Genomic DNA, 113545 nt, shown 5'->3' with positions numbered 1-113545 from the left:
GTCGCCGTAGCCGGCCCGTGCCTCCTGGAGCTGGCCCGCCCAGGGCTCCGGTACGCGCACGGAGACCCCGACGAGCACCGGGGGGACGTCCGTCATCGCGCCGCCCGCACCCGCCGCAGCAGCCCGAACCGGTCGTACAGGCGCGCCAGCGTGTCCTGCGCGAGGGCCTCCGCGCGCTCCGCGCCGTCGCTGAGGACCGCGTCGAGCGTGGCGGGGTCGTCGAGGTACCCGTGCACGCGCTCCTGGAACGGCGTGAGGAAGGCGACGACGACCTCCGCGAGGTCCTTCTTGAGGTCGCCGTACCCGCGGCCGTCGTACTCGGCCTCCAGCGACGGGAGCGAGCGGTCGGTCAGCGCGGAGTAGATGGTGAGGAGGTTCGAGACCCCGGGCTTGGCGACGGGGTCGTAGCGGATCTCCCGCTCCGTGTCGGTGACGGCCGAGCGGATGCGCCTGGCGACGACCTTCGGGTCGTCGAGGAGCTCGATCAGCCCGTTGGGGCTGGCCGCCGACTTGCTCATCTTCGCCGTCGGCTCCTGCAGGTCGAAGATCTTCGCGGTCGCCTTGACGATGTGCGCGTCGGGCACGACGACCGTCCCCGCGCCGAAGCGGCTGTTGAGGCGCTGGGCGAGGTCGCGGGTCAGCTCCAGGTGCTGGCGCTGGTCCTCCCCCACCGGGACGAGGTCCGTGTCGTACAGCAGGATGTCCGCGGCCATGAGCACCGGGTAGGTGAAGAGACCGACCGTCGTGCCCTCGGCGCCCAGCTTGAGCGACTTGTCCTTGAACTGCGTCATCCGGCCGGCCTCGCCGAAGCCGGTGATGCAGTTGAGCAGCCAGGCGAGCTCCGCGTGAGCGCTCACGTGGGACTGCACGAAGAGGATGGACCGCTGCGGGTCGACTCCCGCGGCGAGGTACTGGGCCGCGGTCCGGCGGGTGCGGTCCCGCAGCACGGCCGGGTCGGGCGCGACCGTCAGCGCGTGCAGGTCGACGACGCAGTAGATGGCGTCGTGGTCGTCCTGGAGGGCCACCCACTGCGTGAGGGCGCCGAGGTGGTTGCCCAGGTGCAGGGAGTCGGACGTCGGCTGCATGCCCGAGAAGATCCGGGCGGCGGAGGTGGACGGGCCCATCACCCCATCATGGCAGGTGGTGCGCGGTGGTCGCGCCGCCGGTGCACACGTCCGACCGCCCACGACCCGCCGGGTCAGGTCGCCTCCGTGTCGAAGGGCGCCGGCGGGGCGGCGGACGCCGCCGTGCCGGCGGACGCACCAGCGGCCGTGCCGGCGGCTGCACTCCCCGCCGCGGCGGCGCCGACCGCGGCACCCACCGCGGTCGCGCCCGTGCGCAGGGCCGCTCCGGTCCGTGGCGTCGCCGTGCGGGCGCCGTTGCGCGGGTTCGCCGGGGCGCGGCCGCGGGGGCCGTCGTCGTCGAGGAGCGCCTCGCGGACGATGCGGCGCGGGTCGTACTGGCGGGGGTCGAGCGCCGCCCAGTCGACGTCCTTCGCCTCCTCGCCGAGCTCCGCGTCGACGCGCGCCTTGGCCTCGGTGAGGAAGCCGCGGGCACCGCGCACCCAGCGACCGAGCTGCTCCGCGAACGCCGGCAGCCGCTCGGGCCCGATCACCACGACGGCGACCAGCAGCAGGACCAGCCACTCGCCACCGTTGATGTCGAAGGGCACGTCGCCAGGCTACCCGCGCGAGGCCGCGAGCAGGACCCCCGGGGGACCGCACGCCGGCGTGACGTCCGCCCCGCCCGGCGCCGGTCCCCGCCGTCCCCGCTGGCCCCGCGACCGGGCGCGCACGAGGATCGGCAGGTGATGAGCGGCGGACGGGTCGCGGGCGGCCTCCGGCACGGGCGCCTGACGCTGGGCGCCCGCGGGCCGGTGCCGGCCGACGTGGCGTGGGGGCGCTACGACGACCCCGGGCTGTGGGCGGGGTGGGCGCCGCACATCCGCCGGGTCGAGGCCCCCCCTCGGCTCGCGGCCGGCGCCGGCGGACGCGTGCACGGTCCGCTGGGCGTGCGCGTGCGGTTCGTCGTCACCGCCGTGGACCGGCCCCGCCGCCGCTGGGCCTGGCGGGTGCACGCCGGCCCGCTCGTGCTGCGCCTCGAGCACGGCGTGGACGCCGGCATGGACGTCGGGGTCCACGCCGGCGTCCACGGGGCCGGGGCGGGCACCGGGGCCACGACCGGGGCCGGGTCCCGCACGTGGCTCGTCCTGCACGGGCCGCTGCCGGTGCTGCTCGCCTACGCGCCGCTGGCGTGGTGGTCGCTGCGGCGCCTGGTGACGCTGCCGCGTCTCCGTCTCCCGGCCGGCGGCGCCCGCTGACGCGATCCGTCAGCCCGCGGACTCCTGCAGGACGACCCGCACGTCGCGCTCGTCCTCACCCGTGCGCACGCGCAGGGTCACGGCCTCCCCCGGCGTGCGCGACCGCAGGTCGACGACGAGCTCGTCGGGCTCCGTGACCGGCCGCCCGTCGACGGCGAGGATGACGTCGCCCGCGCGGATGCCGGCCGTGTCCGCCGCACCGCCCGGCGTCACCGGCGCCGTGCCCTCGTCGGGCTCGTCGGCGATGCGGACCCCCTCGCCCGTCCACGTGCGGTCGAGCAGCGCGCCGATGACCGGGTAGGTGGCGCGGCCGGTCTCGATGAGCTGCTCCGCCGTGCGCCGCGCCTGGTTGGACGGGATGGCGAAGCCGAGCCCGATGCTGCCCGCACCGCCCGTGGCGGAGCCGGCGGTCTGCGCGATGGCCGAGTTGATGCCGATGACGGCTCCGGCCGCGTCCACCAGGGGTCCGCCGGAGTTGCCGGGGTTGATCGCCGCGTCCGTCTGGATGGCGTTGATGAAGGCGGTGCCCCTCTGCTCCCCGGCGGTGACGGGCCGGTCGAGGGCGCTGACGATGCCGGTCGTGACCGTGCCCTCGAGCCCGAGCGGCGCCCCGACGGCGACGACCGGGTCCCCGACCTGCACCACGTCGGAGTCGCCCAGCACGAGGGGCGTCAGGCCTTCGCGCTCCACGCGCACGACGGCGAGGTCGTAGTCGGCCGTGGCCCCGACGAGCGTGCCCGCGACCTCGCTGCCGTCGGCGAGCAGCACGGTGATCGCACCGGCCTCGTCGAGCGCCCCCGCGACGACGTGGTTGTTCGTGAGCACGTAGCCGTCGGCGCGGAGCACGAAGCCCGATCCCGTGGCCGCGCCGGACGCCGTGCGGACCTCGAGCGAGACGACGCTGGGCAGCACGTCCGCGGCGATCGCGGCGACGCTCCCCGCCACGGGGGCCGGCGTCGTGGTGCCGCCGGCGGCCGCCGCACCGGCGACGGGCAGCGCCGCGTCGGCCGGGCGATCCTCCGGGAGCCACCGGGTCACGGCCGCACCCCCGCCGGCACCGGCGACGAGGGCCAGGGCGACGAGGGCCGCCGTCCGCCCTGCGCCGCCACGACGGCGGTCCCCGCCGGGACGACCGCCGCGGCGACGGCCGCGCTCGCGCACCAGCCGGACCGTCACCGGGCCCGCGCCGAGCGGTGGAGCACCGCCCTCCGCCCACGGGTGACCCGCGAGGCCCGCCACCGACGCCCGACCGGACGGCGGGTCGTCGGGCGTCCGCGCCGGCGGCTGCAGGGCAGCGCGCCCCGGACCCGTCAGGCCGTCGGCGGTCGTACCGGTCGGGATCGGAGCCGGGGTCGGGGTGGACGCGGACGGCGTGGTCGGACCCGTGGGCGTCGGGCCGGTCGCGCGCCGCAGCACGTGCGGTGCCGCGAAGAGCGGGGTCGGCGGCGTGGGCTGCCCGGCGAGGGGGTCGCGCCTGTCGTCGCGCGCCTCGTCGGGCCCGACGTCGGGCACGGGGTCCGTCACGGTGCGTCCAGCACGGCGGTCACCGTGCTCCACCCACGCGTCAGCCGCGCGGCGACGCCGTCGTCGAAGGCGCGCGCCGGCACCGCCGCGACGAGCTCGGCCGCCACGTCCGCCGAGGGGGCCACGAGCTGCACGACGCAGTCCCCCGACTGCCACACCGCGTGCAGCGGCTCGTCGGTCAGCACGTGCACCGGACGCCCGCCCAGGTCCTCCTGCGCGACGCCGGTCAGCGCGGCCAGGTCGAGCACGCCCTGCTGCTCGACGAGCACGGCCGTCGCCCCGCCGGGGCCGACGAGGTCGACGACGAGCACCTCGTCGGACGCACCCGACCAGCGCCAGCCGGCGACGGCCCAGCCCTCGGGCAGCTCGGCCGGCACGGACCAGTCGTGCGCGCGGAGCCAGGCGGTCGACGTCGCGAGGTCCGTCGTCGCACCGCTCGTCGCACCGCTGGTCCCGCCGGCCGGTAGGCCCAGACCGGCACGCACGACGGTGCCGGCGGGCACCGCCCCCGCCACTGTGCCAGCGGCGACGCCGGGCGCGCCGGAGGTCGAGCCGGCCGCCGGGACGTGCGCGAGCAGGTCGAGCGCCTCCCCCGGGTGGTCCCACGGCACGACGGGCGGCCGCGCCCCGAGCGCGAACAGCCCGGCCGCCAGCACGCCGGCCCCGGCCAGCGACCCGACCACGGCACGGCCGGGCCGGCCGCGGCGTCCGACCTCCCCCCGCAGGGCGTGGCCGGGCAGCCGACGACCGCCGACCACCCGGTCCGCGATCGGGTCGCGCGGTGCGGGGCCCTCGGCCGACCTCCGACCGAGCGCCGTCGACCGGTCCGCGGGCGGGGCGCACGCGAGACCGAGCAGGCGAGCGGTGAGGTCGGGGGCCGGCTCGACGTCCCGGGCCTGCGCCAGGGCCTCGCGGGCGGCCCTGGCCGCGCGCAGCTCGGCGGCGCAGACCGGGCAGTCGGCGACGTGCGCGAGGGCGCGCTCGAGCGCCGCCGGCGGCAGGCGGCCGTCGACGAGCGCGCTCAAGCGGGACCCCAGGTGGCTCACGGCAGCGCCCGCACCTCGTCGGACCTCGTGCCGGCCGACCCGGTCCCGTCCTCGGTCCCGTCCTCGGCCACGGGCAGGGCCGTGGGCAGGACCGTCACCGGCGCCCGGTCAGCCAGGCTGATGCGCAGGCGCGCGCGGGCGCGGTGGATCCGGGACCGCACCGTGCCGATCTTCACGCCCAGCGTGACGGCGATCTCCTCGTACGACAGCCCCTCGATGTCGCAGAGGACCACGGCGGCGCGGTACTCCGGCGGCAGCGCGTCGAGCGCGCGCTGGACGTCGTGGTCGAGGTTGCCGTGCTCCCACGCGTGCTCGGGACCGGTGAGCCGGTCGGCGCTCGCCCAGCGCTCCGCGTCGTCGCCCAGGCCGTCCATCCGGATGCGGCGGCGGCGGCGTGCGCCGTCGAGGAAGAGGTTGGTGGTGATGCGGTGCAGCCAGCCCTCGAAGGTGCCGGGGCTGTAGCTCGACAGCGAGCGGAACACGCGGACGAACGTCTCCTGCGTGAGGTCCTCGGCGTCGTGCCGGTTGCCGGTGAGCCGGTAGGCCAGGCGGTAGACCCGGGCGGAGTGCTCCCGGACGATGTCCTCCCAGCTCGGGGCCTGCCAGTCGGCGGCCGCCGGGGTGGACGGCGTGGGCATCGGGGCTGCTCCCTCTCCGGCGCCCGCGGCGCCGGTCCTCGCGCGCGCGGCACGGTGCCGCACGCATCCCGGCGCGGGGGCCGGGTCGTCAGTCTCCCAGGTCGCCGCCGCGGGCTCGACCCGGACGTGCCGGGTACGCTCAGGGCGCACCGCACCCACCACCGCCGGGAGGCCGCCATCTCCGCCGACAAGGCCCTCAGCTGGGCGTACTGCGAGGACGCGGTCGTCGAGGACGACGTGCTGCGACGGGCGCGCGAGCGCGCCGCCCAGCTCGGCTGCCAGGCGGTGCTGCCCGGCGCGGGAGCCGTCCTGCGGCTGCTCGCCGCGGCGTCCCGGGCGCGCGCCGTCGTCGAGGTCGGCACGGGCACAGGGGTCGCCTCGCTCTACCTGCTGCGCGGGATGCCCGAGGACGGGGTGCTGACCAGCATCGACGTCGAGGTGGAGCACCAGCGGGCCGCCCGCGCCGCGTTCGGCGAGGCCGGGATCCGGCCGGCGCGCACGCGCATGATCAGCGGCCGCGCCCAGGACGTCCTGCCGCGCCTGACGGACGCGGCCTACGACCTCGTGCTCGTCGACGCCGACCCCGAGGGCACCCCCGACCACGTGGAGCAGGCCGTGCGGCTGCTCAGGCCGGGTGGCGTGCTGGCCGTCGACGACGCGCTGTGGGGGGACCGTGTCGCCGACCCGGCGCGCCGGGACCCCGCCACGACGACGATGCGCGAGGTGGTGCGCTCGGTCCTGGCCGACGAGCGGCTCGTCCCCGCGCTGGTCACCAGCGGCGACGGCCTGCTGCTGGCCGCGCGCCGCTGACGGCAGGTCGCAGTTCGCACGGACCAGGACGCCTCAGCGCAGGTCGGTGAGGAACCGCAGCAGGAGCCGCGCGCCCCAGCCCGTCGCGCCGGCGGTCGTCTCGTGGCTGTCCGCGGTCGCGCGCGCCGGGCCGGCGATGTCCAGGTGCGCCCAGGCGCGCCCGCCGGTGAACGTGCGCAGGATGAGCGCGGCGACCACGGCCCCTGCGCCGAACGACCGGTCCTGCGCGGTCTGCCGCACGTCGGCGACGTCCGAGCGGATCTGCTCGGCGTAGTCCTCCACCAGCGGCATCCGCCACACGGGCTCCCCGACCGCGGACCCCGCGGCCACGAGCGCGTCCGCCAGGGCCTCGTCGGTGGCGTAGAGCGCCCCGTGCGTCCGGGCGAACGTGAGGGTGGACGCGCCGGTGAGGGTGGCGACGTCGACGACGAGGTCCGGCTCGAGCCGGGCGTCCGCGTAGGCGAGGGCGTCGGCCAGCACGACCCGCCCCTCCGCGTCCGTGTTGTCCACCTGGATCGTCCGTCCGCCGTACACGGTGACGACGTCCCCGGGTCGGTAGGACGCCCCGCCGAGGTGGTTCTCCGCCAGGGGCAGGAGCGCCGTGACGCGGTGGGGCACGCCGGCCTCCGCCGCGCCGAGCACCGCGGCCAGCGCCACCGCCGCCCCGGTCATGTCCGTCTTCATCGGCACCATGGACTCGCGCGGCTTGAGCGAGATGCCGCCCGTGTCGAACGTGATGCCCTTCCCGACGAGCACGACGTGCCGCCCGACGGTGCCGTGCCCGTGGCCACCCGACGACGAGCCCCCCGACGAGGCGCCGTGGGGGCCGCCCGGTGCCGGCGGCGTCCACGCGACGCGCACGAGCCGCGGCGTCGACGCCGACCCGCGCCCGACGGCGAGGATGCCGCCGAATCCCTGCGCGGCGAGCTCCCGCGGCGTCAGCACCTCGACCTCGAGGCCGGCGGCGGTGGCCCGGCGGCGGGCGACGTCGGCCACCCAGGCCGGGGTCTTGACGTCCGACGGCTCGTTGGCGAGGTCCCGCGCGAGCCACGTGGCCGTGGCGGCGGTCCGCGCCGCGGCGACCGCGGGGTCCAGGCGTGCGGCGTCCCGACCCAGCAGCACCAGCGCCGCGGCGGGGCGTGCGGCCACCCGGGCGGCGGAGGAGCGCGTCGGGACGGTGTACGCGGCGAGCAGGTACCCCTCGACGAGGGCCCGCGCCCGCTCGGCGGCGTCGCCGGGCGTGCGCTCGTCGCCCGCACCCACGGTGCTCACCACGGTGCCGAGCCCGCGGGCGGCGCGTGCCAGGGCGGCGCCGGCCCTGCGCAGGGCGCCCGCCGACCCGTCCCCGACCCCGAGCAGGACGAGGCGCAGCGGCAGCCCGTCCCACGGCAGGGCCGCGCGGGACCCCACCGGCCGCGGCAGCTGCAGGACGTAGGACTCCCCCGCCGCCCCCGTCAGACGTGCGCGCTCGGCGACGTCGGCGAGGTCGATGCCGTAGCGGGCGGCCGCCTCGGCGGTGCCGGGGCCGGGCGTCAGCTCCTCGTCGCCGGCGGCCGCGGGCCCGACGGGCACGGCGAGCGCGTCGACCCCCGCGGCGGTGAGGAGGTCGGTGGTGGGGACGGCGCCGTCGGCGGTGCGGACGGACGGCAGCGCCCGGGCAGCCGTGGGGCTGCCCGGGCGGGTGCGCGGTGGGACCAAGACGTCGTCCGGGTCAGCCGACGACGGCGGTGAGGGCCTGCCCGAGCTCGGCGGCCTCCGTCGCGTTCAGCTCGACGACCAGGCGCCCGCCCCCCTCGAGCGGGACACGCATGACGATGCCGCGACCCTCCTTGGTGACCTCGAGCGGCCCGTCGCCGGTCCTCGGCTTCATCGCGGCCATGGGGGAGTCTCCTTCGCGTGGTGCGCTGGGCGGTGGGACGCGCCCCGGCGCCCGGCGCGGGCGTCAGGGCTGCCGGCGTGCCGGATGTCCGGGTAGATCCTAGGTCACCGGACCCTGCGACGGCCGCGACCTGGCCCGGGACGCCCCGGAGGAGTGAGGCGGCGCGGCGCCGCGGGCCCCCGACCGACCGGGGCGGCCGTCACGGCGGCCAGTCGGCGGGCGGCGTGAACACCCAGATCGTCAGCACCCACACGGCCTGCAGCACCAGCGACAGCACCACGACCGCGGCCAGCCAGGCGCGCCGCGCGACGGCGGGGCGCGTCACGAGACCGGCGACGACGGCGGCGTAGGGGAAGGCCAGCAGCAGGAACCGCGCGGTCGACGACCCCGGTTCGACCACCGCCGCCAGGTACAGCACGTAGGCGGCCGGCCACGCGCGCAGCTCCGGCGCCAGCCGCCGCGCCGCCGGCAGCAGGAGCAGGCCGCCGAGCAGCGCGAACGCCCCCACCAGCCCCGGCACCGCCCAGCCGCCCAGCCAGAACCGCGTCGCGTACCCCAGCGCCCCGAACGGCGTCACCTCCCGGACCCCGCGCCAGGCGCCCTGCGTCTGCAGGTAGGCGTCCTCGACCCCGGTCACCCAGCCCGTCACCGCCGGCCACGCGAACCCCGAGGCGACGGCGAGCACGCCGAGCCCGACGAGGCCCGCCGCGCCGGACGGGCGCAGCGGCTCCTCCCCCCGCCGCGCCCGCACGAGCCGCACGAGCGCGTGCACGCCGACGACCGCGGCCACCGGCAGCGCGACGGACCGCGTGAACCCGAGGAGGACGACCGCGACCGCCACGAGCGCGTAGCGCCGTCCCACGAGCCCGAGCAGCACCAGCGCGACCAGCAGGAGGGCGAGCGACTCCGTGTAGGCGACCTGCGTGACCACGGCCGTGGGGAACACCGCGAGGAGCGCGACGGTCGCCAGCGGCAGGCCCGGCCGAGCGGTGCAGGCGGCCGGCGCCCCCCGCTCGACGACGCGGTGCACGACGAGCGCCGCGGCCGCGCCGAGGACGGTCGCCAGCGCGGGCGCGGTGACCTCCCAGGACGCACCCGTCACCGCCACGACCAGGCGCACGAGCCCGGGGAACAGGGGGTAGAAGGCCCACGCGTTCTGCACGACGAGCCCGTCGGCGCCCCGCGGCAGGGTGGAGGGGTAACCGTCCTCGGCGATGCGCCGGTACCAGTCCCCGTCGAACATGAGCGAGACGAAGGTGCCGTAGGAGGGCTGCGCGGGCACGGCGCCGAGCGCCTCCTGCCGGGTGGCGGCCACCAGCAGCAGGGCGGCCGACACGAGCCGTGCCGCCGACCACACGGCCAGCACCCGGACCCACCACGGCCAGGCGGCGGGCCTCACGCGAGTCCCCGGACCGTCCGCTCCGGCGCCCGGTCCCCGCGCAGCACCGCCACCATGTCCAGCGCGCGACGGGCGGCCCGCACGTCGTGCGTGCGGAACACGCGCGCCCCCCACCACGCCGCCAGGACGGTGGCGGCCAGCGTCCCCTCGAGCCGCTCCTCGGGCGGCAGCCCCAGGGACTCCCCGACGAAGTCCTTGCGCGACAGCGCCATGAGGACGGGGTGCCCGAGCCCGACGAGCGCCTGCGTCCGCCGGACCAGGTGCAGGGAGTGCCAGGTCGTCTTGCCGAAGTCGTGCGTCGGGTCCACCAGCACCGACCGCGGGTGGACGCCCAGGTCGACGGCCCGCCGCGCGCCCGCGGCCAGCGTCCGCAGGACGTCCTGCAGCACGCCGTCCAGCGGGTCGGCGGCCGCCTCGTCGCCGGGCGCGCCCTCCGCGAGCGGGTACGTGACGCGCAGCGGGTCGGTGCGCGGGCGGGCGCCGCCGGTGTGGCTGACGACGAGGCCGAGGTCGCGCTCCGCGGCGACCTCGGCGACGCCGGGATCCCAGCCGGCCCAGGTGTCGTTGAGCAGGTCGGCGCCGGCGTCGGCGGCGGCTCGCGCCACGGGGGCCCGCCACGTGTCGACGCTGAGCAGCAGGTCCGGGTGGCGCCGTCGCACCCGCGCCAGCACGGGCACGACGCGCTCCACCTCCTCCGCGACGTCGACCCGCGGCCCCCGCCCGGCGCGCACGCCGCCGATGTCGACGAGGTCCGCGCCCTCGGCCACGGCCCGGTCGACGGCCGCGTCGACGGTCCCGTCGGTGTGCCGCGCGGCCGCGTAGAAGGAGTCCGGCGTGCGGTTGACCACCGCCATGACGAGGGGGTGGTCGACCCCGACGGTCCGCCCGCCCAGGCGCACGGGCGGCCCGGCGGGCGGGACGTCCGGGACCCCCGGCGCCGGGTGCGCTCCGGGCAGGGCACCGCTCATGCGACGCCTCGGTCGCCCGCCCCGACGGCCGTCCTCACGACGCCGGGCCGGCGGACGCGCCGCCCGCCTCCTGCGTCTCGCGCTCCGACCGCTCGACCGCGTCCTGCGTCGCCGCCTGGGCCGCAGCCTCCTCCGCGCGCAGCTCGGCCCCACGCCGCACGACGATGTCGACGGCCTCGTCGGGGTCGTCGGTGAGGCGCAGCAGGTCGAGGTCGGCCGGCGCGATCATCCCGCGCGGCACGAGGGTCTCCCGCGCCCAGTCCAGCAGCCCCCGCCAGTACCCCGAGTTGAGCAGCACCACGGGGAAGCTCGTGACCTTGTGCGTCTGCACGAGCGTGAGCGCCTCGAACAGCTCGTCGAGCGTGCCGAAGCCGCCCGGCAGCACGACGAACCCCTCCGAGTACTTGACGAACATCGTCTTGCGCGCGAAGAAGTAGCGGAAGCTGACGCCGAGGTCGACCCACTCGTTGAGGCCCTGCTCGAAGGGCAGCTCGATGCCCAGCCCGACCGACTTGCCCCCCGCGTCGCAGGCGCCCTGGTTCGCGGCCGCCATGACGCCCGGCCCGCCGCCGGTGATCACGGCGTAGCCCGCCTCGGCCAGCCCGCGCCCGACGGCGCGACCCATCGCGTAGTCGGGGTGGTCGGGCGACGTGCGCGCCGACCCGAAGACCGACACGGCCGGGCCGAGCTCGGCCAGCGCGCCGAACCCCTCGACGAACTCGCTCTGGATGCGCATGACCCGCCAGGGGTCGTCGTGCAGCCAGGTGGCGCTGCGGCTGGGGCTCAGCAGGCGCTGGTCGGACGTCGTCGCCGGGATCTCGTTGCGCCGCAGGAGCACCGGTCCCTTGCGGTACCCGCGGCCGGGGCTGGGCGTGCCGTCGTCGCTCATGCCCGCCAGCGTAGGGTCGCCCGCCCGACCCGACGACGCGGGCACGCGGCCCCGCCGGGCGGGCTCCTCAGGCCGTCAACCAGCGGCGCAGCGCCTCGTGCACGCTGCGGAGCTGCGCCGTGGGCACCCGCTCGTCGTCGTGGTGGGCCAGCGACGGGTCGCCCGGGCCGAAGTTCACCGCCGGCACGCCGAGCTCGGAGAACCGGGCGACGTCGGTCCACCCGTACTTCGGGGCGGGGGCGCCGCCGGTGACGGCCAGCACCGCGTCGACGAAGCCGGCGGCCGCGGGGTGGTCCAGGCCGGGGCGCGCGCCGGCGGCCGCGTCGGTGACGACGACGTCGAACCCGGCGAGGACCTCGCGCACGTGCGCCTCCGCCTCCGCGACGGACCGCGACGGCGCGAAGCGGTAGTTCACCGTCACGACGCACAGGTCGGGGATGACGTTCGTCGCCACGCCGCCGCTGACGAGGACGGCGTTGAGGCCCTCGCGGTACACCAGCCCGTCGACCTCGACCTGCGCCGGGCTGTACGCCTCGAGCCGCCGCAGCACCTCCCCCGCGGCGTGCACGGCGTTGCGCCCCATCCAGGCGCGCGCCGAGTGCGCCGCGGTGCCGCGCACGCGCACCCCCACCCGCAGCGTGCCGTTGCAGCCGCCCTCGATGCCCGCGGCCGTCGGCTCGCCGAGCACCGCGAAGTCCGCCGCGAGCCAGTCCGGGTGGTGCCGCGCCACGCGCCCCAGCCCGTTGAGCGCCGAGTCGACCTCCTCGTGGTCGTAGAAGACCCACGTGACGTCCCGCACGGGCGCGTCGAGCTCGACCGCGAGCGCCAGCGCGACCGCGACGCCGCCCTTCATGTCGACCGTCCCGCGCCCCCGCAGCACCTCGACGCCGTCCTCGACGACGAGGCGCGTCGGCAGGTTGCCGTTGACCGGCACCGTATCGATGTGACCGGCGACGACGACGCGCTCGCCCCGGCCGAGGTGCGTGCGGGCGACGACCGCGTCCCCGTCGCGCAGCACCTCCAGGTGCGGGGCCCGCCGCAGGGCCGCCTCGACGGCGTCGGCGAGCGCCGTCTCCTCGCCGCTGACCGACCGCAGGTCGCACAGCGCCGCCGTCAGCGCGACGAGGTCCGGCGTGCCGTCCGGCCCCGGCCCGACGGGCAGGTCCACGACGGGGCGCGGGGCGTCGGACGGCGGGGGTGTCTCGGAGGACGTCATGGCGGCGACCCTAACCGGGCCGCTGCGTACCCTTCCCCCATGAGCGAGGCCAGGAGCGTGCCGATGAGCGAGGCCGTCAGCGGCACCACCCCCGACGACCCGACCGGACCGACCCTCGCCTGGGCGGCCGGGCTCGCCACCCACGCGGCCGACGGCACGGTGCTGGACGTCTGGTACCCGGAGCCGGTGCTCGGGGCGCCGGGCGAGGCGGCCCCGGACCCCGTCCCCGTGCCGGAGGGCCTGACGGCCGCGGAGCGCGACGACGACCTGCGCGGCGTGCGGGCGGCCGTCGTGACGACGGTGCTGGACCTCGCCGCGCCCCCGGCGACGACCGCGGACGCCTACCTGCGCCTGCACCTGCTGTCGCACCGGCTGGTCGCGCCCCACGGGCTCGCGCTCGACGGGATCTTCGGGGTGCTGCCGACGGTGGTGTGGACCGACCGCGGGCCGTGCGCCGTCGACGGGTTCGAGGACGTGCGGCTGCGCGTGCGCGCCGCGACGGGGGTGGCGCCGACGGTGCACGGCGTCGACAAGTTCCCGCGGATGACGGACTACGTCGTCCCCGCCGGCGTGCGCGTGGCCGACGCGTCACGCGTGCGGCTGGGGGCGCACCTCGCGCCGGGCACGACCGTCATGCACGAGGGCTTCGTCAACTACAACGCCGGCACGACGGGCACCTCCATGGTCGAGGGGCGCATCTCCGCGGGCGTCGTCGTCGGCGACGGGTCGGACGTCGGGGGCGGCGCCTCGATCATGGGCACGCTGTCCGGGGGCGGGAAGCACGTCGTGTCGATCGGCCGCCGGACGCTGCTGGGGGCCAACGCCGGGCTCGGCATCCCGCTGGGCGACGACTGCGTGGTCGAGGCGGGGCTGTACCTGACGGCCGGCGCCAAGGTGACGCTGCTCCCCCGGCCGGGCGACGAGGCCGCCCCCCGCGTGGTGCGGGCGCGCGAGCTGGCCGGTGCCGACGGGCTGCTGTTCCGGCGCAACTCCCTCACCGGCGGGGTCGAGGCGGTGCCGCGCGAGGGCGTGGGCGTCGAGCTCAACGCGGCCCTGCACGCGAACTGAGCGTGCCGGGCCGTCCGGCCGGGCCGGCGCGGCCGCCGCGCCCGAGGACCGGGTCGGGCGCCGGGTCCGGCGGCGGTCGTGGTGCCGGCCGGGGCCCCGGGCCCGCGGCCCGCCTGCTGCGCGCGCTCGTCGTGCTCGTCGCCCTCGGGGCGCTGGGCACCGGCGCGGTGGCCGCCGTGCTGGCGTTCCTCGACCGCGGAGCGCCGGGCCTCGCCGCGGAGCGGTGCTCGACGACGCTCGACGGCACGGACTGGCACCTGACCCCCGAGCAGGCCGACAACGCCGCCCTCGTCGCAGGTGCGGCGGTCGCGCGCGGCCTGCCCGCGCGGGCGGCGACGATCGCGCTGGCCACGACGCTGCAGGAGTCGGGTCTCGTCAACGTCACGTACGGCGACCGGGACTCCTTGGGGCTGTTCCAGCAGCGGCCGTCGCAGGGGTGGGGCACCGCCGAGCAGGTGCAGGACCGCGTGCACGCGACGGGCCGGTTCTACGACGCCCTCGTCGAGGTCGAGGGCTGGGCCGACCTGCCGGTCACCGTGGCGGCGCAGGCGGTGCAGCGTTCGGCGTTCCCGGACGCGTACGCCCAGCACGAGGTGCGGTCCCGGGCCTGGGCCTCGGCCCTGACGGGCTGGTCCCCCGCCGTCCTCACCTGCGACCTGCACGCGGTGGACGGTGCCGCGGGCACCCCGGCGCCCACGGCCGCCGACCGCGCGGCGGCGCTCGGGGCGCGCGCCGCCCAGGACCTCGGCGCCGCCGTCTCGACCGGCGCGGCGGCGGACGGCAGCCCCCGGGTCGTGCTCGACCTGGCGGCCCGCACGCCGGACGACCCGTCGCGCGGCGGCTGGGCGGCGGCGCAGTGGGCGGTCGCGACGGCGTGGGCGACGGGCGCGACGAGCGTCGAGACCGCGACCGCCCGCTGGGAGCGCGGGACGCCGGGCTGGGCGACGACGACGCCGACCGACGCGGCGGCCCCGGCACCCGGGACGGCCGTCGTCGGGTTCGCCGCCACGCCCTGACCCTCAGGCCTGCGACGGCGGCCGGGGCGCCCGTGCGCCCGGCCGCGTCACCGTCCGGTCAGCGCCGGTCGCCCGGCACGTAGTCGCGCTCGGTCGCGCCCGTGTACACCTGGCGCGGCCGGCCGATCTTCGTCTGCGGGTCGGTCATCATCTCGCGCCACTGCGCGATCCAGCCGGGCATGCGCCCCAGCGCGAACAGCGGCGTGAACATCGACTCGTCGAAGCCCATCGCCTTGTAGATGAGGCCCGTGTAGAAGTCGACGTTCGGGTAGAGCTTGCGCGAGACGAAGTACTCGTCGTGCAGCGCGATCTCCTCCAGGCCGCGCGCGATGTCGAGCAGCTCGTTGCCGGCACCGAGAGCGGAGAGCACGTCGTCGGCGGACTGCTTGACGATGGCGGCGCGCGGGTCGTAGTTCTTGTAGACCCGGTGGCCGAAGCCCATGAGCCGGACGCCCGGCTCCTTGTTCTTCACGCGCGTCATGAACGCCGTCGCGTCGCCGCCGTTGGCCTGGATCTCGGCCAGCATCTTCAGCACGGCCTCGTTGGCGCCGCCGTGCAGGGGACCGGACAGCGCGTTGATGCCCGCCGCCACCGAGGCGTAGAGGTTGGCGTGGGAGGAGCCCACGATCCGCACGGTCGAGGTCGAGCAGTTCTGCTCGTGGTCCGCGTGCAGGATGAGCAGCTTGTCCAGCGCCGCGACGACGCGCGGGTCCGGGTCGTACTGCTGGTAGGGCGCCGCGAAGGTCATGCGCAGGAAGTCCTCGACGTAGCCGCGGCTGTAGTCGGGGTAGAGCAGCGGCTCCCCCTTGGAGGACCGGTGCACGTAGGACGTGATGGTGCGCGTCTTGGCGAGGATGAGGACCGTCGCGAGCTCGACCGCCTCGGGGTCGTCGAAGGACAGCGACTCCGGGTAGAACGTCGCCAGCGCGTTGATCGCCGAGGCCATGACGGCCATGGGGTGCGCGTTGCGCGGGAACGTGCCCATGAACGTGCGGAAGTCCTCGTGCACGAGGGTGTGCCGGTTGACGCGGTCCTCGAACGCGGTCAGGTCCGCGGGCGAGGGCAGTTCGCCGTGGATGAGCAGGTAGGCGACCTCGAGGAACGAGGACTGCTCCGCGAGCTGCTCGATGGGGTAGCCCCGGTAGCGCAGGACGCCGGCCTCGCCGTCGATGTAGGTGATCTGCGACTCGCAGGACGCGGTGTTCATGAACCCCGGGTCCACGGTCACCATGCCCGTGTCCTTCAGCAGGCTGGCGACGACGAGGCCGTCGTTGCCCTCCGACGCGCGCACGACGGGCAGGTCGTGCGGCGTGCCGTCCACCACGAGCTGGACGGGCGAGGTGGTGACCTCGGTCATCGGTGTTCCTCTCTCGGCCCCCTGAGCGGTGCCCCGTGCCCGACGGCCTCCTCGCGCGGTCGTGGCGCGGCACCGGTCCACGAGGTCTCGTGGTCCTGTGGTCGTGCGCGGGTCGACGGTACCCGCCGCGGGCGGCCGTCGGCGAACCCCGCCCGACCCCCTGCCGCGCCTGTGAGGTCCCTCACGACCTGCGGCGTCACCCCGCACGCAGGCGCGCGGCGGCCCGGTCGACGGCGTCGTCGGTCGCGGTGAGCGCCATGCGGACGTAGCCCGCCCCGGCGGGGCCGTAGAACTCCCCCGGGGCGACGAGCACGCCCCGGTCGGCGAGGGCCGCGACGGTGTCCCAGGACCCCGGGACGACGCCGTCGGGGCCCGCCTGCGGCCGCACCCACAGGTACAGCCCGGCGTGCGACCGCGTGACGACGTAGCCCGCGTCCTCGACGGCCGCCCGCAGGACCGCGCGCCGGCGGCGGTAGCGCTCGCGCTGCTCGGCCACGTGCGCGTCGTCCCCGAGCGCGACCGTCGTCGCCGCCTGCACCGGCCCCGGCACGAGGAAGCCCGCGTGCTTGCGCACCTCGAGCAGCGGCCCGACGAGCCCCGGGTCCCCCGCGAGGAACGCCGCGCGGTAGCCGGCGAGGTTGGACTGCTTGGACAGGGAGTAGGCGACGAGCAGCCCCGACACGTCGCCGCCCGTCACGCGCGGGTCGAGCAGCGACGGGACGCCCTCGCCGGCCCACGGCTCGTCCCACGGCAGCTCGGCGTAGCACTCGTCGGAGGCGACCACCACGGGCCGCCCGGTGCGGGCGGTGGCCGCGCGGGCCGCCGCCACGACCGCCGCCAGCGCCTCGACGCCCAGCACCGCGCCGTCGGGGTTGCCGGGCGTGTTGAGCCAGACCAGTCGCACGTCGTCGGGCCCGTCCGTCAGGCGCTCGACGACCGCGTCCACCGGCTCGGGCGTCGCCCCGGCGAGGCGAGCCCCGACGTCGTAGGTCGGGTACGCGGTGACCGGGTGCAGCACCACGTCCCCGCCGCCGAGCCCGAGGAGGGCGGGCAGCAGGGCGACGAGCTCCTTGGAGCCCACCGTCGGCAGCACGCCGGCGGGGTCGAGCCCCGGGACGCCGCGCCGCCGGGCGAACCAGTCGACGACGGCCTGCCGCAGCGCGGGCGTGCCGGCCGTCGTCGGGTAGCCCGGGGAGTCGGCCGCGGCCACGAGCGCCTCGCGCACGAGCGCGGGCGTCGGGTCGACGGGCGTGCCGACGGACAGGTCGACGAGGCCGTCGGCGTGCGCGGCCGCCCGCTCCTTGTACGGCGTCAGCCGGTCCCACGGGAAGTCGGGCAGGGTCCCGGTGACCAGGCCCACGAGGCGGTCCGGCTCAGTCGCCGTGGACCTGCAGCGGCAGGGTGGCGATGATCGGGTGGTCCTTCTCGATGCGGCCCATCTTGGCCGCGCCGCCCGGGGAGCCCAGGTCGGAGAAGAACTCGACGTTGGCGGTGTAGAACTGGCTCCACTGCTCGGGGACGTCGTCCTCGTAGTAGATGGCCTCGACGGGGCAGACCGGCTCGCACGCGCCGCAGTCCACGCACTCGTCCGGGTGGATGTACAGGGAGCGGCTGCCCTCGTAGATGCAGTCGACGGGGCACTCGTCGATGCACGCCTTGTCCTTGACGTCGACGCAGGGCTCGGCGATCACGTACGTCACGGGTCGTCCCTCCACGGGGTCGGTGCAGCAGGTCGACCAGGGCCGGCGCAGCGCGCCGGGCCGGCAGGACGCCCGCCACCAGCGGGTCCGCCTAGTATCCCCCACCTGCCCGGCGCCGCAGCACGCGGCCGGGAGGTGGGACGGACGGGGGCAGGCGTGGGCGGTGGTGACGGGGTGCCCGCCTGGCGCGCGTGGGCGCCGGGGACGCGGGTCGTCGTGCGCCGCGTGCGGCCCGAGGCGGCACCGGGCGAGCCGCGGCTCACCGACGTGCTGGGCGACGTGCTCACGTCGGACGCCGCGGGGCTGCGCATCCGCACGCGGCACGGCGACGTGGACGTGCCGGCGGCCGACGTCGTGCTCGCGAAGACCGTGCCGCCGCCCCCGGCCCGGCGTGCGCCCCGGGCGGCGGGCGGCGACGGTCCGTCGGGTCAGTCGCCGCCCTGGGCCGGCGGCTGACCCTCGTCCGCCGGCGGCGGGGCGTCGGCCGGGTCGGGGCCGCACACGACCTGGTTCTGCGGCTTGTAGGTCCAGGTCTCCTGCTCGGTCCGCGGTTCGACGCCCTGCGCGCTCTTCGTGCGCGTCACGGTGATGGTGAAGCCGGGGTTGCCCGCGGACTGGGGCTCGCACGTCGGCGACTGGGAGTAGACCGTCGTCGGCTGCACGACGCGCGAGCGCCCGCTCGTCGAGGTCTCCACCGTCCAGTACGGGGTCCCCCAGAGGCGCACGTGCATCTGCCCGTCGGACACCCAGGCCTGCACGAGCGCGCCGTGGGGCGTGTCGTTGGCCCACCGCATGTCGAGCACGCCCGTGAAGATCGTCGCCTCGCGACCGGCCGGGTAGCGGGAGAACCACTCGCTGTGGGGCTTGTGCTCGACGTCGACCATGCCGGCCAGGTAGGCGGCGTTGAACGTCGTGGTGGACACCTGGGACAGCCCGCCGCCCCAGGCGTCGGTGTGCTCGCCGGAGACGATGGCGCCGGCCTCCACGTAGCCGTGCGCGGCGTCGATCGGCCCCAGCGCCTCCGTGAGCGAGAACTCCTCGCCCGGGCGGACGAGCGTGCCGTTGATCTTGGCGGCGCCGTTGGTGATGTTGACCGTGCGGCGCGGCTCGCTGGTCAGCGGTGTCGCGAACTCGGAGACGACCTGCGTCACGCCCAACGCCTCGAGCTCCTGCGCGGACTGCTCCGGGTCGGTCTCGACGAGCTCGACCGCGGCGGTCCGCTCCTCGGCGGTGCTGGCCGCCGTCACCGCCGCCGCCAGCGCCTCGGCGTCCAGGCTCGTGCCGGGCGTCCCCGGCACGACGACCGGCCGGTCGTCGACGAACTCGAAGCGCGCGTCCGCGGCCGGGGTGAGCAGGTCGGGCACCTGCGCCAGGACCGCGTCGGCCAGGGCGGCGCCGTCGAGGTCGAGCACGAGCCCGCCGTCCTGGGGCACCATCCGGGCCGCGGCTGCCAGCGTCGCCGGCTCGAGCACCGCGAGCCGGTCGCGGACCTGCACGGACACGGGCGCGGAGACCAGGGGCTCGGCGACCTCCACGAGCGCGGCCTGCGCCGCCTCGTCGTCCACCGCGGGCTCGACGACCTCCGTCGGCAGCGGCAGCGGCTGCGCGGCGTCCAGCCAGTCCGCGACGAGCACCTCGCGCGCACCGGCCGCGTCGAGGGACCAGCCCTCCGCCGCGTCGGTGCGCTCCGGGGCGCCGTCGACGAACAGCACCGCCCCGTCCACGGGCGCGAGCGCCAGCGGCCCCTCGAGCGCCTCGACGGCCGCCTCCAGCCGGTCCTCGTCGACCGTGGTCACCGGCTCGCGCGCACCGACGCCGACGAGCTGGTACCACAGGTGCGCGGGCTGCAGGAGGTCGAAGCCGGTCAGCGCGTCGACCGTGGCCCGCGCGTCGAGCGTCAGCCCCGCCTCGGCGGGCTGGACCTGGGCCCGCACGTCCTGCGCGGTGACGGCGACCGGCTCGGCCGCACGGTCGGCGAGGCCGTCCTCGAGCGCCCGCACCGCCTCGTCGGCGCCGAGCCCGCCGATGGCGACGCCCGCGACGCTCGCGCCGCGCGGCACCCGGTCGGCCAGCGCCCAGGAGGCGCCGGCGTAGGCGCCGAGCAGCAGCACGGGCACGCCGACGGCGACGAGGGCACGGCGACCACGGCGCGGCGGCCGCTCGGGCTCGAAGGCATCGAGCGGGGACGGCGCCGGTGCCTCGCCCGGCACGCGGTCGAACAGCGGGTGCGCGCCCTCCCCCGGGTCCGCGGAGCCGGTGGGCCGCCAGGACGGGTGCGTGCCGGACGGGGTGCCGGAGGAGGCGACGGCAGGCCCGGCGGCAGGGTCGACGCCGTGGCCGTCCGCGGACGCGCCGTCCGTCGTCGGGTGCTGCGTGCGGTCCTGCATCGTCGGCCTCCTGTCGCGGCGCCCGCCCCCCGGGGGCCGCGCGTCCGCGATCGTACCCAGCCGCGGCGGCGCGGCGGCTGCGCGGGCCGCCACCGCCTCAGGCGATCGGGGGCGCGGACGCCGTCAGCGCACGGGCCGCAGCCGTCCCCGCAGGTGCACGAGGCCGCCGCGCGCCGGGTCGGCCTCCCGGACGGCGACCACCTCCCCCAGCACGACGTCGTGGTCGCCGGCCGGGTGGACCGCGACCGTCCGCAGGTCGAACCAGGCCGCGCCGGAGTCGAGCCACGCGGCGCCGGACCAGGGCGCGCGGTGGTGCGGCACGCGGGCGAGCTGGTCCACCGCGGGGCGCCCCGGCGAGGACAGCCAGTCCGCCTGCGGCGCCGCCCCGTCGTCGAGCACCGTGACGGCCCAGCCCGGCACGTCGTCGAGCGCCTCGCGTAGGCGGCTGTCGGCGTGCACGCAGAGCAGCAGCAGCGGCGGCTCCAGGGAGGCCGACACCACCGACGTCGCCGTCATCGCCTGGTCGTGCCCCCGCCAGCGCACCGTCACGACGACGACGCCGCCCGGGAGCCGGGCCGCCGCGGCGCGCAGCAGCGCCCCCTCCACCGGCGCGGGGACCGCCGGCACCGGGTCCGGCACAAGGTCCGGCACCGGGTCCGGCACCGGGACCCGCTCGGTCACGCCGGATCCCCCGGCCCGGACGGCAGCCCGGGCGGTGCGTCCGGCGCCGTCGCTGCGTCGCGCGGGGGCCGCGGCGTGTCGTCGAACCACGACCGCGGCAGGAACGCCACGGGCACGAGCAGCAGGACCGAGCCCGCCAGCCAGAGGACGCCGCGTTCGTCGCCGGCGGGCATGAGGACGTCCCCACCCGGCCCCTCCTGCGCGAGCAGCACGTTCACCGCCAGCATGGCGGCGCCCGTCCCGAGCAGGCCCGCTCCCCCGGCCAGCGACCGCGCCAGGACGCCGGCGGACACGACGAGGGCGAGCGCGCCGCCGAGGCCCGACGGCCACGAGACCGGCCAGGACACCGGCCAGGACACCCGGTGCACGGCGGAGCCGACGACGCCGACGAGCACGCCGAGCGCGAGGGTGCCGAGCACGCGGCGCAGCGGCGGCAGGGGTCCGGTCACGGCGTGCAGGCTAGTCCCCGCCCCTGCCCGGTGGCGGGCGCGTCCTCGTCGGGCTGTGATGGGGCCAGGGGCCGCGCGCAGGAGCCGGGAGCCACCCGGCCGGGCGGCACGTGCGCGCGCCGGCTGCCGGCGGCGCCTCCCGGAGGGAGCGCGAGGAGATGCTGACGCAGGACGAGGTCCGGACGATCGCGGGCGCCACGGCGGTCGACAGGGACGGGCAGCGGCTCGGGACGGTGGGCCGGGTCTACCTGGACGACGCCACCGGGGACCCGGCGTGGGTGACCGTGCGGACCGGGCGGTTCGGGGACGCGGAGTCCTTCGTCCCGCTGACGGACGCGACGCTGGCGGGCGACGAGCTGCGCCTGGCGCACGACGCCGACCGCGTCGACGGCGCGCCCCGCGTGGAGGTCGACGCCCACCTGACGCTCGAGGAGGAGCGCACGCTGTACGACCACTACGGCGTGGACGACGCCGGCGGGACGGGCGCGACGGCGCCGGTCGCGCGGCCGGGCTCCGGGATGGGGACCGAGGCGGGCACCGACCTGCAGGACCCGGAGGCGCGCACGACGGGCGGCCGCCACGCCGCGACACCGCCCGCCCCCGTGGCCCCGTCGGCGTCGCCCGTGCCCGCGACAGAGCTCACGCAGGCGCCCACGCCGGCGCCGGTCCCCGACGAGGACCTGACGGGACGGGGCCTGTCCGGCACGGTCGCCGGCGAGCCGGGGGCGTACGGCGGCGACCCGCGCCCGGCCGCCGCGGGTCCCGGCCCCTCCGACCTCGACGGCGGGCCGCACGCCGGGTCCACCCACCACGCCCCGACGGCCGGGGACGGCACCGCGGGCCCGGCCGGCGGCCCCGGTACGGCGCCCGTGCCCGGGTACGACCTGGGCGAGGCCGACCGTGGCGAGGCCGGCCGCGGCAGCAGCGACCCCGGCCCCGCGACGGGGGTGCGCCACGCGACGGGGGGTGCGGACGCGGCCGGTGCGCGCACCGCCTGGGACGAGGGTCGCAGCCGGATGCGCCCCTGGTCGTCCGGCGCCTGAGGGTCGCGCCGGGGCCGGACGCGGGTACCGACGACGAGCCCGGCCCGCGCACCGGGAGGACGTGTGACGCACGTCCTCTGGTGCGCGGGCCGCGGCTGCCGATGGGGTGGGCGCACGCCGTCGCCGACGGCCCGAGCCCGAGGGGTGGCCATGGCCCTGGTCCGCTGCACCTGCCTGCGCACGCCCGACGTGCGGTCGATCGTCATCCCGGACCCGACCTGCCCCGCCACCGTGGTCCACGAACGGCTCGCGGAGCCCGTCCGCGCCTGACGGCCGCCCGGCGTCCGCCGGACCGCACGGCCCTCAGGCCGTGGTGACGCGCACGTAGCCCTCCTCGGCGAGCAGGGGCGCCAGCACGTCGTTGCTCAGCGCCCAGCACCCGGCCAGCGGCGCCGGGCCGTCCAGCGCGCGCACCGCCCGCACCTGCGTCGCGTGCGCCCGCAGCGCCGCCAGCACGCGGTCCCGCACGGGCCCGACCGGCACGCGCACGTCCACCCGCTCGTCGTCGACGGCCACGGGCGGGACGGGACCGGCCGGGTCGGGCAGGGTGAGCGCGGCGGACTCGTCGCCCAGCGCGGCCTCCACGGCCGGGTCCGCCAGCGCCGCCCGGCCCGCCCGCAGCTCCCGCTCCCCCTGGGCGGCGTGCAGCACGGTCGGGTGCACGCCGTCGTCCCCGCGCGCCGCGAGCCTCAGCGCGCGGTGCGTCACCGCGTGCGCACGGACGTGGTCCGGGTGCCCGTAGCCGCCCTCGGGGTCGTAGGTGACGACCACCGCCGGCCGGACGGCCCGCAGCAGGCCGGCCAGGCGCCGGGCCGCCTCGTCGAGCGGCACCGCGACGAACGCGCCGGCGGGCACGTCGGCCGTCGCCCCGGCCCGGCCGGACCCCGTCCACACCATGCCGCTGTCCTCGTACCGGGCGGCCGGCTCGTGCGCGACGTCGTCCCCGCCCTCGTCCGCGCCCGCGCCCGCGCCCGACCACGCCGCACGCTCGTCGGGCAGCGTGTCCAGGAAGACCCCGCGCACGCCGAGCGCCGCCCGCGCCGCCGCCAGCTCCCGCTCCCGGTGCGCGGCCAGCGCGGGGCCGTCGCCCTCGAGGTGCGCGAGCGTCTCGCCGATGACCTCCCCGCGCTCCCCGCGCGTGCAGGTGACGACGACGACGTCGCGCCCGGCGGCCGCCCACGTGGCGAGCAGCGCGCCGGTGGCGAGCGTCTCGTCGTCGGGGTGGGCGTGGACGGCGACGAGGCCGCCCGTCGTCCCCTCGGGGGCGCCGGGCGGCCTCGTGCTCATGCCTGTGCTCGTGCGGGCCGCGGGTCAGCCGCGCTTGCTGCGGGCGGTGATGCGCGCGCGCTCGGTCTGGTCGAGGACGACCTTGCGGATGCGCACGATCTCCGGCGTCACCTCGACGCACTCGTCCTCGCGCGCGAACTCCAGCGACTCCTCGAGCGTGAGCTGGCGCGGCGGGACGAGGTTCTCGAAGTTGTCGGCCGTGGAGGACCGCATGTTCGTGAGCTTCTTCTCCTTGGTGATGTTCACGTCCATGTCCTCGTTGCGGCTGTTCTCGCCGACGATCATGCCCTCGTACACCTCCTGCGTGGGCTGCACGAAGAAGGAGCCGCGCTCCTGGAGGTTGATCATGGCGAACGGCGTCGCGGGGCCGGAGCGGTCCGCGACGAGCGAGCCGGACTGGCGCGTCTCGATGGGGCCGGCCCACGGCTCGTAGCCGTGCGAGATCGACGAGGCGATGCCCGTGCCGCGGGTGTCGGTGAGGAACCGGGTGCGGAAGCCGATGAGTCCGCGCGCCGGGACGACGAACTCCATGCGGACCCAGCCGGTGCCGTGGTTCGACATCGTCTCCATGCGGCCCTTGCGCTGCGCGAGGAGCTGCGTGACGGCGCCGAGGTACTCCTCCGGCACGTCGATCGTCATGTGCTCGACCGGCTCGTGGACCTTGCCGTCGATCGTGCGCGTGACCACCTGGGGCTTGCCGACCGTGAGCTCGAAGCCCTCGCGGCGCATCTGCTCGACGAGGATCGCCAGGGCCAGCTCGCCGCGGCCCTGCACCTCCCAGGCGTCGGGGCGGTCGGTGGGGACCACCTTGAGGGACACGTTGCCGATGAGCTCCGCGTCGAGGCGGTCCTTCACCTGGCGGGCCGTGACCTTGTGGCCCTTGCCGCCCTTGCCCGCCAGCGGCGAGGTGTTGATGCCGATGGTCATGGAGATGGCGGGGTCGTCGACGGTGATGAGCGGCAGGGGCCGCGGGTCGTCGGGGTCCGTGAGCGTCTCGCCGATGGTGATGTCGGGGATGCCGGCGACGGCGACGATGTCGCCCGGGCCCGCCTCGCCCTCCATCGGCACCCGCTCGAGCGCCTTCGTCTCGAGCAGCTCGGTGACCCGCACGTTCTGCAGCGTGCCGTCCTGGCGCGCCCACGCGACCGTCTGCCCCTTGCGCAGCGTGCCGTTGAAGAGGCGCAGCAGCGCGAGGCGGCCGAGGAACGGCGAGGCGTCGAGGTTGGTCACGTGCGCCTGCAGCGGCGCGGCCGGGTCGAAGGTCGGCGCGGGGATCTTCTCGAGGATCGTCGCGAACAGCGGCTCGAGGTCGGGGCTGTCCGGCAGGCCGCCGTTCTCGGGCTGCGTGAGCGACGCGCGCCCGACCTTGGCGGCGGCGTAGACCACGGGCACGTCGAGGATGGCGTCGAGGTCGAGGTCCGGGACGTCCTCGTGCAGGTCGGACGCCAGGCCCAGGAGCAGGTCCGTGCTCTCGTGCACGACCTCGTCGATCCGCGCGTCGGGCCGGTCCACCTTGTTGACCAGCAGGATCACGGGGAGCTTGGCGGCCAGCGCCTTGCGCAGCACGAACCGGGTCTGCGGGAGCGGGCCCTCGGACGCGTCGACGAGCAGGACGACGCCGTCGACCATCGACAGGCCGCGCTCGACCTCGCCGCCGAAGTCGGCGTGGCCCGGGGTGTCGATGACGTTGATCGTCACGCCGTCGGGCTGGCCCACCGCGGCCGCCGCGGGTCCGGCGTACCGGATCGCGGTGTTCTTCGCGAGGATCGTGATGCCCTTCTCGCGCTCGAGGTCGCCGGAGTCCATGGCGCGCTCGTCGACGTGGGCGTGCTCGCCGAAGGCGCCGGACTGCCAGAGCATGGCGTCGACGAGCGTGGTCTTGCCGTGGTCGACGTGCGCGACGATCGCGACGTTGCGCAGGTCGGCGCGCACGGAGGAGCCGGCCTGGGGGGCGGCGACGGGCACGGACATGGGTCTACTCATCTCGACGCGGGGAGGCGGTTCGCGCGCGCGGCCGAGGTCCGGCCGCGGCCCGCCGGGGTGCCCGGCGGGGCCGCCGCACCCCCGCGCGAGGGCCGGGGGGCCGGTGCGGTGCGGGGGCGGGACTCGTCGCGGCGACGCTGCGCGGCCCTCATGGTACCGCCGCCCGTCCCCCTGCGCCGATCCCCCGGCGTCGGGCCCCTGCGCGATCTCCTCCCGCGGCCCCTGCCCGGGCCCGCGTGCCCTACAGGCCGGGGATCGGCGGGTGGGCCGCCTCGACCTCCGCCGCCTCGTCGCCGACGTGGTGCCCGTGCCCGCGACGCGGCGCCTCGTCCTCCTCGTCGTGCGCCCCGCCGAGCAGCGCGGCGCGCGCCTCGCGGCGGCGGCGCTGCTCCTCCGGGTCCGGCACGGGCACGGCGGCCAGCAGCCGCTGGGTGTACGGGTCCTGCGGGGCCCGCACCACCTGCTCCGTCGGCCCGACCTCGACGAGCCGGCCGTGGTGCATGACCGCGATCCGGTCGGACAGGATCTCGACCACCGCGAGGTCGTGGCTGATGAACAGGCACGCGAAGCCGTGCTCGCGCTGCAGCTCCTGGAAGATCTCGAGCACGGCCGCCTGGACCGAGACGTCGAGCGCGGACGTCGGCTCGTCGGCGACGAGGAGCTTGGGCTCCAGCGAGAGCGCGCGGGCGATGCCGACGCGCTGGCGCTGGCCGCCCGACAGCTCGTGCGGGTAGCGGTTGCGCATGGCCCGCGGGAGCTGCACCTGGTCGAGCAGGCGCTCGACCTGCGTGCTCAGCTCCTTGCCCGAGACGCCCTTGTGCAGCATGAGCGGCTCGGCGATGGACTCGCCGATCGGCAGGCGCGGGTTGAGCGACGAGCCCGGGTCCTGGAAGACGATGCCGACCTGGCTGCGCAGCGGCCTCAGCGTCTTCGCGGACGCACCGACCATGTCCGTCCCCGCGATCGACAGCGAGCCGCCCGTCACCGGCAGCAGCCCGACGACCGCGCGGCCGATGGTCGTCTTGCCCGACCCCGACTCCCCGACGAGGCCGACGACCTCGCCCTGGCGGATGGTCAGGCTCACCTCGTCGACGGCGCGGAACGCGGGCGTGCGGCCCCGGCCCGGGTACTCGACCACCATGTCCACGGCCTCGAGGACCACGGGCCGCGCATCCCCGGCACCGGCCGCGTGCGCACCGGTGCGCGGGCGCGTCGTCGCCGCCCCGCCGGCGCTCGCGCCCGCGACGTCGGGCGTCGTGGTGGTCCCCGCCCCGGCACCCGCACCGGGGCCCGTGTGGCGGCCGAGGTGCGGCACCGCGTCGAGCAGGCGGCGCGTGTAGGGGTGCTGCGGGTCGCCGAACACCTGGGCCGTCGAGCCCTTCTCGACGACCTCGCCGTCCTTCATCACCATGATCGTGTCGGCCATGTCCGCCACCACGCCCATGTCGTGGGTGATGAGGACGATGCCGCTGTCGAGCCGGTCGCGCAGGCTGCGCATGAGCCCGAGGATCTCGGCCTGGACCGTCACGTCGAGCGCGGTGGTCGGCTCGTCGGCGATGAGCAGCTGCGGGTCGCAGGCCAGCGACTGGGCGATCATCGCGCGCTGCCGCTGCCCGCCGGAGAGCTGGTGCGGGAACGAGCTGAACCGGGTCTCGGGGTCCGGGATCTCGACGAGGCGCAGCAGCTCCAGCGCCCGCTCCTTCGCGGCCCGCGGCCCCATGTCGAAGTGTGCGCGCAGCGTCTCCACGATCTGGAAGCCGATCGTGTAGACGGGGTTCAGGGCCGTCATCGGCTCCTGGAAGATCATCGCGATCTCGCGCCCGCGGATGCGGCGCAGGCGGCTCGTCGACATGCCGAGCAGCTCCCGGTCGCCCAGCCGGGCGCTGCCGCGGGCCCGGCCGTTGGCGGGCAGCAGGCCGAGCAGCGCCATGGACGACTGCGTCTTGCCCGACCCGGACTCGCCGACGATGGCCAGCACCTCGCCCGGGCGCACGTCGTAGCTGACGCCCTTGGCGGCCGGGTACCAGGTGCCGTCGACGTAGAAGTCCACGCCGAGGTCCCGCACGGACAGCACCGGCGCGACGGACGGGGTCGGTGCCGGGACGGAGGAGGTGTCGATGGCCACGGTTCAGTGTCCTCTCCGGTGGTCGCGGCGCCGGGTGGGCGTCGCGCGCACCGTGCTCGTCACGTGCGTCAGCATGGGGGCGTGTCCGACGACCCGGCTCCCGTGCACGTCGCCCGGTCCGCCTACGGCCGGGCGCTGGTGGTCGCGGTGGTGCTGGTGGTCCTGGTGGCGCTCGTCGCGGTGGCCGCCGACGACCCCGGCGGTCTGCGTGTCGCATCCGCGTGGGCGGCGTGGGCCGTGCTGGCGGCGTGGGCCCTGTTCTGGCGCCCGGCGCTGGAGGTGGGCGACGAGCGCGTCGTCGTGCGCAACGTCCTGGCGACCGTCGTCGTGCCCCGCGGCGCCCTGCGCGCGGTGCGCGGGCGGTGGGGCCTGGAGCTCGTGACGGACGGCGGCGTGGTGCCGGTGTGGGCCGCGCCGGGCTCCGCCGCCCTCGGGTCCGCCTCGGGGCGGCGTGGGCCGGCGGACGAGGGCGCCGCCCTGCTGGACCCGCTCGTCGGCCCGCCGGCCGCGGACGTCGCCGCGCCTCCCGTCACCCGACGCGTCCACACCGCCACGGTGGTGGGTCTCGTCGGCCTGCCGGTGCTCGCGGTCCTGCTGGGCGCGACGGCCTGACGGCGCCGCGACGGCAGGGCCGACGGTGCCGGCGGTGGTGGCGCCGCCCGCGGTCACGGGCTGCCGACCCCGGCGCCGCCCGGCAGGCTCGTGCCGCCGGCGGTGCCCGACGTGGGCACGAGGCCGCTGCGCGCGGCCGCACGGTCCATGGCGCGCTGGCTGGGGATCCGCTTCTGGCGCGGGTCGAACGCGTCGCGCAGCCCGTCGCCGATGAAGTTGATGCACAGCGCGATGAGCACGATGAACAGGCCCGGCCACCAGAACAGCCACGGCCGGGTGGCGAAGGCGCTCTGGTAGATGGAGATGAGCTGGCCGAGGGAGACCTCGGGCGGCGTGATGCCGAAGCCGAGGTAGGACAGCGCCGCCTCGAGCAGGATCGCCTGGCTCATGAGCAGGGTGGCGCTGACGATCACCACGCCGATGGCGTTCGGCAGGATGTGCTTGAAGATGATCCGCCGGCTGCTGGACCCGGCGACGCGCGCGGCGTCGACGAACTCCCGCTCGCGCAGCGCCAGGAACTCGCCGCGGACGAGCCGCGCGAGGCTCGGCCAGAGGATGAGGCCGAGGGCCAGCGCGAACAGCACGCCGGAGATGCCGCCCGCCAGCTTCCCGACGACCGCGCCGATGACGATGGTCGGCATGGTGATGACGAGGTCGGTGCTGCGCATGAGCGCGGTGTCGAGGCGCCCGCGGTAGAACCCGGCGAGCGCGCCGACGAGCACGCCGATCGCGGTGGACACCGCGCCCACGACGACGATGACCATGAGGGACGTCTGCACGCCCTTCATCACCTGCGCGAAGATGTCGCGCCCGATCTCGTCCTGGCCCAGCGGGTGCTCCCCGATCGCGAAGCCCTCCCCGCCGAGCCACGTCGGCATCGACAGCGTGGGACGGCCGCCGGGGTTGGTGATGACCGGGTCGGACGCGCCGGTGTACTTCCACCAGCCCGGCACGGGTCCGAACCCGACCGAGGTGAGCGACAGCACGACGATCGCGGCGAGGACGACCATGCCGACGATCGCGCCCTTGTGCCGCAGGAAGCGGCGCCGGACGATCTGCCCCTGCGAGAGGCCGGCGACGTCCTGCAGCTCGATGGCGTTCTCGAGGTGCTCCTGCGCGCCCGCCGGCTCCTGGTTGGGCGTCCTGGGGGTGTCCTGGGTGCTCATGCGTCCAACCGGATCCGGGGGTCGACGACCGCGTAGATGATGTCCGCGACGACGTTGGCGATGATCGCCAGCGCCGCCGTGATGGCGATGTAGGCCATGACGGGCTCGATGTCCGCCTCACCGAGGTTCTGCACGAAGAGCTGGCCCATCCCCGGCCGGCCGAAGATGTTCTCCGTGATGATCGCGCCGCCGATGAGCGTGATGATGTCGATGGGCACGACGGTGGCCAGCGGGATGAGCGTGTTGCGGAACCCGTGCCGGACGACGACGAGCCGCTCCGGCAGGCCCTTGGCCCGGGCGGTGCGGATGTAGTCCTGGTTCATCACCTCGAGCATGCTGGCCCGCGAGTAGCGGGTGTAGGCCGCGAACGAGATGAGGATGAGCGCGATCGTCGGCAGGACGAGGTGCGTGTACGTGTCGAGCAGCCCCACCCAGTAGTTGCCGCCGAGGCTCGGCGTGCGGTCGCCCGTCGTCGCGATGGGCCGTCCCCGCAGGAACTCGAAGTACGCCGGCCACACGCCCATGACCTGGTCGACGATGATGAGCGCCCCGACGACGAAGCCCGTGATCGCGCCGCCGCGCGCCGAGACGCCCTTGTCGGGCCCGGCGAAGGCCACCCCGACCGCCGCGCCGCCGGCCGTGAACGCCGCGACGACCAGCGCGGTCATCCAGTTGCTCTCGTCGTCGGTGGAACGGAAGAAGGCGTCGAGCGGGAAGCTCAGCACGACGCCCAGCACCGCCACGACGATCGCCGCGAGCAGCGCCCGCCGGTTCTGCAGCCCCGCGAAGACGCCCGTCACCGCGACCGCCGTGCCGAGGCCGAACAGCGCGAGCAGCACCGGGCCGATGTGCGGCCGGTCCCACCAGCCCGACACCTGCAGGTACACGAGCAGCCCGCCGGTGGCGACGGCCGCCACGAGCGCCGTCTGCATCCGGCGCCGGACGGAGCCGCCCACCGCCAGGCTCCACAGCCCTGCGCTCAGCAGGGCCACCACCACGATGACGCCCGTGCCGATGACGGGGTCGCGCAGGAAGTCGTTGAAGCCGATCGCGCCCCACTGCTTGAGCAGCACCGCGACGAAGAAGGAGGGCAGCGAGTACAGGAAGAACGAGAGGAAGATGATGATGTAGTCGAAGCTGCTGTACTGCCGCAGGGCCGAGACGATGCCGACGACGACGCCGAGCACGAGCGCCACGAAGGTGGCGGCGGTGACGAGCTGCAGCGTGGAGACGATCGCGGAGGCGACGAGCGAGCTGACCTCCTGGCCGGTGCGCCACTGCGTGCCCAGGTCGCCGGTGGCCACGTTCCCCAGCCACTGGAAGAAGCGGATCACGACGTTCGTGTCGAGCTGCAGCAGCGCGGTGCGCTGGTCGATGAGCTGCTGCTTGTTGGGCGCCGTGCTCTCGCGCAGGTCGGCCAGCGGGTCGATCGCCAGGTCCACCAGGACGTACATGATGAACAGGGCGACCAGGAGGGTCGCCAGGCCCGCGACGAAGCGGCGCCAGAGGAATCTCAGCACGGAAGAGGGACCTCGCTCGTGAGGGGTGCTCGTGAGGGGAGCTGTCGCGTCCGGGGGAGTTTATGCCCCGGCCCTGCCGGCGCCTCGAGACGTGTGACGGTGCGCAGGACGGTGCGCAGGACGGTGCGCAGGACGGTGCGCAGGACGGTGCGCAGCACGGTGCGGGACGGTGCGGCGTCTCCGGACGGTGGTGCGGGGCGCGCACGCGCGAGGGCGCCGGGGGTGGGTGCCCCCCGGCGCCCTCGCGTGCGGTGCTGTCGTGCAGGTCCTGGTGCCCGGCCGCCGTGGCGGCCGGGCCGTCAGGCGAGGGTCAGGCGCCCTCGCCCGGCGTCCAGTTCCAGAAGCCGGCGAAGATCGTCGGCGAGATGGAGATCTTCGAGACGCCGCTGATGGCGGTCGGGTCCCAGGCGGTGACGCCGGGGAACTGGAAGATCGTCACGCCGAACGCGTCCTCGACGAGGAGCGCCTCGATCTCCGTGAGGATCTCGCCCTGACGGTCCTCGTCCGTGGTGACGGCCAGCTCGTCGTACAGGGCGTCCACCTGCGGGTTGGAGTACCCGTAGTAGTTGTTGCCACCACCGGTCTCGTAGTTCGCCTGCGACTCCGTCACGGCGGTCGAGGTGGACTGCCACCCGAACAGCGCCGCGTCGTAGAAGTTCGTCGCGTTGGACAGGTCGGTGCCCCAGTCGGTCTGGACCTGGTAGGGCACGACCTCGAACCCGGCCTGCGTCGCCGAGTCGGCGATGAGCTGGTACTGGTTCTGGCGGCGGACGTTGTCCGGCGCGAAGAGCAGGCGGACCTGGATCGGCGTCGTGACGCCGGCCTGCGCGAGCAGGGCCTGGGCGCCGGCGATGTCGACCTCGCCGTACTGCTCGGTCATGCCGTTGCCCTCGACGATCGGGTCGTAGTTGGGCGAGCCGGGGACCGTCGTGTAGGACGAGCGCAGCTCGGCCTCGGGGTTCAGCGGCGCGATGAGCGTGTCGACGATCTGCTGGCGCGGGATCGTCTTGAGGAACGCCTGGCGCACGAGCTTGGCCTTCTCGGCGTCGCCGCCGTAGGTGGCCGGGTCGAACGGCCCGCCGTTGGCGAACTGCAGGTCGACGTGCTCGTACGTGCCCTCGTCGCCCGTCTGGACCTCGAGGCCCTCGATCGCCTCGAGGGAGGCCAGGACGTCCGCCGTGGACTGCGGGCTGATGAGGTCGAGCTCCCCGTTCTGCAGGGCCTGGACCTGGGCCAGCGGGTCCTCGTTGTAGCGGATCGTCACCGTCTGGATGCCCGCGGCGAGGTCACCGGTGTAGTTCTCGTTCGCCTCGAGCGTCATGTACTGGTTCTCGACGAAGTCGGTCATGACGTACGCGCCGGTCGAGAGGTACAGGCCCGGGTCGTCCGGCAGCGAGGTGTAGTTGAAGTCGGTGCTCCACACCTTCGCGATCTTGCCGAGCGCCTCGAGGTCGTCGTTGACGATGGCGTCCTGGACGGCCTGCGTGGCCTCCGCCGCGTCCTCGATGCCGAGCGCCCGCTGGCCCACGACGTGCGCGGGCAGGTTCGGGCCGGTGAGGCAGGTCTCCCAGTCGGCGAACGGCACCGAGTAGGTGATGGTGAACGTGGAGTCGCCGGTCTCCGGCTTCTCCTCGATGAGCGGGACGCAGGAGGACACGGCGTCGAAGTAGACGCCGGCGTCGACCGCCTCCTGGTTGGTGACGTTGCCCTCGTCGTCGTACTCGGGCTCGACGTTGTTGTACTGCCCGCTCTGGGCCGCCCACTCGAGGAGCATGTCCGTCGGGGTCACGGGGACCTCGTCCGACCACTGCACGCCGTCCGCGAGCGTGTACTCGACCGTCAGCGGGTCCTCGGACGTCACCTCGTACGATCCGAAGGACTCGTCCGGCGTCAGCGCCAGGTCCTGGTCGTAGTAGTTGAACGACGAGGAGATCAGGTACTTCACGATGGCGTTGGCCGTCGCGTTGCCCGTCGCGCTGTTGGCGTTGTACGAGAAGAACGGCTGGTTCCACCCGATGTAGACGGCCGACTCCTGGCTGAGCCCGGCGTCGTCGGCGGGTGCGGTCGCGTCGCCGTCACCGTCGCCGCTGTCGCCCGAGCACGCCGACAGGACGAGCGCGGCGCCCGCCGTCAGCGAGACCGCGGCCGCGGCCCTGCGTGTGATCCTCAATGTTCCTCCTGGGAAGGTGGGGACGTCCCCACTCGGCCCGCACACGGTGTGCGTCCGGGCCACCCCGCGGGTCCGTACCGCCAAGGGGTCAGCGAAACGCTAGTCCGGCGCAATCGGACATACCGGACACCCTTCGTCGCCACGCTGCGATCGTTACCTGATCGAAACTGGTCGGTAAGTTCCAGCATCCGAGATCCGGCAGGGTGAAACATACGCGACACAGGAACGTTACACAGCCCCCGCCGCGCCGCGTCGCACGGCCGTCCCGACCGCGAGCGCCCGGGGCCCCTCGGCCACGCGCTCGACCTCGTCGAGGAGCCGGGCCACGGCGTCCGTCGGCGCGGACGAGTCGACGCGGGCGGACCAGACGATGCCGGTCGACGCCCAGGCGGGCGTGGCGAAGGAGCCCGTCGCCACCACGTGCACCCCGTCGACCGGGAGGCCGGCCCGCTGCGCCTCCCGGTGCACGTCGTTGAGGACGCAGACGGCGACGGCCAGGAGCAGCACGTGCGCCCCCGTCAACGACCCACGGACGGCGACCCCGCCGGGCGTCCACGCGTGCGGCAGCACGGCGAGCGGGTCGGCCAGGCGGTCGCGGGCCGTCCCCGAGGCCACCTCCACCTCGAACGGCCCGGCGGTCCCGAGGACGTCCCCCGCGCCGGTGCCCGAGGCGTCCCCCGCGGCGCTCACCGGGGCGCCGCGCGGCGCCGGTCGTGCTCCCACGTCGTCCGTCCTCGCACGGCGGCTCCCGGTCGTCGTCGTCCGGTGAACGGCGCCCGCGGCCCTGCCCCGCCCGCCCCTCGGTCCTGCCCGACGAGCCGGCCGCGTCCGGCGCTGATCACCCTGGCCGCAGCAGCGTGGCGCGGCCCGACCCGTCCCGCCTCCCGAGGAGCCGGACCGTGCCCCACGGCCGCCGACGCGCGGGTCACACGTTGAAGCGGAACTCCACGACGTCGCCGTCGGCCATGACGTAGTCCTTGCCCTCGATGCGCGCCTTGCCGGCGGCGCGCGCGGCGGCCACGGACCCGGCGGCGACGAGGTCGTCGAAGGAGACGACCTCGGCCTTGATGAAGCCCTTCTGGAAGTCCGTGTGGATGACGCCCGCGGCCTGCGGAGCCGTCCAGCCCTGGCGGATGGTCCAGGCGCGCGACTCCTTGGGGCCCGCCGTCAGGTAGGTCTGCAGGCCGAGGGTGTGGAAGCCGACGCGCGCGAGCTGGTCGAGGCCCGACTCGCTCTGGCCCGTCTCGGCGAGCATCTCCCGCGCCTCGTCCTCGTCGAGCTCGACGAGCTCGGACTCGAGCTTGGCGTCGAGGAAGATCGCGTCCGCGGGGGCCACGAGGGCGCGCAGCCGCTCCTGCATGGCCGTGTCCGCCAGGCCCTCGTCGTCGGTGTTGAAGACGTAGATGAAGGGCTTGGCCGTCATGAGGCCGAGCGGGGCGATCTCGGCCAGGTCCAGCCCGGCGGCCGCCGCACCCTGGGACAGCGGCGTGCCGGCCGCCAGGATCTCCTGGGCCTTCTGCGCGGCGGCCAGGAGCGCCGGCTCCGCCTTCCTGGCCCGCACCTCCTTCTCCAGGCGCGGTACCGCCCGCTCGACGGTCTCGAGGTCGGCCAGGACGAGCTCGGTCGCGATCGTCTCGATGTCGTCCTCGGGGTCGACCGCCCCGTTGACGTGCACGACGTCCGGGTCGGCGAAGGCGCGGGTCACCTGGCAGATGGCGTCCGCCTCGCGGATGGTCGCCAGGAACTTGTTGCCCAGGCCCTCCCCCGTGCTCGCGCCCTTGACGATGCCGGCGATGTCGACGAAGGACACGGTCGCGGGCAGGACGCGCTCGGAGCCGAAGATCTCCGCCAGCGTGGCCAGCCGCGGGTCCGGCAGGGGGACGACCCCGACGTTGGGCTCGATCGTCGCGAACGGGTAGTTCGCGGCGAGCACCTGCGCGCGGGTCAGGGCGTTGAAGAGGGTGGACTTGCCGACGTTGGGCAGTCCGACGATGCCGATGGTGAGGGCCACGTCGCACCAGTCTAGGGACCGTCCGCCGGGCGACCGCTCAGCGCATGGTCACCAGCGCCTGCAGCAGGCGCGGCGCGCGCCGGTCCAGCAGGTGCCCGCCCCACCGCACGCCGACGACGAGCAGCAGCCCGCCCAGCACGGCCCCCACGAGGAGCGCGACCCAGCCGAGCGGCGCGGAGGACCACGCGACGGCCAGCACGGCGAGCACGAGCTCGGGCGCGGCGAGCACGAGGCCCACCGTCATGCCGCCGAGCTGGGAGACCACCGCCGCCAGAGAGGCGCCCTGCCGCGTGGTGAACGCGCTCTCCCCCGCCTGCTGCACGCGCGTGACGAGCAGCGCCGAGACCACGCTCGCCACGCCGAGCGCGGTGAGGCACGTGCCGAGCGCGGCGCCGAGCACGGCCGGCAGGTGCCGCGCCGAGCCCGTGAGCAGCGCGACGACGACGGCCAGGACGACGAGCAGCGGCACGAGCAGCAGCCCGACGCCCAGCACGCGCCCGGCGCGGTCGTCGCGCCCGCGCAGGCCGGCGGACACGTGCAGCCAGAACGCCGTGCCGTCGAAGGAGACGTCCTGGCTGACGGACCAGCCGAGCAGGAACGCCGCGAGCGGCACGGTCGCGAGGACGCCGTACGCGCCCGCGCCGAACGCCCACAGCACGACGGGCAGGACGGGCACGACGAGCACGGACAGCGCGTAGCGCGGGTCGCGCCGCCAGTAGGTCAGGCACCGTGCCGCCACGGCCCACGTCGGCGTGGCGGGCAGGCGGCCGAGCAGGCCCAGCCCGCGGGCGACCGCGCCGGCGGGGGCCGAGGCGGCGGGGCGCACGAGGGCGTGGGCCATGGCGCGGTCCCACACGACGGTCAGCACCGCGACGGCCGCCGCCAGGACGAGCAGGCGCGCGGCGGCGGTGCCCCACCGCCCCTGGGCGGCGTCGGCCGGCGCCGCCCATGCGGCGCCGAACGGCGTCCAGGCGAGGACCGCCGCGAGGTCGGCCAGCAGGCCCCGCAGGCCCGCGACGTCCACGCCCTCCCCCAGCCCCTGCGTGAGGCGGCCGAAGCCGATGTACACGCCGACGGCCAGCACCACGGCGACGACGCCCACGACCTCCCGCGAGCGCCGGCCCGACAGCGCGGGGGCCAGCGCGGTCGTCGTCGCCCGCGAGCCGACCACGCACAGCGCCACGGCCAGCACCGCGCCCACGGCCGCGACGGGCAGGGCCTGCGGCTGCCGCCACCACACCACCACGGACGCCGCCACGGTGACCACGGTCACGAACCCCGGCACCCCGACCAGACCCGCCAGCGCCAGGCCGGCCAGCAGCTGCCGGCGCGGCACGGGGAACAGGGTGAACCGCGCCGGGTCCAGCGTGGCGTCCACCCCGAAGGCGACGAGCGGCAGCAGCGCCCAGCCGAGCACGAGCAGCGCCCCGCCGGCGACGAGCACGTCCCGCCGCAGCCCCACGTCCTCCACCACCGCGAGCCCGGCGATGCCGGCCAGCACGAGGACGAGCGCGACGAGGCCGTAGAGCAGCGCGAGCAGCAGCCCGACGACCTGCCAGGGGCTGCGCCGCAACCCGTTGCGCAGCAGGAGGAGCTTGAGCCTCAGGAGGTGCGCAACCACGCCAGGCCCTCCCCGTGCACGCGGCCGCCGACGAGGTCGACGAACCGGTCCTCGAGGCTGGCGCCGGCGCGGACCTCGTCGACCGTGCCTGCGGCGAGCACACGGCCGGCGGCGACGACGGCCACGTGGTCGCACATCCGCTGGACGAGGTCCATCACGTGCGACGAGACGATGACCGTGCCGCCGGTGGCGACGTAGCCGTGCAGGATGTCGCGGATGTTGGCCGCCGAGACGGGGTCGACCGCCTCGAACGGCTCGTCGAGGACGAGCAGGCGGGGCGCGTGGACGAGCGCGCACGCGAGGGTGATCTTCTTCGTCATGCCCGCCGAGTAGTCGACGACGAGCGTGTCGGCGTCCGCCGTGAGGTCGAAGGCACGCAGCAGGTCCGCGGTCCGCTCGGCCACGGTCGGGCGGTCCATGCCGCGCAGGAGGCCCGCGTACGTGACGAGCTGCGCGCCGGTGAGCCGGTCGAACAGCCGCACGCCGTCCGGCAGCACGCCGAGCAGCGCCTTCGTCCCCAGCGGGTCGGCCCACAGGTCCCGCCCGGCGACGAGGACCTGCCCGGCGTCCGGCACGAGCAGCCCCGTGGCCATCGACAGCGTCGTCGTCTTGCCCGCGCCGTTGGGCCCGACGAGGCCGTAGAAGGACCCGGCCGGCACGACGAGGTCGATCCCGGCGACCGCCACCTTGTCCCCGAACCGCTTCCACAGGCCGCGCACCTCGAGCGCCGCGCCCGGGGTCGGCGGGGGTGGGGGCACGGGGGGCACCGGGGGCACCGCGCCGGGGACGCCGGGCGGCGGGGCGGAGGTCATGACGGCCACCCTAGGGCGGGGCCGGGGGCCGCCGTGGCGCGTCGGCGCGGTCGTGTCGGTGGGTGCTGCGAGGGTGCGGTCGTGCAGACGGCGACGGTGGTGGCGGTGCTGGTGGGCGCGGTGGTCGCGCTCCTCGCGGGGGTCGCGCTCGGGTACGTCCTCGGGCGCGCGCGGGCCGAGCGGGAGGGGGCGGCGCGCCTGGCGCGCGCCGAGGTGGAGGCGGCCCGCGCCCGTGAGCGCCGGGAGGCGGAGCGCGAGGCGGCGCGGGCGGAGCAGGAGCGGCACGCGGCGGAGACGGCCGTGCTGGGCGACCGGTTCCGGGACGTGGCCTCCGACGTGCTGGCGACCGCGTCCGAGCAGTTCCTCGTCCTGGCGCAGCAGCGGCTCGCCGCCGGGCACCAGCTCCAGGCGGGCGAGCTGGCGGAGCGCGAGCGGGCGGTCGCGGCGCTCGTGGACCCCCTGGCGGGCACGCTCGAGCGGGTGCGCGCCCAGCTCGCCGCCGCCGAGCAGGACCGGGCCGCGGGCCAGGCCGCGCTGGGTGAGCAGGTGCGGGCCCTGCGCGAGCAGGCGGAGGGTCTGCGCACGGAGACCGGGCGGCTGTCGACGGCCCTGCGCTCCTCGCAGGTGCGCGGGCGGTGGGGCGAGGTGCAGCTGCGCCGCGTCGTGGAGGCGGCCGGGATGCTCGCGCACGTCGACTTCGTCGAGCAGCAACGGGTGGTCACCGACGACGGCGTGCAGCGGCCCGACCTCGTCGTTCACCTGTCGGGCGGCCGGCACGTCGTCGTCGACGCCAAGGTCGCGTTCCTCGGCTACCTGGAGGCCGTGGAGGCGGCCGACGAGGGGACGCGGCGCCGACGGCTGGCCGCCCACGCCCGGCACCTGCGCGCGCACGTCGACGGCCTGGCGGCGAAGCGGTACTGGGAGGGCGTCGCGCCGGCGCCGGAGTTCGTCGTGCTGTTCGTGCCGGCCGAGCCGTTCCTGCTCGCCGCGCTCGAGGAGGACCCCGGACTCATGGAGCACGCGTTCGACCGGGACGTCGTCATCGCGACGCCCGCCACGCTGCTGGCCCTGCTGCGGACCGTCGCGTACGCCTGGAAGCAGGACGCGGTCGCGGCCAACGCGCAGGCGGTGCTCCAGCTCGGCACGGAGCTGCACGGGCGCCTCGCGACGCTCGGGGGCCACCTGGGGCGGCTGGGCCGCTCGCTGGAGCAGGCGGCGTCCGCCTACAACCGGACCGTGGCCTCGCTGGAGACGCGCGTCCTCGTCACGGCGCGCCGCTTCACCGACCTCGGCGTCGCGCACGAGCCGCTGGCGGCGCCGGCGCCGGTCGACCCGCGGCTGCACGCCCTGTCCGCGCCCGAGCTGCTCGAGGCCGCGCTCGCCGAGCCCGACGACGCGGGCCCTGACCGTGGCGGGTGGGGCCCGCGCGACACGGCGGCGCTCGACGCGGCGACGCCCGACGCGGCGCGCGAGCCGCAGGACGGCCACCCTCGCGCCGCGGGCGCGTAGTCGCGCGCGGCGGGGAGCCTCGGGACGTCGCCGCCGGCGGCGGCCGTCGAGGGCGTCAGACCGGCTGGACCTCGAGCGACCGACGCCCGTCGCGGCGCGGCCGCTGCTGGTCGACACCGCGCTCCCGCAGGTCGGTCCGCAGCTCGCGCGGGAGGGAGAACATGAGGTCCTCCGTCGCCGTGCGGACCTCCTCGACCTCGCCCCAGCCCCAGCCGGCGAGCCGCTCGAGGACCCCGGTGACGAGGATCTCCGGCACGGAGGCCCCGGAGGTCACGCCGACCGTCGTGGCCCCGTCGAACCAGGCCGGGTCCAGCTCGTCGGCGTGGTCGACCCGGTAGGAGGCCCGGGCGCCGGACTCGCGCGCGACCTCGACGAGGCGCACGGAGTTGGAGGAGTTGGCCGAGCCCACCGTGATGACGACGTCGCACGCCGGCGCCAGCTTCTTCACCGCGACCTGGCGGTTCTGCGTCGCGTAGCAGATGTCGTCGCTCGGCGGGTCCTGCAGGTGCGGGAACCGCTCGCGCAGGCGGCGGACGGTCTCCATCGTCTCGTCGACGGACAGCGTCGTCTGCGAGATCCACACGAGCCGCTCGGGGTCCCGCACGACGAGGGCGTCCACGTCCTCGGGGCCGTTGACGACCTGGATGTGGTCGGGCGCCTCCCCGTACGTGCCCTCGACCTCCTCGTGGCCCGTGTGCCCGATGAGGAGGATCTCGCGGTCCTCGGCGGCGAACCGCACGGCCTCCTTGTGCACCTTCGTCACGAGCGGGCACGTGGCGTCGATGGTCTGCAGGGACCGGGCGGCGGCGGAGGCGTGCACGGCCGGGGAGACCCCGTGGGCGGAGAAGACGACGCGCGCACCCTCGGGCACCTCGTCCGTCTCGTCGACGAAGACGGCGCCGCGGGCGGCGAGCGTCTGCACGACGTGCTTGTTGTGCACGATCTCCTTGCGGACGTACACCGGGGCGCCGTAGGTCTCGAGCGCCTTCTCGACCGCGACGACCGCCCGGTCCACGCCGGCGCAGTAGCCGCGCGGGGCCGCGAGCAGCACGCGCTTGCGGGCGACGGGGGCGGCGGAGGGGACGGGGGTGGTCACCGCACGAGTCTAGGCGGCGCTCCCTGAGGGCACCGTGCCGAGCAGCACGTGGGCGACGTGACGTCCGCCGCCCCGGCACGCGCCGACGGGCCTGTCGGTGGGGTGGGGCAGGCTGGTCCCGTGAGCAGCGTTCCCCTCCCCCTCCCCGACGCGTCGGGGGGCCTCGACGTGCCGGGGGTCCCCGACGCGCCGGCCGGTACGGCTGACCACCTGGCGGAGGCAGCGCCCCGCGGGCCGCTGCCCCTGCCCGTGCGGGCCGCCGACACCACGCCGGAGCGCCCGTGGCCCGTGCGCCACCTGGCGCCGAAGGTCGCGGACTACGTGGCGCGGATGCCGCCGGTCTGGGTCGAGGGGCAGGTGCTCAACCTGCGGCGGTGGAACACGCTGTGGTTCCTCACGCTGCGGGACACGGACCTCGACATGTCGGTGTCCGTGACGGCCCCCGCGCGGGCGCTGGCGGGTCTCGGGGACCGCTTGGCGGACGGCGCGCACCTCGTCGTGCACGCGCGGCCGCAGTTCCACCCCAAGAAGGGGGACCTGTCCTTCGCGGCCGACGCGGCCCGGCTCGTCGGGATCGGGGAGCTGCTGGCGCGCATCGAGCACCTCAAGGGCGTCCTGGCCTCGGAGGGCCTGTTCGACGAGCGCCGCAAGCGGCGCCTGCCGTTCCTGCCGGCCGTCGTCGGGCTCGTGTGCGCGCAGCAGGGCGACGCGGAGCACGACGTCGTCTCCAACGCCCGGGCGCGCTGGGGGGCCGTGCAGTTCGAGGTGCGGCGCGTGACGGTGCAGGGCCCGCGCGCGGTCCCCGAGGTGTGCGCCGCGATCGAGGAGCTCGACCGGGACCCGCGGGTGGAGGTCGTCGTGGTGGCTCGCGGCGGAGGCTCCTTCGAGGACCTCCTGCCCTTCAGCAACGAGACGCTCGTGCGCGTGGCGGCGGCCTGCCGGACGCCGCTGGTGAGCGCCATCGGGCACCACCTCGACACCCCGCTGCTCGACCTCGTGGCCGACCTGCGGGCGTCCACGCCCACGGACGCGGCCAAGCGCGTCGTCCCCGACGTCGCGCAGGAGCGCGCGCGGCTGACGGAGTCGCGGCACCGCGCCCGCGCCGCGCTCGCCCAGCGCGTCCAGCGGGAGCAGGGCGCCCTCGACCACCTGCGCAGCCGGCCGGTCCTCGTGCAGCCCACCGCGCTGCTCGAGCCGCACCAGCGCCAGGTCGACGACCTGGCGCGGCGCGCGCACCGGGTCGTCGCCGACCGGCTGCACGTCGCCGCGGCCGAGGTCGCGCGGCTCGGCGCGCAGGTCACGGCCCTGTCCCCCGCCGCGACCCTCGAGCGCGGGTACGCCGTCGTGCGGCACGCGGACGGGTCCGTCGTGCGGGATCCCGGGGAGGTGGCCGACGGCGAGCGGCTGCGCGTGCGCGTGGCCCGCGGGGAGCTGGGGGCGACGGCCGTGGCGGGCACGGCCCGTCTGGTTGGATGACCGCCGTGAGCGCCCAGCCCGAGCCCGCAGGCGGTGCGGCCGACCGCGGCCTCGGCACCGATACCGGCACCGATACCGGTACCGGACCTGCCCCGCACGCCGACGTCGCGGGACTGTCCTACGAGGAGGCGCGCGACGGCCTCGTCGCGGTCGTCGCCCGCCTGGAGGCCGGCGCCGGCTCCCTGGAGGAGTCCATGGCCCTGTGGGAGCGCGGGGAGGCGCTCGCGGCCCGGTGCCAGCAGTGGCTCGACGGGGCGCGGGAGCGCCTCGCGCAGGTCCGCCGGGCCGACGCAGCGGCCCCCGGCGCAGCGCCGGCGGGGGTTCTCGACGAGGAGAGGCAGCGATGAGCGAGCAGGCGGCCGGCCCGACGACCGGGCGGACGGATGAGGCGGCCCCGGGCGGGCACGGCGGCACGGCAGGCGGTGGTGCACCGGGTGCACCGGCCGCACGGGCGCTCGTCGTCGGCGAGGCGCTCGTCGACGTCGTGCGCCGGACGGGGGCGCCCGGGGCGGCGCACCCCGGCGGCAGCCCGGCGAACGTCGCGCTCGGGCTGGCCCGGCTGGGACGCCGCGCGGAGCTGCTCACCTGGCTCGCGGACGACGAGGACGGGCGGACGGTCCGCACGCACCTCGAGGCCTCGGGCGTACGGGTGCTCACCGGGGACCGGGCTCCGGAACGGACGTCCCGGGCGGTCGCCACGCTCGACGACGCCGGCGTCGCGACGTACGCCTTCGACCTCGAGTGGGACCTGCCGGCCCCCGTCGACGAGGGCGCGGGCGACGCGCTGGTCGTGCACACCGGCTCGATCGCCACGGTGCTGCGGCCCGGCGGCCCGCGCGTGGCCGAGCTGCTGGAGCGGCGGCGTGCGACCAGCACGATCACCTACGACCCGAACCTGCGCCCCGCCCTCATGGGGGACCCGGTGGACGTCCTGCCCTTGGTCGAGGCCCTCGTCGCGCTCGCCGACGTCGTCAAGGTGAGTGACGAGGACCTGGCGTGGCTGCTGCCCGGCCTGGACCCCGCCGACGTGGCCCGGCGCTGGGTCGGTGCGGGGCCCGCCCTCGTCGTCGTCACGCGCGGCGGGGAGGGCACCGTCGCCGTGACGTCGGCCGGCGTGGAGGTCGACCTCCCGGCGCAGCGGGTGCAGGTGGCCGACACCGTCGGCGCCGGCGACTCCTTCATGGGTGGCCTGATCGACGGGCTGTGGAGCGCGGGCCTGCTCGGGCCGGACCGCCGCGCGGCGCTGGCCGCGATCGACGCCGACGCCCTCACCGCGGTCCTCGCCCGGTGCGTGCGGATCGCCGCGATCACCGTCTCGCGCCCCGGGGCGAACCCGCCCACGTCCGCGGAGCTGGACGAGGGCTGACCAGCGGCGGGGTCGCATGGCACCATCGGCGCCGTGACGACCCCCACCGCCGCCCCCGCGTCCCGCCCGAGCACGCCGGCCGAGGCCTGGCGCGCGCTGCGCGAGGGCAACCGCCGTTTCATCGCCGGCGCCATGGAGCACCCGTCTCAGGACGTGGCGCGCCGCGCGGAGCTGGCGGAGGGGCAGCACCCCTACGCCGTCATCTTCGGCTGCTCGGACTCGCGGCTGGCGGCCGAGATCATCTTCGACCAGGGCCTCGGCGACGTGTTCGTCGTGCGGACGGCCGGGCACGTGCTCGACACGACCGTCATCGGGTCCATCGAGTACGGCACCGAGGTGCTGGGCGCGCCGCTCGTCGTCGTCCTCGGGCACGACCGGTGCGGGGCCGTGGCCGCCGCGACGACCGCCCTCAACGAGGGGTCGCTGCCCCGCGGGTTCGTCCGCGCCGTCGTGGACCGCGTCGTGCCGAGCATCGTCCAGCTCGCCGGGCCGGAGGGGCCGGGCCTGGCGCACATCGACCCCGGCCTGCTGGGCCGCGAGCACGTCAGGAACACCGTGACGATGCTGCAGGGCTACTCCGTGCTGCTGGCCGAGGCGATCGCGGAGGGCCGCTGCGCCGTCGTGGGCGTGGAGTACACGCTGGCGGACGGCGAGGCCGAGGTGGTGGCCGTCGTCGGCGACATCGGCGAGCAGCCCACCGCCGCGCCGGCCGTCCCGGCCTGACACCCGACGGCCGTCCCCGCCTGACGCCCGGGTCGAGCCGTCCCCGCCGGACGACCGCCGCCGCGGCCGGGGCGCCCGTCGGGCACCCCGGCCGGTGCGTCAGACCTCGATGCCCTCGAGCAGCTCGGTCACCAGCGCGGCGACGGGTGAGCGCTCCGACCGCGTGAGCGTGACGTGGGCGAACAGCGGGTGGCCCTTGAGCGCCTCGATCACCGCGGCGACGCCGTCGTGCCGGCCGACGCGCAGGTTGTCGCGCTGCGCCACGTCGTGCGTGAGGACGACGCGCGAGCTCTGGCCGATGCGCGAGAGCACCGTCAGCAGCACGTTGCGCTCGAGCGACTGGGCCTCGTCGACGATGACGAACGCGTCGTGCAGCGAGCGCCCGCGGATGTGCGTCAGCGGCAGCACCTCGAGGATGTCGCGGTCGAGCACCTCCTCGACGACCTCCTTGCCGACGAGCGCGCCGAGCGTGTCGAACACGGCCTGCGCCCAGGGGTTCATCTTCTCGGCCTCGGACCCCGGCAGGTAGCCGAGGTCCTGGCCGCCGACGGCGTACAGCGGACGGAACACCATGACCTTGCGGTGCTGCCGCTTCTCGAGCACCGCCTCGAGGCCGGCGCACAGGGCCAGCGCCGACTTGCCGGTGCCGGCGCGGCCGCCGAGGGAGACGATGCCCACGTCCGGGTCGAGCAGCAGGTCGATGGCGATGCGCTGCTCCGCCGACCGGCCGTGCACGCCGAAGACGTCGCGGTCGCCCCGGACGAGCTGCAGGTGCTTGTCCGCCGTGACCCGCCCGAGCGCCGAGCCGCGCGGCCCGTGCAGCACGAGGCCCGTGTGGCACGGCAGGTCGGCCGGCGCCCCGGCGGCGGTGCCGGCGAACCCGCCCGGCTCCACCTCCGCCAGCGGGAGCGACTCGTGCTCCCACAGGTCGTTCATCTGCGCCTCGGTGAGGTCGAGCGCGTCCATGCCGGTCCAGCCCGAGTCGACCGCGAGCTCCGCGCGGTACTCCTCCGCCCGCAGCCCGACCGCCGACGCCTTGACGCGCATCGGCAGATCCTTGGAGACGACGGTGACGTCGTGCCCCTCACGGGCGAGGTTGGCGGCCACCGCGAGGATCCGCGTGTCGTTGTCGCCGAGCCGGAACCCGGCCGGCAGCACGCCGGGGTCGATGTGGTTGAGCTCGACGCGCAGGGTGCCCCCGCCGTCGCCGATGGGCAGCGGACGGTCGAGTCCGCCGTGGCGGATGCGCAGGTCGTCGAGCAGGCGCAGGGCGGACCGGGCGAAGTAGCCCAGCTCCGCGTGGTGCCGCTTCGCCTCGAGCTCGGTGATGACGACGATGGGCAGCACCACGTCGTGCTCGGCGAAGCGGGAGATGGCCTTCGGGTCCGACAGCAGGACCGAGGTGTCGAGCACGTGCGTCCGTCGGCCCGTCGGGCCGGGCGCGCCGGCGGCCCTGCCGGCCGCGCTCGCCGCGGTGCTGGTGGGGGTGGTGCCGTTCTCGACGACCTGAGCCTCGTGGGTCACGTGCGCTCTCCCTCCGGCGGCGGGGCGCCGCCCTCTTGCCCTGCGACGCTACGCCGGGACCACGCCGGCGCTGGTAGGTCCCCGGCGTGGCGCGCGCCACGTCACGCACTGTTCACGTGCCGCCACCCGGACGGGCGACGAGGGGCGGCGACGAGGGCGGGGACGAGCCCCGGCGACGAGGACGGAGCGGACGAGGACCGGTCGCGACGGGTCGCGGGCCTCAGCGGCCGAGGCGCCGCTCGCGCTCCCCGTAGGAGCGCACCGCGCGCAGGAAGTCCACGCGGCGGAAGTCGGGCCAGTAGGCCTCGCAGAAGTAGAACTCCGAGTGCGCGCTCTGCCAGAGCAGGAACCCGCCGAGGCGCTGCTCGCCGGACGTGCGGATGACCAGGTCCGGGTCGGGCTGCCCGCGCGTGTAGAGGTGCTCGGCGATGTGCTCGACGTCGAACGCCTCCGCGAGCTCGTCCAGGCTCGACCCCGCCTCGGCGTGGCGGCGCAGGAAGGCGCGCACGGCGTCGGCGATCTCCTGGCGGCCCCCGTAGCCGACGGCGACGTTGACGTGCAGGCCCGTGACGTCGGCCGTGGCCTTCTCCGCGCGGTCCAGCACCTCGAGCGTCGAGGCGGGCAGCAGCTCCGGCGACCCCACGGCCTGCACCCGCCAGCGACCCGTGGCGGCCAGCGCCGTCACCGCGTCCTCGATGATCGCGAGCAGCGGCCCCAGCTCCGCGACGGGCCGCGAGACGAGGTTGTCGGTGGACAGCATCCACAGCGTGACGACCTGGACGCCGATGTCCTCGCACCAGCCGAGCAGCTCGGTGATCTTGTCGGCGCCGCGCTGGTGGCCCGTCGCGGTCGACTCCCCCTGCGTCCGCGCCCAGCGCCGGTTGCCGTCGAGGATGACCCCGATGTGGCACGGCACGCGCTCGGGGCGCAGGGAGGTGGCGAGCCGGCGCTCGTACAGCCGGTAGAGCGGGTTCGGCAGCCGCACGCACCCTCCTCGCACCAGGTCCGGCACCTCGGTCCGGCCGACACCGGCCGACACCGGCCGGCCCGGTCCCCCGGGCCGCCGACGCGGCGGGTGACCCGTCGCCCGGACCGGCACACCGTACCGCCGCCCGGGCGGCCGCGTCCGGCACGACCGCGGCGGACGTCGACACCCTCCCTACGCCCCCGTAACCTACGGTGACGTAGGTTCACCGCCCCGGGGCGGTCCGCACCGCCGAGGACGAGCAGGAGCAGAGGCGTGATGAGCAGGCAGGCCGTCCCCCCGACGGGACCCGTCGACGAGGTGGTCGCCGCCGTGAAGCCGCGCCTGCGGGGCTGGCTCCACGCCGGGGTGAGCCCGCTGGTGCTCGCCGCCTGCGTGGTGCTCGTCGCCCTCGCGCCGACGCCGGCGGCCCGCTGGTCGACGGCCGTCTTCGGCCTGTCCGCCGTCCTGCTGTTCGGCACGAGCGCCGTCTACCACCGCGGGACCTGGTCGCCCCGGACGGCGGCCGTGCTGCGCCGGCTCGACCACACGAACATCTTCCTCATCATCGCGGGCACGTACACGCCGCTGTCGGTCCTGCTGCTGCCGGCGTCCACGGCGCGCACGCTGCTGCTGGTGGTCTGGTCCGGTGCGCTGGCGGGGGTGCTCGCGCGCGTGCTCTGGCTGTCCGCCCCGCGGTGGGTGTACGTGCCGGTCTACGTCGCGCTGGGCTGGGTGGCGGTGTGGTTCATGCCGGCCTTCGGCCGGTCCGGTGGCGACGCCGTGCTCTGGCTCGTCGCCGGCGGCGGTCTGGCCTACACGCTGGGGGCCGTGGTCTACGGGCTCCGGCGCCCCGACCCGAGCCCCCGCTGGTTCGGATTCCACGAGGTGTTCCACGCCCTGACCGTGGTCGGCTTCGCGTGCCACTTCGTCGCCGTCGCCATCGCCACGGCCGCGGCCGGCTGACGCCGGGGCGCCCCGCACCGTCGCGGCCCGCCGGCGGCACGGCGCGGCGCACCGCGGTCGGCTCAGCGGTCGGTTCGGCGCGGTCGACCCAGCGCGGTCGGCTCAGCGCGGGACGACCGTGTAGCGCCGGTTGGCCAGGGACGGGTTCGACGCCCGCACCGCGGCAGCGGCGGCCGGGTCCACGTCGACGGTCCGGACCGCCGGCCGCTCGTCGAGCTCCAGCCCGACGACCCCGTCCGGCCCGACGACGAGCGAGCGCCCGGTGACCCCGCGCCCCGCCTGCCCGACGGCCACCACCGTGGCGGTGTTCTCGATCGCGCGGGCCACGGCCAGCGCGCGCCACTGGTCCGCCTTGAGGGGTCCGGCGGCCCAGGCCGCGGGCACGACGAGCACGTCCGCCCCCGCGTCGACGCAGCGCCGCGCGGACTCGGGGAACCGCAGGTCGTAGCAGGTGAGGACGCCGAACCGCGTCCCGGCCACGTCGAGCACCAGCGGCGGGGCGTCCGCCGGCCCGGGCTCGAGGCGCTCGGACTCGCGGTGGCCGAACGCGTCGTAGAGGTGCACCTTGCGGTAGACCCCGGCCAGCTCGCCCGTGCCCGTGACGGCGACGACCGCGTTGACCGCCCGCTCGGGGGTGCTGCCCGGCAGGACGGTGCCGACGAGGACCGCGACCCCCGTGGCCGCCGCCCGCTCGCGCAGGGCCGACACCCAGGGCCCGTCGAGCGGCTCGGCCGCCTCGGGCCCGACCCCGGCGGGGTCGTACGCGGACGCGTACTCGGGCAGGACGAGCAGGTCGGCGCGGGCGTGCGCCGTCTGCGCGATCGCGTCGGCCGCCGCCTCCCGGTTGGCCGCCCGGTCGGCGCTCACCGCCATCTGCGCCACCGTGACCCGCACGGCGGGACGCGCGGGCGGATCCGGTCGGGCCCCCGTGGTCATGACGGCCCCGGCGCGCCCGGCGCCCGGTCCTCCGCGTCGCGCTGCTCGCCGGCGTGGTTGACCCGGCGGAGCTTGCGGGTGAGGGACAGCAGGAGCCCGATGACGGCCAGCGCCAGGACGAAGGTGACGACGAACCCGAGGAAGCCCGGCGAGCCGAGGTCGGACTCCCCCAGCTCGACCGCGGTGCTGGGTGACGGGCCGGGCGTCGGGGTGGCGCCCGCGGCGGTGCGCGTCGTCGCCAGCGACAGCCGCACGGCCGCGTCCAGCAGGGGCCCGCTCACGCGACGACCCCGCGGACACCAGCGAAGAGGTCGTCCTCCGGCAGCGAGGTCGGCACCCGCGCCTCCGCGAGCTCGAACTCCTCGGTCGGCCACACCTCGCGCTCGACGTCCCGGGGCACGAGGAAGAAGAACCCGGCGGGGTCGATCTGCGTGGCGTGCGCGCGCAGGGCCGCGTCCCGGGCCTCGAAGAAGTCGGCGACGGGGACCTTCGTCGTCACGGTCCGGGCCGGCCACGGCCGGTCAGCCATGTGCTCCAGCCAGTCCGCGAAGGGGGACGTGCCGCCGCGCCGCTCGATCTCCTCGTGCAGGGTGCGGATCCGCTCCGGGCTGAAGCCGACGTCGTAGTACAGCTTGAGGGCGGCCCAGGGCTCGCCCGCGTCGGGGTAGCGGGACGGGTCGGCCGCCGCCTCCCACGCCTCGCGGCTCACCTTGTGGCACATGATGTGGTCCGGGTGCGGGTAGCCGCCGTTCTCGTCGTACGTGGTGATGACGTGCGGGCGGAACTCCCGCACGATGGCGACGAGCGGCGCGGCCGCCTCCTCCAGCGGCTGCAGCGCGAAGCAGCCCTCCGGCAGCGGCGGCAGCGGGTCCCCCTCGGGCAGCCCGGAGTCGACGAAGCCCAGCCAGCGGTGCTGCACGCCGAGGGCGCGCGCGGCCTCCGCCATCTCGGCCCGGCGCACGTCCGGCATCGCCCCGGGCGCCACCTCGCCGTACGAGGGGTTGAGCACGTCGCCGCGCTCCCCGCCCGTGCAGCTGACGACGAGCACCTCGGCCCCCTCGGCGGCGTACCGGGCCGTCGTGGCCGCGCCCTTGCTCGACTCGTCGTCGGGGTGCGCGTGCACCGCCAGCAGCCGCAAGCGCTCGGACGCCATGGGGGAGCTCCTTCGGGGTCGCACAGGATCCCTCCGGGGGATCGCACGAGGTGGGGGCCGCGCGGTCGGGCCGTGCGGCGCGCGACAATGATCCCCCATGCCACCCCCCGAGGAGCACCCGTGAGCACACCCACCCCGGCCGCCCCCGCCGGTCGCTACGGGCCGGTGCCGACCGCCGGCGCCCGCCGGCGCACGTGGACGCTCGTCGCGCTGGCCGCCGCGGCCGTGCTGGCGGTCGCCGTGTGGGTCGTCGTGGGGCTGTGGCAGGACCGGGTGCTGTGGAAGGACCTCGGGTACGACGTGGTCGACGACGGCCTGACGCGGGTGTCCTTCCAGGTGACGAAGGCGCCCGACGCCACGGCGACGTGCCGCGTGCGCGCGCTGTCGGAGTCCTTCACGGAGGTCGGGTACCGGACCGTGACGGTGGGTCCGTCGGACGTCCGGTCCCAGCGCGTGACGGCCGACGTGCCCACCACGTCCCGCGCCGTCACCGGGTCGCTGGTCGACTGCGCACCGGCCGAGGGCTGAGCGCCGCTCCCGTCCCCCGCGCCGACCGGCCGTCGCCGCGGCCGCCCGTCACGCGACGCCGCCCGTCGTCCGCGCACGCCGCCGCCCGGTAGGCTGGGCCGTTCAGCTCCGCCGCCGGGGACGCCCCTCGCGGGCCCCGCCGCCGCCCATGTGCGCCTGCACGGGCGCGCGCGGACCCGGTGGCGGCGGGTACCGGAGAGAGGAGCGATCGTGACCGACACGAGCACCACCGCGGCGACGTGGCTCACGCAGGAGGCCTACGACCGCCTCAGCGCCGAGCTCGCGCACCTCGAGGGCGCGGGCCGCGACGAGATCGTCGGCCGCATCACCGCGGCGCGCGACGAGGGCGACCTGAAGGAGAACGGCGGCTACCACGCCGCGCGCGAGGAGCAGGGCAAGGCCGAGGCGCGCATCCGCGAGCTCAAGGAGAAGCTGCGCAACGTGCGGATCGGCACGCCGCCCGACGACGGGGTCGTCGAGCAGGGCATGGTCGTCACCGCCCTCGTCGCCGGCGACGAGATGCGGTTCTTGCTGGGCTCGCGCGAGATCGCCGGGTCCTCGGACATCGACGTGTTCTCCCCCACCTCGCCGCTCGGTGCGGCGATCAACGGCCGCAAGGTCGGCGACTCGACGTCCTACGAGGCGCCGAACGGCCGCACGATCGCCGTCGAGATCCGCGCCGCGAGCCCCTTCGAGGGCTGACCGTCACACCGGCCCGGCCGACCTCGAGCTCGACCCGGGGCCGTCGCTGACCCCGCGCACCCCACCGGTGCGCGGGGTCAGCCCGCGTCCGGCCGGTACCCGCGCTCGCGCAGCCGCTCGAGCACCAGCGCGCGGTGCTCGTGCCCCTTCGTCTCCACCTGCACGTCGATGCCCACCTCGTCGACGGCCAGGTCCGGCCCCGTGCGCACGTGGGCCACGTGCACCACGTTCGCGCCGAGCTGCGCGAGGTCGGCCAAGAGCGCGGCGAGCACGCCCGGCCGGTCCGCGACCCGCACGCGCAGCCCCAGGTAGCGCCCGGCGGCGACGAGCCCGTGGCGGACCACGCGCATGAGCACGAGCGGGTCGACGTTCCCGCCCGAGAGCACGACGACGAGCGTGCCGTCGCCCGCGAAGTCGCCGGGCCGGGCCATGAGTGCCGCCACCCCGGCCGCGCCGGAGGGCTCCACCAGCAGCTTCGCCCGCTCGGCGACGAGGAGCAGGGCGCGCGACAGGTCGTCCTCGGACACCGTGGCCACCGGCACCGCGTGGGCGCGCAGGAGCTCGAACGGGACGCTGCCGGGCAGGCCGATGGCGATGCCGTCGGCCATCGTGCGCAGCTCCGTCGCCGGCACGGGCCTGCCCGCCGCGAGCGAGGCGGGGTAGGCGGCGGCCCCCGCGGCCTGCACGCCGACGACGCGGACGCCCGGCCGGTCCGCCACCGCGGCGGCCATCCCGGCGGCCAGCCCGCCGCCGCCCACAGGCACGACGAGGTCGGTCACGTCGGGCACGTCCTGGACCACCTCGAGCGCCACCGTCCCCTGGCCCGCGTCCACGTCCTCGTGGTCGAAGGGGTGCACGAGCACGGCCCCGGTCCGGGCCGCGTGCTCGCGCGCGTGGCCCAGCGCCTCGTCGACGCTGCGGCCGACGAGCTCGACGTGCGCGCCGTACTGCCGGGACGCGGCGACCTTGGGCAAGGACGCGTCGAGCGGCATGTAGACGGTGGCCGGGAGCCCCAGCAGGCCCGCCGCGAGCGCCACACCCTGCGCGTGGTTGCCGGCGCTGGCGGCGACGACGCCGTGCGCGCGCTCCTCGTCGGGCAGCCGGGCGAGGCGGGCGTACGCGCCGCGGATCTTGAACGAGCCCGTGCGCTGCAGGTTCTCGCACTTGAGCAGCACGGGCCGCCCGAGCAGGTCGGACAGGGCCCGGCTGTGCTGCAGGGGCGTGCGGTGGACGACACCGGCCAGGAGCTCGGCGGCGGCGGCCACGTCGGCGGGTCCGATCACCCCGGGATCGTAGGCCGGTCGCCCGGCGCGCTCGTCGGGCGCACTCGTCGGGCGCGGTCGTCCGAGGCGGTCGTCGGGCGCGGCCCCCGGGCGGCCCCTACGCTCGCGCCGCGGAGGGGTCGTCGTCCCCGGCGGGCGGCACGGCCCCGGCGCTGGGTTCGGGGGGTGGGAGCGGGTCACGGCCCAGGGCGGGGAACTTGTCGTGCCCGTGCAGGTACAGCACGACCGTGTTGAGGACGGCGGCCAGCGGGACCGCGAACAGGGCCCCGACGATGCCCGCGAGGAAGGACCCCGCCGCGACGACGAGCAGCACCGCCACCGGGTGCAGCGACACGGCGTGCCCCATGAGGAACGGCTGGAGGACGTGCCCCTCGAGCTGCTGCACGCCCAGGACGACGGCCAGCATGATGAGCGCCTGCAAGGGCCCCTGCGAGACGAGGGCGACGAGGATGGCCACCGACCCGGTGACGACGGCCCCGACGAGCGGGATGAACGAGCCGACGAAGACGAGGATCGCCAGGGGCAGGGCGAGCGGCAGCCCCAGCAGCAGCGCGCCGAGCCCGATGCCGACGGCGTCGACCGCGGCCACGAGGATCTGCGTGCGCGTGTAGGCGCTGAGCGTCACGACGCCGCGGCGGCCCGCCTCGTGCACCTGCTGGCGCGCGGCGCGCGGCATGAGCCGCACGACCCAGCGCCAGATGGCCCGGCCGTCGAGCAGGAAGAAGAACGTGCAGAACAGGGCGATGAGGGTGCCGGCCAGCACGTGGCCGATCGTCGTCGTGACGGACAGCGCCCCGGACACTAGGCCGGTGCCGGCGCCCGAGAGCGCCTCCTGGGCCTGGTCGACGTAGCCGGACAGGTCCGTCGTCGAGATGCCCAGGGGCCCGGTGGACAGCCAGTCCAGCACCTGGTCGATGCCCTGCGAGGCCTGCCCCCACAGCTCGCCGATGCCGTTGGCGATGGAGTTGCCGGCCAGGGTGAGCAGCCCCGCGACGACGACGAGCAGGCCGAGCACGGCGGTGATCGACGCCAGGGCGCGCGGGAACCGCAGGCGCTGCAGCCCGTGCACGACGGGTGTCAGCAGCACCGTGAGCAGCAGCGCCACCGCGACGGGCACGAGGATCACCTCGAGCTCGGAGACGACGACGAACAGCAGCGCGACGCCCAGCGCGATGGCGACGATGCGCCAGGACCACGCGGCCGCGCCCCGCACCGACGGCGGCACGTGCCCCGCGACGTCGTACCGCCCGGCCGGCCTGTCGGGGACGCCGGGCGCCCCGGTGCTCGTGCTCACGCCGCACACGCTAGGCCCCGGGGCGCGGGGCGGCCCCGCGGGGCGTGTCGGAGGCGGGAACAGGGGCGCCACGGCCGGGGTTGGGGACGTCTGGAGAGAGGAGACCCATGAGCTGGCTGTTCGGTTCCGCCCTGAAGACGACGATGGTCACCCCGGAGCGCGCCCTCGCGGGCCGCGAGGCCTACCCCTACGCCGTGCCGACGACGCACACGGTGCTCGGCACGCCCCTGCAGGGCCCCTGGCCGGAGGGCACCGCGGTGCTCTACGTCGCGATGGGCTGCTTCTGGGGTGCGGAGAAGGAGCTGTGGCAGACGCCCGGCGTCGTCACCACGGCCGTCGGCTACCAGGGTGGCTTCACCCCGTTCCCGACGTACGAGGAGACGTGCACGGGCATGACGGGGCACACGGAGACCGTCATGGTCGCCTACGACCCGCAGCGCCTGTCCCACGTGGACCTGCTGCGGCGGTTCTGGGAGCAGCACGACCCGACGCAGGGGTACCGCCAGGGCAACGACGTCGGCACGCAGTACCGGTCGGCGGTCTTCACGACGACCGACGAGCAGGCGGCGGCCGTGGAGTCCACGCGTGCGGAGTTCCAGGCCCGGCTGACGGCGGCCGGCTTCGGGGACATCACCACGGAGGTCGCCACCGCGGCCGAGGCGGGTCCGTTCTACTACGCCGAGGGCTACCACCAGCAGTACCTCGACAAGAACCCGCACGGCTACTGCCCGGTGCACGCCACCGGCGTCACCTGCCCCCGTCCGCTGGACGTCTGAGGGTCAGAACCAGGGCGCGCCCGCGCCGCCCGGACCCGGCTCGACGAGCGCCGGGTGGCGCGGGTCGTCCACCCGGACCACGAGGTCGGCCGCGTCCTGCGGGCCGGCCTCGTGGTCGTACCGGGCCAGCGCGGGCAGCGTCCACGCCTCCTCGGGCGGGGTGCGGCGCGCGAGCGTGGCGGGCCGCGCCGCGAGGTGCACGACGAGGTCGAGCTCGAGCCAGCGGCCGAGGAGGGCCGACCCGTCGAGGACGAGCACGGCCCCCGGCGGCGCCTGCGCGTAGGGCGCCCGGGTGGCCCGGTCCCGCGCCGCGTCCCACAGGGAGGGCAGCCACCGGCCGGTGCCCGCGGGGCCGAGCGGTGTGAGCACCTCCCGCTCGAGCGCGCGGGCGTCCAGCCGGTCGTCGAGCCAGGCGTCGGCGTCGCGCGGGCCGTGCTCGAGCCGCACGGAGGCCGGGCGCAGGAAGTCCTCCGCCGACACGCGCAGCACCGCCCGACCGGCGGCCCGCAGCGGCTCGACGAGACGGTCGGCCCACCCGCGGGGGTCCGTCGCGGGCGCCCCGTCGACGGCGACCCGCAGGTGGCCACCGGCGGCGTCGGCGTCCGGTGCGGCCGCCAGGACGGCGGCGACGACGCGCCCGACGACGGCCGCCGGGTCCAGCGGCGTCACCCGCGGACCGGCGCCGCTCATGCGTCGCCGCCCGCGTCGCCCGACGACGGACCCGTCCGCGGCGGCCGGGCGCCGGACGACCCCGCGGTGCGCGGGGCGCGGACCGGGGGCAGGACCTGCGTGGCGCCGTCGTCGACGGGGGTCGTCGGGGCGGCGGCGTCCTCGTCGGCGGGCAGGTCGTCGTCGCCCGCCGGCAGGACCACCGCGGTGGCGCCGGACCCGCGACCGTCGGCGCCGCGCGCCGCGGCCGCCTCCTCGGCGTCGGCCGCCGCGGCGGTGCGCTCCCGCTCGGCGATGACGTCGTCACCGGGACCGGCGAAGGCCCGCGAGCGCTCGACGGCGGCGAGCGACCCGGTGAACAGGCCCGAACCGGCCGGCGCGGGTGTCCCCTGCGAGCCCGGGCCGGCGGCCGGCCGCACGGTCGGCTGCACCGCCGTGGCCGCCAGCCCCGGCCTCTCGTCCGCGCGTCCCGCGCCGGCCGCTGCCGCGACGTCCGCCGACCGCCCGCCCCGCGCCTCGGGCGTGGCGCCGGAGGCCGGCCGCAGGTGGGGGTTGCCCTCGGCCCGGGCGTCCTGCTCGCGCGCGGCGGCGGCGGCCAGCCGGCGGGCGAGGGCCTCCGGCTCCTCCCCGGGCGGCGGCGCGGCGCCCTCCCACCGGCTGCGCGGCAGCGCCTCGCGCGCCGACTGCTGCAGCCAGACGACGAGGCCCTCGCGCAGGTAGCAGCGCAGGTCGAACAGCGTCGGGGCGTCGGCTGCGGAGGCCAGCACCCGCACGCGGACGACCCCGCCGGTCGCCTCGGTCACCTGCAGGATGCCCACGCGCTGGTCCCACAGGGGCGTCTGGGCCAGCAGCTCGCTCAGCCGCGCGCGCATCGCGTCCACCGGCACGTCCCAGTCCAGGTCCAGCTCGACGGTGCCGAGGAGCTGCGACGCCCGGCGGGTCCAGTTCTCGAAGGGCGTGGTGGTGAAGTGCGTGGAGGGCAGGATGAGGCGCCGGTCGTCCCACACGTGCACGACGACGTAGGTGAGGGTGATCTCCTCGATCCGGCCCCACTCCCCCTCGACGATGACGACGTCGTCGACGCGGATCGCGTCGGTGAAGGCGAGCTGGAGCCCGGCGAAGACGTTGGCCAGCGAGCTCTGGGCCGCCAGGCCCGCGACGATCGACAGCAGCCCGGCGGAGGCGAACACCGACGCCCCGACCGCCCGCGCCGACGGGAACGTCAGCAGCGCCGCCGCGAGCGCGCACAGCACGAGCACGGCGACGGTGATGCGCCGCAGCACCTGGATCTGCGTGCGCACCCGGCGCGCGTGCCGGTTGTCGACGACGTCCACCCGGTACCGCGCCAGCGCGGCGTCCTCGAGGACGAAGGCCAGCGACCCCAGCAGCCACGCGACGAGCCCGATGATCGCGATGAGGAGCCCGTGCTGGAGGATCGAGCGCCACTGCGCCGGCGCGGTGCTCACCCCGATCGCCGACCAGGCCGCGAGCACCACCAGCGTCCACCGCAGGGGCCGCCGCGACCGGTGCGAGAGGTCCGCCAGCACCGACCACCGCCGCGCCAGGCGCCGGACCGCCAGACCCACCACGGCGGACACGACGAGCGCCAGCACGACCGCCACCGCGACGGACGCCAGCGGCACGACGACCTCCCGCACCACGGAGTCCTCCTCCCCGGCGGCGGGCGTGACGGCCTCGAGGAGGGTCGTGGGCAGCGGCAGGGACGGCATGGCGGTCAGGGTAGGCACCGCGACGGCCGGTGCTCGCGCCGGACCGGCGGCGTCCGTCAGGTCCTCACGACGCCCTCACACGCGGTGTGCCGGCCGCCACATCAGGGTGGGGGCGGACGCCGACGTCCGCCGTGACGCGCAGGTGCCCCGCACCGTCGACGTGCGGGGCACCTGGTCGTCGAGGGCGTCTCACCGGCACGAGGCGTCACGCCCTGCGGAGCCCTCCCTGGCCGTCCGGGGAGGGTGCCCGGGCTCTCGCCCTGGGCTTCACGATGGGACGAGTGTGACAGCACCGTGCTGGTTCCGCCACTAGTCGGATTTGACTCCCGCATGACCTATCTGCCCCGTCCGGGGGACGTGGTGCCACCCACGTCCCGGCGGCACCCCCGGACCGCCCCAGGACAGCGCTCGCCGTCCGCCGCGGGCGCGCCCTCCGCCGGACGGCCGCCGCACCCCTCCACCCCGCCCGGCTGCCCACCGGGCGGGCGGCGGGGTGCCGTCGTAGCGTCGAGGTGCCACCCGTCCCCGCCCGAGAGGCCCCGTCGTGCCCGACCTCCCCCCGCTGGCCCTCGTCCTGCACGGCGCGCGCGGCGACCTCAGCAAGCGCATGGTCCTCCCCGCGCTGGCGACCCTCGGCGCCCGCGGGCTGCTGCCCGAGCGGTGGGCGCTGCTCGGCACCGGTCGGCGCTCCATCCCCGACGACGAGTTCGCCGACCTCGTGCGCGACGCCCTGTCCGAGTTCGGCGACGAGGAGGCGCAGGGCGCCGCGGACGTCCTCACCGAGCGCCTGGCGTACTGCCAGGACGTCAGCGCCTCGGACGACGACCCCGGCGACCTGCCCGAGGCGCTGGACCGGCTGCGCGGCGAGCTCGGCGAGGACCTCCTCGTCGTGCACTACCTGGCCGTCCCGCCCGAGTCGTTCGCCGGCATCACCCGCAGCCTGCACCGCCACGGCCTGACCGACGGCGTCCGCATCGTCTACGAGAAGCCGTACGGCACCTCCCCTGACTCCTTCCGCGAGCTCGACGCGCTCGTGCACGAGGCGTTCGACGAGGAGCAGGTGTTCCGCATCGACCACTTCCTGGGCAAGGAGGCGACGCAGAACCTGCACGTCGTCCGGTTCGCCAACGAGCTGTTCGGCGGGGCGTGGAACCGCGAGCACGTGGCCCAGGTGCAGGTGGACGTGCCCGAGACCCTCGACGTGGCCGACCGGGCCGAGTTCTACGACGCGACGGGTGCGTCCCTCGACATGCTCGTCACCCACCTGTTCCAGGTGGCGGCCACCGTCGCGATGGAGCCGCCGGTGGGGCTCGCGGCGGGCGACCTCTTGGCCGCGCGCGACGAGGCGCTCGCACGGTTCCGCCCGCTCGACCCGGCGCACGACGTGGTGCTCGGCCAGTTCGAGGGATACCGCGACCTGGACGACGTGGCCGACGACTCCTCGACCGACACGTTCGTCGCCGCCCGGCTCTGGGTGGACAGCGACCGCTGGCGGGGCGTGCCCTTCGTGCTGCGGACCGGCAAGCGGATGGCCGCCTCCGCCCAGCAGGTGACGCTCCTGCTGCGCGCCCCCGACCGGATGTTCGGGCAAGACGTGGGGCCGAACCAGGTGTCGGTGTCGCTGTCCGGCTCCGGGACCCTGCGCGTCACGACGACAGTCAAGCGGCCCGGGCCGGACCTCGCGCTGGACACAGGGACGCTGTCCCTGCCGCTCGCGGACGTCGAGCCCGGTCGGTCCCTGCCGCCCTACGCCGGCCTGCTGGCGGACGTGCTCGCCGGCGACCGGACCCTGTTCACCTCGGCGGAGGGCCTCGCGGCGGCGTGGGAGGCCTTCGCGCCGCTGCTCGGCGACCGGCGGCCCGACGTCCAGCCGTACGCCCCCGGCTCGTGGGGGCCGGCAGCGGCCGACGCGCTCGTCGAGCCGTTCGGATGGGCGCTCGGGCCCGACGACTCCGACGGCAGCGACCCGAAGGGCTGACCGCGGCGGCCGTCGAGCCGCGCATGAGAACTGTTATCGTCGAAGGAGCCCCGCCTCCTCCACGATCGGATCCGCCATGCGCCGTCGCGCCCTCCTGCCCGCCGCCCTCGTGCCCGCCCTGCTGCTGGCCGCCTGCTCCTCCGGGGAGGCGTCCGCGGGCGGTGCGTCCGCGGGCGGTGCGGCGGGGTCCGGCGACGAGCCGCTGGCCGTCGTCGCGTCCACGAACGTCTGGGGCGACGTGGCCGCGCAGGTCGGCGGCGACCGCGCCGAGGTCACCTCGATCGTCGACGACCCGTCGGCCGACCCCCACTCCTTCGAGCTGACGGCGCGCGACCAGCTCGCCGTGTCCCGGGCCGACCTCGTCGTGCAGAACGGCGGGCACTACGACGACTGGCTGACCACCGCGCTCGACGCGCTCGACGAGGCGCCCCCCGTCGTCGAGGCCGTCGCCGACGGGGAGCACGCCGACGAGGAGCACGCCGAGGAGACGCACAGCGAGGAGGCGCACGCCGAGGACGCGCACGCCGGGCACGACCACTCCGCCGAGGGCAACGAGCACGTCTGGTACGACCTGCCCCTCGTCGCGGAGGTCGCCACGCGCATCGCCGAGCACCTGGGCGAGCTCGACCCGGAGGGCGCCGAGACCTACACGGCCAACGCCGAGGCCTTCGGCGAGCGGGTCGCCGGCGTGCAGGACGAGGTCGCGGCCCTGGCGGCGGCCGTCGGGGGTACGGGCGTGGCCGCGACGGAGCCGGTGCCCGGGTACCTGCTGGAGGCGGCGGGCCTCGAGGACCGCACCCCGGCCGCGTACTCCGGCGCCATCGAGGAGGAGACCGACGTGCCGCCGGCCGCCATGGCCGAGATGCTCGCGCTGTTCCCGTCGGGGCAGGTGGCCCTGCTCGTCGAGAACCCGCAGACCACCGGACCGCAGACGGACGAGGCGGTCGCGGCGGCCGAGGCGGCCGGGGTCCCCGTCGTCGAGATGACCGAGACGCTGCCCGAGGGCGAGGACTACGTCGGGTGGATGTCCGCCAACGTCGCCGCGGTGCGGCAGGCTCTGGGGGCATGACCCCCGCACCACCCGCGGGCGCCCCTGCCCCGGCGCCGCCACCCCTCGCGCTGCGCGGCGCCGCCCTGGCCTACGGCGACCGCACGGCGTGGTCCGGCCTCGACCTCGAGGTCGCCCGCGGGGAGTTCGTCACGGTGCTCGGCCCCAACGGCTCGGGCAAGACGAGCCTCCTGCGCGCGGTCCTCGGCCTCCAGCCGCTCACCGGCGGCACCCTGCACGTCCTCGGCCGCTCGGCGCGCCGCGGCAGCCGCGCGGTCGGCTACGTGCCGCAGCAGCGGCTCGTCGACCCGGTCACCCCCGTGCGCGCCCGCGACCTCGTGCGCCTCGGCATCGACGGGGACCGCTGGGGGCTCGGCGGGCGCCGGCACCGGGCGCGCGTGGACGAGCTGCTCGAGGCGGTGGGCGCCACGGCCTACGCGGACGTCCCCCTCGGGCTCCTCTCGGGGGGTGAGCAGCAGCGCGTGCGGATCGCGCAGGCGCTGGGCTCGTCGCCCGCCCTGCTGCTGTGCGACGAGCCGCTGCTGTCCCTCGACCTGGCCCGGCAGGAGGAGGTGACCGCGCTCATCGACGCCACGCGCCGCACGACGGGCACGGCCGTCGTCTTCGTCACGCACGAGATCAACCCGGTGCTGCCCTACACCGACCGCGTGCTGTACCTGGCGCCGGCGGGGCACGCGGTGGGGACACCGGCCGACGTCCTCACGGGCGAGCACCTGTCGCGGCTCTACGGCACCCGCGTCGACGTGCTGCGCGCCCAGGGCCGCGTCGTCATCGTCGGCGGCGACGAGCACCACGGCCACCACCTCGAGGAGGCGTCGTGAGGGCGGCCGGCCTGCTGCCCGGGGCGCTGCCCGGGTGGTTGCCCGGGGCCGTCGACGACGGCACCTGGTCGCGGCTGTTCTCCTTCGAGGACTACGGCGCGCTGCTGGCGCTGGTGCAGAACTCGCTGGTCGCCGGGGCGGTGCTGGGGCTCGTCGGCGGGCTCGTCGGCGTCTTCGTCATGCAGCGCGACATGGCGTTCGCCGTGCACGGCATCTCGGAGCTGTCGTTCGCGGGGGCGGCGCTCGCGCTGCTGCTGTCCGCGGACGTCGTGCTCGGGTCGGTGCTCGGGTCGGTCGTCGCGGCGCTGCTCATCGGGCTGCTGGGCAGCCGGGCGCGCGACCGCAACTCGATCATCGGCGTGCTCATGCCCTTCGGCCTGGGCCTGGGCGTGCTGTTCCTGGCGCTGTACCCCGGCCGCGCGGCCAACAAGTTCGGGCTGCTCACGGGGCAGATCGTCGCCGTCGACACCACGCGGCTGGGCGTGCTCGTGGCCCTCTCGGCCGTCGTGGTGGCGGTGCTGATCGCCATCTGGAGGCCGCTGACCTTCGCGTCGGTGGACCCCGACGTGGCCGCCGCGCGCGGCGTGCCCACCCGCGCGCTGTCGCTGGTGTTCATGGTGCTGCTCGGCCTGGCGGTGGCCATGGCCGTGCAGGTGGTGGGGGCGCTGCTGGTGCTCTCGCTGCTCATCACACCGGCGGCCGCGGCCTCGCGGGTCAGCGCGTCGCCCGTCGCCGTGCCGGTGCTGAGCGTCGCGTTCGCGGTGACGAGCGCGGTAGGCGGGATCCTCCTCGCGCTCGGCGGTTCCGTGCCCATCAGCCCCTACGTCACGACGATCTCGTTCCTCATCTACCTCCTCTGCCTCGCCCTCGGCCGGCGCCGGACCCGCCGCGGCTGGACCCGCCGCCCGGCCTGAGCGTGCCCGACCTGAGCGGGCCCGGCCCGAGCGTGCCCGGTGCGCGGCGGGGCTGCGCGGCCGCCGGGGTCGCCGGGGTCGCCGCGGCGCCCCCGCCGCGGGAGGACCGGGCGGTGCGGCCCCGCACGATCCCGACGAGCTCCTGGTGCAGGTCGACGCCGTCGGCGACCGCCTCGTCGTCGCGGCGCCACGCGAGCACCACGGTCACGGTCGGGGCGCCGCGCAGCGGCCGGTGCACGACGTCGCGCCGGTCGTGCAACCGGGCCAGCGACAGCGGCACGACGAGCACGCCCGTCCCCGCGGCGACGAGCTCGACCGCCTCGGCCGTCGTCGCCACCTCCACGGTGCCCGGCACGCCGCCATCCGCCGCCGGGTGCGCGGTCGTGCCGTCGCCGGCCAGGACGTCGTCCGCGGGGACGACACGGGTCTCGCCGGCCAGGTCGGCGGCGTCCACCTCGTCGCCCGCCGTCAGCCAGTGGTCACGCGGCACGACGACGACCGTCGTCTCCTCGTAGAGGCGCACGACGGCCAGGTCGTCGTCGTCGCCCGGTGCCGGGGCGGGCGCCAGGGCGGCAACCCCCTCCCCGCGGCGCAGGGCCGCCAGCGCCTCCCCTGCGGCCACCGGCACGAGCTCCAGCGGCACGTCAGGCAGCCGCTCCCGCCACACGCGCGCCCAGCGGTCGGGGTGCACGCCCGGGGCCAGGAGCAGGCGGAACACCGCCGGCGCCGCGGTCACGCGACCCGCCGGAAGACCAGGTCGCGCACCTCGTGGCCGAGGGCGCGCCCGCGGCGCTCGAACTTCGTCTCGGGGCGGTGCGCGGGCCGCGGCACGACGAACCCGTCGGCCCGGGTCGAGGCGTTGGCCAGGCCGGGGTCCGCGGAGAGCGCGGCGAGCATCGCCTCCGCGTACTCCGGCCAGTCCGTCGCGCAGTGCAGCGTGCCGCCGACGACGAGCCGTGAGCGCAGCAGGGCCACGTGCGCGGGCCGCACCAGGCGCCGCTTGTGGTGGCGCGGCTTGGGCCACGGGTCGGGGAAGAAGACGCGGACCTCGTCGAGGGAGCCCTCGGGCAGCCGGCGCCGCACGAGGTCGAGGGCGTCGCCGTGGCCCACCCGCACGTTGGTCAGGCCCGCCTCCTCCAGCCGCAGCAGCAGGGCCGCGATGCCGGGCAGGTGCGCCTCGACGGCCAGGACGTCGCGGCCGGGGTCCGCCGCGGCCATCGCCGCCGTCGCCTCCCCCATGCCCGGTCCGATCTCGAGGACGAGGGGGGCCGCGCGACCGAAGAGCGCGGGAGCGTCGAGCACCTGAACGGGCGCCGGAGCGGCGGGGTCGTCGGCCGACCCGGGCGCGCGGGAGGCCCGCAGCGGCAGCGGACCCAGCGCCTCGTCGTGCACGGAGAAGCCCCAGCGCGGCCAGAGCCGGTCCAGGGCGTCCCGGCGCTCCGCGCCCAGGGCCGCGCGGCGGGGGTGGAAGGTCCGCAGCGGCTCGTGGGGGCGCGCCGCCACGTGCGTGAAGCGGTCCTGCGGGGCGGTCGTCACGGCACGAGGGTCGCACGGGGGCCGCCGGGCGGGCGGCGGGCGGCGTCCTGCATCGCCGGACCGACCGCGTCCGCTAGGTTCGGCGGATGGCGAAGGCGTCGGCGGCCCGCAAGCGGCCCAAGCTCAGCGACGAGGTGTACGAGGCCGAGCTGTTCCGGCTGCAGAGCGAGCTCGTGAGGCTCCAGCTCTGGGTGCAGGCCACGGGGGCGCGCGTGGTCGTGCTCTTCGAGGGCCGGGACGCGGCCGGCAAGGGCGGCGCCATCAAGCGCATCACGGAGTACCTCAGCCCCCGCGTGGTGCGGATCGCCGCCCTGCCCGCCCCGACGGACCGCGAGCGCGGCCAGTGGTACTTCCAGCGGTACGTCGCCCAGCTGCCCACCGCCGGGGAGGTCGTGCTGTTCGACCGCTCCTGGTACAACCGCGCCGGCGTCGAGAAGGTCATGGGCTTCTGCACGGACGAGGAGCACGCACGGTTCCTGCGGCAGGCGCCCGTCTTCGAGCAGATGCTCATCGACGAGGGGATCCTGCTGCGCAAGTACTGGTTCTCCGTCTCCGACGCCGAGCAGCTCAAGCGGTTCCGCTCGCGCCTGGACGACCCGGTGCGGCAGTGGAAGCTCTCGCCGATGGACCTCGAGTCCATCCACCGCTGGGAGGACTACAGCCGGGCCAAGGACGAGATGATGGCGCACACCGACGTGCCGTCGAGCCCGTGGTTCGTCGTGGAGTCGGACCGCAAGAAGGACGCCCGGCTCAACATGATCAGCCACCTCCTCTCCTCCGTGCCGTACACCGACGTGCCGCACGAGCGCATCGTCCTGCCCGAGCGGCCGCCCAGCACCGGCGGGTACCAGCGCCCGCCGCGGGAGCGGTCGACGTACGTGCCCGACCACGCCGCCACGCTCCTCGGGGACCCCGAGAAGTCGCTCTGACGGGTCGGCACGGGCGCGCTCGCGCGCGGCCGGCTCGGCTCAGCGCCCCGCCCGGGTCCGCGGGTCGGCGGGGCCCGGCCCGACGAGCCACTGGACGCTGCGCGCCACGTCGTCGGCGCGCAGCCACTCGTGCCGCTCCGAGCGGGGGTCCTGGGGGTCGTCGCGCCAGGCGACCATGACGTGCGTGCGCGTCCACCGCACGGCCCGCGCCGCCCGCCACTCCCGGTCCCCGTCGGCCCACACGACGTGCGCGAGCACCGCGATGTCGCCCATGGGCCGCACCGGGACGTCCGGCGGGACCTCGCCGTTGGCGACGCGGCGCCTGCCGCCGCCCGCCGCCCGCGCCGTCGCCGCCGTCCCCCCGCCGTCCTCCGCCGCGCCCATGCGCCGCACAATATCGAACGCCCGTTCGACACGCCGAGGCGGGCACCCGTCCGGCGGCGCGTCGTGGGTCGCGCCGTCGCGACGCGCGCTCCGACGAGTGCTGCCGACGGCCTGCCACCGCGCGGCGGCCCTCGTCGGGCAGCAGGATGTCCGGCATGGCGCGCGTGGTGGTGACCGGAGGCAGCGGCAAGCTCGGGCGGGCGGTGGTGCGCGACCTCGCCGCCCACGGCTGGGACGTGGTCAACGTGGACACCGCCCCGCCGCCCGCGGACGCACCTGGGTCGTGGACGCGGGTGGACCTCACCGACCTGGGGCAGGTGACCGAGGCGCTCACGGGCATCGACGACCGGTACGCGGGCGTGGACGCCGTCGTGCACCTCGCGGCGATCCCCGCGCCCGGCCTGCGCCCCAGCGGTGCGACCTTCGCCAACAACGTCGTCGCGACGCACCACGTGTTCGACGCCGCCCGGCGGGCCGGCATCCGCCGCGTCGTCTGGGCCTCGAGCGAGACGCTGCTCGGCCTGCCCTTCGACGTGCCGCCGCCGTACGTGCCGGTGGACGAGGAGTACCCCGTGCGGCCGGAGTCCACCTACTCGATGGGCAAGGCCGTCGAGGAGGAGATGGCGCGGCACTTCGCGCGGTGGCAGCCGGGGGCGACGATCGTCGGGCTGCGGTTCTCGAACGTCATGGACGTCGAGGACTACGCCCGTTTCCCGTCCTTCGAGGACGACCCCGCCTCCCGGCGGTGGAACCTGTGGGGCTACATCGACGCGCGCGACGGGGCGCAGGCGGTGCGGCGGGCGCTGACGGCCGACGTCACGGGGTTCGAGGCCTTCGTCATCGCCAACGCCGACACGGTGATGACGACCCCGAACGAGCGGCTGCTCGCGGAGCACTTCCCCGACGTGCTCGTCCGCGGTGACGTCACCGGCACGGGCACCCTCCTGTCGATCGAGAAGGCCCGCCGGCTGCTGGGGTACGAGCCGGAGCACTCGTGGCGGGACCACGTCTCCTGACGGCGTGGCGGCTCGTCGTCCGCGGGCGGGCGGCGCGGATACGGCCTGCCCCCGCCGCGCCGGTCACGCGGCGCGGGAGCGGAAGGTGGTGCGGTAGTCGCTGGGGCTGACCCCGACCGCCCGCCGGAAGTGGTGCCGCAGCAGCGGCGCGGAGGCGAAGCCGCACTCCCGGGCGACGAGCTCGACCGGCAGGTCCGTCCCCTCCAGCAGGTGCTGGGCGCGCAGGACGCGCTGCGCGGTGAGCCACCGGACGGGCGTCGTCCCCGTCTCCGCGACGAACCGGCGGGCGAAGGTCCTGGGCGACACCAGCGCGCGCGCCGCGAGGGACTCCACGCTGTGGTCCGCGTCGAGGTGCTCGAGGACCCACTCGAGCACCAGGCGCAGGGAGTCCTCGCTGCAGGCGGGCACGGGCTGCGGCACGAACTGCCGCTGCCCGCCGTCGCGCTGGGGCGGCACCACCATGCGCCGGGCGATCGCGTTGGCGGCCGCCGCCCCGTGCTCGCGGCGCACCAGGTGCAGGCAGGCGTCGATGCCCGCGGCCGTGCCGGCACTGGTGACGAGGTCGCCCTCGTCGACGAAGAGGACGTCGGCGTCCACCCGCAGCTCCGGGAACGCGGCGGCGAGCTCCTCCGCGTGCCGCCAGTGCGTCGCGACGGTCCGCCCCGCGAGCACGCCGGCCTCCGCGAGGACGAAGACCCCCGAGCACACGCTGAGGAGCGTCGCGCCCCGCGCGTGGGCCGCCCGCAGGGCGGCGAGGACCGCGGGGTCGTGGCCGCGCCGGTTCGTCGCGGGGACGGCCACCAGGTCGACGTCGGCGAGCGCCTCCAGCCCGTGGTCCGGGGTCATGGTCAGGCCGACGGACGTGCGCACCGGATCCCCGGCGCGCACCCCGCACAGCCGCAGATCGACGAGGGGCACCCGTCCTCGGTGCGGTCGATGCCGAAGACCTCGCAGACCACCCCGAGCTCGAACGGAGCGACGCCGTCGACGACGAGGACCGCTACTGATCGCAGCACGCGCCGACCCTAGCGGGAGTGGCAGCATCTTGTCGATGGGTGTCATCGCTGCCACTCGTCGGCACGGGAGGGGACGAGGACCGTGGTCGGCATGGACATCCTCGAAGCCCTCGCTCGGACCGTCGTCGTCGTGCTCGTGCTGTGGCCGCTCGTCGTGCTCGTCGCGCGTCGTCGAACCGGGGACCACCTGGGCGAGGTGGACACGCTGCCCCGCCCGGAGGGGCCGGCCGGGATCGAGGCGCCCGACGGGGCGTACGACCCGGCGCCCGTCCAGCCCGAGGACCCCGCCGAGCGGTGGGTCCAGGCCGGGTAGGACGGACGCCGGCTCAGCGAACGACGAGCCACGCGCCGGCCACCACGGTGGCGACCAGCACGACGAGGCCGAACACGTCGAACGACATCCGGCGCACGAGCCAGCGGCCGCCGACCGCCCCCAGGACGAGCCCCGGCAGCAACGCCGCCGACAGCGCGAGCGACCCCGGCGTGATGAGGCCGAGCCCGACGCTGAACGGCACCTTGGCGAGGTTGACGACGAAGAAGAACCACGCGTTGGTGCCGAGGAACGCGGCGGGACCGAGCCGGGCGCGCAGCAGGTACAGGCCCATGAGCGGCCCGCCCGCGTTGGCGACCATCGTCGACAGGCCCGCCCCCGCCCCGAGCAGCCCGCGCACGAGCCGGTCGCCGACGGTGGGCAGCCCGGCGGGTACGGGGCTCGCGGTGCGAGCCGGGGCGACGGGCCCCGACGTCGCCGCACGAACCGTCGCGCGGTGGTCGGCGCGTCGTCGTGCCACGCGCCGCAGCAGCTCCCAGCCCCCGCTGACCAGCAGGACCGCGCCGACCAGCCTGCCGGCGGCCCCCGCGTCGAGGAACCGCAGCACGGCCCAGCCGGCCGCGAGCCCGACGACGACGGACGGCAGCAGCACGACGAGCAGCCGCAGCCGGGCGGACCGGGCGTACAGCCGCAGGGCGACGAGGTCCCCGACGATGAGCACCGGCAGGGCCAGCCCCGCCGCCCGCACGGGGTCGACGGCCGTCGCCAGCAGCGCCATCCCGAAGGCGCCGAGCGACGGCACCCCGGTCCTCGACATGCCGAAGACCACGGCGGCCAGCGTGCCGAGGACGAGGGGCTCGAGCGTCATCGCCCACACGCCTCCCCCGGTCCGGCCGGCGCCCGGGTGACGCCGGAGCCCCGGCGACCCTAGACGAGGGACGGCGCCGAGGCGTCAGACCCTCTCGAGGCGCGCGACGAGCGTCTCGGCCTCGCGCTGCGTCACGAGCGCGGTGGTCCTGCGGGCCAGGACCCACGGGGTGCGCTCGGCCAGCTCGGGCGTCCACTCGACGCGGTACAGCGGGACGCCGGCCTCGACGCGCTCGACGGGCGAGACGCGCCAGGACGCGCCGATGCCCGTCAGCGGGTCGAGCCCGCGGAGGGTGACGGCCTCGGCGGGGGTTGCGGCGGGGGTTGCGGCGGGGCCGGTGGTCGGGTCCGACGGCGTGGCCGGCTGGGTGGGGGTCTGTGCAGCCATGGTGGTGTCCTCGGGGACGGGTGCGGCGCGGCACCGGGACCGGTGCCGTCCCGTCCGTTCGTCGGGCCGTCCCCCGCGGTGACGTGTCGGGGGCCGCGCTCGCCCCGTCGGGTGCGTCGGTCCGGGTGACGCCCCCCCGTGCCGTCGAGCGCCGTTCACCGTCCCGGGGGACCCCCGTCCCGGCGGCGTGCGGGTGCGGGGCCCCGGTGCTTGGGTGACGCCATGGCTACGCACAACACCCCCGCCTCCGCCCGGCGCGCCGCCACCGAGGCCGGCGACAACCCGCTCGTCGAGCAGGGGGCGCGGGTCGGCTACGCCGCCAACGGCGTGCTGCACCTGCTCATCGCGTGGCTCGCCGTGCAGCTCGCGTGGACGGCGGGGGCGGGCAGCGCGGACCAGACGGGGGCGTTGCGGTCCCTGGCCGGCAACCCCGTCGGCACCGCGCTGCTGTGGGTCGTCGTCGTCGGGTTCGCGCTGCTGGCCGTCTGGCAGGTGACCGAGCTGCTGACGCGGCACGACACCGGTGACCGGGTGAAGGCCGGCGCCAAGGCCGTGGTCTACGGCGTGCTCGCCTGGACGGCCGTGCGGGTGCTCCTGGGGACGTCGCAGGACGGGTCGCAGCAGACCAGCAGCACGACCGGGCGGCTGCTGGAGGCCCCGCTCGGGCGGGCGCTGGTGGCCGCCGTGGGCCTGGCGGTGCTGGGCGTCGCGGTGCACCACGTGGTCAAGGGCTGGCGGCGCACGTTCCTGCAGGACCTGACCGAGCACCCGGGTCGGTGGGCCGTGCAGGCGGGACGGGTCGGGTACGTCGCCAAGGGCGTGGCCCTCGCCGTGGTGGGCTTCTTCTTCCTCAAGGCGGCCTGGACCGGCAACGCCGCCGAGGCGCAGGGCCTCGACGGCGCCCTGCGGGCCTTCCTCGAGGTGCCGTGGGGCCGGGGGCTCCTGACGGTCGTCGCGCTGGGCCTGGCCGCCTACGGCGTGTACTCCTTCGCCCGCGCGCGCTACGCCCGGGTCTGACGTCGGGTCCCTGCCGCGCCGGCGCGGCGCAGGTAGCCCCAGGCGAGCAGGGCGCTCGTGGCGCCCACGGCCAGGCCGGCCACCACGTCCGTGAGGTGGTGCATGCCGCGGTACAGGCGGGCCCAGGCGACGAGGACCGGCACGAGCAGGCACGCCGCGGTGAGGAGCCCGCGCAGCACCCGGTGCCGCACGCGCTGCGCGAGCAGCGCCAGGACGACCCAGCACGCGGCGGCCGCCCCCGTGTGGCCGCTGGGGTAGCTCGACGTGGGCGGCGCGTGGTCGAGCTGCTCCACATCGGGCCGGTCGCGGTCGACGAGGACCGCCGACGTGAGGAACACGCCCAGCTCGAGGGCCACCGCGACGGCGGGCACCAGCGCGAACGACAGCCGTCGGGTGCGCACGGCGACGGCCAGGACCGTCACGAGGGCGAGCGCCGTGATCGCGAGGGTCGAGGCCGAGCCCGACAGCACCGCCGAGACCGTGTCGAGCGCGGCCGTCCGCCCCTCGGCGAACCGCTCCGCGAGGTCCTGCTCCGCCGGGATCCCGCCGAGCGGCCCCATGACCACCCAGCCGACGCCGGTGACGACGGCCCACAGCAGCACCGCCGGTGCCGCCGCGCGCACCACCAGGTCCCGCAGGACGGCCGCCACCGGGGGGCGGCTCGCGTCGTCCCACCGGTGCGCGAGGACGGCGGCGCGGCTCATCGCGCACCGGTCCTGGCAGCACCGGTCCCGACCGCGCCCGTCCGGCGGGCCTCGCGGCCGGCCGCCCCGGACCACCCGGCGTAGGACGCGAGCGAGGCCGCGGTGCCCACGAGGAGCCCGGCGGCGACGTCCGACGGGTAGTGCACGCCCAGCAGCACGCGGTCCGCCGCGGTCAGCGCCACGACGAGCCCGCCGACCACCGCGACCGCACCCAGGGCGCGGCGGGTCAGCACGGGCCGCAGCAGCAGGAGCAGGACCGTCAGAGCCGCGGAGCTGTTGACGGCGTGCCCCGACGGGAAGCTGTACCCGGGCGCGTGCTCCAGCGCCTCCTGCACGACCGGCCGCGCACGCCCGACGGCGGACTTGAGCGCGACGCCGAGACCCCACACGACGAGCACGGTCGCCACGGCCCACGCCGCGCGTCCCGGCAGGCGGTACCGACGCCACACGACGAGCGCCACCAGGGTCACGCCCAGGACGAGCCACACGGGCTGCGTCGTCTCCTGCCAGACGACGAGGGCCCGGGGCAGGCCGGGTCGCTCCCGCGCGAAGGTGGTCGCCGAGTCGACGACGCGCGCGTCCCAACCCGTCAGGCCGTCGTGCTCGGCGCGGACCAGCCAGGCGAGCGCGGCGACGGGCACGCCGGCGGCGAGGGCGAGCGCGGCCGCGCGAGCGAGGGCCGTCGTCCGCGGGCCCCGTCCCCCGCCGCGCCGCGGGTGGGAAGTCTCCATGGCGGTCAACCTAGGGCGGCACGGCCGGGTGCGCGCTGCGCGACGCGACCCGCCGCCCGTCCGGGTGGTGCGGTCCCGGCGGCCCGTCGGGTGCCGAGCTGTCCTGCCTACCGCTCGTCGGCGACGTCGAGCACGGTGACGACCGACCCCGCGGACAGCGTCGTCACGTCCTCCGGCACGACGAGGAGGGCGTCGGCGAGCGCCAGCGCCCCGAGCAGGTGGGACCCCGCTCCGCCGACCGGCGCGACCGTGCGGGGCTCCGCGGTCCGGTCGAGCCGGGCGCGCGCGTACTGCCGCCGGCCGGCTGGCGACGTCATGTCGGTCGTCAGCACCGCGCTCGTCGTCGGACGGGCCGTCGCTGCGAGGCCCCGCAGGCGCCGCACCGCCGGGCGGACGAACAGCTCGCAGGAGACGAGCACGCTGACGGGGTTGCCCGGCAGCGTGACGACGGGGACGCCGGCTACGCGCGCGAGCCCCTGCGGCTTGCCCGGCTGCATCGCGACCGCCACGAACTGCGCCCCCGGCAGCCCCGCGAGCGCCTCCTTGACCGGGTCGAACGCCCCGGCCGAGACCCCGCCGCTGGTCACCACGAGGTCGGCGCCCGCCGCGCACCGCTCGAGCAGCGCGAGGAGCGCCGGCGCGTCGTCCCCGGAGCGCTCCACCGCCACGACCTCGGCCCCCGCGGCGCGCAGCGCAGCCGCGAGGGCCGGGCCGTTGGAGTCGTGGATCTGGCCGTGGTCCAGGCGCTGCCCGGGGGCGACGAGCTCGTCGCCGGTCGCGACGACGGCGATCCGGGGCCGCCGGTGCACCGCGACCACCGCGTGCCCCGTCGCGGCGAGCAGCGCGACCTGCGCGGCGCCGAGCAGCGTCCCGGCGGGCAGCAGCACCTGGCCGGCGCGCACGTCGCCGGCGCGCCGGCGGATGTGCGCCCCCGGCTGCGCGGGTCGGTCGACGCGGACCCGGGGCAGGCCGGCGTCGGTGTGCTCGACCGGGACGACAGCGTCGGCGCCCGGCGGCAGGGGCGCCCCCGTCATGATCCGGGCGACGGACCCGGCCGGGACCGGGGGGTGCCGGCGTACGTCGCCGGCCGGGACGTCGGCGACCACGGGGAGCACGACGGGCGCGTCCGGGGCTGCCGCGGCGACGTCGGCGGCGTGCACGGCGTAGCCGTCCATCGCCGAGTTGTCCCACGGCGGCAGGTCCACCGCGCTGACCGCCTCGCGCGCGAGCACCAGCCCGTCCGCACCCCCGAGCGGCACCTCCACCACCGGGGTCGGCCCGACGAGGGCCAGCACCGCCGCCACGTGCTCCTCCACCGTCCGCACGGCGGCCACGCTAGCGCCAGCCGCCGTCCACCAGCCGCCACCCGGACGGGCCGGCCGGCCCCGCGGAGGCGTGCCTATGCTCAGCCGGTGGTGGACACGGGCGCGAGCACAGGCGCCGGGACGGATGCGAGCACCGGCACGGGCGGCAGGCCCGGCACCGGCGCGCTCGTCGACCGGTACGGGCGCACCGCCACCGACCTGCGGGTCTCCCTCACCGACCGCTGCAACCTGCGCTGCACGTACTGCATGCCGGCCGAGGGCCTGGACTGGCTGCCGACGCCCGAGGTGCTCACCGACGACGAGGTCGTCCGCCTGGTGACGGTCGCCGTCGAGCGGCTGGGCGTGCGGGAGGTGCGCTTCACGGGTGGCGAGCCGCTGGTCCGCCGCGGGCTCGAGGGCATCGTCGGGGCGGTCGCCGCCCTGCGGACCGCCGACGGGACGGCGCCCGAGACCTCCCTGACGACGAACGGCATCGGTCTCGCGCGGCGTGCCCAGGGCCTGGCCGAGGCCGGCCTCGGGCGGGTCAACGTCTCCGTGGACACCCTCGACCGCGCGCAGTTCGCCGCCCTGACCCGGCGTGACCGGCTGCCGGACGTCCTCGAGGGGGTGGCCGCAGCCGTCGCCGCAGGCCTGCAGCCCGTGAAGGTGAACGCCGTGGCGATGCGCGGCGTCAACGAGGACCAGGTGCGGCCGCTGCTGCGCTGGGCGGTCGCCGACGGCCTGCACCTGCGGTTCATCGAGCAGATGCCGCTCGGCCCCCGGCACGCGTGGGACCGCGCGCAGATGGTGACGGCGGAGGAGCTGCTGACCGAGCTCGGCCGGGAGTTCGCGCTCGAGCCGGTCGGTGACGTGGCTCGCGGCGCCGCACCGGCGGAGCTCTGGACGGTCGTCGGCACCGGCGGGGACGGGCGACCGCCCGCCACCGTGGGCGTCATCGGCGCCGTGACGCGTCCGTTCTGCGGTGCCTGCGACCGGACCCGGCTCACCGCCGACGGCCAGGTCCGCTCCTGCCTCTTCTCCCGCCGCGAGACCGACCTGCGGGACCTGCTGCGCGCCGGCGCCTCCGACGAGGAGCTGGCCGACGCCTGGCGCACCGCCATGTGGGGCAAGCCCGCCGCGCACGGCATCGACGAGGAGGGCTTCCGCCAGCCCCTGCGCCTCATGAGCGCCATCGGCGGCTGAGCCGTGGCCGGCGCCACGGGCGACGGGCCGGACCGCGAGCCGACCCTCGAGCCCGGCCGCGAGCCCGGCCGCCAGCATCGGGACGTCCTCGTCGTCGTCACCGCCGGCGGCACCGGAGGCCGGCTGGGCGGGGTCGACAAGGTGCACTTGCCGCTCACCGATGACGGCGCGGGCCCCTCGCTGCTCGACGCCCTTGTCGCCGCCCTGCCACCGGTGCCCGTCGTGGTCGTCGGACCGCACGGCGTGGACGGACGCGCCGACGTCGGCGGCCGCACCGTGCTCGTCGCCCGGGAGGACCCGCCCGGCGGTGGCCCTCTCGCCGGCGTCGCCGCCGGCCTGTCCGCAGGCCTGGCCAGAGGTCCCGCTGCCCCGGCTGGGTCGCATGCCGTCCTGGTCGTGCTCGCCGGCGACCAGCCCTGGGCCGGCCCGGTCGTCCCGCGGCTGCTGGCCGCTCTCGGCCCCGGCTCGCGATCCGACGCGGCCGTCGGCGTCGACGCCACCGGGCGCCGGCAGCCGCTGCTCGCTGCCTACCGACTGCCGGCGGTCGCCGCGCTGCTCGCGGGGCACGTCCACGACCGCCCCGCCCGGCTCCTGCTCGAGGGCCTGCAGGTCGTCGAGGTCCCGCTCGCCCCCGACGAGGCCCTCGACGTCGACACCCCCGCCGACCTCGCGCGCGCCCGCACGATCGCACGGCACCGCCCGCGCCCGCCCGAGGAGCCGGCACCCGGCGACTGACCCGCGCGTGCGCCCTCTGGGGACGGTCGCGCCGCTACGTCGAAGTACCAGGTCCCGACGCGCATCGACGGCGTGTCGTGGCATCTCGACGATGTCCCGGGACGCGAGGACGTCGCTGGACGGGCGGCCTCGTCGGCCGGCACGACCCGGGCAGCACCGGCGGGACGGCCGACCCGCGCCCGGTGCCAGGTGCAGCGAGGTACCACGGCACGCCGGTGCGACCGCTCGCCCGGTGGTACCTCGGCGCAGCGTCGCCGAGGCGCCCGACGGGCCCGGACGACACCGGACGGCACGGTCATGGGGCGAAGTCGGCCGCCCACGCGGCGACGAGGGCGTCCACCTGGGCGAGACGCACGCGCACCGCCGCACCCTCGTCGCCCGCGCCGCCACCTTCAGCACCGGCCGCACGACCCGCGGCCAGGCCCACGAGGAACGCCGTCAGCGGGGCGCCCGGACGCACGACGTCGTGGGCCACATCGCGGACCCGGTCGAGCACCGCCGGGACCAGCGGGGCCACGACCGCCGCGTCGAGCGCCAGCTCGGCGCAGACGAGCGCCAGCCACCGGCCCAGCACGTCGTCGCCGAACGCCGTAGTTGCCGAAGGGTCGCCAGGAGGGGGCGACGGAGCCGGCGGCACCGGGGACACGGAGCCTGTGCCGTCGTCGTCGGGGGCGCGCACGGTCCCGAGCATGGCAGTTCCCTGCCTGCCGCGTCACGTGCAGGACGCGGTGATCGACGCCGTGCTCGACGCCGTGACCGACGCCGTGACCGACGCCGTGACTGACGCCGTGACCGACGCCGTGACCGACGCCGTGACCGACGCCGTGACCGACGCCGTGACCGACGCCACCGCAGGGACCGACTGACGATCTCCCCGGTCGAGACGATCGGCACGGACGGCGTGGGGGCGCTCGTGCGCGCCGGGGTGGACGGGGCGCGCGGTACGAACGGGACGATGAAGCTCGGTGTCTGCGGCGAGCACGTCGGGGACCCGGAGTCGATCCGCTTCTCCATGACGCCGGGCTGGACCACGTCTCCTGCTCGCCGTCCCGGGTGCCGGTCGCGCGGCTCGAGGCGGCGGTCCGACGCGACGCCTGGACGGCCTGACCCAGGGCGGGAGGCGGGCCGGACCAGGGCCGGATCCGGCCCGGGCGCGGGACGGGCGCGCGGTGTGGCGAGCCGGGCGGCGGGACCGCGCCGGGCCGGTCCCCCGTCCGGCCCAGCCGCACCGCTCACCCGCGCGGGTGGTGCCGGGGACGCCGTGACCTCCGTCGCGGCGTCGCCGGGTGAACGGCCGGCGGGACCACCCGCCCGCCGTCTCACCGGCCGCGGGCCGAGGACGATCCGGGCGGCATGACCTCCACCCTCCCCCCGAGCCCCGGCCGCGCGGCGACCCCGGCCCGTATGGCCGAGGGCGTCCTGCAGCTGCAGCGGCCCGCCGCCGACGCCTGGCCGGCGCCCGAACCGCTCGCCCGCCGCTCCTACGTCCGCGGCGCCGCCCTCCTCGGCGTCGTCGCCTCCGTCGGGTACCTGCTCTGGCGCGTGACCTCGACCCTCGACGGCGCGACCCTGTGGCTCGGCGTCCCGCTGCTGCTGCTCGAGGTGCACGCCTTCCTCAGCCTCCTGCTGTTCGCGCACGACCTGTGGGACGTCGACCGGCGCCCCGACCCGGCGGACATCGCGCCCGAGCAGCACCGGGATCCCGCGGAGCTGCGCGTGGCGCTCCTCGTGCCGACCTACGACGAACCCCGTTCGATCCTGCTGCCGACGATCGCCGCCGCGGTCGCGGCCCGGCACCCGCACGAGACATGGGTGCTCGACGACGGCGACCGCCCGTGGCTGCGCGAGCTCGCCGCAGGCCTCGGGGCGCGCTACCGCTCCCGCTCCCACGGCGCGCACGCCAAGGCGGGCAACATCAACGAGGCGCTCGACGAGGTGCAGGGCGACCTCGTGGCCATCATCGACGCCGACCACGTCGTGACCGCGGGGTTCCTCGAGGCGCTCCTGCCGTACTTCGCCGACGCGCGGACCGCCCTCGTGCAGTCGCCGCAGGAGTTCTACAACGACTCGTCCTTCGAGCACGTCCGCCGCCCCGACGGCCGGTTCTTCGCCGACCAGGAGATGTTCTACCGGGCGATCCTCGCCGGCCGGAACCGCTGGGGCGCCGCCTTCTGGTGCGGCACCGGCGCGATGGTGCGCGTCGAGGCCCTCCGCGAGGTCGGCGGCGTGGCCACCGACAGCGTCACCGAGGACATCCAGACCACCCTGCGCCTGCACCGCAAGGGCTGGCGCAGCGTGCACCACAACGAGGTCGTCGCCCGCGGGCTTGCCGCCGACGGGCCCGAGGCGTTCTTCGTCCAGCGCCGCCGCTGGGGCGCCGGTGCCATGCAGGTGCTGCGCCGCGACAACCCGCTGCTCGGCCCCGGCCTGTCCCTGCACCAGCGCCTGTCCTACCTGTCGACGCTTCTCGGCTGGTTCGACTCGTGGCGGACGGTCGGCCTCGTGCTGCTGCCGATCCTCACAGTGCTGTCCGGCGGCGTGCCGATCGCCGCGGCGTGGGCGCCGTTCCTCGTCGCCTTCGTCGTGTCGTTCGCGCTGCAGCGCCTGGCCCTGTCGGCGCTCAGCCGGGGGCGCGCACCCCTCCTGCACGCGACGTTCTTCGAGTTCGTCCGGCTCCCGGCCACGCTGGCGGCGACCGCGGCGATCTTCACCTCCGGCCCCCGCTCGTTCGCGGTGACGCCGAAGGCGGCCCGCGCCGAGCGGGCACGGGCCCAGACGCCCGTCGTCCTCACCGCGCTCATCACCGCCTCCGTGGCGGCGGTCTTCTGGTACGTCGCGCAGCTCGCCGGTCTGCTGCCGGTGCACCGCGAGATCACCTGGGTCGACCACGCCGCGGTGGCGTGGGTGGCCCTCAACGCGGCGTTCCTCGTCGCCGCCCGTCGGCGGATCACGCGTCTGGACTTCGCCGGCAACCGGCGGTCCGCCTGGCGGTTCCCGACCGGCGAGCTGCGCGTCCCCGCGACCACCGCAGGTGGCGAGCTCCGCGTGGACCTGCTCGACCTGTCGATCACGGGCGCCCGCATCCGCGTGGGCGACGACGACCGCCGCCTGCTCGACGAGGGGTCGGCCGTCACGCTGCACCTCCCCGTCGTCGAGGACGGCCACCGCGTGGTGGTCCCCGCCCCGGGGACGGTCCGCTCGCTCGTCGAGGACGAGGACGGCGACCTCGTCGTCGGCGTGCTGCTCGGGCTCGACGACGCGGCGCAGGCGCGGCTCGCCCTCGCGCTCTACCAGACGGTGGACCGGCACGACGCCCCCGGCCTGGTCGTCCCGACGCAGGCCGGGCCGAGCGGGGTCGAGCGCACAGTCGAGCGGACCGTCGTGGGCACGCCGACGGCCACCGACGCCGCGACGGAGGCGGACGCCGTCAGCACCGCCCGCTGACGACCGGGTGGACACCGGGCGCCGCCCGGTGTCCACTCGCGTCGTGCCGCGCCGCCCTCCAGCCCTACCGCCTCCCGGGCCCGCCGACGTGGTGCCCTACCTGCGCACCCGGCACGGCGCCATCGCCCTGGCGCACCGCGGGTTCAGCCTCGACGGGCGGGAGAACTCGCTCGCAGCCTTCGCGGCGGCCCGTGCGCTCGGGCTCGAGCACGTGGAGACCGACGCGCACGCGACCGCCGACGGCGTCGCGGTCGCCCTGCACGACGAGCGCCTCGACCGCACGACCGACGCGACGGGGCTCGTCGCCGCCCTGCCGTGGGACGTCGTGCGGCGCGCCCGCATCGCCGGCGGCGAGCCCGTCCCCCGGCTCGACGAGGTGCTCGGCGAGCTCCCCGACCTGCGCGTCAACGTCGACGTCAAGAGCGACGACGCCGTCGGGCCGGTCGTCGAGGCCGTCCAGCGGACCGCCGCGCACGACCGCGTGTGCCTCACGTCGTTCTCGACCCGTCGGCGGCGCCGCGCGGTGGCGGTCCTCGGCCGTCCCGTCGCGACCTCGGCGGGCCAGGCGGAGGTCGTGGCGTTCCTCGCCGCCGTCCGCGCACCCCGCCTGCCCGCGCGGACCCGGGCCGCGGCCGTCCGGGCGGCCCTGCGGCACGTGGACTGCATCCAGGTGCCCGAGCGGTCCGGGCGGCTCGTCGTCGTCGATGCGGCGACCGTCGCCGCCGCGCACGCCGCCGGCCGCCAGGTGCACGTGTGGACGGTGGACGACCCGGCCGACCAGGGGCGGCTGCTCGACCTCGGCGTCGACGGCCTCGTGACGGACCGCGCGGACGTGCTGCGCGACGTGCTGCGGGCGCGGGGGGCCTGGGGCGGCCGCTGACCCTCCGGACGGGCGGTCGCGGTGGGCCGCGGGACCCGGGCGCGCGCGCGACCTCGCAGGTCGTGACCTCCCCCGGGCGCGTCACGGTGGACGGGAGGGGCCCCGGGGACGGACCATGAGCGGCACGTGCGGCGCGCACGGTCAGCCCGTACCGGTCGCCGGTGCCGGCAGGGGGACGGCGGGGGAAGGGTGCGGATGGCGGACAGGGACGGGCCCCGGGGCGTGGCGACCGTCGCCGCGCCCGTCCACGCGCCCGTCCCCGCGCCCACCGCCGCGCCCGCCGCTCCTGCTGCTGCCGCTGCTGCTGCCGCTGCTGCTGCCGACGAGCGTCGCCACGAGGCGCACGCCGTCGTCGAGGACGACGTGGTCCGCCTGGAACCCGCGCCCGAACCGCCGGTGCCGACCGCCGCCGCGGCCCCGTCGGCCGCCCCCACCGACTCCCCGACGTCCGCGGGCCCGACGTCGAGCCCCGGTCGAGGCCCGACCTCCTGGACGCCGGAGCCGCGGACGGGCGTCGGCACCCCGGGCACACCGGGCCGGGAGCCGCGCGCGGCCCCCGCACCAGCGCCCGCTGCTCCGCCCGCTCCCCCGCTCGCACCGGCCGCCGGCTCCTCCCGGCCCTCGCCGGCACCTGCACCGGCTGCCGCCGCCGCCGGCTCCTCCCGGCCCTCGCCCACACCGGCTGGCGCACCCGCGGCGGGGTCGGTGCAGGGCGCTGCACACGTCACGACGCCCGCTGCCACACCCACGGCGACGACCGCACCTGCTGCCGCTCCCGCCGCGGCTCCCGCTGCGTCGGCGGCATCGGCGTCGGCGTCCACGCCTGCGTCGGGCCCCGCTCGACCCACGACCTCCGCCGCCGACCGCCGGCGGCTCGACGAGGCGTGGCTCGCGCAGGGGTGGCGGATGGTCGAGGCGGCCACGGCCGGCCGGGAGGCGGCAGCCCGCACGGTGCTGCGGGCCGCAGGGGCGTCGTGGGCCGTCTGGGTCGCCGTGAGCGTGCCCGTGCTGGCCGCGTTCCGACCCGGGCTCGTCGCCGCGACGGCCGCCGCGGTGCCGGCCGTCCTGCTGGCGCTGGCGTTCCTCGTCGCGCTCACCGCGACCCAGCCCGCCCGGGTGGCCTTCGACCCTGCGGACCCCGCCGGCATCGAGCTCGCGCACTGGCGCGCCGCCGGGGCGACGAAGCGCCGCGTGGCCTGGGCGCAGACGCTGCTCGCGCTCGGCGCCCTCGGGGTGGGAGCGGCGCTCGTCGCCCTCGCCGTCCCGTTCCCGCTCTGAGCGCCTGGCCGGCAGCGCCCGACCCGGCAGCGCCCGACCGGGTAGCGCCTGAACCGGCAGCGCCCGACCCGGCAGGGCCCGACCCGGCAGCGCCCGACCCGATCGGACCTGACCTGGCCGCGCCGGCTCAGCCGCGCAGGCCCGCGGCGAGCTGGCTGTCGACGTCGGCCAGCGCGCTCGCGGACGTGCGCAGGTACTGCGCCATACCGCCGAGCGCCGAGACCGCGTCGGTCAGCGACTGCGTGTACCGGCGGTAGGAGTCGCCGAAGGCCACGGACGCCTGGTCGGTGACGAAGCCGGAGGCGACGAGCCCGTCGACGTACGCCCGCATGGCGGTGAGCTCACCCACCATCGAGTCCTGCCCGCCGGTCAGCCGCGTCGCGGCGTCGGTCATGTCCTGGTAGCTCACGCTGAGGTTGGCCACGGTCGGCCTCCGTCCCTGTCGGCGCGGGCGCGTCGCCCGGCGCGCCGCGGGTCCTCCCCGCGGCGGGCCGGACGCTAGCGACGGCGGGCCGGGGCGCGTGCGTCGTCGTCCACAGGCTACGAGGCCCCGCGGGGGGCGACGGTCACGCCCGCCCGACCGGCGGCCTCAGCCCTCGACGACGGCCAGCGCCTGCTCGAGGTCGCGCCGCAGGTCGTCGATCTCCTCGAGGCCGACGGACAGCCGGACCGTCGTCTCGCCGATGCCCACCGCCGCCCGCCCCGCGGCACCGAGCCGCCGGTGCGTCGTGGTCGCGGGGTGCGTGACCAGGGACTTCGCGTCGCCCAGGTTGTTGGAGATGTCGACGACCCGCAGCCGGTCCAGCACGCCGAACGTCGCCGCCTTCGCGGCCTCCGGCGTCGACCCCTCCGGCACGCGCAGCGTGAACGTCACCACCGTCCCTCCGGCGGTCTGCTGGGCCGTGGCCAGCGCGTGCTGCGGGTGCGAGGGCAGGTACGGGTAGCGCACGGACGCCACCGCGGGGTGACCCTCGAGCCAGCGGGCCAGCTCGAGCGCGCAGGCGCTCTGGTGCCGCACCCGCAGGGCCATCGTCTCCAGGCCCTTGAGCAGCACCCAGGCGTTGAACGGCGACATCGAGGGGCCGGTGTGGCGGATGAAGGTCTCGACCGGCCCGTGCACGTAGTCGTCCCGGCCGAGGATCGCACCGCCGAGCACCCGCCCCTGGCCGTCCATGTGCTTCGTCGCCGAGTAGACGGTGACGTCCGCGCCGAGGTCCAGCGGCCGGGACAGCACCGGCGTCGCGAAGACGTTGTCCACGACGACGGTCGCGCCCGCGGCGTGGGCCAGCGCGCTCACGGCGGCGATGTCGACCATGTCCTGCATGGGGTTCGACGGGGTCTCGAAGAACACGACGTCCGCCGGCGTGGCCAGCGCCGCCTCCCACTGCTCCAGCACGTGCCCGTCCACGTAGTCCGTGCGCACGCCCCACTTCGCCAGCAGCTCGTCGAAGATGACGACGGACGAGCCGAACAGCGCCCGCGCCGCGACGACGCGTGACCCGGACCGGACGAGCGCCGCGAGCGCGGTGAACACGGCGGACATGCCGGTGCCGGTGGCGTAGCAGGCCTCGGCGCCGTCCAGCAGCCGCAGCCGCTCCTCGAACGTCGCCACGGTGGGGTTGGCGTACCGGGAGTACATGAAGCGGTCGGCCTCGCCCGCGAAGGCGGCCTCGGCCTGGGCGGCGGAGTCGTAGACGTAGCCCTGCGTGAGGAACAGGGCCTCGGAGGTCTCCCCGAACGGCGTGCGCACCCCGCCGCCGCGGACCGCCAGCGTGCCCGGCCCGAGCTCCTCGCGCGGCAGCCCCTCGTGCCAGTGCCGGGGCCCGGGGCCGCTCACGCCTGCCGCCACGGCAGGCCGGCGGCGCGCCACCCGGCGTGCCCGCGGTGCGCGTCCGGGCCCACGTCGCCCTCGAACCCCTCGAGGACGTTCAGCGCCCGGCCGAGGCCGGCCCTCGTCGCCGCCGTCGCCGCCGCGACCGACCGGACGCCGCTGCGGCACAGGAAGAGCAGGGGCCGGTCCGGCGCGCCGGCGTCCGCGCCCCCATCGGCCGCGTCGGCTCCGTCACCGCCGGCTGCGTCGTCGTCCAGCGCCGCCCGCAGCTGCTCGACGAAGTGCGCGTTCGTCTGGCCGGACGGGTAGGACACCCACTCGACGAGCACCGTGCGCCGCGGGCCGTCCGGGCCGAGGGCGGAGGTGTCCGGGATGCCCACGTAGCGCCACTCGGCGTCCGTGCGGACGTCGACGAGCACCGCGCGCGGGTCGTCCTGCAGGGTCTGCCAGGCCTCCTGCGGGGTGACGTCCCCGGCGTAGGGCCTGTCGGGCGTGCTGCTCATCGCTCCTCCATCGGTCCTGGCGGAAGCACCCTGCTGCGCCGACCTGCACCTGTCCGGGGACGGGCGGGGTCGAGCCGGGTTGCTGCGGCGTCGTCGAGCCAGATCTCTCGGCCGCTCTGGATGGTCGTCGCAGCGTACGGCCTGGCGTCGCGGACGTGAGACGGGCGTCCCGCATGCCGGACGCGCGTTGACGCCCGCGTGCGCCGCTGCCGATCATTCCGGCGAGGTCATGAGCGCCAGCGCGAAGCCCCGGCTCGCTGGCCGGCAACCCTCCCGCCGCGGTGGGGTGCCCCGGGTGACGACACGGCCGTGCCGCCGACCGGCGGACGGCAAGCGCGGGCGGGCCGGGTCGGCCCTGCCCCCGGCAGCAGGAGGCCCCCATGTCGACGACGGTCGAGACCCAGCACCGCCCCTCCCCCGTCCCCGCCGGCGACGCCTGTCCCGGCGCCGCCCCGCTCCTGCCGCTCGTCGGCGCGCGGACGCCCGTCCCGCTGCTCGACGGGACGACGCGCGCGTACACGAACCTCGACAACGCGGCCTCGACGCCCGCGCTCGAGGCCGTGGCCGCCCGCGTGACGGAGGTGCTGCCGCACTACGCGTCCGTCCACCGCGGCGCGGGCTACCTGTCCCAGCTGTCGACCGCCCTCTACGAGGAGTCGCGCCGGACGATCGCCGCGTTCGTCGGCGCCCGGCCCGACGACGTCGCCGTCATCACCCGCAACACCACGGACTCGTTGAACCTCCTGGCCGGCTGCGTCCCCGCCGGCGGCCGGGTGCTCGTGCTCGACCTCGAGCACCACGCGAACCTGCTCACGTGGATCAGCGGCGACGGCACCGACGGCCGGCCCACCGGGTCCGTCCTCCCGGCCGAGGCCACCGTCGCCGAGACGCTCGTCGCCCTGCGGGCCGAGCTGGCGCGCACGCCGTACGCGCTGCTGGCCGTCACAGGTGCGTCCAACGTCACGGGCGAGTCCCTGCCGCTGCCCGAGGTCGTCCGCCTCGCGCACGCCGTGGGCACGCGCGTCGTCGTCGACGGCGCCCAGCTCGTCCCGCACCGGTCGGTGTCGCTGGCGGAGACGGACGTCGACTGGGTGGTCCTGTCCGGGCACAAGATGTACGCGCCGTTCGGGGCGGGCGCGATCGTCGGGCGCCGGGACTGGCTCGACGCGGGTCGGCCGTACCTGGCCGGCGGCGGCGCGGTGCGCGACGTGCGCACCGACGGCGCCACCTGGCACCCTGCCCCCGCGCGGCACGAGGCCGGGTCCCCCAACGTCCTCGGTGCCGTCGCGCTGGCGCAGGCCTGCACGACGCTGGCCGGGCTCCCCGCCGGCGCGCTGCACGCGCACGAGACGGCGCTGCGCGACGCGCTCGTCGCCGGGCTGGAGGCCCTCGACGGCGTGCAGGTCGCCCGGCTGTGGCCCGACGCCGAGGACCCGGTCGGCGTCGTGACGTTCACGCTGCCCGGGCACGACCCCGGCCTCGTAGCCGCCTACCTGTCCGCCGAGCACGGGATCGGCCTGCGCGACGGCCGGTTCTGCGCCCACCCCCTGCTGGCGCGGCTCGGGGCCAGCGGCGGCGCGCTGCGGGCGTCCGTCGGCGTCGGCTCGAGCCTGGCCGACGTGGAGCACCTGCTCGCGGGCCTGCGCACGTTCCTCGCGGTGGGGGCAGGGGCGCGGTACGCCGTCGTCGACGGCTGCTGGACGGTGGCCGACGACCCCCGGCCGGCGCCCGCGCTCGACGGCGTCGCCGCCATCGCCGCGACGGCGGCGGCCTGCGGACCCGCGCTCCCCTGAGGGGCGCCGCCCGGGCCGGCGAGCGGACCGGGCGCGAGCGGCATCTGACTGGACGGCTGACCGACGACTGACCGACGGCCGACCGACGGCTGACCGACACCGTGACGTCGCCCGTTCGTCGTTCGTGCGTCGTCCGGGCGTCGCCGGCGTCCTGTGGGCTGGGACCGTGCGCGTCGCCCTCGTCACCGAGTCCTTCCTGCCGCACGTCAACGGCGTCAGCCGGTCGGTGGTCCGCGTGCTCGACGAGCTGTCGCGGCACGGCCACCCGGCGCTCGTGCTCGCGCCCGGCGAACCACCCGCCCGGGTGCACGGGGCGCGCGTCGTGCGGCTGCGGTCGGTGCCGCTGCCGGGGCACGCCGGCCTGGCGCTCGGCGTGCCGTCGGCGCGGACGCTCGAGCGCCACCTGCGGGCCTTCGGGCCGGACGTGGTGCACCTCGCGTCGCCGTTCCTCACCGGGGGTCCGGCGGTCCGCGCCGCCGCCCGGCTCGGCGTGCCGACCGTCGCGGTCTACCAGACGGACGTCGCCGGGTTCGCCGCCCGCTACGGCCTCGGCGCCGCGGCGGAGGCGGCCTGGTGGCGGGTCCGCGCGGTGCACGAGGCGGCCGACCTCACGCTGGCCCCCTCCCGCATCGCCGCCGCCGACCTCGAGGACCACGGCGTGCCGCGCGTGCGGCTGTGGCCGCGCGGCGTGGACACCGCGGCCTTCCACCCCGCCCACCGCGACCCGCGCCTGCACCGGCGGCTCGCGCCCGACGACGAGGTGCTCGTCGGCTACGTGGGGCGGCTCGCACCCGAGAAGCGTCTCGAGGACCTGCGGGCCGTCGCGGGCCTGCCCGGCGTGCGCCTCGTCGTCGTCGGGGACGGGCCCGAGCGTGCGCGGCTGGAGCGGCTGCTGCCCGGTGCGCGGTTCCTCGGCGTGCGGACGGGGGCAGCGCTGTCACGCCTGGTCGCGACCCTCGACGTGGCGGTGCAGCCCGGGCCGCACGAGACGTTCTGCCAGTCCGCGCAGGAGGCGATGGCGGCGGGCGTCCCCGTGGTGGCGGTCGGCGCGGGCGGCGTCGCGGAGCTCGTCGCCCCGAGCCGGACCGGCTGGCTGTACCCGCCGGGCGACCTGCCCACGCTGCGCGCCCGGGTCGCCGACCTCGCCGGGGACGCCGCCAAGCGCCGGGCCATGGGCCGGGCGGCCCGGGAGGCGGTCGAGGGCCGCACCTGGCCGGTCGTCGTCGAGCGCCTCCTCGACCACTACGCCGACGCCGTCGCCGCCCGCGCCGCAGGCGCCGGCGGCTCCACGGGCCGCCGCGACGCCGTGGACGCCCGGTGAGCGCCTCCGCCGGCGGACGCCGCCTGCACGTCGTCCACCTCACCAACGCGTGGGCCGCCCGGTCGGGCGGGGTGCGCACGACGCTGGTCGCCCTCGGGGTCGGGTACGCCGCGCGCGGGCACCGGCTGACCGTGGTCGTCCCCGGCGCGCGCACGCAGGTGACCACGCACCCGTGGGGCACGCTCGTCCAGCTCCCGGGGCCCCGGGTGCCCGGCACGGGCGGGTACCGGGCCCTCGTCGACGCCCGGGCCGTACGGCACACCCTCGACACCCTCGCGCCCGACCGGCTGGAGGTCTCCGACCGGTTCACGCTGCGGCACGTCGGGGCGTGGGCCCGTGGCACGGGCACGCCCCTCCTCGGCATCGCGCACGAGCGCGTGGACGGGCTGCTGCAGACGGTCGGACACCTGCCGGGGTCGGTGGCCCGCAGCCTCGCCGACCGGCACAACGCGACGACCGCCGCCGCGTTCGACCGCATCGTCGCCACCACCGCGCACGCCGCCGCGGAGTTCGACCGCATCGGCGTGCCGACCGTGCGGATCCCGCTCGGCGTCGACCTCGCGACATTCCGGCCCGTGCTCGACGAGGAGCTCGACGAGGAGCTCGACGAGGAGCTCGACGAGGGGCCCGACGAGGGGCCGGGCGTCCGGCGGTCCGTCGGGCCGTCCGCGGGGCCGTCCGCCGGGGCGTCCGCGGACGCGGCCACGGGCGTGCGCACCAGGCCCGCGCGGCTCGTGCTGTGCAGCCGGCTGTCCCCGGAGAAGCGCCCCGACGTCGCCGTCGACGCCGTGCGCGCGCTGCTGCGCCAGGGCGTCGGCGTGCGGCTCACCGTGCTCGGCGACGGGCCGGAGCGCGCAGCGCTGGTGCGGCGCGCCCACGACCTGCCCGTGGAGTGGCGCGGCTTCGTCGCCGACCGGCGGGAGGTCGCCCGCACCCTCGCCGCGGCCGACGCCGTGCTGGCGCCCGCGCCGGCCGAGACCTTCGGCCTCGCGGCGCTGGAGGCGCTCGCGTGCGGGACGCCGGTGGTGGCGGCCTCGTCGTCGGCGGTGCCCGAGCTCCTCGTCGCCGGGACCGGCCGTGCCACCGCCTGCGCCCCCGAGCCCCTGGCCGCCGCCACGGCAGGCGTGCTCGCGATGCCGCGTGCGGCCGCGCGCCGCGCCTGCCGCGCCCGGGCCGAGGACTTCGGCTGGGACCGCACGGTGGAGGGCTTCCTCGCCGCCCATGCCGGCAGTCCCGCGGAGGACGTCGCCCTCGTCCGCGGCTGACGACCCCCCGAGCGGCGCGTGACGGGCACCGCTCCTACGCTCGGTGGATGACGAAGTCCATCACCCCTACCCCGTCCACGCCGCCCTCGACTACGGCGTCGCCGCGACGCTGCTGACGGCACCGCACCTGCTGGGGACGAGCACCCGCGCGAAGGTCTTCTTCGAGGCTTTCGGCGCGCTCGCGACCACGGTGAACGCCCTGACCCGCACCCCGCTGGCGGTGCGTCCCGTGCTGTCCCTGCGCGCGCACCGCACCGCCGACCTGCTCGCGGACCCGCTCTACCTCGCGCTGCCCCTGGTGACGGGCATCGCCAAGGAGCCGCGCGCCCGGGCCCTGTGGCTGGCCACCGCGGCGATGCTCGCGGCGTCCGTCGCCCTCACCGACTGGGACGCGCCCGAGCCGGTCTGAGCCGGTCTGAGCCGGTCCGCGCCGGTCCGCGCCGGTCCGCGCCGGTCCGAGCCGGTCCGAGCCGGTCCGAGCCGGTCCGAGCCGGTCCGAGCCGATCCGAGCCGATCCGAGCCGGCCCGAGGCGGTCTGAGCCGACCCGGACCGGCCCGCGCCGATCCGCCCTACTCGGCGACGACGCGGAACGACGCGGCCGTCGGGTCCACCGGGTCCGGCAGGAGCATCCCGGCCTCGACGCCCGTGCGCAGGTAGTCGACGATCTCGGCCGTGATGCGCTCCCCGGGGGCGAGGACCGGGACGCCCGGCGGGTAGGGGCTGATGGTCTCGGCGCACACCCGGCCCACCGCCTCGTCGGCGTCGACCTGCTCCACACGCCCGAAGAACGCGTCCCGCGGCAGCATCACGGTCTGGATCTCGAGCGCCGGCCCCGGCGGGAGGGCGACGTGGGGCGCGCGGTCGAGGGTCCCGGCGGCGGCGACGAGGGCCTCGAGCCCCTCGGTGAGCCGTCGCACGTCGTCGTCGGTGTGCCCGTGCGTGATCCGGGCGCTGATCCGGCAGGTGTCGGTGCTGCCGACGTCGATCTGCCGCTCGGCGCGCAGCCACTCCCCGGCGCTGAAGCCCGTGATGCCCAGCCCGCGCACGTCGACGGTCAGAACGAGGGGGTCGAGGTCGGCGGCGCCCTGCGGCCGGACGACCTCCCGGCCGAGCAGGCTGAGCCCGTCGAGACCGGTGACCACGTCCCGCACCCGGTCCGCGCGGCGCAGCGCACCGTCCAGCAGGGCCTCACCCTGCTCGACCATCTGGCGGCGCCACCCGTCGAGGCTGGCGTACACGAGCGACGACGAGCTCGTCGTGCCGAGCAGGTCCTCGCGGGCGGACAGCACCGAGGGGTCGATGCGGTCGCCCTGCAGGTGGAAGCACGAGCTCTGCTCGACCGCGGAGCCCGTCTTGTGGACGCTGGTGACGACGAGGTCCGCGCCCGCGTCCATGCCCCAGGACGGCAGCCCGTCGTGGAAGGGCAGGTGCGCCCCCCACGCCTCGTCGACGATCAGCGGCACGCCCGCCGCGTGGCACACCTCCGCGACCCCCGCGATGTCGGCGCACGTCCCCCAGTCCGTGGGGCTGATGAGCAGCATGCCCTTGGCGTCGGGGTGCGTGGCCAGCGCCGCGCGCACGTCCTCGGGCTCCGGCGGGTGCGCGAGGTGCAGGTCGTCGTCGACGTGAGGATGCACCCACACGGGGTCGATCCCGCTGATGATGAGGCCGGCGACCACGGACTTGTGGGCGTTGCGCGAGACGAGCAGCTTCTCCCCGGGTCCGGCCACCGAGATCATCGCGCTCTTCACCGACAGCGAGCTGCCGCAGGTGGAGAAGAAGCACTGGTCGGCGTCGACGGCGTCCGCCATGAGGGCGAGCGCCTGGTCGAGCACCCCCTGGGACTCCCGGCGGTCGTCCAGCCCGTTGAGCAGCAGGACGTCGGAGGCGAAGACGCCCTCGCCGAGCACCGCGCGCACGCGAGGGTCGGCGCCCGGGCCCTGGCGGTGGCCGGGCGGGCCGAAGACGACGTCACCGCGCCGGCGGAACGCCTCCAGCGCCTCCAGGACGGGTGCTCGGCTGTGGTCCATGCGGGTCCTCCTGCGTCGTGCGGGAGGCCTCCGCGGTCTGGACGGCCCCGTCGATCGTGGGGGTGGGCCCGGGGTGCCGCAACTGCGCCCTCGCGCCGTCGTCCCGCGCAGCGAACGGCGACCTCCCGCTCGTCGTCGGGCCGTCGGCCTCGGCACCGGGAACTCGAGGAGCTCCTCGCCGCTCGGTGTGCTCGTGGGTGAGGGCCGACGTGTCGGAGGCGGACGCGCGCGCCACCGGTTCAGCTCCTCGGCTCGACCCGTCAGGTCCTCGGCGAGGTGGTCCGGCGACGAGCACCCGTGAGCGGGTCGCCGTGACGGTCGGTGAAGTGCCACCGGCTGCCGCGGCGAACGATCTCGATCCCGAGGGTGTGGACACGGGCGTGGTGGTGCCAGCACAGCAGGACCCCCTTGTCGGCGTCGGTGTCCCCACCGTCACGCGCCCAGTGCCGCACGTGGTGCACCTCGCACAGTGCCGGCGGGGCATCGCACCCGGGGAACCGGCAGCGCCCGTCACGAGCCACGACCGCGCGACGACGCGGACCGGTGAACGTGCGCTGCGACCGGCCCACGTCGATGATCTCCGAGCGCGGCCCGAACACGACCCGCGACAGCACGCTGTCGCACGCGAGCCGCCCCAGCACCGAGGCCGGCACCGCTCGTCCGCCGACCAGCTCACCCACGCCGAACCTCTCCACGTCCCCGGACAGCCCGAGCTCCGACGGCGCGCCGGCGAGGCAGCTCCCGTGCCGCTGCCCGTCCTCTCCCTGACTCGACGCCGCTCCCGACGACCAACAGGGCGACCTACCCGACGAACCGCGTCGTGATCGGATCCGCTCGTCGCCGTCTTCGTGACCGTCCTCGTGGCGGTCTCCGGTCGCCGAGCCGCCCGCGACCGCGCGCTGCAGCGTCTCCCAGTCCACCACGACGCTCAGGTGCGGTCGCTGCTCCCCGCTGGGCCCCGCCAACCCGTGGTCCAGCGTCAGCCGTGCCAGGTCGACCAGTGCCCGCGCCCGTCGCTGGGAGGACGTGCGCTCGTCGTCGGCCGCGGGCACACCCGTCACCGCCGCCAAGGCGTCCCGCACCACCACCCCGTTCTCCTCCGACAGGAAGCCCGAGACGTGGTAGCCGCCGGTGGTGGCCGACAGGTCCAGGAACTCCCGCTCGGAGACCTCCCGGAACCCGCGCTCGTCGGCCTCCGGGTCGACCGACGCCGACCACCGCGACACCAGCCGACGGAACGAGCTCACCGGCAGGTCGCGCGCCTGCGCGAGCAGGAACCCCTCCCCCACCGACGAGCCCTCGTCCTGCAACACCGCCGCCCGCACCGGCGTGTTCGCCGCCGCCGCGATCGCCCGCGCCGCCTCCATCCCCACCTCACCCGCCACCGCCGCGGCCGCCGTCGCCGGGACCACGTCGCGGAAGGTGCGGCCCGTGCGCACCAGCGCCGCCGCGCGGACGTGAGGGACGCGGCCCACCGAGGACACCCACTGAGCGAGCGAGCGCGCACCGTCCAGCGCCCACAGCCCGTCGGCCTCGACCACCGGCAGCAGGCCGGCGGTGATCGCCTCGAGCCGCCCGGCGAGCGCCATCGCGAGGCGGACGGCCTCCAGGGCCTCCTGCCCCTCGGTGGCCCGTCCCGCCGCTCCGTGACGCAGGAGTGCGGCCGCAGCGGTGTCCACCGCCTCGGCCACCGCACCGAGGGCACCGAGCACGCCGGTGGTGGCCATGGCACCTCCTCATCCTCGACGGCGGCCCCACGGGCCTTTTCCTCCTGCTCGAACAATGCCATCGACCACTGACACGACGACCGTCGTAGCGCCCTCGGGAGCGGCCACCAGCAGGAATGCAGCGGACGATGCCGAGGGAGGGCTCGGCTCGCGACGATCGTGTCGTCCGATCCCATGACCGTGGAAGCTCCTCAACCGCGTCCGGCAGTCGAGCAGTACGGGGCGGACGAGGAGCTCGTCGCGCGCCGGTCGGCCGGCGGTCGCTGCACGGGCGCACGCGATCCTCTGCCTTTTCCACATCGCCGTTGCTCACAACCGGCGGCGGAACCTGATATCGAGGACAGAAAGATCACCCGAAGGAGTTGCGCAGCAATACGCGAGCCGTCCACAGCCTCGATTTCTCCCGCGTTCTCCACAGTGCGCGTGGTCGACGACCGGATTCCCGACCCGCACGATGGACGCGCGGATGAGCGGGCGACGACGGCGTCACTGACGACGGGCGCATCTGCGCTCTCCGGCACCGCGGCCCTTGCGGGGTGGGGCGCGCGCACCGCCCGACCGACGCCGTCCACAGGCCCGGCACACCGGGTGTCGGTGGCGGGGGCTAGCGTCGGTCGCACCATGGACCAGACGACGACCCCCACCGTCACGACGCCCTCCGCGACGCCGCCCGGCACGACGACCAGCAGCACCGCCGACGACCCGCGGGAGGCGGTGCACGCCGAGGCGCGGGCGGCGCTGCGCGCGCTCGTCGGGCGGGACGACGTCGACTTCCGGGACGGGCAGTGGGAGGCCGTGGCCGACCTCGTCGTCGACCGGCGGCGCGTCCTCGTCGTGCAGCGCACCGGGTGGGGGAAGTCGGCGGTGTACTTCGTCGCCACGGCCCTGCTGCGGGCGCGCGGGGCCGGCCCGACGCTCATCGTCAGCCCGCTGCTGGCGCTCATGCGGGACCAGGTGGCCGCCGCGGCTCGGGCCGGCGTCCGGGCGGTGACGATGAACAGCGCCAACGCGCACGCGTGGGACGAGGTCACGGCTGCGCTGGCTGCCGACGAGGTCGACGTCCTGCTCGTCTCCCCCGAGCGGCTCAACAACCCGAAGTTCCGCGCTGAGCTCCTCCCGGGCCTGCGGGAGCGGGCGGGGCTCGTCGTGGTGGACGAGGCGCACTGCATCAGCGACTGGGGGCACGACTTCCGGCCCGACTACCGCCGCATTCGCGACCTGCTCGGCGACCTGCCGACGGGGACGCCCGTGCTGGCGACGACCGCGACCGCCAACGCCCGCGTCGTGCAGGACGTGGCTGAGCAGCTCGCGGACGGCTCCGACCACCCCGTGACGACGCACCGCGGGCCGCTCGCGCGGGCGTCGCTGCGGCTCGGGGTGCTGCCGCTGCGGGCACCGCGGGACCGGCTCGCCTGGCTGGCGGCGCACCTCGACGAGCTGCCGGGCAGCGGGATCGTGTACGCGCTGACGGTGTCGGCGGCGGAGGAGACCGCGGCGCTGCTGGCGGCTGCCGGGCACACCGTGCGCGCCTACACCGGGCGCACGGACGTGGCCGAGCGCGAGGAGGCCGAGGAGGCCCTGCGGGAGAACCGCGTGAAGGCGCTGGTGGCGACGAGCGCGCTCGGCATGGGCTTCGACAAGCCCGACCTGGGCTTCGTCGTGCACCTCGGGGCGCCCTCGTCACCGGTCGCCTACTACCAGCAGGTCGGCCGCGCCGGGCGTGCGACCGACCGGGCCGACGTGCTGCTGCTGCCGGGCGAGGAGGACCGGGAGATCTGGTCGTACTTCGCGACGTCGTCGATGCCGCGCCAGGACCAGGCCGCGGCCGTGCTCGACGCCCTCGGCCGGGCGGGACGGCCGATGTCGACCGCCGCCCTCGAGACGGTGACCGACGTGCGCCGCACCCGGCTGGAGCTCCTGCTCAAGGTGCTCGACGTGGAGGGCGCCCTCGAGCGCGTCGGCGGCGGATGGACCGCGACCGGGCAGGGCTGGACGTACGACGCCGAGCGCTACGGCCGCGTCGAGGAGGCCCGCCGCGCCGAGGCCCGCGCGATGCTCGACTACGAGGCGACCGACGGCTGCCGCATGCGGTTCCTCGCCGAGCAGCTCGACGACCCGTCGGCCGCCGACTGCGGGCGGTGCGACCGGTGCGCGGGCACGTGGTTCCCCACCGACGTGCCCGAGCAGGCCCGCGAGGACGCCGACCGGCGCCTGCGGCAGGTCGGGGTCGAGGTGCCGCCCCGCGCTCAGTGGCCGACGGGCATGGACCGGCTCGGCGTGCCCGTCAAGGGCAAGATCGCGGCCGACGAGCAGGTCGGCGAGGGGCGGGTCGTCGCGCGGCTCACCGACCTCGGCTGGGGCCAGCGCCTGCGCACCCTGCTCGACGCGAGGACCCCCGACGCCTCCGCCGACCCGGCGCTGCTCGGCGCCTGCGTCGCCGTGCTCGCCGGGTGGGGGTGGGCACGCCGGCCGGTGGCGGTCGCGGCGGTGCCGTCGCGCCGGCACCCGCAGCTCGTCGCCTCCGTGGCGCAGCACCTCGCCGAGCGGGGACGGCTCGAGTGGCTCGGCACGCTCGAGGCGCCCGACGGCGGGCCGCGCGGCGAGCCGGGCGGCAACAGCGCCTTCCGGCTCGCGGGCGTGTGGGACCAGCTCGCCGTGCCGACCGGGATGGCCGAGCGCCTCGCGCAGGTGCGCGGGCCGGTGCTGCTCGTCGACGACCTCGTCGACTCACGCTGGACGCTGACCGTCGCCGGGCGCGCACTGCGGCGGGCCGGCGCCGACGAGGTGCTGCCCTTCGCCCTGGCGTCGGTCGCGTGACGTCCGGCGCGCACGGTCGTGAGGGGCGACCTAGCGTGGTCGACACCTCGCGCCCGACGGTCCAGCCCCGGCCCCCGCGGCGTCGTCGCCCTGAGGAGCGCCCGTGCTGACCGAGGTCGCCGACCGCGTCCACCGCATCGACCACGCGTACGTCAACTGCTACCTCGTCGAGGAGGAGGGACGGCTCCTGCTCGTCGACACCGGCGTGCCGGCGCACTGGCGCCGGATCGGCGAGGCCGTGCGCGCGCTCGGCCGGCGACCGTCGGACGTCGTGGCCGTCGCGCTCACGCACGGGCACTTCGACCACACCGGCAACGTGGCGCGGGCGATGGACGTGCTCGGCGTGCCGGTCTGGGCCGGCACGGAGGACCTGGAGCTGGTGGAGCACCCGTACCGTTACGCGCACGAGAACCCGTTGGCCGCGTACCCGCTGCGGCACCCCGCCGGCGTGCCGGTCCTCGCGGCGCTGATGGCGGCCGGGGCCTGGCACGTCCGGGGCGCCCGCGGCCTGCGGGCGTACGAGAGCGGCGGGGTCCTGCCCGTACCCGGCCGCCCGGTCGTCGTGGACTCCCCCGGCCACACCTGGGGGCACGTGGCCCTCCACCTGCCGGAGCGCGGCGTCCTGCTCTCCGGCGACGCGCTCGTCACGCTCGACCCGTACACCGGCGGCCGCGGCCCGCAGATCGTCGCCGGCGCCGCGACCGCGGACTCCGCCGCGGCCCTCGCCTCCCTCGACGCGCTCGAGGCGACGGGCGCCGCGACCGTGCTGCCCGGCCACGGCGACCCCTGGACCGCCGGGGTCGCGGAGGCCGCAGCCCGCGCTCGGGAGGTCGGCGCGCACTGACCCGCGCGCTCGCGTCGAGCCCTGCACCCGTCGGCCGCTTGCAGGACTCGACGCACGTCAGGCCGCCGGCGTCCCCGGCACCAGCCGGTGGTAGGCACGGTCGCGGTAGACGAGCGGCCGCGCCTCGGGCCGGGTCCCGTGCTCGAGCGCGTGCAGCGAGACGAGGAAGCTCGTCCCCACCGGCACGCGGTCGAGCACACGCGCCCGCACCCACGACTGCGTGCCGTGCAGCACCGGCTCCCCCGACGGCAGCCGCGACCAGCCGCCCCCGGCGAACCGGTCCTGCCCGCGCGTCGCGAACCGCGACGACACGTCCGCCTGGTCCTCCGCCAGGAAGTTGACGACGACCGTGCGCGCCACCGACAGCGCGGGCCAGGACGACGAGCCCGAGTCGACGGAGAACGCCAGCAGCGGCGGGGCCGCGGACACGGAGATGACGGACGTGGCGGTGAACCCGACCGGGCCCCGGGGACCGCTCAGCGTCACCACCGCGACACCCGCGGCGTGCTGCCGGAACACGTCCTTGTACTCCTCGGGCGTGAGGCCGTCGGGGTCGGGCACCGGCAGGAGCTCGTCGGACGGCACGAGGGCCGACGCCACGACGGGAGCCGGCACGACGGGAGGCGCCACGACGGGAGACGGCACGACGCGGGCCCCGCGGTCCGCGCTCAGCGCGGTCACGACGCCACCACCGACGCCACGGCGAGGGGCGCAGGGACGGGCGCAGCGACGGGCGCGGCGACGGGCGCAGCGACGGGCGCAGCGACGAACGCGGTGCCCGTCTCGGTGCCCGTCTCGGTGCGAGGTGCCGTGACGGGCGGCGACGCCGCGCCCGCCGCGCGCAGGACGGCCGTGCCCGACCGCTCCCACCACGCGGCGACGGCATCGGGCAGCCCGGCCAGCGCCGGCACGGGGACGACGAGCGAGGCCGCCGGTACGACGGCCCCGAGCTCGACGAGCACCGGACGCAGGTGCACCTCCCCCACCAGCGCGTGGGTGAGGTCCCCGGGCACGACGAGGGGCACCGCGACGACGCCGCCGAGGCCCTGCGGCCCGACGAGGTCGAGGAACGCCTTGAGCAGGCCGGGCACCGACGCCTTGTACACCGGCGTGGCGACGACGAGCAGGTCCGCGGCGGTCACGGTGGCCAGTGCCGCGTCCGCGCCGGGGTGCACGGGCACGAGCAGCTCGGCGGCGAGGTCGGCGAGGTCGATCTCCGCGACCTCGACCGCGGAGCCGGTGGTCGCGGAGCCGGTGGCCGCGGAGCCGTCGGCCACGGTCAGGGCGTCCGCCAGGTGCCGGCCGAGCACGGCTCCCGCGGCGGCGGTGCGGGAGGCGGGGCGGGGGTTGCCGGTGAGGACGACGACGCGGCGTGCCGGCGGACCGCCGACGGGGGCGCTCGTCGTCGCCGGCGGGGCGTCGAGGGTGGGTGCGAGGGACACGGGTGGCTCCAGGGTGGGGGCAGGGCGGGGTGCAGGTGGGGGGTGTGCAGGTGGGGTGCAGGTGGGGTGCAGGCCCGGGTGCGGGCCGGAGGTGACCGGCGACGGGTCTCAGATGGCCTTGCCGGGGTTGAGCAGCCCGTGCGGGTCGAAGGCGTGCTTGATGCGGGCCTGCACGTCGCGCGCGACCGGGCCGAGCTCGTCGTCCAGCCAGGGCCGCTTGAGGACGCCGACGCCGTGCTCGCCCGTCAGCGTCCCGCCGAGGGCGAGCGCGAGGGCCACGATCGCGTCGACGGTGTCCTGCACGCGCGGGGTGACGACCCCGTCGTCGGTGAGGACGACGGGGTGCAGGTTGCCGTCGCCGGCGTGCGCGAGGGTGAAGACCCTCACGCCGGTGCGGGCGGCGATCTGCTCGATCCCGCGTACGGCGGCCGCGAGCGCCGACCGCGGCACGGCGACGTCCTCGATGAGGACCTGCCCGTGCCGCTCGATGGACGGCAGCGCGAGCCGGCGCGCGGCGACGAGGGTCGCCGTCCGCTCCGGGTCCGCCGTGACCTCCAGGTGCGCGGCGGTCGGCGTCAGGACCGCGACGACGGCATCGGCCTCGGCCGCCGCGGCGAACCCGTCCGTCTGCACGAGCAGCAGGGCGGCGCCGTGCGCGCCGAGGTCGGTCCCCTGGGCGGCGTCGACCGCGGCGAGGGTGGCCCGGTCGAGCAGCTCGAGGGTCGAGGGTCGGACGCCCGCCGCCGTGATGGCGGTCGCCGCCGCGGCGGCGGACTCCACGTCCGTGAAGGACGCGGCGATCGTCGCCGTCGCGACCGGCAGCGGCACGAGCCGCAGCGTCGCCCCGACGACGACGCCGAGCGTGCCCTCCGAGCCGACGACGAGCGAGGTGAGGTCGTACCCCGTGACGCCCTTGAGCGTCCCGGCACCCGTGCGCAGCAGCGACCCGTCCGCCAGGACGACGTCGAGGGCCAGCACGGCGTCGCGCGTGACGCCGTACTTCACGCAGCGCAGGCCGCCGGCGTTCGTGGCGATGGTGCCGCCGATCGTCGCGAGGTCGACGCTGCCGGGGTCGGGCGCGTACCGCAGCCCGTGCGCCCGGGCGGCGCGGTCGAGGTCCCCGGCGATGACGCCGGGCTCGACGACGGCCACCGCGTCCTCGGCACGGATCTCGACGATGCGGTCCATCGCCGACAGGTCGAGCACGACCTGGCCCGGCCCCGCGGACGCCCCGCCGGCGAGGCCCGAGCCCGACCCGCGCGCCACGACCGGCACCCGGTGCGCGTGCGCCCACCGCATCGCCGCGACCACGTCGGCGACCCCGTGCGCGCGCACGACGGCGTCGGGCACCCCGTCGGGGCCCCACCCGGACCGGTCCGTGCGCGCCGCGGTCCGCGCCGGGACGTCCCGGAGCACCTCCGTCACGGCCGCCACCAGCTCGTCGAGCGCCGTCGGCGTCATCGCGTCCCTCCCGGTCCGGGGTGCCCCGTCGCCAGGATGCCGCGCCTCGCCCGACGCCGTCGCGCCGCCGAGCCCGGCCTCGCTCAGCGCCGCCCTCATGCGCGCTCCCCCGCGACGTCCCGCGCGATCGGCGCGAGGCCGCCACGCGCGGACCGCAGACGCAGGCGCTCGAGGAAGAGCACGAGCGTGGCGGCGACCGTGCGGTGGGCGACGTCGTTGAGGACGTCGTGCAGCCCGTCCTCGACGAGCACGACCTCGCCCGCGCCGAGCCGCCGGTACAGCGGCACGGCGTCGACGGCCGGGCTGATGGCGTCGGCGGCGCCGTGCAGCGCGAGCACCGGCACGCCGAGCGCGGCCCGGGCCGCCCGCGCCGGGCTGAGCACCGTCGTCGCGGACGAGCCGAGCACCGACGCGCCGATCCCGCTGCGGGCCGCCCGGTCGAGGACCTTGCGGTGGTTCGGGCACGCGGTGCGCGCAGCCACCTCGTCGGACCACGAGCCGCCCCACGGCCCGGACCCGGGCTCGGCCGCCCCCGGCAGCCCGACGAGCACCACCGCGTCGGGCCCGGGCGTGCCGGCCGCGGCGGCGGTCGTCGTCGCCGTCACCGCCGCGAGCGCGCCGGCGTCCACGCCGACCAGCACGCGCGGGGCGGGCAGGGACGCGTCGGCCAGGAGCGCCGCGACGGCCTCCCGCCGGTGCCGGCCCTCGTCGACCGCCACGATCCGGTACGCGTCGGCGGACAGCCGCCGCCCGAACCGCTCGTAGACCTCCGGCGTCTCCCCGCGCCCGACGAGCACGACGAGCGTGCCGCGCGGCGCGATGCCGTCCGGCTCGGTCCAGGTCCGCGTGGCGACCGTGGCGCCGGCGGGGGTGCCGTCGGGCTCCGGTCCCGTCGCCACCGGCCGTGCGGGGTCGTTCGACCAGGCCGACCACGAGCCGGGGAAGAGCACGGGCGCGTAGCCGGCCACGGTCAGCGCCAGGGCCTCGTGCGCGGCCGTGACGCCCGAGCCGCAGGACACCCCGACCGGCACGTCGGGCCGCACGCCGAGCGCGGCGAAGCGGGCGGCCAGGGCGTCGGCCGGCAGGAGACGCCCGTCGGCGCCGAGGTTCTCGGCCGTCGGCGCGCTGACCGCGCCGGGGATGTGCCCGGCCCGCGGGTCGACGGGCTCGACCTCGCCGCGGTACCGCTCGCCGGCGCGCGCGTCGAGCAGGCGCCCGTCCCGCGCGAGCGCCGCGGCGCCGTCGGCGTCCACGGTCGGCAGGTACCCGCCCGACAGCACGACGTCGCCGGGGACCGGCGCCGGTGCGTCCCCGGACTCCAGCGGCAGGCCCGCGGCGCGCCAGGCGCCGAGCCCGCCGTCAAGCACGCGCACGTCCGTCAGACCCGCCCAGCGCAGCAGCCACCAGGCCCGCGCCGCCGACTGGCCGCCGGCGTCGTCAGCCACCACGACGGGTCGGTCCGCGCGGACGCCCCAGCGCCGGGCCGCGGCCTGCAGGTCCGCCACGGCCGGCAGCGGGTGGCGGCCGTCGGTCGGCGCGCCGTGCCCCGCCAGCTCGCGCTCGAGGTCGACGTACACCGCGCCGGGCACGCGGCCCGCGCGGTGCGCCGGGCGGCCGTCGGGCGCGGCGAGGCTCCACCGCACGTCGAGCACGACGGGCGGCGTCGGACCCCCCAGCAGGGCGTGCAGCTCCGCGGGCCCGACGAGGTGCCGCCGGGCGGTGTCGTCGCCGGGCAGGTCCGTGGCCTCGAGCAGCTCGGGGGTCAGGACGTCGGTGGAGAGGGTGTCGGTCACGTCAGGTCCTCGCGGTCGGTGTCGGGGTGGGAGGTGCCGGGGTGGGAGGCGGCGCGGTGGGAGGTGTCGGGGTGGGAGGTGGTGGGCACGCGAGCGGGGGTCGCGACGGGCGCGGCGGGCACGACGGCGGCCGTGAGCCCGGGGAGCCCGGCGACGAACGTCTCCAGCGCGCCGAGCGCGGCGGCCTCGAGGTCGACGTCGAGCCCGGCGCGGGTGGCCAGGTGCAGCCCGATGACGCCGAGCGGCGGCAGGTCCGTCCGCTCGACGAGCCCGGCCGGCGGGGCACCGGCGCTGGGCAGGACGGCGACGCCGAGCCCCGCGCGGGCCGCGGCGACGACGCCGTCGAGGGTCGTCGACTCCGCCGTCAGCCGGACCCGCCGACCGGCCTCGGCCAGCTCGGCGAGGGCCCGGCGGCGCATGCCGCACGGCTCGGCGTAGGCGACGAGCGGCACCTCGTCGTCGGGGCCGCCGCCGTCGGACCGGCCGCCGTCGGACCGGCCGCCGTCGGAGGCGTCCCCGCCGGGACGCCCGTACCACCGCAGCGGCAGCGTCCCGACCTGGCGGCCGGGCGTCGCCGGCCCCCAGCCGAGCAGGACGGCCAGGTCGATGGTGCCGCGTGCCACGGACTCCGTCATGCCGGTGGAGCGGTCGATGACGAACCGCACGGGCCGGTCGGGGAACGCGTCGCGCAGCGTCGTCAGCAGCGTGGGCAGGACGCCCTCGGCGGCGGTCTCGGTGGACCCGACGACGACCGTGCGCCGCGCGCCGGTCTCCAGGCGGGCCAGCGCCTCGTCGTGCACGGCCAGGACGCGCCGGGCCTCGGCGAGCAGGCGCTCCCCGTCGTCCGTGAACCGCGCGCCGCGGCCCTCGCGCTCGAGGAGCACCTGCTTCAGGCGCCGCTCCAGCACGCGGACGTGCCCGGAGACGGTCGGCTGGGACACGTGCAGCGCGGCGGCTGCGCGCGTGTAGCCGCCGGTGTCCGCGATGGCGACGAGCGTGCGCAGCTGCGCGAGGTCGAGCGGCGCGCTCATGCGCCCACCCCCACGCCGGCCCCCGCGCCCGCGAGCGCCGCCACCGCCGCGGCGTGCCGACCGCCCGGCACCGCGTCGAGCAGCTCGGCGGTGTAGGGGTCCGCCGGCGCGTGCAGCACCTGCCCGGCCGGCCCCTCCTCCACCAGCCGCCCGCGCCGCAGCACGGCCACCCGGTGCGCGACCTCCGCGACGACCGCCAGGTCGTGCGAGACGAACAGGTAGGACACGCCGAGGTCGGCCTGGAGGTCGGCCAGCAGCGCGAGGACCTGCGCCTGCACGGACACGTCGAGCGCGGAGACGGGCTCGTCGAGCAGCAGGAGCTCCGGACCCACCGCGAGCGCCCGGGCGATGGCCACGCGCTGGCGCTGGCCGCCCGACAGCTCGGCCGGCAGCCGCGACAGGTGCGCGGCGGGCAGCCCGACGCGGTCGAGCAGCTCGCGCGCCCGCTGCCGCCGCTCGGCACGCCCGCCGAGGCGGAACGACACGAGCGGCTCGGTGACGCTCTCCTCGACGGTGAAGCGCGGGTCGAGGGCGGCGAACGGGTTCTGGTGGACGAGCTGCACCCGCCGGCGCAGCGGTCGCCACGCCGCCCAGGAGGCGTCGGTGACGTCCCGCCCGTCGAGCTCGACGCGGCCGCCGGTGACGGGCTGCAGCCCGAGCGCCACGCGCAGGGCCGTCGTCTTGCCCGACCCGGACTCCCCGACGACCGCGAGCGTGCGCCCGCGCGGCACCGCCAGGCCCACCCCGTCGAGCGCGCGCAGGGCGGGCCGCCCGGGCTGGGGGAAGTCGACCGTGACGTCGTGCAGGCGCAGCACGGGCTCGGCCGCGGTCGACCCGGCGGTCGCGTCGTCGGGCGTGGCGTGCCGGACGACGAGCCGCGTCCGCGTCCCGGGCGTCTCCGGGGCCACGCTCCCCGGCACGACGAGGCCCGGCACGACGAGGCCCGGCGCCGCCGCCAGCAGCCGCCGCGTGTACTCCTGCTCGGGGCGCACGAGGAGCTGCGCGGGCGGCCCCTGCTCGACGACGCGCCCCTGCGACAGGACGAGCACGCGGTCCGCGCGGTCGGCGGCCACGGCGAGATCGTGCGTGATGACGAGCAGCCCGATGCCGCGCTCGGCGACCAGGTGCTCGAGGTGGTCGAGGATCCGCCGCTGCACGGTGACGTCCAGCGCGGAGGTCGGCTCGTCGGCGACGAGCAGCCGCGGGTGCCCGGCCAGCGCGAGCGCGATGAGCACCCGCTGACGCAGGCCGCCCGACAGCTCGTGCGGGTACTGGCGCGCGCGCAGCTCCGGGTCGTCGACGCCGGCGTCGGCCAGGGCGACGAGCACCTCCGCGCCGACCGCCGCGCGCGGCACCCCGCGCCGCCGCACGACCTCGGCCACCTGCACGCCGACGCGCAGCGTGGGGTCGAGCCCGAGGCCCGGGTCCTGCGGGACGAGCCCGAGCACGGACCCGCGCTGCCGGCGGCGCACCCGGTCGGGGGCCCGAGTGACGTCGAGGCCGTCGACCTCGATGCGCCCGCCCGTGACGTGCCCGCTCGCGGGCAGCAGCCCGAGGACGGCGTGCGCGGTGCTGGACTTGCCGGAGCCCGACTCGCCGACGAGGGCGACGACCTCCCCGGGCGCGACCTCGAGGCTGATCCCGCGCACGGCGGGCCGGGCGTCGCGGCGGCTGCGGCCGTACGCGACGTGCAGGTCCTCGAGGCGGACGACGGGTCCGGCCGGGCGGCCGGCGGCCGGGGTGACGGGGGCGACGGCCGCGCTCATCGCTGCACCTCCTCGAGGGTCCGGGCGACGTGGTTGAGGCCGAGCACCAGCAGGCCGACGAACACCCCGGGCAGCAGGCTCAACCAGGGGCTGGTGACGAGGTAGCTCCGCCCCGTGGAGATCAACGTCCCCCACTCGGCCGCGGGCGGGGCGGCGCCGAACCCGAGGAAGCTCAGCGCCGCGACGGCGATGACGGCGGCGCCGAGGTCGAGGACCGCGAGCACGGCGACGGGCCCCCACGAGTTGGGCAGCACGTGCCGCAGCAGCACCCGACCCCACGAGGCGCCGCCCGTCCGGGCCGCCTCGACGTACGGCAGGGTCCGCACGCGCAGCACCTCGGCGCGCGTCGTCCGCGCGAAGCCCGGGACGATGCCGATGCCCACGGCGACGGCCACCGGGACGGTGCCGTAGCCGATGGCGGTGACGATCGCGAGGGCCAGCAGCAGCCCCGGGATCGCGAGCAGCACGTCGACGGCCCGCATGACGACGGCGTCGACCCACCCGCCGACGAACCCGGCCACCACGCCGAGCGTCAGTCCGACGACGAGCGCCAGGACGAGGGCGAGCCCCACGGCCTGCACCGTCAGCAGCCCGCCGTGCAGGACGCGGGAGAACAGGTCGCGCCCGAGCTCGTCGGTGCCGAAGGGGTGCCCGGGGCCGGGCGGCAGGAGCTTGTCGATGGGAGCCGTCGCATACGGGTCGGCGGACGTGAACAGGCCGGGGGCCAGGGCGGAGACGACGACGAGGACGACGAACGCCAGGGCGACCAGGAAGCCGGGTCGGCGCAGCAGCAGGCGCGCGGTCGTCGCCCGGCGGGCCGCCCGCCCCTCGAGCGGGCGGCGACGCCCGCGGCGGCGACCCTCGTCGCCGTCGGGGCCGTCGGGGCCGTCGGTGAGCAGGCCCTCGTCGCCGGACGCGACGGCCGGGGCGGGGCGGGTGAGCGCGAGCGTCATGACGGCCTCCGGCGGGTGCGGGCAGCGGACGTGCGAGGAGATGACGTGCGGGCAGCAGGCGTGCGGGCAGCAGGCGTGCGGACGGCGTGGCTGATGCGCGGGTCCAGCAGCGGGTACAGCAGGTCGACGAGGAGGTTGACCAGCACGAACGCGGCGGCGGCGAGCACGACGACGGCCTGGACCACCGGCACGTCCTGGCTCAGCACCGCCTCCTGGGCGAGCATCCCGACGCCCTGCCGGGCGAAGACGGTCTCCGTGACGATCGCGCCGGTCACGGTGCCACCCACGAGCAGGCCGAGGATCGTCAGCGTCGGCAGGGCCGCGTTGCGCAGCGCGTGCCGGGCCTGGGCGCCGGCGCGGGACAACCCCGTGGCGCGGGCGGTCGTGATCCACGGCTGCGCGAGGGTGTCCTCGAGGCTGCGCGTGAGGACCTGCGCGAACACGGCCGACGTCGGGATGGCCATGGTCACCGCGGGCAGGACCAGCGCCGCCGGCCCCTCGTCGCCGGTGGAGGGGAACCACCCCAGCGTGAAGGCGAAGACCTGGATGAGCAGCAGGCCGACCCAGAAGGACGGGAACGCCACGCCCGCGGACGGCAGCCGCGACAGCAGCACCTTGGCGGGGCGCCAGCGCACCCACGCCGCGAGCCACGCCACCGTGAGCCCGCCGGCCAGCGCGAGCAGCACCGCCAGGCCGCTGAGCTGCAGCGTGCCGGGCAGCCGCTCGGCCAGCAGCTGCGTCACCGGCACGTTCTTCGTGATGGACACGCCGAGGTCGCCGTGCAGCGCGTCGCCGAGCATCCGGCCGTACTGGACGAGCACGGGCTGGTCGAGCCCGTACCGGGCCTGGGCCGCCGCGAGCTCCGCCGGCGACAGGGAGTCCACCTCGACGTTGTTGGCCGAGAGCAGCAGCGCCAGCGGGTCGGACGGCAGGAGCCACAGGATCGCGAACGTCGCGGTCCACGCCGCCCACAGCACGACGAGCGCCTGCGCGACCCGGCCGGCCACGTACCGGCCGAGGCCGGCCCCCCGGGCGACGCGGGCCGCCCCGCTCACCAGCCCGGACGTCGGCCCGGGGGCCGGGCCGGCGACGGCACCCGCCGCCGGCCCGTCGACGACCACGGCCGTCACGAGGCGTCCCCGATCCACGTCCCCGCGAAGTCGCCGAACGACTCGGAGGTGAACCGGAACCCGTGCACGTCGGCCGCGAGCGCCGCGGTCTGCACCCGCTCGAAGGTCGGGAACGCGAGCGCCTCGTCGAGGTACAGGTCCTGCAGCTCGCCGTAGACCTCGGCCCGGGCGTCGGGGTCGGTCGTCGTCGTGCCCTCGTCGAGCAGCGCCTGGACCTGGGCCGCCTGCTCGGGCGTCAGCGCGTTGTCCGCCTGGGCCTTCGAGCCGGCGTACCGGGAGTCGACGATCCACTGGATCACGCCCGGGTCGGCCCGCGTGTAGTAGGTGGAGATGAGGTCGTAGTCGCCCGAGGACAGGACGTCGCTGCGCTGGGCCTGGGTGATGACGTCCAGCTGCAGGTCGATGCCGACGGCCTTCAGCTGGTCCTGGATGAGCTGGTCACCGGCGGTGAAACCCTGCACGACCGGGGTCGACAGCCTGAGCCGCTGCCCGTCCCGGTAGCGGTACCCGTCGTCCTCGAGCGCCCAGCCGGCGTCCTCGAGGAGCTCGGCCGCCCCGTCGGGGTCGTGGGCGAGGTTCTCGGAGTGGTCGACGTAGCCCGGCGTGGTCGTGTCGTAGATGCTCGTGACAGCCGGGTAGTCGGCGCCGAAGACCGTCGAGGCGTACGTCTGCCGGTCGATGGCCTTCTGGAGCGCGCGACGGACGTCGGCCTCGGCCAGGACCTTCCCCTCCGACAGGTTCGGGTAGAGGTTGTTGGCCGGGCCGGGCAGCGAACGGCTGACGAGCTGCGCGCCGTTGGCGGTCACGAGGGCCTGGTCGTTCTCGGTGATGGGCTGGCGGGGCCACGCGATGTCGATGGCTCCTGACGTGAGCTGGCCGATGCGGACCGAGTCCTCGGCGACGTAGGTGATGTCGATGCCGTCGAGGTAGGCCTCCCCCGTGTTCTCCCGCAGCTCGGAGCCCCAGGCGTAGCCGTCGCGCTTGCTCAGGCTGATGCCCTCGCCCGGGGTGTAGGAGTCGAGGACGAAGGGGCCGGATCCGACGACGTCCCCGAGGCACCGCTCCTCGGGCGTCTTCGCGTACGACGCCGGCGCGAGGACGGCGAGGTTCGTCGTCGACGTGCCCTGCAGGAAGGCCGCGTTCGGCGTCGAGAACCGGATCACCACCGTGTCGGCGTCGACCACCTCCGTCGACTCGTACCCGGCCAGGTAGACGCCGCCGTACGCCGTCGGGAGCTCCTGCAGGACGGCCGCATGGCTGTCGAAGGCCGTCTTGACGGCCTCCGGGCCGAAGGCCGTGCCGTCGGAGAACGTCACGTCCGTCCGCAGGTCGAAGGTGTACTCGGTGCCGGCGTCGTCCACCGTCCACGACGTCGCCAGCCACGGGACGATCTCGCCCGTCTCCGGGTCCTGGTCGGTGAGCGAGTCCGCGTAGTTGCGGATGACCGTGCGGTGCTCGATCCAGTAGGTCTGGAAGGGGTCGACGCACGCGAAGGCGGCGTTGTCGGGGAAGTACGCGAGGCGCAGGCGGCCGCCCTCGACGGGGTCGCCGGTGGCACCGGCGGTGCTGCCGTCGGTGCTCGTGGCGCCGTCGGACGCGGCGCTGCCGCTGCCTCCGGCGCAGGCCGTCAGCGCCAGCACGGCCACGAGGGCGGGGGCTGCGGCGGCCGCGAGGCGGCGGTGGGGTCGCGTGGTGCGCATGGGGGTGGGTTCCTCGGGGTCGGGCCCGGCGCGGGGTCGGCCGGGGACGGGGTCAGACGGGTGGGGTCAGGGGTCCGGATCAGGACGTGGGCGCGAGGGCGGCGAGCGACGCCCGGCCGGCGGCGAGCAGGGCCGCGTCGTCCTGCGGCGGGTGCACCCGCGACGCCAGGACGTCGCGCAGGTGCCGCTCGAGGGGGTGCGACCGCGTGAGGGCCGGGTTCCCCAGCGCGGCGACGGCGGTCTCGACGGCCGTGACCGCCGCGCGCGTGGCCAGGAGCTTGGCGACGACGAGCCGGCCGCGCGCCCGCTCGTCGCCCGCGTCGAGGCGGGCGGCCAGGCCGAGCAGCAGCTCCTCCGCACCCACGAGCTGTGCCTCCACCTCGCCCGCGACGGCCGCGATCCGGTCCGTGGTGGCGATGGGGCGGCCGAGCGAGGTGGGGACGCGCTCGTGCGCGAACCGCACGAGGAAGGCCTGCGCGGCCCGGGCGACGCCGACGTACAGCGCCGGGACGGACAGGATCGCGCCGGCCCCGGGCTCGCCGCGGCGCGCCGCACCGCCTGGTCCGGACACGGGCGCGCCGACGAAGTGGTCGTCCGGGATCCGGACCCGGTCGTAGACGACGTCGTGCGTGCTCGTCGCCCGCTGGCCGAGGTGGTCCCAGGTCCGCACGACGCGCACGCCGGGCAGCCCGGCCGGGACCACCGCGTGGGCGACCTCGGGCTCGCCCGAGGGGCCGTCGTGGTCGACCGCCCACACGAGGTGGTACGTGAGCCCCTCCGACCCGGTGGCGAACGCCTTGCGGCCGTCGAGCACCCAGCCGTCGCCGTCGCGCCGCACGGTCGTGGCCGGCAGGCCGCCGCGCGCCGGCGCGCCCCACTCGGGCTCGGCCCGCACGGCGTTGAGGAGCTGCGGCTCCCGCGCCGACCGGGCGACGAGAGTGCGGTACACGTCCTCGGGCCACCACGGTGACCGCGCCTGCGCGTCGTGCTGCAGGACCGTCATCGCGGCGATGAGCGCCACCGCCGGGTCGCCCTGCCCGAGCGCCTCGAACACCCGCACCGCGTCGACCGCGGTCAGCGGCGTGCCGCCGTACCGCGGCGCGACGCCGAGGGTGAGCAGCCCGGCCTCGTGCACGGCGGCGATCCCGCGCCACGGGAAGGCCGCCGTCCGGTCGTGCTCCTCGGCGGTGGTCGCCAGGCGCGCGGTCACCGCGGCCAGCGCCGCGTCGGACAGGTCGGGCACGGGCAGCCCGGGCGGGACGGCCTGCTGCCGGACGTCGGCACCGGCTCCGCCCGTGGTGGCGCTGCCGGCGGCCCCGACCGTCGTCGCCGGCGCCCTCTCGTCGAGCGCGGTCACGCGGAGGCCCCGACGAGCGCGTCGTCGCCGGCGAGGGCGGCCCCGCGGGCCTCGCCGTCAGCCCCGGTCGGAGCCTCCTGCCCGGGCAGGGGCGGCTGCGCGACGACCTCGCCGCGCCGGCCCGTCGCCTCGCGGTGCACGAGCTCCTCGCGGACCAGCGGCAGGACGTAGCGGCCGTAGTCGATCGCGTCGTTCAGGTTGTCGTACCCGCGGATCGAGATGAGGTCCGCGCCGAGGTCGACGTAGTCGAGGATCGCGGCCGCCACGGTCTCCGGCGTGCCCACCAGGGCGGTCGAGGCGCCCTGCGCCCCGGTGGCCGACGCGGTCGGCGTCCACAGCGCCCGGTCGTGCCGGTCGCCGCGCGCGGCGATCTCGAGCAGGCGCTGCGACCCGCGGTTCTGCGGCCCGCCGGCACCCGGCGTCTGCACCCACAACCCCCCGCGCGACCCCAGCGGCTGACCGGCGCCCGAGCCGCCGCGCGACTGCAGCACCTGCAGCGTCCGCTCGGCTTTCTCCCAGGCCAGCTCCTCGGTCGGCGCGATGATCGGCCGGAACGTCACCCAGGTCCGCGGGGTGTCGGTGCGCCCGACGGCGCGCGCCGCGGCGGCGATGCGCTCGATCTGCTCGGCGGTGTCCTTCAGCGGCTCGCCCCACAGGCCGAAGATGTCCGCCAGCGCCCCGCCCTGGGCGTACGCCTCGTCGCTGGAGCCGCCGACGGAGATCGGGATCGTGCCGTTGACGGGCCGCACCCGGGAGACGAAGCCCTCGAAGGAGTAGTACGTCCCGGCGTGGTCGAACGGCTCGGTCTCGGTCCAGACGCGGCGCAGGATCCGCAGGAACTCCTCCTGGCGGGCGTAGCGCTCCGCCTTCGGCAGCCGGTCGCCCTCGCGGGCCTGCTCGACGTCGTTGCCGCCGGCGATGAGGTGCACGACCGCCCGGCCGCCGGAGAGCTGGTCGAGCGTCGCGAGCGCCTTCGCGGCCACCGTCGGGTACAGGGTGTTGGGGCGCAGGGCGACGATCGGCCGCAGGTGCTCGGTGACCTGCGTGAACGCCGCGGCGATGGTGAAGGGGTCGTGGCCGGCGGAGCCGTAGGGCACCAGCGAGTAGTCGAAGCCGCCGTCCTCGAGGACGCGGGCGTAGCGGCGCAGGTAGGCGACGTCGATCGCCGGGTCGGACAGGCCGTTGACCTCGTTCGACGGGTTGACGTTGATGGCGGAGATGAACTCGACGGGCACGGGACGGTCCTCCGGGAGACGGGCAGGCAGGGGTGGTCGGGGTACGACGAGGGACGGGTGGGCAGCACCCGGCAGCACCGCGCGCCGGGCGGGCGCGGGTGCGGGTACGCCCGTCGGGGGCGCGGCGGTCCGCGTCGCGAACCGGCTGCTCCCTGCCCGGGGCAGGGAGGTCAGGACCGGGGGCGACGAGGGCGGTGCGGGCGCCGGCGCGGCACGGGACGACGCGGGACGGGACGACGCGGTCGTCGACCGCCGGACGACGGGGGCCGACGCGAGGTCAGGCGGCCGTCAGGCGGTGTGCGGCGCGAGGACGAGGGACGCGAGCGGCGTCCCGGGGTCCGCGGTCCGGGTCAGAGAGCCGGACAGGGACAGCCGCGCATCGACGCGCGACAGGCCCCGGCCGGGCGGGAGGCACCGGCGGGGGCGACGGGGCGGCCGGTGGCGGGCATGCCGGACGGCATGCGCAGCGCCTCGGGGCGGGTCCTCGTCATGGCAGCGACAGTAGGGCTTCGTCCCACCATCCGTCCAAGGACGTTCCTCGATGTGGACACATCGCGCGGGCTGATGAGTGCCGGCGCCGGTCAGGAGAGGTCGGTGCGCGCCCGTGCGCAGGCGCCGACCAGGAGCTCCGCCGCCTCACGGATGCGGGCCGCCTCCTCGACGGTGAGCGCCAGCCCGGCGAGCATCCGGCCCGGGACGGCGAGCGCCTGCTCGCGCAGCGCCCGTCCGGCCGCCGTCGCGCGCAGCACCAGCGCGCGTCCGTCGTCGGCGGACCGCGTCCGCTCGACGAGGCCCTGCGCCTCCAGCCGGCGCACGAGCGGCGAGGCCGTGCCCGGCTCGAGGTGCAGCAGTGCCGCCAGGCGCGTCAGCGTCAGCTCCCCGTGCTGCCACAGCGCGAGCATCACCAGGTACTGCGGATGGGTCAGGCCGAGCGGGGCCAGCAGCGGCCGGTAGAAGGCGACGAGATCGCGCGCCGCCGCCGACATCGCCAGGCACACCTGCGCCTCGAGGGCCAGCGGGTCGGCGACGGACCCGGTCGTCACCGCGTGCCCGCCACCCGTCGTCATGCCCCGAGCCTAGCGATTATGCTGAGTGCACTCAGCATCTGCTCGTCGCGCTCCCGATCGCTCCGGGACCGCCGGGCCACCCCGAGGGAGTCCCATGGGCCTGCTCCGCCGCCGTCCGTCCCGCTCGCGCCCGGCCGCCACGTCCGCGGACCGGGTGGTCGACCGGGCGGGCGACATGGTGGCCGGCGCCGACACGGACCGGCCCACCGAGGTCCTGCTCACCTACCTCGGTCCGGCCCAGGTCGGCCACCCCGCCGCCGCCGGCCGTCCCGCGAACGACGACGAGCGCGCCCGTGACGCCGCCCTGCGCACGGAGTTCGTCCGCGTCACCGGCGCGGACGGCCGGACGTTCCTCGTCGAACGGCCCGTGGTCGACGAGCCCTGACCGGGCGGACCGACGCCCGGCCGCACTCGACTACTGTCCTGCGGTGCCCGCGCCCGACCCGCACGCCCCGCTGCCCACGTTCCGACTCCTCGTGCTCGCCGGGGCGATCTTCGCCTCCGTCTCCAGCGAGTTCCTCCCGACCGGTCTGCTGCCGGAGATCGCGGACGGCGTCGGCGTCAGCGAGTCCCGGGTGGGACTCCTCGTCTCGGTGTTCGCCGGGACGGTGGCGCTGACCTCGATCCCGCTGACGCTGGCCACCCAGCGGTTCGCGCGCAAGCCGCTGCTCGTCCTCACGCTGTCGGTGTTCGCCGTGACGAACGTGATCGCCGCGCTGGCGCCGAGCTACGAGGTGCTGCTCGTCTCCCGGGTGATCGGCGGCCTGTCGCACGGCCTCTTCTGGTCCGTGGCAGGGCCGTACGCGTCGTTCCTCGTGCCGGGCACGCAGCTGGCGCGTGCGATCGCCATCACCTCCGGTGGCGGGTCGCTCGCCTTCATCCTCGGCGTGCCGCTGACGGCCGCGCTGGGGCACGCGCTCGGGTGGCGCGCCGCGTTCGGCGTGATGGCGCTGATCGTCGTCGTCTTCGTGGTGCTGGCCGTCGTGGCGCTGCCGCCGGTGGAGCACCGCCGCGCGCCGGTGCCGGGGGCCGTGGCCACGCCCCTGCGGCGGGACCCGTCGCTGGTCGGCGTCGGGATCGTCGCCGTCTCCACGCTGGTGGTGGCCACGGGCCACAACGCCTTCTACACCTACATCGCGCCGTGGACGATCCAGGTCGGCGGGGTGCCGTCGGACCTGCTCAGCGGCGTGCTGCTGGCGCTCGGCGTCGCGGGGCTCGTCGGCGCGGTGCTCGCCGGGGGCCTGGGCGACCGGTGGCCGCGGCTGGTGGTGACCGTCGCCGTCTCCGCGGCGACGGTCCTGCTCGTGGCGTTCGCCCTGGCGGGCAGCGCGACAGGGCTCGTGGTGACGCTGCTGGTCCTCTACTCCGTCGCGTTCGGCGTCGTGCCGCCGATGATGCACACCCGGAACCTGCACGCGGCGTCCGTGCGCGCCCGCAGCCTCGCGGGCTCGGTCGTCACCACGGCGTTCAACATCGGCATCGGCCTCGGGGCCCTCGTCGGGGGGCTCGTGCTCGACGGCGTGGGTGTGGCCGCGATCCCGCTCGTCGCGGCCGGCATCACGGCCGCAGGCCTGCTCTTCGTCGCCCTCACCGACAGGACGCGGATCGCCCGCGTCCCCCGCGAGCTCCCCGCGGACGCGCAGGGCTGACCGCTTGACCCTGACGCAGCGTCAACCCCCGACGCTCGCGTCATGGACACCACCACAGCACCCCGACCACCCGCCCGACCCACCGCCGCTGCCGCGATCAGCGTCCGCGGCCTGACGAGGTCCTACGGCGACCTCGCCGTCCTGCCCGGCGTCGACCTCGACGTCGCCACCGGCAGCATCGTCGCCCTCCTCGGCACCAACGGGACCGGCAAGACGACGCTCGTGAAGATCCTCGCCACGCTCCTGCCACCGGACGGCGGCACGGCCACCGTGGCCGGCGCCGACGTCACCACGCAGGGCCACCGCGTGCGGACCGCGCTCAGCCTCACCGGGCAGTTCGCTGCCGTCGACGGCGTCCTCACCGGGCGGGAGAACCTCGTGCTCGTCGCACGGCTGCGGCACCTGCCCCGTCCCGGCGAGGTCGCCGACGCCCTCCTGCGCCGGTTCTCGCTCGCCGACGCCGGCGACCGCCGCGCGGCCACGTACTCCAACGGCATGCGCCGCCGCCTCGACCTGGCGATGAGCCTCGTCGGCGACCCGGCCGTCGTCGTCCTCGACGAGCCCACCACCGGCCTCGACCCCGAGGGGCGGCGCGAGGTCTGGCAGGCCGTGCGCGAGCTCGCCGCCGGCGGCACGACGGTCCTCCTCACCACCCAGTACCTGGAGGAGGCGGAGCAGCTCGCGGACCGCGTCGCGATCCTGCACGGCGGCCGGGTCCTCGTCGAGGGCACCCTCGCCGAGCTCACCGCCCTCCTGCCGCCCGCCCGCGTCGAGCACGTCGAGAAGCGGCCCAGCCTCGAGGAGGTCTTCCTCGCCCTCACGAGCGCCGGCAGCACCGCCGGCACCACCACCAGCACCAGCACCCGGCAGGAGGACCTCCGATGACCACCACGACCCCCACGCCGACGGCGCCGCTCGCCACCGTCGTCGCGGACACCGCCGCCCTGACCGGCCGCTCTCGCACCCACGTGCTGCGCAGCCCCGACACCGTCATCACGACGGCCCTCATGCCCGTCGCCATCCTGCTGCTGTTCACCTACGTCCTCGGCGGTGCCATCGACACCGGGTCCCGCACCGGCTCCTACGTCGACTACCTCCTGCCCGGGATCCTCGTCATCACCCTCGCGACGGGCGTCTCCTACACCGCCTACCGGCTGTTCCTCGACCTCCAGGGCGGCCTGCTCGAGCGGTTCCGGTCGATGCCGATCGCCCGGTCGGCGGTGCTCTGGGCGCACGTCCTGACCTCGGTGGTGGCGAACCTCGTCCCCGTGGCGCTCGTCGTCGGTGTGGCGTTCGTCGTCGGGTTCCGGCCCCGCGCGGGGGTGCTCGGGTGGCTGGCCGTCGTCGGGGTCCTCGTGCTGCTGGCGCTGGCGCTCACGTGGCTCGCGGTCGTCGCCGGGCTGACGGCCTCGTCCGTGGAGGGCGCCAGCGCGTTCTCCTACCCGCTGATCCTGCTGCCGTTCGTCAGCTCGGCCTTCGCGCCGACGGGGTCCATGCCGGGGCCGGTGCGGTGGTTCGCCGAGCACCAGCCGGTGACCGCCTGCGTCGACGCATTGCGGGCGCTGCTCGCGGGTCAGGACGCCGCCGGCAGCACCGCGGCCGCCCTGGCCTGGTGCGCCGGGCTGCTCGTCGTGGCCGCCACCCTCGCCGCGCTGACCTTCCGCCGGCGGTTCCCGTGACCGTGCCCTCTCCCGTACCCCTCCCGCGCAGGGCGCGACGAGGGGCAGGATCGTCGCCGTGCTGACCATCAGCCAGCTCGCCGCCTACGCCGGGGTCACCGTGCGGGCCGTGCGCCACTACCACCAGATCGGCCTGCTGCCGGAGCCGGAGCGCGACGCCTCCGGCTACCGGCGGTACGGCGCGAGGGCCGTCGTCGCGCTCGTCCGCATCCGCACGCTGGGGGAGGCGGGTGTGCCGCTGTCGGAGGTGGCCCGGCTCCTGGACGCCGACGAGGCCACCTTCGCGGCGGCGGTCCGGCGGATCGACGAGCACCTCCGCGACGAGATCGCGCGCCTGAGCCGCAGCCGGGAGCAGATCGCGCAGCTCGCCGCGGGCGACCGCCTCGTCCTGCCGCCCGAGGTCGTCGCCTACCTCGAGGCGCTGCGCGGGATCGGCGGCCTCGCAGCTGCTCGACGCGCTGGCCCTCGAGACCGACCCGCGCATGCAGCGCATGCTCGAGCTCATGCGCGAGCGCGGCTGGGCGAGCTGGACGCGGCTGGAGCGGGTGTCCGGACGCGCGGCCCGGACCGGCTGACCCGGACGAGGGACGCAGGTCGTCGCGAGGCAATTGCCCGTGACCTCAGGTCCTGGTCCCCGCAGGATGTCCGCCATGACCCGCGAGCACCTGTCCGAGCGCCTCGTCAGCTGGGCCTCGATCCTCGAGCCGACCACCCGCGAGCAGGCGCTGCGGACCTCCCGCATGCCCTTCGTGTTCCCCCACGTGGCCCTCATGCCCGATGCCCACCTAGATGTTATCTGGACATGACGCAAGCCCCCGTTCGATGGGCGCGACGGAGCCCGATGCGAGCGTCCGGATGTGGGTGGCCGGGTGCAGGATCAAGCCGTGGACGAGACCGAGCGTGCCGCCGATCACGGTGCCAAGTTGCTCTGCGATGAGGCCCGCAGGGTGTACGACGGCCTCCGCCTGGAGAGCGCCAGCTTCCGACGCACGGCGCGGTTGCTCGCCGTCTTCGCCACCGTCCAAGCCGGACTTGCACATGTGGTTGCAGGCGCTTCGATCGCCGCCGCGATAGCAGCGGCGAGTGCCTTGCTCGGCGCACTAGCCGGCTTTTCTCGCGTGCCAGATGGTGCTCCGATCCCCCCGGAGTGGCGGACGGCACTCGCGCAGCGCGAACGAGCGGTCCGGGGAAATCGCCGGCTCCTCATCGCGACCGCGTGCTGCCTCGTGGGGTCGACGCTGCTGATGGCCGGGCAGCAGTTCGCATACTTCATGATCTAGCGCGGTTCGATCCCACGGCTCGCGGGGGGTTGCTCAGCCACCCTGGCGCGAGTCTGTCATCCTTCCCGACATGGAGATTCGATAGATGGCCGACTGGGTCGCCGCGATCGCGGCCACGGTCGCGGCATTCATCGTCTGTTGGCAGTCCTGGGAGACACGGCGCTCCGCCAACGCGTCCCGCGACGCCGCCCGGACAGCGAACGAGGCGCTCGACTTGACACGCCAGTTGGCGGCAGATGCCGTTCGGACGCGCCTAGACGCTGACATGCCCAATGTTTCGGTACATGTGAGTGCGCTGGTCGATGCGCGGCCGATCGTCGGCTCCAGCATGAGCCAGCCGCGCGAGGAGGTACCGCCAGATGCTGTGTTCCGTCTACCGAAGGACGGTGCGACCTACTTCTCGTTGCTCGCGCGTGCCGCTGTGATCAACGATAGTGACCGGCATGTCGAGGTGAACCTGCACTACCTGCCCCGAGGGGCGGCCGAGCCGACCTACCGGACCATGTTCATGCCTCCAGGCGCGAGTGAGCTGGTTGACTTCGAGATTTGCCGCATGGTGGCGGACTGGGTGAAGGGCGAACCGGGCCTTCGTGTGGGCGGCACGACGTACTACGCCGTGTTCGGCGCCTCGCACAGGTCAAGTCCCCGGTCGTGGTGTGTGACGGCTGCCGCGTGACCTTCATTGGTTAGGCGCTGAGCGCCGGGAGTTGGGGCGGGGTGACCTCCTGCGGGTCGGGGACGGCGGTCAGGCGGGCGCGGCCAAGGACGTCCAGTGCGAGGTAGCGGCGTCCCTCGGCCCATTCGTCGTGCTGCTCGGCCAGGACGGCGCCGAGCAGGCGGATGATCGAGGTGCGGTCGGGGAAGATTCCCACGACGTCGGTGCGCCGGCGGATCTCCCTGTTCAGCCTCTCGTTGGGGTTGTTGGACCAGATCTGGCGCCAGACCTCCTTGGGGAAGGACGTGAACGCCAGGACGTCGGCCCGGGCGGCCTCG

Annotated in this window: 106 protein-coding genes, 4 pseudogenes and 1 riboswitch (1 of these 111 cut by a window edge); of the genes and pseudogenes, 44 read left to right on the top strand and 66 right to left on the bottom strand. The window is 76.6% G+C overall.

Translation table 11 applies throughout. The features are described 5' to 3' along the window. From BM048_RS12645 to BM048_RS12635, 3 genes are all read right to left on the bottom strand, one after another. Positions 1–96, bottom strand: partial view of a 2'-5' RNA ligase family protein gene (locus BM048_RS12645; RefSeq protein WP_090033562.1) — the 5' portion only. Its footprint begins 522 nt before the window's first position; only the first 96 of its 618 coding nucleotides appear in the window; its start codon is at positions 94–96; its stop codon lies off the left edge, out of view. Next, positions 93–1124 (bottom strand): tryptophan--tRNA ligase, encoded by a 1032-nt coding sequence (trpS, locus tag BM048_RS12640; protein WP_090033561.1) that lies wholly within the window; start codon positions 1122–1124, stop codon positions 93–95. The genes BM048_RS12645 and trpS overlap by 4 nt, the downstream gene beginning before the upstream one ends. Positions 1125–1198: 74 nt before the next feature. Beyond that, positions 1199–1672 (bottom strand): twin-arginine translocase TatA/TatE family subunit, encoded by a 474-nt coding sequence (locus tag BM048_RS12635; protein ID WP_090033559.1) that lies wholly within the window; start codon positions 1670–1672, stop codon positions 1199–1201. Between the two features lie 138 nt (positions 1673–1810). Between BM048_RS12635 and BM048_RS12630 the strand changes: the two genes are divergently transcribed. Continuing rightward, the gene (locus BM048_RS12630) at positions 1811–2320 is read left to right on the top strand and encodes an SRPBCC family protein (RefSeq protein WP_217644268.1); all 510 of its coding nucleotides are present in this window, start codon (positions 1811–1813) and stop codon (positions 2318–2320) included. A 9-nt stretch (positions 2321–2329) separates the two neighbouring features. Here the strand turns inward: BM048_RS12630 and BM048_RS12625 are convergent, their stop codons facing one another. Genes BM048_RS12625 through sigE form a run of 3 tightly spaced genes read right to left on the bottom strand, consistent with a single transcriptional unit; the run spans position 2330 to position 5528 of the window. After that, complete coding sequence (locus BM048_RS12625; protein WP_239078750.1) at positions 2330–3844, bottom strand: S1C family serine protease; 1515 nt, start codon at positions 3842–3844, stop codon at positions 2330–2332. Then, entirely contained in the window at positions 3841–4890 is a 1050-nt protein-coding gene (locus tag BM048_RS12620; RefSeq protein ID WP_090033558.1) for a zf-HC2 domain-containing protein, read from the bottom strand. The genes BM048_RS12625 and BM048_RS12620 overlap by 4 nt, the downstream gene beginning before the upstream one ends. Beyond that, the gene (gene sigE / locus BM048_RS12615; RefSeq protein WP_090033557.1) at positions 4887–5528 is read right to left on the bottom strand and encodes an RNA polymerase sigma factor SigE; all 642 of its coding nucleotides are present in this window, start codon (positions 5526–5528) and stop codon (positions 4887–4889) included. Before sigE ends, BM048_RS12620 begins: the two co-directional genes overlap by 4 nt. Before the next feature lie 177 nt (positions 5529–5705). Here sigE and BM048_RS12610 point away from each other — a divergent pair, with 177 nt between their 5' ends. Then, positions 5706–6338 (top strand): O-methyltransferase, encoded by a 633-nt coding sequence (locus tag BM048_RS12610; RefSeq protein ID WP_090033660.1) that lies wholly within the window; start codon positions 5706–5708, stop codon positions 6336–6338. 33 nt (positions 6339–6371) lie between these two features. Here the strand turns inward: BM048_RS12610 and BM048_RS12605 are convergent, their stop codons facing one another. From BM048_RS12605 to dapE, 6 genes are all read right to left on the bottom strand, one after another. Beyond that, complete coding sequence (locus BM048_RS12605) at positions 6372–8036, bottom strand: leucyl aminopeptidase family protein (protein ID WP_090033556.1); 1665 nt, start codon at positions 8034–8036, stop codon at positions 6372–6374. A gap of 13 nt (positions 8037–8049) precedes the next feature. Beyond that, a complete protein-coding gene (locus tag BM048_RS12600; protein ID WP_090033554.1) occupies positions 8050–8217 on the bottom strand; it encodes a DUF3117 domain-containing protein in 168 nt (55 codons plus the stop codon). A gap of 199 nt (positions 8218–8416) precedes the next feature. Continuing rightward, positions 8417–9616, bottom strand: coding sequence for a hypothetical protein (locus BM048_RS12595; protein ID WP_090033553.1), 1200 nt, complete (start codon positions 9614–9616; stop codon positions 8417–8419). Next, positions 9613–10584 (bottom strand): dihydropteroate synthase, encoded by a 972-nt coding sequence (gene folP / locus BM048_RS12590; RefSeq protein WP_203708787.1) that lies wholly within the window; start codon positions 10582–10584, stop codon positions 9613–9615. Before folP ends, BM048_RS12595 begins: the two co-directional genes overlap by 4 nt. Before the next feature lie 34 nt (positions 10585–10618). Next, complete coding sequence (locus BM048_RS12585; RefSeq protein ID WP_090033657.1) at positions 10619–11473, bottom strand: LOG family protein; 855 nt, start codon at positions 11471–11473, stop codon at positions 10619–10621. A gap of 67 nt (positions 11474–11540) precedes the next feature. Further along, positions 11541–12689: a succinyl-diaminopimelate desuccinylase gene (gene dapE / locus BM048_RS12580; RefSeq protein ID WP_090033551.1), complete on the bottom strand. Its 1149-nt coding sequence runs from the start codon at positions 12687–12689 to the stop codon at positions 11541–11543. A gap of 63 nt (positions 12690–12752) precedes the next feature. Between dapE and dapD the strand changes: the two genes are divergently transcribed. After that, a complete protein-coding gene (gene dapD, locus BM048_RS12575; RefSeq protein ID WP_090033550.1) occupies positions 12753–13757 on the top strand; it encodes a 2,3,4,5-tetrahydropyridine-2,6-dicarboxylate N-succinyltransferase in 1005 nt (334 codons plus the stop codon). A 116-nt stretch (positions 13758–13873) separates the two neighbouring features. Beyond that, entirely contained in the window at positions 13874–14773 is a 900-nt protein-coding gene (locus tag BM048_RS12570; RefSeq protein WP_425319176.1) for a hypothetical protein, read from the top strand. Positions 14774–14831: 58 nt separating this feature from the next. On the opposite strand, the gene BM048_RS12565 is transcribed toward BM048_RS12570, so the two are convergent. The 3 genes from BM048_RS12565 to fdxA all read right to left on the bottom strand — a co-directional run bounded on the left by BM048_RS12565 (position 14832) and on the right by fdxA (position 17830). Continuing rightward, positions 14832–16130: a citrate synthase gene (locus tag BM048_RS12565; RefSeq protein ID WP_090033547.1), complete on the bottom strand. Its 1299-nt coding sequence runs from the start codon at positions 16128–16130 to the stop codon at positions 14832–14834. A 196-nt stretch (positions 16131–16326) separates the two neighbouring features. Continuing rightward, positions 16327–17490 carry a succinyldiaminopimelate transaminase gene (dapC, locus tag BM048_RS12560; protein ID WP_090033546.1) on the bottom strand — a complete coding sequence of 388 codons (1164 nt, stop codon included), beginning with the start codon at positions 17488–17490 and terminating at the stop codon, positions 16327–16329. 13 nt (positions 17491–17503) lie between these two features. Then, positions 17504–17830: a ferredoxin gene (gene fdxA / locus BM048_RS12555; protein ID WP_090033544.1), complete on the bottom strand. Its 327-nt coding sequence runs from the start codon at positions 17828–17830 to the stop codon at positions 17504–17506. Positions 17831–17986: 156 nt separating this feature from the next. Here fdxA and BM048_RS12550 point away from each other — a divergent pair, with 156 nt between their 5' ends. Then, positions 17987–18286 carry a putative acetyltransferase gene (locus BM048_RS12550; RefSeq protein ID WP_239078749.1) on the top strand — a complete coding sequence of 100 codons (300 nt, stop codon included), beginning with the start codon at positions 17987–17989 and terminating at the stop codon, positions 18284–18286. Here the strand turns inward: BM048_RS12550 and BM048_RS12545 are convergent. From BM048_RS12545 to BM048_RS12535, 3 genes are all read right to left on the bottom strand, one after another. Continuing rightward, entirely contained in the window at positions 18259–20217 is a 1959-nt protein-coding gene (locus BM048_RS12545; protein WP_090033543.1) for a VanW family protein, read from the bottom strand. The two genes, BM048_RS12550 and BM048_RS12545, sit on opposite strands and share 28 nt — an antisense overlap. A gap of 123 nt (positions 20218–20340) precedes the next feature. Further along, positions 20341–20898 carry a flavin reductase family protein gene (locus BM048_RS12540; RefSeq protein WP_239078748.1) on the bottom strand — a complete coding sequence of 186 codons (558 nt, stop codon included), beginning with the start codon at positions 20896–20898 and terminating at the stop codon, positions 20341–20343. After that, on the bottom strand, positions 20895–21347 hold the full coding sequence (locus tag BM048_RS12535) for a hypothetical protein (RefSeq protein ID WP_090033541.1): 453 nt from the start codon (positions 21345–21347) through the stop codon (positions 20895–20897). The genes BM048_RS12540 and BM048_RS12535 overlap by 4 nt, the downstream gene beginning before the upstream one ends. 158 nt (positions 21348–21505) lie before the next feature. Between BM048_RS12535 and BM048_RS12530 the strand changes: the two genes are divergently transcribed. Then, positions 21506–22390, top strand: a complete 885-nt coding sequence (locus BM048_RS12530; protein ID WP_139224447.1) for a PRC-barrel domain-containing protein — start codon at positions 21506–21508, stop codon at positions 22388–22390. Between the two features lie 303 nt (positions 22391–22693). Here the strand turns inward: BM048_RS12530 and BM048_RS12525 are convergent, their stop codons facing one another. The 3 genes from BM048_RS12525 to BM048_RS12515 form a co-directional block, all read right to left on the bottom strand. Next, entirely contained in the window at positions 22694–23677 is a 984-nt protein-coding gene (locus tag BM048_RS12525; RefSeq protein ID WP_090033539.1) for a PIG-L family deacetylase, read from the bottom strand. A gap of 24 nt (positions 23678–23701) precedes the next feature. Further along, positions 23702–25648, bottom strand: a complete 1947-nt coding sequence (gene typA / locus BM048_RS12520) for a translational GTPase TypA (protein ID WP_090033537.1) — start codon at positions 25646–25648, stop codon at positions 23702–23704. Between the two features lie 253 nt (positions 25649–25901). After that, on the bottom strand, positions 25902–27785 hold the full coding sequence (locus BM048_RS12515; protein ID WP_175499537.1) for an ABC transporter ATP-binding protein: 1884 nt from the start codon (positions 27783–27785) through the stop codon (positions 25902–25904). A gap of 81 nt (positions 27786–27866) precedes the next feature. Here BM048_RS12515 and BM048_RS12510 point away from each other — a divergent pair, with 81 nt between their 5' ends. Further along, on the top strand, positions 27867–28397 hold the full coding sequence (locus tag BM048_RS12510; RefSeq protein WP_090033536.1) for a PH domain-containing protein: 531 nt from the start codon (positions 27867–27869) through the stop codon (positions 28395–28397). A 53-nt stretch (positions 28398–28450) separates the two neighbouring features. Here BM048_RS12510 and BM048_RS12505 read toward each other — a convergent pair whose 3' ends face one another. From BM048_RS12505 to BM048_RS12475, 7 genes are all read right to left on the bottom strand, one after another. After that, entirely contained in the window at positions 28451–29563 is a 1113-nt protein-coding gene (locus BM048_RS12505) for an ABC transporter permease (RefSeq protein WP_090033534.1), read from the bottom strand. After that, positions 29560–31083, bottom strand: coding sequence for an ABC transporter permease (locus tag BM048_RS12500; RefSeq protein WP_090033532.1), 1524 nt, complete (start codon positions 31081–31083; stop codon positions 29560–29562). The genes BM048_RS12505 and BM048_RS12500 overlap by 4 nt, the downstream gene beginning before the upstream one ends. Positions 31084–31393: 310 nt before the next feature. Then, positions 31394–33253: an ABC transporter family substrate-binding protein gene (locus BM048_RS12495; RefSeq protein WP_090033530.1), complete on the bottom strand. Its 1860-nt coding sequence runs from the start codon at positions 33251–33253 to the stop codon at positions 31394–31396. A gap of 228 nt (positions 33254–33481) precedes the next feature. Continuing rightward, positions 33482–33976 carry an OsmC family protein gene (locus BM048_RS12490; protein WP_239078747.1) on the bottom strand — a complete coding sequence of 165 codons (495 nt, stop codon included), beginning with the start codon at positions 33974–33976 and terminating at the stop codon, positions 33482–33484. A 202-nt stretch (positions 33977–34178) separates the two neighbouring features. Then, entirely contained in the window at positions 34179–35264 is a 1086-nt protein-coding gene (gene ychF, locus BM048_RS12485) for a redox-regulated ATPase YchF (protein WP_090033529.1), read from the bottom strand. A gap of 37 nt (positions 35265–35301) precedes the next feature. Beyond that, complete coding sequence (locus BM048_RS12480) at positions 35302–36885, bottom strand: hypothetical protein (protein ID WP_090033528.1); 1584 nt, start codon at positions 36883–36885, stop codon at positions 35302–35304. After that, positions 36867–37697, bottom strand: a complete 831-nt coding sequence (locus BM048_RS12475; protein WP_090033648.1) for an ABC transporter ATP-binding protein — start codon at positions 37695–37697, stop codon at positions 36867–36869. The genes BM048_RS12480 and BM048_RS12475 overlap by 19 nt, the downstream gene beginning before the upstream one ends. Positions 37698–37778: 81 nt before the next feature. Between BM048_RS12475 and BM048_RS12470 the strand changes: the two genes are divergently transcribed. Beyond that, a complete protein-coding gene (locus tag BM048_RS12470) occupies positions 37779–39206 on the top strand; it encodes a DNA recombination protein RmuC (RefSeq protein WP_239078746.1) in 1428 nt (475 codons plus the stop codon). Between the two features lie 55 nt (positions 39207–39261). Here BM048_RS12470 and BM048_RS12465 read toward each other — a convergent pair whose 3' ends face one another. Further along, entirely contained in the window at positions 39262–40302 is a 1041-nt protein-coding gene (locus BM048_RS12465; RefSeq protein WP_239078745.1) for a 4-hydroxy-3-methylbut-2-enyl diphosphate reductase, read from the bottom strand. A gap of 210 nt (positions 40303–40512) precedes the next feature. On the opposite strand from BM048_RS12465, the gene xseA reads away from it, so the two are divergent. Genes xseA through BM048_RS12445 form a run of 4 tightly spaced genes read left to right on the top strand, consistent with a single transcriptional unit; the run spans position 40513 to position 43867 of the window. After that, a complete protein-coding gene (gene xseA / locus BM048_RS12460) occupies positions 40513–41778 on the top strand; it encodes an exodeoxyribonuclease VII large subunit (RefSeq protein ID WP_090033644.1) in 1266 nt (421 codons plus the stop codon). Between the two features lie 5 nt (positions 41779–41783). Next, the gene (locus BM048_RS12455; RefSeq protein WP_275407333.1) at positions 41784–42125 is read left to right on the top strand and encodes an exodeoxyribonuclease VII small subunit; all 342 of its coding nucleotides are present in this window, start codon (positions 41784–41786) and stop codon (positions 42123–42125) included. Next, the gene (locus tag BM048_RS12450; protein ID WP_090033525.1) at positions 42122–43144 is read left to right on the top strand and encodes a carbohydrate kinase family protein; all 1023 of its coding nucleotides are present in this window, start codon (positions 42122–42124) and stop codon (positions 43142–43144) included. Before BM048_RS12455 ends, BM048_RS12450 begins: the two co-directional genes overlap by 4 nt. Positions 43145–43177: 33 nt before the next feature. Next, on the top strand, positions 43178–43867 hold the full coding sequence (locus BM048_RS12445; protein ID WP_239078744.1) for a carbonic anhydrase: 690 nt from the start codon (positions 43178–43180) through the stop codon (positions 43865–43867). Between the two features lie 99 nt (positions 43868–43966). On the opposite strand, the gene phoH2 is transcribed toward BM048_RS12445, so the two are convergent. Beyond that, positions 43967–45280: an RNA 5'-3' helicase PhoH2 gene (gene phoH2, locus BM048_RS12440; RefSeq protein WP_090033641.1), complete on the bottom strand. Its 1314-nt coding sequence runs from the start codon at positions 45278–45280 to the stop codon at positions 43967–43969. Between the two features lie 331 nt (positions 45281–45611). After that, on the bottom strand, positions 45612–46376 hold the full coding sequence (locus BM048_RS12435; protein WP_090033640.1) for an isoprenyl transferase: 765 nt from the start codon (positions 46374–46376) through the stop codon (positions 45612–45614). A 258-nt stretch (positions 46377–46634) separates the two neighbouring features. Here BM048_RS12435 and trhA point away from each other — a divergent pair, with 258 nt between their 5' ends. Then, on the top strand, positions 46635–47321 hold the full coding sequence (gene trhA / locus BM048_RS12430) for a PAQR family membrane homeostasis protein TrhA (RefSeq protein WP_090033523.1): 687 nt from the start codon (positions 46635–46637) through the stop codon (positions 47319–47321). Between the two features lie 102 nt (positions 47322–47423). Here the strand turns inward: trhA and BM048_RS12425 are convergent, their stop codons facing one another. The 3 genes from BM048_RS12425 to mca are packed head-to-tail and all read right to left on the bottom strand — an operon-like array spanning position 47424 to position 49410. After that, entirely contained in the window at positions 47424–48257 is an 834-nt protein-coding gene (locus BM048_RS12425) for a carbon-nitrogen hydrolase family protein (RefSeq protein WP_090033522.1), read from the bottom strand. Continuing rightward, complete coding sequence (locus BM048_RS12420; protein WP_090033520.1) at positions 48254–48538, bottom strand: hypothetical protein; 285 nt, start codon at positions 48536–48538, stop codon at positions 48254–48256. The genes BM048_RS12425 and BM048_RS12420 overlap by 4 nt, the downstream gene beginning before the upstream one ends. After that, positions 48535–49410 carry a mycothiol conjugate amidase Mca gene (gene mca / locus BM048_RS12415; RefSeq protein WP_090033519.1) on the bottom strand — a complete coding sequence of 292 codons (876 nt, stop codon included), beginning with the start codon at positions 49408–49410 and terminating at the stop codon, positions 48535–48537. The genes BM048_RS12420 and mca overlap by 4 nt, the downstream gene beginning before the upstream one ends. Before the next feature lie 120 nt (positions 49411–49530). Between mca and BM048_RS12410 the strand changes: the two genes are divergently transcribed. Together BM048_RS12410 and greA are read left to right on the top strand one after the other, a co-directional pair. Further along, entirely contained in the window at positions 49531–49938 is a 408-nt protein-coding gene (locus BM048_RS12410) for a DUF4307 domain-containing protein (RefSeq protein WP_239078743.1), read from the top strand. 210 nt (positions 49939–50148) lie between these two features. Next, the gene (gene greA / locus BM048_RS12405) at positions 50149–50640 is read left to right on the top strand and encodes a transcription elongation factor GreA (protein WP_090033515.1); all 492 of its coding nucleotides are present in this window, start codon (positions 50149–50151) and stop codon (positions 50638–50640) included. 77 nt (positions 50641–50717) lie between these two features. Here greA and ilvA read toward each other — a convergent pair whose 3' ends face one another. Together ilvA and BM048_RS12395 are read right to left on the bottom strand one after the other, a co-directional pair. Continuing rightward, positions 50718–51923: a threonine ammonia-lyase gene (gene ilvA, locus BM048_RS12400; RefSeq protein ID WP_090033514.1), complete on the bottom strand. Its 1206-nt coding sequence runs from the start codon at positions 51921–51923 to the stop codon at positions 50718–50720. A gap of 97 nt (positions 51924–52020) precedes the next feature. After that, entirely contained in the window at positions 52021–53217 is a 1197-nt protein-coding gene (locus tag BM048_RS12395) for an AI-2E family transporter (protein ID WP_090033513.1), read from the bottom strand. Between the two features lie 107 nt (positions 53218–53324). On the opposite strand from BM048_RS12395, the gene msrA reads away from it, so the two are divergent. Next, positions 53325–53993 (top strand): peptide-methionine (S)-S-oxide reductase MsrA, encoded by a 669-nt coding sequence (gene msrA / locus BM048_RS12390; RefSeq protein WP_090033511.1) that lies wholly within the window; start codon positions 53325–53327, stop codon positions 53991–53993. Between the two features lie 3 nt (positions 53994–53996). Here msrA and BM048_RS12385 read toward each other — a convergent pair whose 3' ends face one another. Together BM048_RS12385 and BM048_RS12380 are read right to left on the bottom strand one after the other, a co-directional pair. Beyond that, positions 53997–54683 (bottom strand): nucleoside/nucleotide kinase family protein, encoded by a 687-nt coding sequence (locus tag BM048_RS12385; protein WP_175499536.1) that lies wholly within the window; start codon positions 54681–54683, stop codon positions 53997–53999. Next, the gene (locus BM048_RS12380) at positions 54680–56392 is read right to left on the bottom strand and encodes a mechanosensitive ion channel domain-containing protein (RefSeq protein WP_090033510.1); all 1713 of its coding nucleotides are present in this window, start codon (positions 56390–56392) and stop codon (positions 54680–54682) included. Before BM048_RS12380 ends, BM048_RS12385 begins: the two co-directional genes overlap by 4 nt. Positions 56393–56936: 544 nt before the next feature. Between BM048_RS12380 and BM048_RS12375 the strand changes: the two genes are divergently transcribed. From BM048_RS12375 to BM048_RS12360, 4 genes are all read left to right on the top strand, one after another. Beyond that, complete coding sequence (locus BM048_RS12375) at positions 56937–58370, top strand: glucose-6-phosphate dehydrogenase (protein ID WP_090033508.1); 1434 nt, start codon at positions 56937–56939, stop codon at positions 58368–58370. A 76-nt stretch (positions 58371–58446) separates the two neighbouring features. After that, the gene (locus tag BM048_RS12370; RefSeq protein ID WP_090033507.1) at positions 58447–59439 is read left to right on the top strand and encodes a metal ABC transporter solute-binding protein, Zn/Mn family; all 993 of its coding nucleotides are present in this window, start codon (positions 58447–58449) and stop codon (positions 59437–59439) included. Then, entirely contained in the window at positions 59436–60260 is an 825-nt protein-coding gene (locus tag BM048_RS12365) for a metal ABC transporter ATP-binding protein (RefSeq protein ID WP_090033505.1), read from the top strand. Before BM048_RS12370 ends, BM048_RS12365 begins: the two co-directional genes overlap by 4 nt. Positions 60261–60298: 38 nt before the next feature. After that, positions 60299–61174 (top strand): metal ABC transporter permease, encoded by an 876-nt coding sequence (locus tag BM048_RS12360; RefSeq protein WP_090033637.1) that lies wholly within the window; start codon positions 60299–60301, stop codon positions 61172–61174. Here BM048_RS12360 and BM048_RS12355 read toward each other — a convergent pair. Next, on the bottom strand, positions 61104–61910 hold the full coding sequence (locus BM048_RS12355) for a LysR substrate-binding domain-containing protein (protein WP_090033504.1): 807 nt from the start codon (positions 61908–61910) through the stop codon (positions 61104–61106). The two genes, BM048_RS12360 and BM048_RS12355, sit on opposite strands and share 71 nt — an antisense overlap. After that, positions 61907–62710, bottom strand: a complete 804-nt coding sequence (trmB, locus tag BM048_RS12350; protein WP_203708785.1) for a tRNA (guanosine(46)-N7)-methyltransferase TrmB — start codon at positions 62708–62710, stop codon at positions 61907–61909. Before trmB ends, BM048_RS12355 begins: the two co-directional genes overlap by 4 nt. 86 nt (positions 62711–62796) lie before the next feature. Here trmB and ppk2 point away from each other — a divergent pair, with 86 nt between their 5' ends. Continuing rightward, the gene (ppk2, locus tag BM048_RS12345) at positions 62797–63639 is read left to right on the top strand and encodes a polyphosphate kinase 2 (protein ID WP_090033503.1); all 843 of its coding nucleotides are present in this window, start codon (positions 62797–62799) and stop codon (positions 63637–63639) included. A gap of 39 nt (positions 63640–63678) precedes the next feature. Here the strand turns inward: ppk2 and BM048_RS12340 are convergent, their stop codons facing one another. Continuing rightward, a complete protein-coding gene (locus tag BM048_RS12340) occupies positions 63679–64023 on the bottom strand; it encodes a hypothetical protein (protein WP_239078742.1) in 345 nt (114 codons plus the stop codon). A gap of 155 nt (positions 64024–64178) precedes the next feature. On the opposite strand from BM048_RS12340, the gene BM048_RS12335 reads away from it, so the two are divergent. Continuing rightward, the gene (locus BM048_RS12335) at positions 64179–65039 is read left to right on the top strand and encodes an NAD-dependent epimerase/dehydratase family protein (protein ID WP_090033501.1); all 861 of its coding nucleotides are present in this window, start codon (positions 64179–64181) and stop codon (positions 65037–65039) included. A gap of 63 nt (positions 65040–65102) precedes the next feature. Here BM048_RS12335 and BM048_RS12330 read toward each other — a convergent pair. Further along, positions 65103–66055: pseudogene (locus BM048_RS12330) on the bottom strand (GlxA family transcriptional regulator). Positions 66056–66146: 91 nt separating this feature from the next. Between BM048_RS12330 and BM048_RS12325 the strand changes: the two are divergent. After that, positions 66147–66368: a hypothetical protein gene (locus tag BM048_RS12325; RefSeq protein WP_139224446.1), complete on the top strand. Its 222-nt coding sequence runs from the start codon at positions 66147–66149 to the stop codon at positions 66366–66368. Positions 66369–66381: 13 nt separating this feature from the next. Here BM048_RS12325 and BM048_RS12320 read toward each other — a convergent pair whose 3' ends face one another. Beyond that, positions 66382–67194, bottom strand: a complete 813-nt coding sequence (locus tag BM048_RS12320) for a TSUP family transporter (protein ID WP_139224445.1) — start codon at positions 67192–67194, stop codon at positions 66382–66384. An 84-nt stretch (positions 67195–67278) separates the two neighbouring features. Beyond that, a complete protein-coding gene (locus tag BM048_RS12315) occupies positions 67279–67581 on the bottom strand; it encodes a hypothetical protein (RefSeq protein ID WP_090033497.1) in 303 nt (100 codons plus the stop codon). Between the two features lie 222 nt (positions 67582–67803). On the opposite strand from BM048_RS12315, the gene BM048_RS12310 reads away from it, so the two are divergent. Further along, positions 67804–68598, top strand: coding sequence for a DUF1206 domain-containing protein (locus BM048_RS12310; protein ID WP_090033495.1), 795 nt, complete (start codon positions 67804–67806; stop codon positions 68596–68598). Here BM048_RS12310 and BM048_RS12305 read toward each other — a convergent pair. The 3 genes from BM048_RS12305 to BM048_RS12295 form a co-directional block, all read right to left on the bottom strand. Beyond that, the gene (locus BM048_RS12305; protein WP_090033494.1) at positions 68583–69302 is read right to left on the bottom strand and encodes a phosphatase PAP2 family protein; all 720 of its coding nucleotides are present in this window, start codon (positions 69300–69302) and stop codon (positions 68583–68585) included. The two genes, BM048_RS12310 and BM048_RS12305, sit on opposite strands and share 16 nt — an antisense overlap. Further along, a complete protein-coding gene (locus tag BM048_RS12300; RefSeq protein ID WP_090033492.1) occupies positions 69299–70033 on the bottom strand; it encodes a phosphatase PAP2 family protein in 735 nt (244 codons plus the stop codon). The genes BM048_RS12305 and BM048_RS12300 overlap by 4 nt, the downstream gene beginning before the upstream one ends. A 107-nt stretch (positions 70034–70140) precedes the next feature. Beyond that, positions 70141–71358: a molybdopterin molybdotransferase MoeA gene (locus BM048_RS12295; protein WP_090033632.1), complete on the bottom strand. Its 1218-nt coding sequence runs from the start codon at positions 71356–71358 to the stop codon at positions 70141–70143. A 90-nt stretch (positions 71359–71448) separates the two neighbouring features. Here BM048_RS12295 and moaA point away from each other — a divergent pair, with 90 nt between their 5' ends. Next, positions 71449–72540 (top strand): GTP 3',8-cyclase MoaA, encoded by a 1092-nt coding sequence (gene moaA, locus BM048_RS12290; protein WP_175499542.1) that lies wholly within the window; start codon positions 71449–71451, stop codon positions 72538–72540. A 3-nt stretch (positions 72541–72543) separates the two neighbouring features. Then, positions 72544–73275 carry a molybdenum cofactor guanylyltransferase gene (gene mobA / locus BM048_RS12285; protein ID WP_090033489.1) on the top strand — a complete coding sequence of 244 codons (732 nt, stop codon included), beginning with the start codon at positions 72544–72546 and terminating at the stop codon, positions 73273–73275. Positions 73276–73570: 295 nt separating this feature from the next. On the opposite strand, the gene BM048_RS18510 is transcribed toward mobA, so the two are convergent. Further along, positions 73571–73966 (bottom strand): DUF6457 domain-containing protein, encoded by a 396-nt coding sequence (locus BM048_RS18510; protein WP_203708782.1) that lies wholly within the window; start codon positions 73964–73966, stop codon positions 73571–73573. Between BM048_RS18510 and BM048_RS17900 the strand changes: the two genes are divergently transcribed. From BM048_RS17900 to BM048_RS12260, 4 genes are all read left to right on the top strand, one after another. Then, on the top strand, positions 73965–74141 hold the full coding sequence (locus BM048_RS17900) for an opacity protein (protein WP_139224444.1): 177 nt from the start codon (positions 73965–73967) through the stop codon (positions 74139–74141). The genes BM048_RS18510 and BM048_RS17900 overlap by 2 nt on opposite strands. A gap of 487 nt (positions 74142–74628) precedes the next feature. Beyond that, positions 74629–76719 carry a glycosyltransferase family 2 protein gene (locus BM048_RS12270; protein ID WP_139224443.1) on the top strand — a complete coding sequence of 697 codons (2091 nt, stop codon included), beginning with the start codon at positions 74629–74631 and terminating at the stop codon, positions 76717–76719. An 88-nt stretch (positions 76720–76807) separates the two neighbouring features. After that, a complete protein-coding gene (locus tag BM048_RS12265) occupies positions 76808–77599 on the top strand; it encodes a glycerophosphodiester phosphodiesterase family protein (protein ID WP_090033487.1) in 792 nt (263 codons plus the stop codon). A gap of 906 nt (positions 77600–78505) precedes the next feature. Continuing rightward, entirely contained in the window at positions 78506–78877 is a 372-nt protein-coding gene (locus BM048_RS12260) for a hypothetical protein (RefSeq protein WP_090033485.1), read from the top strand. Positions 78878–79004: 127 nt separating this feature from the next. On the opposite strand, the gene BM048_RS12255 is transcribed toward BM048_RS12260, so the two are convergent. The 3 genes from BM048_RS12255 to BM048_RS12245 all read right to left on the bottom strand — a co-directional run bounded on the left by BM048_RS12255 (position 79005) and on the right by BM048_RS12245 (position 81211). Continuing rightward, positions 79005–79301, bottom strand: coding sequence for a WXG100 family type VII secretion target (locus BM048_RS12255; protein WP_090033484.1), 297 nt, complete (start codon positions 79299–79301; stop codon positions 79005–79007). Between the two features lie 165 nt (positions 79302–79466). Then, entirely contained in the window at positions 79467–80714 is a 1248-nt protein-coding gene (locus BM048_RS12250) for an O-succinylhomoserine sulfhydrylase (protein ID WP_239078741.1), read from the bottom strand. Continuing rightward, a complete protein-coding gene (locus tag BM048_RS12245; RefSeq protein WP_090033483.1) occupies positions 80711–81211 on the bottom strand; it encodes a rhodanese-like domain-containing protein in 501 nt (166 codons plus the stop codon). The genes BM048_RS12250 and BM048_RS12245 overlap by 4 nt, the downstream gene beginning before the upstream one ends. Positions 81212–81436: 225 nt before the next feature. Further along, positions 81437–81553: riboswitch (SAM riboswitch) on the top strand. A 38-nt stretch (positions 81554–81591) separates the two neighbouring features. Between BM048_RS12245 and BM048_RS12240 the strand changes: the two genes are divergently transcribed. The 4 genes from BM048_RS12240 (at position 81592) to BM048_RS12225 (ending at position 85999) form a co-directional block, all read left to right on the top strand. After that, the gene (locus tag BM048_RS12240) at positions 81592–83004 is read left to right on the top strand and encodes an aminotransferase class V-fold PLP-dependent enzyme (RefSeq protein ID WP_090033482.1); all 1413 of its coding nucleotides are present in this window, start codon (positions 81592–81594) and stop codon (positions 83002–83004) included. Between the two features lie 166 nt (positions 83005–83170). Next, positions 83171–84325, top strand: coding sequence for a glycosyltransferase family 4 protein (locus tag BM048_RS12235; protein ID WP_090033629.1), 1155 nt, complete (start codon positions 83171–83173; stop codon positions 84323–84325). Continuing rightward, entirely contained in the window at positions 84322–85590 is a 1269-nt protein-coding gene (locus tag BM048_RS12230; RefSeq protein ID WP_239078740.1) for a glycosyltransferase, read from the top strand. Before BM048_RS12235 ends, BM048_RS12230 begins: the two co-directional genes overlap by 4 nt. A 43-nt stretch (positions 85591–85633) precedes the next feature. After that, complete coding sequence (locus BM048_RS12225; RefSeq protein WP_090033480.1) at positions 85634–85999, top strand: hypothetical protein; 366 nt, start codon at positions 85634–85636, stop codon at positions 85997–85999. Between the two features lie 161 nt (positions 86000–86160). Here the strand turns inward: BM048_RS12225 and BM048_RS12220 are convergent, their stop codons facing one another. Further along, the gene (locus tag BM048_RS12220) at positions 86161–87621 is read right to left on the bottom strand and encodes an aminotransferase class I/II-fold pyridoxal phosphate-dependent enzyme (protein ID WP_090033478.1); all 1461 of its coding nucleotides are present in this window, start codon (positions 87619–87621) and stop codon (positions 86161–86163) included. 260 nt (positions 87622–87881) lie between these two features. Further along, complete coding sequence (locus BM048_RS18810; RefSeq protein WP_090033476.1) at positions 87882–89348, bottom strand: HNH endonuclease signature motif containing protein; 1467 nt, start codon at positions 89346–89348, stop codon at positions 87882–87884. Positions 89349–89969: 621 nt separating this feature from the next. On the opposite strand from BM048_RS18810, the gene BM048_RS12210 reads away from it, so the two are divergent. Both BM048_RS12210 and BM048_RS12205 read left to right on the top strand, forming a co-directional pair. Beyond that, entirely contained in the window at positions 89970–92165 is a 2196-nt protein-coding gene (locus BM048_RS12210) for a DEAD/DEAH box helicase (protein WP_090033474.1), read from the top strand. Positions 92166–92268: 103 nt separating this feature from the next. Continuing rightward, positions 92269–93009, top strand: coding sequence for an MBL fold metallo-hydrolase (locus tag BM048_RS12205; protein WP_090033473.1), 741 nt, complete (start codon positions 92269–92271; stop codon positions 93007–93009). Between the two features lie 57 nt (positions 93010–93066). On the opposite strand, the gene BM048_RS12200 is transcribed toward BM048_RS12205, so the two are convergent. From BM048_RS12200 to BM048_RS12145, 12 genes and pseudogenes are all read right to left on the bottom strand, one after another. After that, positions 93067–93690, bottom strand: a complete 624-nt coding sequence (locus BM048_RS12200; protein WP_308439498.1) for a flavin reductase family protein — start codon at positions 93688–93690, stop codon at positions 93067–93069. Further along, positions 93687–94451, bottom strand: a complete 765-nt coding sequence (locus BM048_RS12195; RefSeq protein WP_090033471.1) for an NADPH-dependent FMN reductase — start codon at positions 94449–94451, stop codon at positions 93687–93689. The genes BM048_RS12200 and BM048_RS12195 overlap by 4 nt, the downstream gene beginning before the upstream one ends. Before the next feature lie 108 nt (positions 94452–94559). Further along, entirely contained in the window at positions 94560–95912 is a 1353-nt protein-coding gene (locus BM048_RS12190; protein WP_090033623.1) for an FAD-binding oxidoreductase, read from the bottom strand. A gap of 887 nt (positions 95913–96799) precedes the next feature. Then, positions 96800–97600: pseudogene (locus tag BM048_RS18805) on the bottom strand (sulfurtransferase); the annotation flags it as partial. Positions 97601–97701: 101 nt separating this feature from the next. Further along, on the bottom strand, positions 97702–98736 hold the full coding sequence (locus BM048_RS12180) for a LysR family transcriptional regulator (RefSeq protein WP_139224442.1): 1035 nt from the start codon (positions 98734–98736) through the stop codon (positions 97702–97704). Beyond that, positions 98733–100502 carry a dipeptide ABC transporter ATP-binding protein gene (locus BM048_RS12175; RefSeq protein WP_090033470.1) on the bottom strand — a complete coding sequence of 590 codons (1770 nt, stop codon included), beginning with the start codon at positions 100500–100502 and terminating at the stop codon, positions 98733–98735. Before BM048_RS12175 ends, BM048_RS12180 begins: the two co-directional genes overlap by 4 nt. Next, a complete protein-coding gene (locus tag BM048_RS12170) occupies positions 100499–101455 on the bottom strand; it encodes an ABC transporter permease (RefSeq protein WP_090033468.1) in 957 nt (318 codons plus the stop codon). The genes BM048_RS12175 and BM048_RS12170 overlap by 4 nt, the downstream gene beginning before the upstream one ends. Further along, positions 101452–102585 (bottom strand): ABC transporter permease, encoded by a 1134-nt coding sequence (locus tag BM048_RS12165; protein ID WP_239078738.1) that lies wholly within the window; start codon positions 102583–102585, stop codon positions 101452–101454. The genes BM048_RS12170 and BM048_RS12165 overlap by 4 nt, the downstream gene beginning before the upstream one ends. Then, a complete protein-coding gene (locus BM048_RS12160; RefSeq protein ID WP_090033467.1) occupies positions 102582–104285 on the bottom strand; it encodes an ABC transporter substrate-binding protein in 1704 nt (567 codons plus the stop codon). Before BM048_RS12160 ends, BM048_RS12165 begins: the two co-directional genes overlap by 4 nt. 79 nt (positions 104286–104364) lie before the next feature. After that, positions 104365–105642, bottom strand: a complete 1278-nt coding sequence (locus tag BM048_RS12155) for an acyl-CoA dehydrogenase family protein (protein ID WP_090033465.1) — start codon at positions 105640–105642, stop codon at positions 104365–104367. Beyond that, positions 105639–106877 carry an LLM class flavin-dependent oxidoreductase gene (locus BM048_RS12150; RefSeq protein ID WP_090033464.1) on the bottom strand — a complete coding sequence of 413 codons (1239 nt, stop codon included), beginning with the start codon at positions 106875–106877 and terminating at the stop codon, positions 105639–105641. The genes BM048_RS12155 and BM048_RS12150 overlap by 4 nt, the downstream gene beginning before the upstream one ends. A gap of 581 nt (positions 106878–107458) precedes the next feature. Then, the gene (locus BM048_RS12145; RefSeq protein WP_090033463.1) at positions 107459–107944 is read right to left on the bottom strand and encodes a MarR family winged helix-turn-helix transcriptional regulator; all 486 of its coding nucleotides are present in this window, start codon (positions 107942–107944) and stop codon (positions 107459–107461) included. Positions 107945–108038: 94 nt separating this feature from the next. Here BM048_RS12145 and BM048_RS12140 point away from each other — a divergent pair, with 94 nt between their 5' ends. From BM048_RS12140 to BM048_RS12110, 8 genes and pseudogenes are all read left to right on the top strand, one after another. Continuing rightward, the gene (locus BM048_RS12140; RefSeq protein WP_239078737.1) at positions 108039–108329 is read left to right on the top strand and encodes a hypothetical protein; all 291 of its coding nucleotides are present in this window, start codon (positions 108039–108041) and stop codon (positions 108327–108329) included. A gap of 43 nt (positions 108330–108372) precedes the next feature. Then, entirely contained in the window at positions 108373–109593 is a 1221-nt protein-coding gene (locus tag BM048_RS12135) for an MFS transporter (protein WP_175499535.1), read from the top strand. 42 nt (positions 109594–109635) lie between these two features. Next, on the top strand, positions 109636–110478 hold the full coding sequence (locus tag BM048_RS12130) for an ABC transporter ATP-binding protein (protein ID WP_090033460.1): 843 nt from the start codon (positions 109636–109638) through the stop codon (positions 110476–110478). Next, the gene (locus BM048_RS12125; RefSeq protein WP_090033458.1) at positions 110475–111272 is read left to right on the top strand and encodes an ABC transporter permease; all 798 of its coding nucleotides are present in this window, start codon (positions 110475–110477) and stop codon (positions 111270–111272) included. Before BM048_RS12130 ends, BM048_RS12125 begins: the two co-directional genes overlap by 4 nt. A 58-nt stretch (positions 111273–111330) precedes the next feature. After that, positions 111331–111528 (top strand): annotated as a pseudogene (locus BM048_RS18965) (MerR family transcriptional regulator); the annotation flags it as partial. 394 nt (positions 111529–111922) lie between these two features. Further along, a pseudogene (locus BM048_RS17895) lies at positions 111923–112060 on the top strand (RtcB family protein); the annotation flags it as partial. 96 nt (positions 112061–112156) lie between these two features. Further along, a complete protein-coding gene (locus BM048_RS12115; RefSeq protein WP_090033456.1) occupies positions 112157–112552 on the top strand; it encodes a hypothetical protein in 396 nt (131 codons plus the stop codon). Positions 112553–112637: 85 nt separating this feature from the next. Continuing rightward, positions 112638–113228 (top strand): hypothetical protein, encoded by a 591-nt coding sequence (locus BM048_RS12110; RefSeq protein ID WP_090033455.1) that lies wholly within the window; start codon positions 112638–112640, stop codon positions 113226–113228. Positions 113229–113238: 10 nt separating this feature from the next. On the opposite strand, the gene BM048_RS12105 is transcribed toward BM048_RS12110, so the two are convergent. Then, positions 113239–113545 (bottom strand): transposase (locus BM048_RS12105; protein ID WP_175499534.1); only part of this gene is annotated, 307 nt, incomplete at its 5' end.

The organism is Cellulomonas marina, assembly GCF_900111925.1.
Classification (GTDB): domain Bacteria; phylum Actinomycetota; class Actinomycetes; order Actinomycetales; family Cellulomonadaceae; genus Cellulomonas; species Cellulomonas marina.
Note: the sequence above shows the minus strand (reverse complement) of the source record. Positions and strands in the feature narration are given on the sequence as shown.

Bases quoted from the DNA above. Each gene is read 5' to 3' on its own strand.
- BM048_RS12175 (WP_090033470.1), bottom strand. From the start codon at position 100,502: ATGAGCGCGGCCGTCGCCCCCGTCACCCCGGCCGCCGGCCGCCCGGCC.
- BM048_RS12300 (WP_090033492.1), bottom strand. From the start codon at position 70,033: ATGGAGACTTCCCACCCGCGGCGCGGCGGGGGACGGGGCCCGCGGACG.
- typA (WP_090033537.1), bottom strand. From the start codon at position 25,648: ATGTCCGTGCCCGTCGCCGCCCCCCAGGCCGGCTCCTCCGTGCGCGCC.
- mca (WP_090033519.1), bottom strand. From the start codon at position 49,410: ATGGCGTCCGAGCGCTTGCGGCTGCTGGCGGTGCACGCGCACCCCGAC.
- BM048_RS12450 (WP_090033525.1), top strand. From the start codon at position 42,122: ATGAGCGAGCAGGCGGCCGGCCCGACGACCGGGCGGACGGATGAGGCG.
- BM048_RS12315 (WP_090033497.1), bottom strand. From the start codon at position 67,581: ATGGCTGCACAGACCCCCACCCAGCCGGCCACGCCGTCGGACCCGACC.
- BM048_RS12325 (WP_139224446.1), top strand. From the start codon at position 66,147: ATGGACATCCTCGAAGCCCTCGCTCGGACCGTCGTCGTCGTGCTCGTG.
- BM048_RS12335 (WP_090033501.1), top strand. From the start codon at position 64,179: ATGGCGCGCGTGGTGGTGACCGGAGGCAGCGGCAAGCTCGGGCGGGCG.
- BM048_RS12125 (WP_090033458.1), top strand. From the start codon at position 110,475: ATGACCACCACGACCCCCACGCCGACGGCGCCGCTCGCCACCGTCGTC.
- BM048_RS12600 (WP_090033554.1), bottom strand. From the start codon at position 8,217: ATGGCCGCGATGAAGCCGAGGACCGGCGACGGGCCGCTCGAGGTCACC.
- BM048_RS12320 (WP_139224445.1), bottom strand. From the start codon at position 67,194: ATGACGCTCGAGCCCCTCGTCCTCGGCACGCTGGCCGCCGTGGTCTTC.
- trhA (WP_090033523.1), top strand. From the start codon at position 46,635: ATGAGCAGGCAGGCCGTCCCCCCGACGGGACCCGTCGACGAGGTGGTC.
- BM048_RS12110 (WP_090033455.1), top strand. From the start codon at position 112,638: ATGGCCGACTGGGTCGCCGCGATCGCGGCCACGGTCGCGGCATTCATC.
- BM048_RS12585 (WP_090033657.1), bottom strand. From the start codon at position 11,473: ATGAGCGACGACGGCACGCCCAGCCCCGGCCGCGGGTACCGCAAGGGA.
- BM048_RS12260 (WP_090033485.1), top strand. From the start codon at position 78,506: ATGGTCGAGGCGGCCACGGCCGGCCGGGAGGCGGCAGCCCGCACGGTG.
- msrA (WP_090033511.1), top strand. From the start codon at position 53,325: ATGAGCTGGCTGTTCGGTTCCGCCCTGAAGACGACGATGGTCACCCCG.
- BM048_RS12525 (WP_090033539.1), bottom strand. From the start codon at position 23,677: ATGAGCACGAGGCCGCCCGGCGCCCCCGAGGGGACGACGGGCGGCCTC.
- BM048_RS12310 (WP_090033495.1), top strand. From the start codon at position 67,804: ATGGCTACGCACAACACCCCCGCCTCCGCCCGGCGCGCCGCCACCGAG.
- BM048_RS12475 (WP_090033648.1), bottom strand. From the start codon at position 37,697: ATGACCTCCGCCCCGCCGCCCGGCGTCCCCGGCGCGGTGCCCCCGGTG.
- BM048_RS12220 (WP_090033478.1), bottom strand. From the start codon at position 87,621: ATGGACCACAGCCGAGCACCCGTCCTGGAGGCGCTGGAGGCGTTCCGC.
- BM048_RS12380 (WP_090033510.1), bottom strand. From the start codon at position 56,392: ATGCCGTCCCTGCCGCTGCCCACGACCCTCCTCGAGGCCGTCACGCCC.
- BM048_RS12245 (WP_090033483.1), bottom strand. From the start codon at position 81,211: ATGAGCAGCACGCCCGACAGGCCCTACGCCGGGGACGTCACCCCGCAG.
- BM048_RS12565 (WP_090033547.1), bottom strand. From the start codon at position 16,130: ATGACCGAGGTCACCACCTCGCCCGTCCAGCTCGTGGTGGACGGCACG.
- BM048_RS18810 (WP_090033476.1), bottom strand. From the start codon at position 89,348: ATGGCCACCACCGGCGTGCTCGGTGCCCTCGGTGCGGTGGCCGAGGCG.
- BM048_RS12365 (WP_090033505.1), top strand. From the start codon at position 59,436: ATGACCCCCGCACCACCCGCGGGCGCCCCTGCCCCGGCGCCGCCACCC.
- BM048_RS12160 (WP_090033467.1), bottom strand. From the start codon at position 104,285: ATGCGCACCACGCGACCCCACCGCCGCCTCGCGGCCGCCGCAGCCCCC.
- BM048_RS18510 (WP_203708782.1), bottom strand. From the start codon at position 73,966: ATGCTCGGGACCGTGCGCGCCCCCGACGACGACGGCACAGGCTCCGTG.
- BM048_RS12370 (WP_090033507.1), top strand. From the start codon at position 58,447: ATGCGCCGTCGCGCCCTCCTGCCCGCCGCCCTCGTGCCCGCCCTGCTG.
- BM048_RS12180 (WP_139224442.1), bottom strand. From the start codon at position 98,736: ATGAGCGCGCCGCTCGACCTCGCGCAGCTGCGCACGCTCGTCGCCATC.
- BM048_RS12630 (WP_217644268.1), top strand. From the start codon at position 1,811: ATGAGCGGCGGACGGGTCGCGGGCGGCCTCCGGCACGGGCGCCTGACG.
- BM048_RS12425 (WP_090033522.1), bottom strand. From the start codon at position 48,257: ATGACCACGGGGGCCCGACCGGATCCGCCCGCGCGTCCCGCCGTGCGG.
- BM048_RS12140 (WP_239078737.1), top strand. From the start codon at position 108,039: ATGGGCCTGCTCCGCCGCCGTCCGTCCCGCTCGCGCCCGGCCGCCACG.
- BM048_RS12210 (WP_090033474.1), top strand. From the start codon at position 89,970: ATGGACCAGACGACGACCCCCACCGTCACGACGCCCTCCGCGACGCCG.
- sigE (WP_090033557.1), bottom strand. From the start codon at position 5,528: ATGCCCACGCCGTCCACCCCGGCGGCCGCCGACTGGCAGGCCCCGAGC.
- BM048_RS12240 (WP_090033482.1), top strand. From the start codon at position 81,592: ATGTCGACGACGGTCGAGACCCAGCACCGCCCCTCCCCCGTCCCCGCC.
- BM048_RS12305 (WP_090033494.1), bottom strand. From the start codon at position 69,302: ATGAGCCGCGCCGCCGTCCTCGCGCACCGGTGGGACGACGCGAGCCGC.
- BM048_RS12385 (WP_175499536.1), bottom strand. From the start codon at position 54,683: ATGAGCGGCGCCGGTCCGCGGGTGACGCCGCTGGACCCGGCGGCCGTC.
- BM048_RS12270 (WP_139224443.1), top strand. From the start codon at position 74,629: ATGACCTCCACCCTCCCCCCGAGCCCCGGCCGCGCGGCGACCCCGGCC.
- folP (WP_203708787.1), bottom strand. From the start codon at position 10,584: ATGAGCGGTGCCCTGCCCGGAGCGCACCCGGCGCCGGGGGTCCCGGAC.
- BM048_RS12530 (WP_139224447.1), top strand. From the start codon at position 21,506: ATGCTGACGCAGGACGAGGTCCGGACGATCGCGGGCGCCACGGCGGTC.
- BM048_RS12130 (WP_090033460.1), top strand. From the start codon at position 109,636: ATGGACACCACCACAGCACCCCGACCACCCGCCCGACCCACCGCCGCT.
- BM048_RS17900 (WP_139224444.1), top strand. From the start codon at position 73,965: ATGGCAGTTCCCTGCCTGCCGCGTCACGTGCAGGACGCGGTGATCGAC.
- dapD (WP_090033550.1), top strand. From the start codon at position 12,753: ATGAGCGAGGCCGTCAGCGGCACCACCCCCGACGACCCGACCGGACCG.
- dapE (WP_090033551.1), bottom strand. From the start codon at position 12,689: ATGACGTCCTCCGAGACACCCCCGCCGTCCGACGCCCCGCGCCCCGTC.
- BM048_RS12545 (WP_090033543.1), bottom strand. From the start codon at position 20,217: ATGCAGGACCGCACGCAGCACCCGACGACGGACGGCGCGTCCGCGGAC.
- BM048_RS12190 (WP_090033623.1), bottom strand. From the start codon at position 95,912: ATGACGCCGACGGCGCTCGACGAGCTGGTGGCGGCCGTGACGGAGGTG.
- BM048_RS12170 (WP_090033468.1), bottom strand. From the start codon at position 101,455: ATGACGCTCGCGCTCACCCGCCCCGCCCCGGCCGTCGCGTCCGGCGAC.
- trpS (WP_090033561.1), bottom strand. From the start codon at position 1,124: ATGGGCCCGTCCACCTCCGCCGCCCGGATCTTCTCGGGCATGCAGCCG.
- BM048_RS12505 (WP_090033534.1), bottom strand. From the start codon at position 29,563: ATGAGCACCCAGGACACCCCCAGGACGCCCAACCAGGAGCCGGCGGGC.
- BM048_RS12145 (WP_090033463.1), bottom strand. From the start codon at position 107,944: ATGACGACGGGTGGCGGGCACGCGGTGACGACCGGGTCCGTCGCCGAC.
- BM048_RS12340 (WP_239078742.1), bottom strand. From the start codon at position 64,023: ATGGGCGCGGCGGAGGACGGCGGGGGGACGGCGGCGACGGCGCGGGCG.
- ppk2 (WP_090033503.1), top strand. From the start codon at position 62,797: ATGGCGAAGGCGTCGGCGGCCCGCAAGCGGCCCAAGCTCAGCGACGAG.